The sequence below is a fragment of the Pusillimonas sp. T2 genome, assembly GCF_002236805.1.
Lineage (GTDB): Bacteria > Pseudomonadota > Gammaproteobacteria > Burkholderiales > Burkholderiaceae_B > Neopusillimonas.
Map to the genome: position 1 here is coordinate 115,092 of NZ_NIQA01000001.1, position 115,343 is coordinate 230,434.

Consider the following 115,343-nt stretch of genomic DNA (forward strand, 5'->3'; position numbering starts at 1 on the left):
AAAACGCTGCGCCCATTCTTATTTATCTTGAGTCCAGCCTGGTCATTCGGGCCATTCGCGACTATTTCTCGCCCGACATCGGTGAAATCCTCATCGACACTGAAGAAATCGCAGAGCAAGCTACCGCCTTCATGAGCGTGGTCATGCCCGACAACGTCGGTTGCGTCAAAATGTACCGCGACGACATCCCCCTGTTTTCGCGGTTTCAAATCGAACATCAAATCGAAACTGCGTATTCACGCACGGTTCAGTTGCCCTCGGGCGGCTCTGTCGTTATCGACCACACCGAAGCGCTCGTCGCCGTCGACGTCAACTCCGCGCGCTCAACTCGCGGCGCCGACATCGAGGAAACTGCGTTGCGTACCAACCTTGAAGCGGCCGACGAAGTAGCCCGCCAGTTGCGCTTGCGCGACCTGGGCGGCTTGATCGTCATCGACTTCATCGACATGGAAGACAACAAGAACCAGCGCGCCGTCGAACAGCGCCTGCGTGATGCGCTCCATTTCGATCGCGCCCGCGTCCAAATGGGCAAAATTTCGCGTTTCGGCTTAATGGAATTATCTCGCCAACGCCTGCGCCCTGCCCTGAACGAAGGCTCGCACGTCACTTGCCCGCGCTGCAACGGCACCGGTGTCATCCGCGACGCCGAATCCAGCGCACTGCACGTCTTGCGACTGCTGCAAGAAGAGGCCATGAAAGAAAACACGGCCGCCCTGCATGCGCAGGTACCAGTCGAGGTGGCCACGTTCCTGCTTAACGAAAAGCGCAACGACATCACCAAGATCGAGAGCCGGCTCAAGGTCAATCTGGTCCTGATCCCCAACAAAAACCTCGAGACGCCACATCACCACATCGAGCGCCTGCGTCACGACGACCCACGCCTCGAATCGTCAGCCAGCAGCCTCGATCTGGTCCAGACGCCCGAAACCGACGTCACCTGGCAGCCCAGCAAAGCCGCCGAAGCCAAGGCCCGCCCCGAAGCGATTGTCAAAAGCATTACGCACGCACAACCTGCGCCGATTATTGCCGCCCCTGAACCCGTTGCAGCACCCGCTGCAGCTCAAGGCGCAGCATCAGCTACCGGCTTGTTCAAACGCTTCATGAACTGGCTGACAGGCGCCAGCGCAACGACCGAAACCTCGACCACCCAAGCCGCAACCGAAGAAAAACCTTCGGCAAATCGTAATGGCGGTCAACGGGGCAATCGGGGCAACCAAGATCGAAACCGCAATCGCCGACGCGGCGGACGCAACCGCGACGCCGACGAAGTGGTCGCCGAAGGCCAACAGCGCAAGCCACGCCAACCGCAAGAGCCTCGTGAAAAGGCTGTGGCAGAAACAACCGACACTGCAGTTGCCGTCTCCGAGGCACCCTCTAGTGCAGTTGAAGGCCAAGAAGAGCGTACAGGCGCACGTCGTGGCCGACGTGGTCGTGGGCGTAACCGACGCGATCGTGCGACCGAAGGTAATGTTGCAACAGACGATATCGCGGCCCAAACGGCTACCGATGCCGAAACGCCCGAGATTACGCAACCTGTAACGTCACCCGCTCCGGCAGCTGCTGTAATCGCAGATGCCCACGAAGTGCACGACGCCGATGAAGACCAAGCCATTTCACCGGATACCGACGCCGACGCGACTGAAGGGGAACAAACCGAGCGCAAACGCCGTCGCCGTCGCAGCCGCCGTGGTCGCCGTGGCAACGAAGCAGGTCGCAACGAAGCTGGTACAGACGCCGACAATAGCGCCGATGACGATTCAGCCGACGACGAAGCACCGGCCGAAATTGCAGCCAACGCCCTGGTCGCATCACGACCCCAGGCCGGAGCAACTGCAACGGTAGCCGCTGCAACCTACATCGAACCCGTATTCGGCGCTGACCTTGAAACTATCCAAGCTAAAGAACTGGTCGACCTGAGCGCCCGCGAAGCCGAACAGGCAGAAGCTGCCAAAACGGCGGCCGAAGCCATCACAGCACAGACCGTTTCTTCGGCAACACCGGCTCAAACCACACAGGTTGCCGAAGCGCCAGCAACCACAGCGCCTGTCGCCACAGAAGCGGTTGCATCAGAAGCGGCCGTCGCCGTTGCTGCGCCATCGCTCTCCGATGCTATTGAAACAGCGCCGATGACAGCTGCCGAAGCCGCAGAAACGACCTCGGCAGCGTCTACAGCGACCCAGGCCGATGATGCCGTACCTGCGCCAGCCTCATCCACTGAGCCGACCCCAGTCGAACCAGCGCCTGTAGCTACCACCCAGCAGGCAGCGGCAGCACCCGCAACGCAAGTAGCTCAGCAAGCCCCTCAAGCTTCGTCCAGCGACAGCGTTCAAGCTGCCATTGCGTCATCCGGCTTGCAGCTGGTCGAAACCCGCGCCGATGTGCCAACGACTCAAGTGCCCGCCAGCGCGCCACGCCTAGGTCGTGCACGCAAGCCCGCGCCTAAAGTCGAACAAGCGCCCCTCGAGCAGGTGGAAACGCAAAACAGCTGATCTGCTCACCAGCGCTGATCGACAGCCGTAAAAAAACCCCGAAACGTTGTTTCGGGGTTTTTTTTGCATTGATGACAAAGCGCCGACAATAAACCTGTACTGCCTATTGCCGACCGCATCGCGAAGAACGCAAACGGGCGTGACAAGGCCAAAGTGCCGGGCCTTAAAAGAAGGCCACGACACCTTGGCGTTTATGTCTAGGCTGCGGCGCCCACCACGTCGATAGGCTGACGCGTAAGCAAGGCCAGCATGTGTGCCAGTTCACTACGCATTTCACGGCGGTCAATAACGCAATCGATGGCGCCTTTTTCAAGTAAAAACTCGGCGCGCTGAAAACCTTCGGGCAGTTTTTCGCGAACGGTCTGCTCAATAACCCGGGGCCCGGCAAAGCCAATAAGCGCCTTAGGCTCGGCGACGACGACGTCACCCATGAAAGCAAAACTAGCCGAAACACCACCCATGGTCGGGTCGGTAAGCACGCTGATAAACGGCAAACCTTCGGCAGCAAGACGCGTAAGCATGGCGTTGGTTTTAGCCATCTGCATCAGCGAAAACAAGCTTTCTTGCATACGTGCGCCGCCCGATGCTGCAACGCAAATAAACGGGCAACGATTTTTGATGGCTTCCTGAACGCCGCGCACAAAACGCTCGCCCACAACCGAACCCATCGAACCGCCCATGAACTCGAACTCGAAACACGCCAAAACCACCGGCATGTTCAGCATACGACCACTCATGATCACCATGGCCTCGGACTCGCCAGTTGATTTGGTGGCCTCGGAGACGCGCTCGGGGTATTTGCGGGAGTCTTTGAACTTTAAGGGATCGACCGGACGGGTATTTTCACCGATTTCGACACGACCTTCGGTGTCGAGCAATGCGTTGATACGGGCGCGAGCCCCGATCCGCATGTGATGGCTGCAGTTGGGACACACGTTAAGACTGGCGGCCAAATCGTCTTTATACAAAACTGACTCGCAGCCCGGACATTTGATCCAGAGTCCCTCGGGTACCCGCCGCGAGTTGGCGTCGGAGTTTTTGTTGATACGCGGCGGCAGAATTTTCTCAATCCAGCTCATGGTTGTATTTCCTGGTGATATTTGTTTTTAGTTAAGCGCCTGGCGAATACCGCCGAGCCACGCTTTTGCAGCTTGTACCGCAGCCATGTCGGCATCCTGACCACTGGCTGATGCGCCAGCAACAGCCTCTTCCATGGTTTCGATGAGTTTGCTGCCAATGATGACCGCATCGCTGACCTGCCCGAGCCGACGAGCGCTTTCGGCATCGCGAATGCCAAACCCAACGCCCAGCGGGATATCGAGATGCTGTCGAATAGCGGCCAGACGTTGCTCGACGTCGGTAATGTCCAGGTTGCCGGAACCGGTAACACCCTTTAGCGAGACATAGTACACATAGCCGCGTGCAATTTTGGCAACCTTCTTGACGCGATCTTCGGTTGACGTAGGCGCCAGCAGAAAAATCGGGGCAACAGCGGCGGCTTCGAGGTAGCGCGCAAAATCGATCATTTCTTCGGGGGGGTAGTCAACCACCAAAACACCGTCAACACCTGCTTCGGCGGCCTTCTGGGCGAACACTTCCTGGCCAAAACGCTCGATGGGGTTGGCGTAACCCATAAGTACTACGGGCGTAACCGCATTGGTGCGACGGAACTCTTGGACCATATGCAGAACATGCACTAGCCCAACCCCCTTTTCGATGGCACGCTGGGTCGCCCGTTGCACGACCGGGCCGTCGGCCATCGGGTCGGAAAACGGCACGCCCAGTTCGATGACGTCGGCCCCGGCCTCGACCAGCGCATGCATGAGCGGAACGGTTGCCTGCGGTGAGGGATCGCCAGCCGTAACGTAGGGAATCAGTGCGGCACGCTTGCCCTTATTGGCAAACACGGTCGCAAGCCGATCTTGTTGATTCATGTTGATAACCTATTAAAGGGTAATACCGCTGAACTCGGCAACGGTATGCATGTCTTTATCGCCCCGGCCCGACAGATTGACCAGAATGACTTTATCTTTAGGCAGCGTCGGCGCCAGACGAACGGCATGCGCAATGGCGTGCGATGACTCGAGCGCGGGCATGATGCCTTCGGTGCGGCAGCACTTGTGAAACGCCGCCAGTGCCTCGGCATCGGTAACGCCTACATACTGCGCACGACCCGAATCTTTAAGCCAGGCATGTTCGGGGCCTACGCCCGGATAGTCGAGACCCGCAGAAATAGAGTGGGTTTCTTGAATTTGGCCGTGCTGGTCTTGCAAAATATACGTACGATTGCCATGCAGAACGCCAACAACACCCGCATTCAATGAGGCCGAGTGGCGATCGGTATCGAGGCCTTCACCAGCGGCTTCGACACCTACCAGCGCTACTTCTGGGTAGTCGATATAAGGGTAAAAAATACCCATGGCGTTAGAACCGCCCCCTACCGACGCAACTACGTAGTCGGGTTGACGCCCGGTATTGACGGGCATTTGTTCAATGCACTCGGTGCCGATAACAGACTGAAAGTCGCGCACCATGGCAGGATACGGGTGCGGGCCGGCCACAGTGCCGATGCAGTAAAACGTGTTCTCGACGTTGGTGACCCAGTCGCGCATTGCCTCGTTCAGGGCATCTTTAAGCGTGCGCGAGCCAGATTCCACCGGGACGACAGTGGCCCCCAGCAGCTTCATGCGGTACACGTTCGACGCCTGCCGGCGCACGTCTTCGGCGCCCATATATACGACGCACTCGAGCCCGTAACGCGCGGCAACGGTTGCAGTGGCCACACCATGCTGTCCAGCGCCGGTTTCGGCGATGATACGCGGCTTACCCATGCGGCGCGCCAACATGATTTGGCCAATACAGTTATTGATTTTATGCGCACCGGTGTGATTGAGGTCTTCGCGTTTAAACCAGATTTGTGCCCCGCCCAGCTCTTCGGACCAGCGACGTGCGTGATACACAGGGCTGGGACGCCCGACAAAATGCTTAAGCTCGTACTCGAACTCTTGAAGAAATTCGGGATCGTTTTTGTATTTGTCGTAGGCCGCCTTGAGCTCATCAAGTGCATGCACCAGGGTTTCGGCGACGAAAGAACCGCCAAAACGACCAAAATGACCCTGTTCATCAGGCAAGTTATACGGTTTCAAGTAAATACTCTCTGGTTGCGCAGGCGACCGGATTTGCCGCCAGCATTAAAGAATCAGGTCATTTTAACAGTGCCGACCCAGCCCCGCAGCGCACACTGCCCCTACGAACGGGTCGCTGTTACGCCCGACAACTCATTCAGTGCGGTAAGCGCCCGAGTTATCTGGTCGCCATTGCGCACCTCGATCGTAAAGACCATGTGAGCCAACGAGCGACGGCTTTGTGTATTGACGCTGACCACATTCAGTCGCAGCTTGCCAAACACATCGGTAAGGTCACGAAGCAAGCCCATGCGGTCGGGCGCATGAATGCTGATAGAAACCGGATACAACGCATCACCGGTCTCGCCCCAGTCGACGTCAATCAGCCGCTCCGGTTGCTTCATGGCCAATTCGGCATACGCTTTGCAGTCGGCGCGATGTATGGAAACGCCCCGCCCCCGGGTAATAAAACCCGCAATAACGTCGGGTGGCGCAGGCCGGCAACAACGGGCCAGTTGGGTCAGAAGCGCATCGACGCCCACCACCAGCACCCCCGATTTACCCGTGCGCACGACGTTATCGTTGCCCGCCGCATACGAAACCATGCCCCGCTCGGGCAAGGATTCGGATGCCGAGCCCTGACCCGCCACGGGCTCACGAAAATGCTGATCGAGCGCACGCAGGCTGAACTCGTCTTTGGCGACAGACACATACATATCGTCGGCACGGGCGAACCCCAGCTGGTTGGCCAACTGCTCGAGATTGACTGCGGTTTTGCCCAACCGCTGCAGCTCTTTTTCGACCATGTTCTGGCCCTGGGCAATGCGCTCTTGCAACTCAATGGCATTGAACCAGGCCCTCACCTTCGACCGGGAGCGATTACTGGCCAAAAAACCCAACTGCGGGTTGAGCCAGTCGCGCGAGGGCCCGCCTGACTTAGCCGCAATAATTTCAACCGTTTGCCCTGTTTTCAGGCGCGTCAGCAAAGGCACCATCTGGCCATCAACCCGCGCCCCTCGGCAGCGATGCCCAAGGTCAGTGTGCAGATAGTAGGCAAAATCAACCGGCGTCGCGCCAGCAGGCAACTCTATGACGCGTGCTTGCGGGGTCATCACGTAAATGCGGTCGTCGAAAAGATTTTTTGCCGCTTGCGTCGCCTCGATGTCGCCCCACGCCAGCAGCTGACGCATCCAGGTAACTTTGCGATCGTAGTCGCCCGCAGCAACCTGCGTACCCCCCTTGCTGCCAGCCTCTTTGTACCGCCAATGCGCCGCCATACCGTACTCGGCGTACTCATGCATTTCGCGGGTACGAATCTGCACCTCGAACGTTTTTCCATCGGCATCCGTGACCACTGTATGCAACGACCGATAGCCGTTAGGCTTGGGCCGCGCGATGTAGTCATCGAACTCGTTGGACACAGGTGTCCACATGGCGTGCACTTGCGCCAGCACGGCGTAACACGCGCGCTCGTCTTGCACGATTACCCGCATGGCACGTAAATCGTAGAGCTGTGAGAACGCCAGGTTTTTATTACGCATCTTGTTCCAGATGCTGTAAATATGTTTTGGTCGTCCAGAAACTTCAGCGGGTATCCCGGCCTGGTCCAGCGCTGCCTGAAGTTCGGCAACGACACGCTCTATCATGGCCTCACGCTCGACGCGCTTATCTTCAAGTTGGCGCGCGATATCTTTATAAGTCTCGGGCTCCATAAACCGGAACGCGAGGTCTTCCATTTCCCATTTGACCTGCCAGATGCCCAGCCGATTGGCCAATGGCGTGTACAACGTCATGGTTTCGCGGGCAAATTCGGGCGGGCAAGGTGTTTTACTGGCGGCGTACCACCGCAGCGACTGCAACCGGGACGCCAGACGCAGCATGACGATGCGCAAGTCGGCTGCCATGGCCAGCAACATTTTTCGTTGCTTTTCTTTTTGGTCGACAGCCGCCTTGCCGGGGTCGGCGGCCTGAGCCGCCACGTAACCGAGCCGCAGCAACGCGCGTACGCCCTGCACCATGGTGGCGATTTCGGCGCCGAACGTTTTGGCGATAGGGTCTTTTTTAGGCGTCGGGTCGAATAAGGACTCATCGCGCACCACCGCCAGTACGGCACTGATACGAGTAGCGGCGTCGGCGCCCAACCCAGCCAGAATCAGCGCGACAGCCGCAGCGTGTGCATCTAATGGCTCACCGGTAAGGGCGAGCTGGCCTTGCAAAGGCGCTCGAACCCGGTCAACAGCCTTGGCAAGCTGCGCACGTTCGGCCTCGTCGAAGCCCTGGCTTGCGGCCTCGAACCAGACGGCATCAAAGGGTTGGGCCCAATCGGCGAACGGCGCGGTGTCTGACATAACCGTAGCGAGTTACTGCGGAATGGCAGCCTTGACGACAATTTCTACTTTGAGGTCGGGGTTGGCCAAACGGGCCTCGACCGTAGCCCGGGGCGGCGCATTGCCAGCAGGCACCCACGCATCCCAGGCCTGATTCATACCGTCGAACTCTTGCATATTGGCCATAAAAATCTGAGCCATCAAGATCTGTGTTTTGTCGGTACCGGCAGTGGCCAGCAGATCGTCGATGGCAGCAAGCACTTCTTGAGTTTGGCCGACAATGTCTTTGCTTGCATCGGTAGGCACTTGCCCTGCCAGATAGGCCACACCATTATGAACGGCTACTTCTGAAAGACGCTGACCGACTTTAAAACGCTTGATGGCGCTCATAGTTTCCTCTTGAAACAAGTAAGTGAAATAAACAGAAAAAGTATCAGGCCGGCGGCAACTGGAAAACCTGCCGCAAATAAGCCAGATAGGCGGGATCGTCGCACATGGTTTTTTGCGGCGAATCGGACACCTTGGCCACGGGCTGACCATTGCAGCGAACCATTTTCATGACGATCTGCAAAGGCTCGTGGCCCAGGTCATTGGTTAAGTTGGTACCAATACCGAACGATACCTTGCACCGCCCCGCAAAACGCTGAGCCAGCTCGATGGCACGCGGTATCGTGAGCGCATCGGAAAACACCAGCGTTTTTGTTCTCGGGTCGGCCCGGTTGGCCGTGTAATGCTCAAGCATGCGCTCGCCCCAAGAGAACGGGTCGCCAGAGTCGTGGCGAGCGCCATCGAAGAGCTTGCAAAAATACATGTCGAAGTCGCGCAGGAAAGCGTCCATCCCGTAGACGTCGGACAACGCAATCCCAAGGTCACCCCGATATTCTTTGGCCCAAACTTCAAGCGCAAAAACTTGAGAGTCGCGCAGCCTGGGGCCCAGCGCCTGGCAGGCCTGCAGATATTCGTGACCCATGGTGCCCAGCGGCGTCACATTGTGCTTCATGGCCATCATGACATTACTGGTGCCGGCAAAATGCACGCCCATTTCGGCTTTCATGGTCCGCACGACCTCTTCGTGCCACTGCTTTGAAAAGCGACGACGCGTGCCGTACTCGGCCACACGAAAATCGGCCAACGCCGGGTCGTCGGTAACCAGCTGCATCTTTTTTTGGAGCCGTTGACGCCCTTCTTCCCAGCCAGGTTCGGTGCAGGTATTACGGAAATACACCTCGTTGACAATGGCCAACACCGGAATCTCGAAGAGGATGGTGTGCAACCACGGGCCTTTGACAGAAATAGCGATTTCGCCGTCTACGTCTCCGGGGCCGATATGAATGCATTTTTCGGGCAGGTGGAACAAGCCCAGGAAGTCGACAAAGTCGCTTTTAATAAAGCGCAGACTACGCAAATAATCCAGCTCGGCGTCAGTGAACTTCAACTGACACAGTGCGTGTATTTCGGCCCTGATTTCGTCAAGGTAAGGCGCGAGGTTGATATTGGGCGTACGACACTTGTAGCGATACTCGACCTGGGCCGCCGGAAACTGGTGCAACACGACCTGCATCATGGAAAACTTGTACAGATCGGTATCGAGCAAAGAGGTAATGATCATTCGGACAGCCGGCCGCCTTGGCAATTAAAGTGTGTACCCAATTATTGGGTAAAATGAACTCGGGAAACTTTTCCCCAATGTATCAAAAGTGAGCATTGTAATGTTTAACGGCCCGCAGGTTTAGCCTTGCGCCCTTAAACATTGCCATGCTTGTGTGCTGGAGTATCCATGACCCACGTTGTCACCGAAAACTGTATCAAGTGCAAATACACCGACTGCGTCGATGTCTGTCCGGTCGATTGCTTTCGCGAAGGCCCCAATTTTCTGGTCATCGACCCCGACGAATGCATTGACTGCGCCGTCTGTGTGCCCGAGTGTCCTGCCAACGCTATTTTTGCCGAAGAAGACGTCCCTCAGGATCAGATGCGCTTTATCGCCATCAACGCCGAACTATCGCCGTCGTTCGGGCAAATTAGCCGCTCGAAAGGCGGGCTGCCAGACGCCGACCAATGGAATGGCGTGCCCGACAAAGAAAAGTACCTCGAACGCTAACGCATGACCGACAGCAAATACGCCAAGGTAACCGTACTGGGTCTGCGCGAATGGGTGCCAGGCAAGCTGCTGTCGTTTACCGTCAGCCGCCCAGAAGGCTTTAACTTCAAGGCCGGGCAATTTGCTCGCCTTGGTTTACCCCCCATCGACCAACCCGATGCTGAGCCCTCGGTCTGGCGTGCTTACTCATTGGTCAATGGCCCCGATCAATCACCGCTCGAGTTCTACTCCATTGTGGTGCCGGGCGGCGAGTTCAGCCCCAGGCTTGCCGAACTGGCGGCCGGAGACACCCTCTACATTGATCGCACACTGTTCGGATTTCTGACCATCGACCGCTTCGAGCCAGGCGGCACCCTATGGCTGATCGCGACCGGCACAGGGTTATCGGCTTATTTATCTATGCTGAACGACCCGGCTACCTGGGCGGCCTTCGAACACATTATATTGGTACATGGTGTACGCACCTGCCCCGAACTCGCTTACCGCGACGACATCGCACGGTGGCAGGCCCAGGCAGGTACGGCTCCGTTCACGGCGCGCTTTACCTATTTGCCCATCCCTACCCAAGACACGTTGCCGGGCATGCCACAGGCGCGTGTTACCACGCTCATCGACAACGGTCAGCTCGAAACACTGGCTGGGGTGAATCTCGACCCAGCCACAAATAAAATCATGCTGTGCGGCAACCCTGCAATGGTTACAGATGCACGCGCCCTGCTTAAAGAAAAGGGCTTCGCGGTCGGGCGTCGGGGCGTGCCGGGTAATCTGGCTGTCGAAAACTACTGGTAACCCCATAAAGGCTATAACTCCATGCTCTACGACTTGCACGAATTTCAGCGCGCTTTTTTAAACCCGCTGGCTGCGTTTACCGAGCACGGGTCCCAACTGTTTTCACACCCGTATAGCCCTTTAGCCTACACCCCTGTATCGCGCCAAATCGCGGCCAGCTATTCTTTGGTACACCGGCTGGGCAAAGAATACGAAAAGCCGGCCTGGGGCTTGCACACAACCAAAATCAATGGCCGTGATGTCGCTGTTCAAGATCGCGTTGTGTTGCACAAACCCTTTTGCAATCTAGTGCACTTCGAACGCGATACGCTTCGACCCAACGACCCGGTCGTATTGCTGGTCGCACCGCTATCGGGCCACCATGCCACCCTGCTGCGCGATACGGTCAAAGCCTTGCTGCCCAACCACAACATTTACATCACCGACTGGGTTGACGCTCGCATGGTGCCGCTGCACGAAGGCCCGTTCCACTTAAACGACTATATCGCCTACATTCGCGAGTTCATGACGTTTTTGGGTGCAGGCTTGCATGTGGTTTCCGTCTGCCAGCCCACTGTGCCCGTATTGGCGGCCGTCTCCCTGATGGCCACCGACAACGACCCCTGTCTGCCCAAAACCATGACGCTCATGGGCGGGCCAATCGACACCCGGCAGTCGCCTACCCAGGTAAACGAACTGGCCACTAACAAGTCGCATGGCTGGTTTGCCAACAATTTAGTTCATCGCGTACCGGCCAAATACCCCGGCTTCGGGCGCCAGGTTTACCCCGGGTTCTTGCAACACGCGGGTTTCATCGCCATGAACCCAGACCGTCACGCGCAATCGCATTACGATTACTACCTTGATCTGATCAAGGGTGATAACAGCGACGCCGAAGCCCACCGGCGCTTTTACGACGAGTACAACGCTGTACTCGACCTGCCCGCCGAGTTTTACCTGGATACCATCGACGTCGTCTTCCAGCGCCACCTGTTGCCCCGTGGCGAGTGGTATGTTGACGGCCGACTTGTCGACCCTGCCGCCATCAAAAACGTCGCGCTCTTTACTATCGAAGGCGAGCTTGACGACATCTCGGGCCAGGGCCAAACACGAGCGGCGCAAAACCTGTGCCGCAGTATCCCCAAAGGGCACAAGCAACATTACACCGCGCCCGGTTGCGGGCATTACGGTATTTTTTCGGGGCGGCGCTGGCGCGAAACTATCGCCCCCCAACTCGCAGACTTCATACGCATCCATGGCTGACGCTGTTTTACAGGGCCCCCAGAGCGCTGCTCTGGCGGACCAAATTGACGCCATACTGCCGCAAACGCAATGTACTCAATGCGGCTACGAAGGCTGCCGACCCTACGCTGAGGCATTAGCCTCTGGAAATGAGGCCATCAATCGCTGCCCACCCGGTGGCGAGACCGGCATTGCAGCGCTGGCCCACCTGCTGAACCAGCCGGCGGTGCCGCTCGACCCCGATTGCGGTACACACACCGCCCTGATGCTGGCTGTCATTGACGAAGACCATTGCATCGGCTGTACGCTATGTCTGCAGGCCTGCCCCGTCGATGCGATTGTCGGCGCCAATAAAAAAATGCATACCGTCGTCCCCGACCTGTGCACAGGCTGCAAGCTCTGCATACCACCCTGCCCGGTCGACTGCATCCAGATGACGCCTGCCGGATACGACTGGACACCGCGACATGCGGCCACGGCACGCGAACGGCATAATCAACGTCAAACCCGCCTGAAGCGCAAGCACCCAGAAAGCCAGTCCCTGGCAGCGCGCACTCTTAGCAACAAAGCCGCGCTAACGTCGGCCGCCGAGAGCGACGCTCAAGCCCGCCAGGCCGCCATTGCGCAAGCGCTGGCGCGCGCTCGTGAACGACGCCGTCAAAGCTCATGAACAAAGCCAAACGACACGAAATATTCAGCCGTTGGCAAGCGGCCAACCCCGCCCCCACCACCGAGCTGAATTTCGACGACCCGTTTCAACTGCTTATTGCAGTCATGCTGTCGGCGCAGGCGACCGATAAGTCGGTCAATATTGCCACTGCCCGGTTCTTTCCTACCCATGGCACACCTCAGGGCATTCTGGCATTAGGGCTCGACGGCCTGACCGAACGCATAAAAACAATAGGCCTGTTCAAAACCAAGGCACGCAACGTTATCGAAACATGCCGCATCCTGATCGAACAACACCACGGTCAGGTGCCTGAAACGCGCGAGGCACTCGAGGCCCTGCCAGGCGTGGGTCGAAAAACAGCCAATGTTGTCCTTAATACCGCTTTCGGGCACCCGACCATCGCCGTTGACACACATATTTTCCGTGTCGCCAACCGCACGGGCATTGCGCCAGGAAAAACAGTACTAGAGGTCGAAAAGCGCTTGGAGCGCGTCATCCCAAAAGAATTTCTGGTGGATTCGCACCACTGGATTCTATTGCACGGTCGCTACATATGCGTGGCCCGAAAGCCCAAATGCCCGCAATGCGGCATTGCCGACTTGTGCGAATACAAGCAAAAAACAAATCCGTACTGACCCTGTCGGGGATTTCCATGTCATGAGAAACCCCCATAGCCAACTGTGCCGGTAAAACACATACTTTAACTAGGCGCTGTAGGGCCTGACACTCAAAACCACGCACAATAAAAAGGGGGGAAACCTTGGCTCACCCCGCTCTCGAAATCAGCCAGCTTAATGCTTGGTACGATCAAATCCACGTACTGCGCGGGGTCAACCTGACCGTCAACGCAGGGCAAGTAGTGTGCCTTCTGGGTAACCCAGGTTCCGGCCGCACCACCGTCTTGCGCGCCATTCTGGGGCTAACAGGGCCCCGCAGTGGTTCCATACGCATCAATGGCACCGAATCCATCCATATGCCAGCCAGCCAAATCCGTCACTTGGGTCTGAGCTACTGCCCCGAAGAACACGCCCTCGTTGACGAACTGAGCTGTGAAGAAAACCTTTTACTCCCTGTCGAAGGCGAATCAACACTGGGTGGCGGGATGTCGCTGGCCGACATCTACGATATTTTCCCTGCCTTCAAGCCATTTCAGCACCAGCCCATCGCGCACCTTTCTACACCCGAACGCCAGTTGCTGGCCGTTGCCCGGGCCCTGCGGCTAGGCACCAATGTATTGCTGCTCGACGAAATCCACGACTACCTTAACCCGATCATTGCGTCGGCGATGCACCGCGCCTTATCGATGCTTAAAGCGCAGCACTACACTATTGTCATGGCTGGCGAAACCCCGGGGGCTGCAGCCAATATTGCCGACCATTATTACGTCATAAAAAACGGCATTCTTGCCGATGACTATGTGTCGAGTGCAGGCTGGGCCGACAGTACCCCGCAAGTGGTGCAAACCGGCTGGCGCGCAGGCTAAAAAAAACCTGCTTGTCGCACTGAGCAACAAGCAGGTTTGATCGGGTTACATACAGCCTTTGTGCCCAACACCTAGGGTGCTGGGCGACAGGGCTGGATATTTCGCACTCAGGCTTCTTCGGCCTCTTTCTTGTTACCCAAGCCCAGGTAACTTTCGATAACGCGTGGGTTATCAGCCAGATCTTTGGCCGGGCCCTCAAGGACGATATCGCCAGTTTCGAGCACATACCCATAGTCGGCGACTTGCAGTGCCGCACGGGCATTTTGCTCGACCAACAAAATAGAGACCCCAGTACGACGCAGTCGGGCGATGATGTGAAAAATTTCACGTACGATGCGTGGCGCCAGGCCCAGGCTGGGCTCGTCGAGCATCAGCAGCTGAGGCTGTGCCATTAAGGCTCGTCCAACGGCCAGCATCTGACGCTCGCCCCCTGACAACGTTCCCGCTTCTTGGGTGCGGCGCTCACGTAAGCGCGGAAACAACTCGAAAACTTCTTCGATCTTGTCTCGCCAGCCTGCAACACCTGCACGATACAAACGAAAACCACCCAACAACAGGTTGTCTTCGACCGACATGCTGCCGAACAATTCGCGCGACTCGGGGACCAGGCACAGCCCACCCGCCACGCGCTGTTCGACCTGCCAGCTTGAAATGTCTTGGCCAAGGTAGCTGACCTGGCCCGAGCTATGCCCGTTGGCGGGCAAAGAGCCCATGATGGAGTTAAGCAAGGTCGACTTGCCGGCACCGTTACCACCAATAACCGTCACAATACTGCCTGGCGCCACCTGAATATTGGCACCGCTTAGTGCTGTGACCTTGCCATATTGCGTTACTAGGCCATTAACCTGCAAAACTGCTTTCTCTGTTGTCGTCATGCTGTTCCCCCGGCGGCTGCAGGCGACGGGGCGGCTGCGTCTTCGCCGTCAATATCAAGATCATCGTCAATACCACCCAGGTACGCTTCGAGTACGGCCGGGTTGGTTTGCACTTCGGATGGCAGACCTTCTGCAATCTTGGTACCGAAGTCCATAACCACCAGGTGGTCGGTAAGGTTCATGACGAAATCCATATCGTGCTCTACCAGCAAGATGCTCATACCTTCTTGACGGAGTTGATCAAGCACTTTGGCCAGTTCCTGCTTTTCTTTGTAGCGCAAACCTGCGGCAGGCTCGTCGAGCAGCAGCAAAACGGGGTCGGCGGCCAAGGCGCGGGCAATTTCAAGAATACGCTGTTGCCCCAGTGCCAGATTACCGGCCTGCTCGTAGAGATAGTCGCCCAGACCAACGCGATGCAACTGCTTGGCAGCTTCGTGCAGGAGCTCGGCCTCGCTACGACGGTCGGTGTGCAGCGTCGCGGAAACCACGCCAACATCGCGGCGCAAATGCGCACCAATGGCTACGTTTTCGAGCACTGTCATGGTGGGCAGCAACTGCACGTGCTGAAAGGTACGACCGACACCCAACTTGGCGATTTCACGCGAAGGAAGTTTGTCGAGGCGATTACCCAGGAACTCGACACGGCCACTGGTGGCAGGCAACACCCCGGTAATCAGGTTGAACGTTGTACTTTTACCCGCACCGTTGGGGCCAATAAGACCCATGATTTCGCCGGCCTTGAGCTTGAAGCTGATGTTGTTGACAGCCACCAGACCACCGAACTCTTTACGGGCGTTTTCGACCTCGAGCACCAGCGTGCCGACCTCGGGGCGCGCGCGACGCGGCAGTTCGGCCGCTTCGGGTGGCGGGGGCAGCTTGCGCTGAGTCGTTTGGCCTGTCACCGTGCGCCATACCGACGCCAGCATGGGCCAGACACCATCGCGGGCGTACTGCAATACCAGCACCATAAGAATACCGAACACCACCAGTTCGAAGTTGGCGGTTGTGTGGATAATCGCCGGCAACACGTTCTGGATTTGGTCTTTAAGCGTCAGGATAAGGCTGGAACCGACAACTGCGCCCCAAACACTGCTGCTACCCCCGACAACCGCCATAAACAGGTATTCGATGCCGTAGTTAAGACCGAACGGGCTGGGGCTGACGGCGCGCTGCATGTGGGCATACAACCAGCCCGACACGCATGACAGCAAGGCCGCATATACAAAAATAATAATTTTGTAATTGGCCATGTTGATGCCAAAGGACTCGGCCATGACCGACCCGCTTTTAAGCGCACGAATGGCACGACCGGGGCGCGAATGAAGCAGATTGTGCGTAGCCCACAGCGACAACAGGACCGCCACCCAGATCAGGTAGAAGATCTCGCGGCCACTGGACAGGCTCATGCCAAAGAAATTAATGGCCTGAATACCTGCAATACCGTCGTACTGCCCAAGCATTTCGAGGTTACCGAACAGGTAAAACAAAGAAAGGCTCCAGGCAATAGTGCCAAGTGGCAAATAGTGGCCCGACAGGCGCAGCGTGATAGCCCCCAAGAAATAGGCGACCAACAGGGTAAGCACCAGACCAAACAGCAAAGCCAGCCAGGGCGACCAGGCCATAGCCGTGGTCAGATACGCCGTGGAGTATGCCCCCAAACCAACGAATGCCGCCTGACCAAACGATGTCAGACCCCCAACGCCGGTGAGCAGCACAAGCCCCAGAACCACCAGCGAAGCCAGGCCAATGTAGTTGAGTTGGGTAATCCAGAATTCTGGCGTAGACCCCATAAGCGGCAATACCGCCAGAACAACAATAAAAACAGCAAGAATAAGTCGATTCATGGCGTCACTCCTCGTCATCGTGATGGCTGGCGGAGCCAAACGAACGCCACAACAACACTGGAATAATCAGCGTAAACACAATTACCTCTTTGTAGGCACTGGCCCAGAAGGACGAAAATGCCTCGAGAATCCCGACAAACAATGCACCGAGGGCAGCCAACGGATAGCTGACCAACCCGCCTACGATGGCGGCAACGAAGCCCTTGAGGCCGATAAGGAAGCCGGTGTCGTAGTAAATGGTGGTGACCGGTGAAATCAGCATACCCGACAGCGCGCCAATAGCTGCAGCCAGCGTAAAGGTGAGGCTGCCCGACATATTGGTGCTGATACCCACCAGGCGCGCGCCACGGCGGTTAACGGCGGTAGCACGCAAAGCGCGACCGTACAACGTTTTGCCAAAGAAGAGCCAGAGGGCGATGATCAGTATTGCGCAGGTTGCCAATACAAAGAATGTCTGTGCAGACCAGATGACTGCGCCAAACTGGATTTCGCCTTCCATGAACGGCGGCGTGCGCCAACCCTCGGCACCGAAGAACACCAGCCCCAGACCCAGCAGGGCAAAGTGGACCGCCACCGAAATGATGAGCAAAACCAACACGCTGGCCTCGGCCACGGGCTGATAGGCCAAACGGTAGATCATGGGCCCCAAAGGGATGACCAGGGCGAGCGCGAAAACCACGCTAAGCCACAGCGGCGTGTTTTCACTAACCACATAGGGAGCCAGCAAGTACAACGCAACGGGCAGCACCAGCGTACCCAGTGCCGCCTTGGGCAAACGCTTCCAGTCGTTGCGACGGACAGCAGAAAACAGTTCGAGGGCGAATGTAGCAACACCGACAATAAGCAGCAAAGCTACCGTACCGGGAATTTGGCCGTTGACCATGAACGCCAGCGTAAGCGCGCCATAGGCGACGAATTCGCCCTGAGGAATGAAAACGACCCGCGTGACCAGGAAGACCAACACCAGGGCAAGCCCTAACAGCGCATAGACTGCACCGTTAAGCACGCCGTCCTGGAGCAAAATGAAAAAGATTGTTGAGTCCATCTATCGAAACACCAATAAATATAAAGATGGGGAACGCCGGACGCGCATCCCGAAGGCCAGAAATGGCGAAAATGGATCAGCGCATCGGGAAAACATCTAAGTGCATTTTGACTCCTCGTATTAGTAGATTTATAGCGAGCGCGATTGTTAACCGGCCGACTTTTTGGACTTAAACAAACAGCCGCAAAGTTAACATAGATTGGGGGGTGTGGAATCTAGGGGATTCCCTGCATAAATCGACTTATTGTTCGACTTTAAACCACCAAAATACCGAGCCGTAAAACGCCGGAATCTTTGCTCTGAAGGAACCAAAATCAATCAGGAAAGTCGATTAACATTGCGGGTTGAGAAATTACAGACATTCGCGCATTCGAAGGAAAGCAGCATGGATAAAGTCATCAAAACAGAGGCCGAGTGGCAGGCGCAACTCAGCCCGGAAGCGTTCTATGTCACGCGCCAGAAAGGTACCGAGCGAGCATTTACAGGACAGTACTGGAACACCACCCAAGTCGGCACGTATCGATGCGTGTGTTGCGACACAGCCTTATTCAGGTCCGATACAAAATTTGACGCAGGTTGCGGCTGGCCCAGTTACTTCGAACCCATCGACAACGACCTTATCCGCGAAGAGCAAGACACCAGCCATGGCATGATTCGTACCGAGGTCATGTGCGCAGTATGCGATGCCCATCTGGGCCACGTGTTTCCCGACGGCCCACCCCCTACCGGTCTGCGCTACTGCATCAACTCGCTGTCACTTTCTTTTGAGCCCGACGCATGAAGAAATTTCTGTTCGACCTTTTCCCCCTGATCCTGTTTTTTGTCGCCTTCAGGCTGGCCGACAGCATGTATGTCGCCACTGCAGTGGCCATCGCAGCCAGTGTTGCCCAGTTTGTATGGCTCAAGGCCACTAAAAAAACCATCGAAGCCACCCACTGGATCAACCTGACCGTCATCGTGTTGTTTGGCGGTGCCACCCTGGTCTTGCAAAACGACGCCTTCATCAAATGGAAGCCCACGGTGCTGTACTGGATTTTCGCGGTTATCTTGCTGGCCGGAAAATGGTTGTTTGGTCGTAACCTGCTACAAAAAGTAATGGGTACCCAAATTGAACTTCCTGCCAACATATGGGACAAAATGAACTACAGCTGGTCTGCATTCTTTATTGCATCCGGCGCACTGAACCTGTATGTTGCGTTCTCAGGCCAATTTACCGAATCGCAATGGGTCAATTTCAAGGTGTTCGGTCTCATGGCGCTTTTGCTTGTGTTTGTCGTGGCTCAATCCATCTGGCTCAGCCGTCACATCAAAGATAGCTCCGAGCCCTCCTGAACCCTTTTTATTTCGCTCAAATGAACAAAGAACGTATCGATCTGGTTCACGCCCGCCTTCAGGCCCTCGAACCCAGCCAACTCGAAATCATCGACGAGTCGCACTTGCATGCCGGCCATGCCGGCAGCCAATCGGGGGCCAGCCATTTACGCGTCATTATCGCTTCGCCACAGTTCCAGGGGTTACGCGCCTTGCAACGTCATCGCCTCGTGTATGATCAAGTCAGCGACCTCATCCCTTTTCCAATTCACGCTTTGGCCATCGTGGCCAACACAAACTAAACGCTCAAGGAAGTTTATGAAGAAGCTCGTCATGTTCGCAGCCGCCTGCGCAATTTCTGTTCCCGTTTACGCACAGAATGTCGCAACGGTTAACGGCAAGCCCCTCACACAGGCACAAATTGACCAATTCGTTACCTTGTTGGTCGGCCAGGGCGCCCAAGATACCCCGCAGTTGCGCGAACAGGTCAAACAAGAAATGATCGGACGTATGGTTGCCGTTCAGGCCGCCGAACGCGCACGCGTCGATCGCAAAGAAGACGTCAAGCAAGAGCTTGAAATGGCGCGCCAAAGCATTCTGGTTCGCGCCCTCATGGAAGACTACCTGAAGAAAAATCCGGTCACCGACCAAGAAGTTCAGGCAGAGTACAACGAAATCAAGAAGGCCCAGGCCGACGCCAAAGAATTCAAAGTCAGTCATATTCTGGTCGCTGACGAAAGCAAAGCCAAAGAACTGACCCAAAAAATCAAAGCCAACGAAATCAGCTTCGAAGATGCTGCCAAGGCCGATTCAATCGACCCAGGCAGCGCCAAAGAAGGCGGCTCGCTGGGTTGGGCACAGGCCAGCAACTACGTGCCTGAGTTTGCCGAAGCCGTCGAACGCCTGAAAAACGGCGAAATGACGGCCGAACCCGTCAAGTCGCAATTTGGCTGGCACATTGTGCGTGTCGACGACTCTCGCGCCGTTAGCTTCCCCGAGCTGGCCGAAGTCAAGCCACAACTCGAAGAGATGATGCGCCAGGAAAAACTGGCCCAGTACCAAAAAGACCTGATGGACCAGGCCAAAATCCAGTAACGTCCGGGTCAAGGTCAAAAAAAGCCGCCCCCTTAACAGGGGCGGCTTTTTTACATGGGTAACTTCTTGGCAAGGGCTAGTTTTTTATCCGGCATTCAGCATATTTATCAGCTGAGTCTCGTCGATAATTGTCACGCCCAGCTCGGCCGCCTTGGCCAACTTGCTGCCCGCTTCGGCCCCAGCCACCACATAGGCCGTCTTTTTCGACACCGACCCGCTCACTTTGCCGCCCGCTGCCATAATCATGCGGGTCGCCTCATCGCGTGTCAGGGTAGGCAAAGTGCCTGTCAAAACCAGTGTTTTACCCGACAACAATTGCTGGACCGGCTCGGCGTCAGCCTGAGCATGCACGCCCGCCTGCTCCAGAGCATCGATAACCTCGCGGTTATGGGCTTCCGCGAAAAACTCAAGGATAGCCTGGGCCACAACCGGGCCCACGTCAGGCACAGAAAGCAAGGCAGCCTCGTCGGCCTGCATGACTGCCCGTAACGCGCCAAAATGACGCGCCAAGTCGCGCGCCGTAGTTTCGCCGACATGACGTATACCCAAGGCAAACAACAACCGCCCCAAAGATGGCGTGCGCGCTTTTTCTATTGCGGCAACCAGGTTTTCGGCAGACTTTCGGCCCATACGCTCAAACAACAACAAGTCTTCGACGCGCAACGAGAACAAGTCGGCCAGCGACTTGACCCTGCCTGAATCAACCAGTTGCTCAACCAGTTTTTCGCCCAAGCCTTCGATATCGAGCGCCTTGCGCCCGGCCGCATGCAACAAACTTTGCTTACGCTGAGCCGCACAAAACAAACCACCGGTGCAGCGCGAGATGGCTTCACCGTCGGACCGATGCACCGCGGAACCGCACACAGGACACTGCGTGGGCATCTGGAATATCGAAGTCGCGTCAGGCCGAAGATCGATAACCGGGCCGACAATTTCGGGGATGACATCACCGGCACGACGCACAATCACGGTATCGCCAATACGCACATCTTTGCGCCGGATTTCGTCTTCGTTGTGCAGCGTTGCGTTGGTGACCGTTACGCCGCCCACAAACACCGGCTTTAAACGCGCGACGGGCGTAATCGCACCAGTGCGGCCCACCTGAATATCGATGCCCAGCAATGTGGTGGTTTCTTCTTGGGCCGGAAACTTATGAGCCAAGGCGAAACGCGGAGCGCGCGCCACAAAGCCAAGGACACTATGGGCCTGGAGACTGTTAACTTTGTAGACCACACCGTCGATATCAAACGGCAGGCCAGGTCGCCGGGCCTCTACGTCTTTGTAGAACGCCAATAACCCGTCGGCACCCTTTACTACGGCACGATCGGGGCTGACCGGCAACCCCAGCGTCTGAAACCAATCGAGCATACCGGACTGCGTCTGCCTTCCCTCGGTAGAAAGCTCACCCCAACCATAGGCATAAAAACGCAGCGGGCGCCGCGCCGCGATACGCGGATCGAGCTGACGCAAACTACCTGCGGCCGCATTTCGGGGGTTTACGAAAATCTTGTCGCCGCGCGCTTGCTGCTCACGATTGAGGCGTTCAAAATCTTGAGTATTAATAAATACTTCGCCACGTACTTCAAGTATGTCGGGCGCATCGCCGTGCAGCTTGAGCGGCACCGAACGCAGCGTACGAATATTGTGGGTAACGTCCTCACCCTGAAGCCCGTCCCCTCGGGTAGCTGCCTGCACCAGGCGCCCTTTTTCGTAGCGCAATGACACGGCTAAACCGTCGAACTTGTACTCGGCTTGATATTCGACCTGTCCACCGATGGGCAACAGACCGCTGTCGCGCAACGCATCGGCAACTCGGCGATCGAAGGCCTGAATGGCCTCGTCATCGAAGCCGTTGTCGAGCGACAGCATGGGCACCGCATGACGTACCGTGGCAAATGCGGCCATTGGCGCCGAGCCGACCCGCTGGGAAGGTGATTCGGGGGTTACCAATTGCGGGTACTGGGCCTCGAGGGCTTGCAGTTGCGCCATCAGCCGATCATATTCGGCATCGGATACCACCGGCGCGTCTTGCGCGTAATACCGAATGTTGTGCTGATTGATTTCTTGTCGCAGGGCGTCGACCTGCTGCTGTACCTGGGCAGGCACCAAAGAAGTCGATGTCACGAGAACAACCTTGCTGTGCGCTCAGAGCCAGGAGCGAAACCTGCCTGTGTCAATTGGGCATACATGGCGGCTAATTGCTTGTCGATGGTGGCGTCTGAAGCCTCCGAAACCGGACGTCCCTGATCATCGACCAGCACCGCATCAAGACGCTGCGCCAGATCTCGACCAACACTGGCCATCCGGCTGAAAGCCTGTGCATCGGCCGGGCTATTTGGAAGATCGAGCAGCAGGTCGAGGCGACCGACACGATCGCCCAGGAAAGCCGACACGGGCGAGCCGTCGAACATAAGCGTGAACCGAGCCGCACCTGATTCGGCGACCCAGGCCATATGCGCGCCAACCCGGGCAAAGCCGGCCTCAATGACGGTGTCGCGCACGCTTGCTACCTGCACAGGCGACGGCAACTGCAGGGCCAGCCCCACCTGGGCATCAAGCCCCGCACACATTGCGTCTAAGGCAGCGGCCTGAGCCACAACATCGTCCTGCTCTGGCCCCTCGACTGCACCGTCGAATTTTTCGGCCAGCGCTTGGGCCGCCGTCCAGAGCTGCGACCATTCGATATCGGTCATGGGACCACTACGGTTTGCCAGCAGTACGGCAATCTGCAACGAAGCGCACGCTTCGCCCGCAGGCAACCCGGCACAATGCGTACCATCGGGCAATTCTGAGAAATAACGCAACGGACGTACGTCAGCCGGAATAAGTGCCTTGGCAGCCTCGGCCAGGTCACCTGACTGAACCGGCTGCGTGAAAACAATATCAATCACCGCCTCGCATACAGCGTCGACCTCGTCGGGCTCGGTCGCAACATCGCGGCGCGTGTGAGAGACTTCGTGACTCACCCCCGCAACACCATCTGTCAGACCGGGCTCTTTGCGACCGACCACAGGTGGTAACCCGCCCAGCAACGGATCTTCTTCTGTTTGAGGAAACTGGGCTTGCATGCGTTTACGCACGCTACGATCTTGCCACCAATTGTAGGCCAGCACGCCCAAAACGATCACAACACCCAGGGCAATTAACCCAATCTGAAAATCACTCATGCCATTTCCGCTTAGCGGCCCCTGATTCCTGTCATAGTCATACCTGAGCCAACTGCATGGCCGACTCGATATCGACTGCCACGATGCGTGATACACCCTGCTCTTGCATGGTAACCCCAATCAACTGCTTGGCCATCTGCATCGCGATTTTGTTGTGAGAAATAAATAAAAACTGTGTCTGGTCGCTCATGCTGCTGACCAACTTTGCATAACGCTCGGTATTGGCATCGTCGAGTGGCGCATCGACTTCGTCCAGCAAACAAAACGGCGCCGGATTTAACTTGAACAACGCAAACACCAACGCTGTCGCCGTAAGCGCCTTCTCGCCCCCAGAGAGCAGATGAATTGTGCTGTTGCGCTTGCCGGGCGGCTGTGCCATGACCTGCACACCCGCATCAAGAATTTCATCACCCGTAATAATAAGCCGGGCTTCACCGCCGCCAAAAAGTCGGGGAAACAACTCGCCAAAATGGTGATTGACCGTATCGAACGTACCCTGAAGCAACTCGCGGGTTTCTTTGTCGATTCTACGAATGGCGTCTTCAAGTGTCTCGATGGCACGGCATAAATCGGCGTGCTGGGCATCGAGATAATCTTTTCGCTGACGCGCCTGATTCAGTTCGTCGAGCGCGGCCAGATTCACCGCGCCCAGCGCGTCGACTTCGCGAGAAATGCGCTGAACCTCGGACTGCAGCCACCCGACGCGCTGCCAGGTTTCGGGCTGCGTGGCCAGAAAGCGCCGCAACTCGTCGCGATCGACCTGCTGTGCATCGAGCTGCTCGGAATACTGTTCAACGGTCAGCCGGGCGGCCTGCTCTTGCAACTGCAACTCGGTAATCCGCGACCGCAAGGGTTCGAGCAAACGTTCGTTCGCCAGACGCTGCTCATCGGCTTCGCGCAAAGCCGCCGCCAGGTTATCCATTTCGATACGCGCCTGTGCCAGGTCATCTTCGCAGGCGGCCCGGGTCTCGAGGGCGTCTTGCAGGCCGGCCTCGGCAGCCGACGCATCAAGCTCAAACAACTCGCCCTGCAGTGACTCAAGCTCGTCGATAGCGCGTCGCGACTGCGCTTGTGCCAACTCGAGGTTGCGTTGAAGGTCGGCCAAGCGCGACTGTAATGCCCGCGCCGAAAATTGGGATTCTTGTACACGCCGTTCCAGGTCACGTACCGCAGTGCGCGCTGTCTCAGCCTCTTGAGCAAGGCGCTCGCCCGACATCTCGGCGTCAGCAAACTGTGTTTGCAAATCGGCCAGCTCAAGATCAAGCGTTTCGAAACGGGCCTCGGCCTCTTCGCGCGACGCCGCCAGCGTCTCAAGCTCGGCGTCGATTTCGGCTTGCTCTTCGTGAATACGGCCAGCCCGTTGACTGGACTGCTCGGCCTGCTGATGCAGCCGCGAATAGGTCAACTGCACATCATGTGTTCGACGCGTCAATTCGGCCACGCGCGTACGCGCCGGCGCCATGGCTTGCGACACGCTTTGCCAGGCGGCTTCTGCACGCGCGACCGCCGACAACGCCTGATCAGCAATCAATTGCTGGGCCTTGATCTCGCGTTGCAGATTTTCGATTTCTTGCTGGCGCGCCAGCATGCCAGCCTGTTCTGAGTCGGGGGCATAAAAGCGGACACTATGCGCATCGATAAGATGCCCTTCTTTGACCACAAAAACCCCGCCGGGCGGCAAGGCATTTCGGTGCGCAAGCGCCTGGCTCAGATCATCGGCACGAAAAACACCCGTCAACCAACCGTCCAGCAAGGTCCGCAGGTCGGGATCAACCGTCTTCAACAAGGCAGTGAGCGGTTGCAGCCCTTGCGGCACAACCGGCGACGGCGCGGCCACCGGACGTTGATAAAACGCCAGACGCGCCGGGGGGGGATCCTGAGCAAAAGCCCTGGCATGTTCGATATGCCGAATTTCAAGGCCTGCCAGGCACTCTTGCAGCACCGCCTCAAGGGCAGCCTCCCAACCAGGCTCGATATGCAGCTTTTGCCATAACCTGCCCAAACCGGTCAGCTCGTGCTTTTCGAGCCAAGGCTGCAATGTGCCGCGCTTCTGGACATCTTCTTGCAACTTGACCAAGGCTGCGAACCGGGCTTCGAGACGCGAAACATTCGAAGACTCGGCGCGAGCCGCTTCCTGGGCCTGCTGACGACGATCGTCGAGATCGGGTAATTGTCCTTCAAGTTCAAGCACCTGAACCTGCGCCTCTTCTAGCTGGGCTTGGAGCATATCCAGCTCACCGCGCAACCGGTCGAGCTCGCCGGCATCGGGCACATTCATGGCGCGCAGCTCGTTGGTCAAGCGCTCTCGTCGTATGCGCAATGCCTCGATCTGGCGCGCAGCATCGGCCTGAGTTTGCGCCACCAGCGCCAGATTCTGCTCGACCCTGGACAGCACCTGGCGCATCTCGTCGCGCGACGCCCCCGCTGCACGCACCCGCGCATCAATGTCGGGCAGACGTTCTGTAGCAGTTTCGGCCTGCGCTTGCAAAACCTCGGTTTGCGCGTTCAAGGTCTCAACCTCTTCCTGCGTCTCTTCGATTTGCCCCGCGCAGTGCGCAGCTTGATCTTGCCATTCTTGCTGCTGCGCCTGAAGCTGGGCGCGACGGGCCTGAACCCTAGAGCGGGAATCCACGACATGCCGGATTTCGGCTTCGAGGCGACTGACCAGGGCACCGGCCTCGTAGAGTTTGCCCTGCGCGGTGTGCACGCGGTCACTGGCCTGATAGTGCGCCTGACGACGCGACTCGAGATCAGCTTCAGTTCGACGCAGCCCGGCAATCGCGCCCTCAAGTTCGGTTTGCGCTTGTTCTATGGCGACAAAACGCGCCTTCTGGTCGCCTCTTGCCGCTTCTTCACGCAGCAACCAGAGCACTCGTTGCTTTTGCTCGCCGTCGGACTGCAACCCTCGATATCGCGCGGCCACCTGTGCCTGTCCTTCGAGCTTCTCGAGTTGAGTGTCGAGTTCACGAAGAATGTCTTCAAGGCGTGTCAGATTTTCGCGCGTATCGGACAGCCGGTTCTCGGTCTCGCGACGACGCTCTTTGTAGCGTGAAACACCGGCTGCCTCTTCGAGATAAACCCGCAATTCGTCGGGCTTGGCCTCGATGAGGCGATTGATCATGCCCTGACCAATAATGGCGTAGCCCCTTGACCCAAGCCCGGTACCAAGAAAGATGTCGTGAATGTCACGACGACGGACCTGCTGATTATTAATGTAGTAGCTGCTCGTGCCGTCGCGCGTCAGGACGCGGCGTACAGCAATTTCGGCGTAAGTGCTCCATTGCCCCACCGCCCGGCCGTCGGCGTTGTCAAACACCAGTTCTACCGAAGCGCGCGCCGCCTGCTTACGCTGGCCAGACCCATTAAAAATAACGTCTTGCATCGACTCGCCGCGCAGCTCGGAGGCACGGGTTTCACCCAACACCCAACGCACGGCATCGATAATATTTGACTTGCCACAGCCGTTCGGACCCACCACACCGACCAATTGACTGGGTGTGGGTATGACGGTAGGTTCGACAAACGACTTAAAGCCGGCAAGTTTGATTTGTGAAAGACGCACGATGGACGAATCGGGGGCTGCGGCGACAGCAAAATTTTAACGCCTAATAATACCCCAGCCCTGCATTGTTCAAGCTGAAGCTATACTTCAAATCTTGTTGCCTTTGGCAAACCTTAAAAATTCCTTAAAATTAGTCCGCCACTTTTTTTTCAACCCCCCTTTCACCGAGAACCAACTTGAAAAAAGGCTTTTATCTGGTCATGACAGCCCAGGCGTTATCGTCTCTGGCCGACAACGCCCTGCTCATTGCAGCCATCGCGCTTATTGCCGACCTGCAAGGTCCTGATTGGATGGCGCCCATGATGAAATGGTGGTTTGCACTGGCTTATGTCGTGCTGGCGGCGTTTGTCGGCGCATTTGCCGACGCTTTCCCAAAAGGGAAGGTCATGTTCGCCACCAACGCCGTCAAGCTGGCGGGGTGTCTACTCATGTTCAGCTACCAAAGCCTGGGGTTCGACACCACTGGGCAACTGGGGTTGATTTTCGCTGCCTACACGCTGGTAGGCATAGGCGCAGCGGCCTACTCTCCGGCTAAGTACGGCATCGTGACTGAAATGTTGCCACCCGACCAGCTCGTCAAAGGCAACAGCTGGATCGAGGGCCTGACTGTCCTATCCATTATCTTTGGTACGGTACTGGGCGGCGTGCTGATCAACCCGCATGTATCCGAAATGCTGCTCAGCCATGCCTGGATCAGCGCGGTGGTCAACACACGTGCCGAAGCCGCCATTTTCATCATCGGCTTCATCTATCTGCTTGCAGCAAGCTGCAACTTGCTTATTCCAAGCACTAATGTCAGCTACCCCAAACAACAAACCAACCCCGTCAAGCTGGTGCGAGAATTCAGCTATTACGTCAAAACCCTCTGGGGCGACAAACTCGGGCAAATTTCGCTGGCGGTTACCACACTGTTCTGGGGCGCCGGGGCAACGCTGCAGCTAATTCTCATCGAATGGGGCGCGCAGCACCTGGGCTACCGGCTAGACCAGGCTTCTATCTTGATGGGGGTTGCCGCAGTGGGCACCATTGTCGGGGCCGTACTTGCCGGGCGTGTGCCACTTAAAAAGGCCCTGTGCGTATTGCCTTTGGGCGTCGTCATGGGCTTTACCGTATTGCTTATGCCCCTGGTATACGAGCCCTGGGCTGTCTATACCCTGCTCATGCTAATTGGCGGGTTAAGCGGTTTCTTTGTGGTGCCCATGAACGCCATGCTGCAACATCGTGGCCACGTATTGCTGTCGGCGGGCCATTCTATTGCAGTACAAAACTTCAACGAGCAATTAAATATCTTGTTGATGCTGGCTACGTACAGCCTGATGCTCTGGCTGAAGCTGCCCATCAACATCATTATCATCATCTTCGGCTTGCTGGTTGCCAGCCTGATGGCCGTGTTTATCCGCTGGAACCGCTTAAACCACCAGCGTGACGCGTCATTACAAGATCAAATCGGCCAACACGGCCACGGGCAGGCGCTGCACTAGGCTGCCAGGGCCGCCCGCGCAAGGTGCAAGTCTTGCCAGGCGGCCGCCTTATATTGGCCCCGCAACAACAGCGACGCTGGGTGGTGCGTTACCACCATAGGGATATCTACCCCACGGTCGGTATAACGATGCACTTGCCCCCGCAACTGATCGAGACTGGCCCGCTGCCCGACCAACGCTTGGGCCGCCTGCCACCCCAGCACCAGCAAACCACTGGGTCGAACCAATGCAATTTGTTGCTGCAAATAGGGCAAACAAGCCTGAATTTCGTCGGCGCGGGGCGTACGACCACCTTTTGGACGGCATTTAAGCAAATTGGTATAAAACACCGACGCCTGCGGAAGAATACCTGCAGCCGCAAGCATGGTACTTAAAAGCTCGCCCGCCTTACCCTGAAACGGCAGCCCAAGGTGATCATCGTGATCGCCAGGCGCCTCGCCGATAATCATCCAGTGGGGCGCACTGGTCTGACCGTCACCAAACACCGTTTGATGACGGCTTGCATGCAAGCCACAGGCCTGACAGCCCGCCACAGTTTGAGCCAACAGCGCAAGGTCGGCGGGCAGATCAACCCGCCGCACCGGCTGCACGGGGGTAGCGTCAACAGGCTGAGTAGCCGCCAGCTTTTGCGCCACCGATTGCACCGGCGCCCGATGCATCGGTGGGGACCCGACAGCCGCGTCTGGGCGCTTCGAAGCCGGGGTTTCTTGACCCGAAGACGGGACGTTAACCGGCGCAACGCCGGCCCCTGGCGCAATACGCGCCGACGCAAACAGGGCCGAAGTATCGGCCAATGTGGCCAGCAATTTTCGATCGATGCCGAGTTCGGCGAGCCAGGCGGCCTGGGTCGCCGTCAAGGCAATGGCAGATTGCGACGACGAAGTCATGATTGCCCCGCCGCCAGGGGGTCGAGCCCCTTTTGTAGCACGAGCGCATCTTCGCGCGGGTGGCTTCCGTTGGGATAATAGCCCTTGCGCAAACCCACTTGAACAAAGCCCCTGTTGGTGTAAAACGCGACCGCCGACTGATTGGACGGACGCACTTCGAGCAACAGCGCCGGCAAGCCGGCTTGCCGCGTTTCGAGCTCAGCCTGGCGCAGCAACCGATACCCCAAACCCTGACGCTGCATGGCCGGGGACACTGCGATCAGCAAAAGATGGGCAACATCGGGGGCATGCTGAACCACACTGAAGCCAACGACTTGGTCACCAAGCATCGCCACTTTAGCGCTATACCCAGCCTTGAGCGCGTCGGCAAAATTACCGCGCGTCCACGGATGAGACTGGACCCGGGCCTCAAGTGCGGTGACCGCATCGAGGTGCTCGTCGGTCATAGGCACAAGCTGAACCGCGGACTGCGTTTTTGGATTGCCGCCCATCCCCTGCTCGCGTTCTGCTGTGGTGTAAGCGACCTTGTCGCGTACATAAAGCGGCGCGGCCTGCGCCGGTTGTACGACCCGCCCCGCTTGCAGAAACCGACGAGCCTGCTGCGCAACAGCCGCGCCCGTAGCGCGAACGGGCAAACCCAGTCGCACGGGAGCTTCGGCATCGGCCAACAACAGCCCCCCCGGCAACACCAGCCCCGGGTAGGCATCAAGGGCATCACCAATGACAGCGATCGAACCAGGCTGACTGGCCCGCCATTGACGCGCCTGACGGCCCAGCCAAAAAGCAAAATCGTCGACACCAACTAGGGTAGCGGCCTGAAGCTCGACCAGGTCCCCATTGGGCTGGGGCGCATAAACCGCTGCATATATCTCGTTCATGCGAGCATCTTGTGCCACAACGCGAATGGCGTCGTTGTGGGTGTCGGACGCGGCAGCCGCCAGCAACGAAGGCACAGGCACTGCTGGAACGCCCAAGGCATACGACAAGCCCTGGGCCACGCCGCACGCCACGCGCAAACCCGTAAAACCGCCCGGCCCCTGTCCGAAAGCAATGGCCGACACATCGGTCCGGGCAATTCCGGCTTGGTCAAGCGCTTCTTGCACCATGGGGAGCAAACGTTCGGCGTGCTCACCTGTACCTTCGTGGCTGACCACATACGTTCTTTCATGACCGTCAATTACCGACAGCAAAGCCACGTCGCAGACACGTGACGAAGTTTCCAGGGCAAGAATATGCAGATTCATAGTGCTATTTTAAAGCCTGATTCCCGGGCATTCGGCTATCGTCCAAAAATTTGCTACCCGAACCGGCACCAGAGTGCTAATCTTGGCTTGCCCTGTAAAAAGGGGTGATCCGTGTGTCGCCAACGTAAAAATGGTAAGCCCCGTTTCTACGAAATCCTTAATGTGTAATATCTTGCTACTAGCCTCTTCACGGGCCCAGCCGACCCTGTTACATTTTCGACCATGAATACTCATACACCGCCTCCTACCCGAAAAATCCTCGTTGTCGACGACGATCCGCGGCTACGCGACTTATTGCGCCGCTATCTGACCGAACAGGGGTTCAACGTCTTCGTGGCCGAAGACGGCAAAGAAATGAGCAAACTCTGGCAGCGCGAGCACTTCGACCTGCTGGTACTCGACCTGATGCTTCCGGGCGAAGATGGTCTGTCGATATGCCGTCGCCTCCGCGGCAGCCACGACAACACCCCCATCATCATGCTCACGGCCAAAGCCGAAGAAATCGACCGCATTGTCGGGCTAGAAATGGGCGCAGACGACTATTTGTCCAAGCCCTTCAACCCACGCGAGCTTCTGGCGCGCGTCAATGCCATTTTGCGTCGACGCGGCACGGAAGAACATCCCGGCGCCCCCAGCCAGGAAAACGAGTCCATCGAGTTTGGGCCGTACGTACTTAATCTGTCTACGCGTACGCTCACCCGCGAAAACGAACCGGTCCCAATCACTACCGGTGAGTTCTCTGTGCTCAAGGTCTTTGCGCGCCATCCCAAAATCCCCCTGTCGCGCGACAAACTCATGGAGCTTGCCCGCGGCCGCGAATACGAAGCCTTCGATCGCAGCCTCGACGTTCAGATTTCCCGTTTGCGCAAGCTTATCGAGCCCAACCCGTCCAAGCCCGTTTTCATTCAAACCGTCTGGGGCTTGGGTTATGTCTTCATCCCCGATGGCGGTAGCTAACCGGCCGGGCGTACCGGTTTGCTGATTCGTTACATGCCAATTTTTCAGCAACACTACGAGCGCCTCAGGTCAAAAGTCCGGCTGGGTCTTTTCAGCCGGTCTTTTTTATTGCTGGGCCTGCTCATGCTGGTCAGCCTGGGAGCATGGCTCGAAGTCTTCTTCAGCATGGAAGAAGGCCCTCGCGCCATCCAGATGGCACAACGCGTCAGCACGTCGCTCAGCATTACACGATCCGCGCTTGTCTACGCGCCCATCGACATGCGGCCTTCGCTGCTGCTCGACCTGGCCACCAAAGAAAGCCTCCGGATTCAGCCTCGCGACCCGTCTGACGAGCTTGAACCGCTGCCCAACTCCAACTACTGGAATCATGTCGTTGCCGAAATTAAAAACCGGCTGGGTCCCGACGCCCAGGTCATGTGGTCAGTCAATAATGTTCCCGGCATCTGGGTCAGCTTTGAAATCAACGACGACCGGTTCTGGCTGGTGTTCGATCGTGAGCAACTCGGACTTGCCGGCGGCATAGAATGGTTCTGGTGGGGCGTAACTGCGCTGCTGCTGGCCCTGGTCGGATCAGCAATCAGTGTACGTTTTGTCAACCGGCCATTATCGGCACTGGCCAAAGTAACGCAGCAATTGTCCCGGGGCGAGATCCCATCGCCACTGCCCGAAGACGGCCCCCTCGAAATCCAGGAAATCAACATCGCCTTCAACCGCATGACCCAAGACTTGCGGCAAACCGAAGCAGACCGCGAAATCATGCTGGCTGGTATTTCGCACGACTTGCGCACGCCCCTTGCCCGAATGCGGCTCGAAATCGAAATGAGCAACGTCAGTGACGAGACCCGGCAAGCCATTGACCAGGACCTGGCTCAAATAGATCACAGTATTGGGCAGCTCATGGAATATGCGCGCCCGGCGACCTCGCCACCGGAAATCGGGGTCAACGTTAGCGAAGTCCTCGAAGACTTGTTCGACCGTGAAAAATCCCACACCGAAACACTGCGAGGGCACCTCAACGGCGAAATCGCCCCGGGCCTTATCGTGCGCATCGCCCCCATCGACCTGAAGCGTATTGTCAGCAACCTTATCGAAAATGCCCGTCGTTATGGTCGTTCGCCCATCGACGATACCTGTTACATCGACCTGAATGCCTGGGCTGAAGGCAATAAAGTCATCGTGCAGGTTGCCGATCGAGGTTCGGGCATTGCGCCGTCCGAAGTGCAGCGACTGCTACGTCCTTTCTCGCGCGGCGAGACCGCCCGCACCGGCGTCAGCGGCGCCGGGCTGGGGCTGGCCATTGTCGAGCGCCTGCTAGGCCACGTTGGCGGGCGCCTAAAGCTCAGCAACCGGTCCCCCAACGGTCTGGTCGCCCGCATCGAACTACCCCGCGGGTAATATCAGCGCCTTGGGCATAACCCTGATACAGCCTTTTTACACGCTTGCTTGCCTTACAATGGGCTAAAACCCCCACGTATCGGGCCCTCCCGATCACTGCAGGAGCACGCATGAAAACAGTTGGCGACAAACTCGAACCTTTCAAAGTCATTGGGGTAAAACCCGGGTTCACACACCACGAAGAAAATGGCGTTTCTGCCTTCGAAGACATCACCGAAAGCTCTTTCCCGGGCAAATGGAAAGTCATTTACTTCTACCCAAAAGACTTTACTTTTGTTTGCCCAACCGAAATCATTGGTTTTAACGACTTATCGGCCGAGTTCGACAATCGCGACGCCATCTTGATGGGTGGGTCGTCTGACAATGAATACGTCAAACTGGCCTGGCGCCGCGAAAGCGCCGACCTCGAAAAACTGACCCATTTCCAGTTTTCAGACACAGCAGGCGCACTGATCGACCAGTTGGGTATTCGTGAAAAACTCGAAGGCGTGGCGTTGCGCGCCACGTTTATTGTCGACCCCGACAACGTTATACAGCACGTGTCAGTAAACAATCTGGCCGTAGGCCGCAACCCGAAAGAAATTTTGCGCACACTCGATGCTCTGCAAACCGACGAGTTGTGCGCCTGCGGGCGTGAGGTGGGCGGCGAAACCCTTTAGGGCCGTTAGCCGTCAAGCGGCAACAACAAAGCCACAGCATTGGCGGCAATGCCTTCTTTACGGCCTAAATGCCCCAGACCCTCGTTGGTTTTAGCCTTAAGGTTTACTTGCGATATCTCGAGGCCCAGGTCTTGGGTAATACACTGCACCATTGCACCAATGTGCGGCGCCATTTTAGGCGCCTGGGCATGAATTGTGGCGTCGATATTACCCACCTGCCAACCCGCCGCCATCACCCTGGCGTAAGCTTCACGCAGTAAAACGCGGCTATCGGCACCTTTATAGGCCGGATCGGTGTCGGGAAAATGCCGGCCAATGTCGCCTAAGCCTGCGGCACCGAGCAACGCGTCTGTCAGGGCATGCAGCAATACATCGGCATCAGAATGCCCCGCCAGGCCCCTATCGTGGGGGATACTGACCCCGCCTATGATCAAGGGGCGCCCCTGCACCAATGCATGCACGTCAAACCCTTGTCCTATCCGAAACGGCAGTTTCATAACCATTTTTCCATCAGTTCAAAATCTTCAGGCCAGGTGACCTTGAAATTGCGCACCGAGCCGGCGACAAGCCGTGGCGCCACACCTAGCAGTTCTACTGCCGACGCTTCGTCGGTAATTTCTTTATTACTTTGTAATGCCGCCCGAAGCGCGCGCAGCAACAAATCGGCCTGAAACATTTGCGGTGTTTGCGCCAGCCACAAACCATCGCGCGACACCGTTTGCGCCACAACAGCCACGGCCGGCTGAACAGCTGGCGCCGCCCCCGTCAAAACACAGGTGTCCGGCGCGGGTTGCTCGCCAGCGCGCTTAACCGTATCGGGCACCGGCTGGGCCAGCAGCGCGCCTTGGCCCTCGGCAAGACAAACGTCAATCAGCCGCGACAGGGCCGCTTTGGGCAAACCCGGCCTTGCCGCATCATGGACCAGCACCCAGTCGCCGTGCGACAGGTCGGCGTCTTCGAGGGCGGCCAACACCGTATGCGCGCGACTGGGACCGCCGCAAGGCCGGCACACAGTACGATCAAGGCCGTGCAACGCGACATGAGCGTGGGGATCGGCGGCCGATACCGCCACCCTGACCTGATCAACGCGCGAATCGGCCAGCAAGGCCTCGACGGCCCAGCGCAACATGGGTTTACCTTGCAGCAGACGGTACTGCTTGGGCTGGTCGGCCGGGTCGCGTTGTGCACGTTGACCCACACCTGCGGCAGGCACGATGGCAATAATTTTCTTGGACATAGAAAGAGATTTTATAATGGCTGCCACGATGTCGACACAAACCATTTCCCCCGCCCACTCAGACCACCCTACCCAGCTTCCCGGCACCCCGGCCCTGCTCACCGCGCTGAAGCCTGGCCAGCGCTATGCCATAGGTGCGCCACCTGGCTCGGGAGACGCTTGGCTGCTGGCCGACCTGGCGCAAACGGCGGGCAAAACACTCTTGGTGCTTTGCGCTGACCCGCTCACTGCGCAGCGTATCGCCGAAGAGGCCGTGCGTTTCAGCCCTGGTCTGCGCGTGCGTCAGCTACCCGATTGGGAAACCCTTCCCTACGATAGCTTTTCGCCCCACCAAGACCTGATATCAGAGCGCCTTGAAACGCTGCATGCCCTCATGAACAATGAGGTCGATATCATTACCGTCCCTGTCAGCACGGCGCTCTACCGGCTCGCACCGCCCTCCTTTCTTGCCGCCTACACCTTTTCATTCAAACAAGGCGACAAACTTAACGAAGAAAGCCTTCGACAGCAGCTCACTCTGGCCAATTATGCACATGTCACACAAGTGACCGCGCCAGGCGAGTTTTGTATCCGTGGCGGCCTGATCGACCTGTTTCCGATGGGCTCGGCCGTCCCCTACCGAATCGACCTGTTCGACGACGAAATCGAGTCCATCCGCAGCTTCGATGTCGATACACAACGCAGCATTTACCCAGTGCGCGAAGTCCGTCTATTGCCTGGGCGCGAGTTCCCGATGGACGAAGCCGCACGGACTCAGTTCAGGGCGCGCTTTCGCGAAGTTTTCGAGGGCGACCCTTCGCGCGCACTACCCTACAAAGATATTGGCAACGGCATTGCATTTGCCGGGGTGGAGTACTACCTCCCCCTATTCTTCGAACAAACGGCCACACTATTCGATTACCTGAAAGGCGACACGCTCACCGTCACCATTGGCGACATCGAAGGGGCGATTCAGCACTTTAGCCAAGACACGCATGGTCGTTATCAGTTCTTGAAGAGCGATCGCGAACGCCCGGTATTGCCCCCGGGCGAGCTATTTTTAGGCACCGAAGCATTGTTTGGCGCACTAAAGAATTTTGCCCGACTAGCCATTACGGCCGACGCAACGCACCCCGATTTTTCCCCCGCACCAGCAGTCGCGGTCGCACGCCGCGCCGAAGACCCGGTTGCCAAGCTGCGCGCGTTGGTCAGCGCCGGCGATACACGCGTTGTTTTATGTGCCGACTCGGCTGGCCGGCGCGAGACGCTGCTGCAAATGCTCGAAGAGTTCAACCTGCAGCCCAACGCAGGCGCCGACAACTTGCACGATGCTTTCGCGTTGAATGCAGCGTTTTGCATCACCGTTGCTCCGCTAACCACCGGGTTTGCCATACCGGCTCGCGCGCTGACGCTACTAACCGAAAACGATCTGTATCCCGCGGTGGCGCATGCCCCGCGTCGCAGTAGCAGGCGTGGTGGAGAAAGCAGTAATGCCGAGGCCATGGTGCGCGACCTCTCCGAGCTGCGCGAAGGTGATCCGGTCGTTCATGTGCAACACGGTATCGGGCGCTATCATGGCCTGATCGACATGGATCTTGGCGAAGGAAAAATGGAGTTCCTTCATCTTGAGTACGCAACCGGTAGCACCCTTTATGTACCCGTATCCCAACTGCACCTGATCGCCCGCTATAGTGGCGCCGACCCCGACCAAGCCCCCTTGCACCAACTGGGCAGCGGGCAGTGGGACAAAGCACGGCGCAAGGCCGCTAAACAAGTCCGTGATGCCGCCGCCGAACTGTTGGCCCTTTACGCCATACGTGCCGCCCGCGAAGGCTACGCCTTCAAGTTGCCTCTCAACGACTATCAAGCATTTGCAGAAGGCTTTGGCTTCGAAGAAACGCCAGACCAAGCCGCCGCCATCGAAGCCGTTCTGAACGACATGACCTCGGGTCGCCCGATGGACCGCTTGGTATGCGGCGATGTAGGCTTTGGTAAAACCGAAGTCGCTTTAAGAGCTGCTTTTCTGGCAGTGGCCAACGGCAAACAAGTGGCCCTGCTCTGCCCCACCACATTGCTGGCCGAGCAGCATGCCCAGACGTTTGCAGACCGTTTCGCCGACTGGCCGGTCAAGGTCGTCGAGTTGTCGCGGTTCCGATCTACCAAAGAAATCAACGCAGCCTTGGCTGGCCTGGGCGACGGCACCGTCGATATTGTCATTGGCACGCACAAAATATTGTCCAAAGACGTTACCTTCAAGCGCCTTGGCCTGGTGATTATCGATGAAGAACACCGCTTTGGCGTACGCCAGAAAGAGGCGCTTAAGGCGTTACGGGCCGAGGTCGACGTGCTGACCCTGACCGCCACACCCATTCCCCGCACGCTGGGTATGTCGCTTGAAGGCATTCGCGACTTTTCGGTCATTGCCACGGCTCCGCAAAAACGCTTGGCCATTAAAACGTTTGTACGCCGCGAAGACGGCAGCACCATCCGAGAGGCACTACTACGCGAACTAAAACGGGGCGGTCAGGTTTACTTCTTGCACAACGAGGTCGAGACCATTCATAACCGACGGGCCCGCCTGGAAGAGCTGGTGCCCGAGGCGCGCATCGCCGTGGCCCATGGCCAGATGCCCGAGCGCGAGCTAGAGCAAGTCATGAAGGGCTTCTACCAGCAAAAGCACAACGTTTTACTGTGTACAACCATTATCGAAACCGGCATCGACGTACCCACGGCCAACACCATCGTCATCCACCGCGCCGATCGCCTGGGGTTGGCCCAACTGCATCAGTTGCGCGGGCGTGTGGGCCGTTCGCATCACCAGGCCTACGCCTATTTGTTAACGCCAGGCGAAGATGCCATCACCACCAACGCCAAAAAGCGGCTGGAAGCCATTCAATCGATGGAAGACCTGGGCGCTGGCTTTTACCTGGCCATGCACGACCTTGAAATTCGGGGTACGGGCGAGGTCCTGGGTGAATCGCAGTCTGGCAATATCCACGAAGTAGGCTTTGCCATGTATTCGGAAATGCTCAACACTGCAGTCAGGGCACTCAAGGCCGGCGAAGAACCCGACCTGGAGTCACCATTTGCCGCCAAATGCGAAGTGAACCTGCATACGCCCGCCCTCCTGCCTTCCGACTACTGCCCCGATGTACACGCACGTCTGGGCCTATACAAAAAGTTGTCGAATGCTAATCACGAAGATGACCTGATCACCTTGCAAGAAGAGCTGATTGACCGTTACGGCAAATTGCCCGAGCCTGCGCAAATGCTGCTGGCGACGCACCGTTTACGCTTGGAGGCCGAAGCACTGGGTATTGTGAAGATCGACGCCAGCGAAAACGCGGCGCTTGTCCAATTCTCGGCCAAACCTAATGTCGACCCTTTGCGCATCATTCAACTTGTACAAACGCAACGCAACGTAAAGCTTGCCGGGCAAGACAAACTCAAGGTCGAATTCAAGGCCACGGGCAGCACATCAAAAGAGCTCACCAACCCGGTCAACACCCGTATCAATGCGTTGCGTGGCATCATGCGGTCATTGCATTAACCCGCACGCGCACCTAGCACCCAATTACTATTATTTGCCGTTAACCATCATGACTCACCTCGTCCTTCAAGCGCCAATACTCGACAACCTTCGCGTCGAGAAAATTGCAGCGCTGGCTCAAGCGGCCTCGCTCAAGCCCATTAACAATACTGCGGTCAAACTGCAAAACATAGACATCAGCGCCCGCTCCGACATTGCAGCGCAATGTCATGACCTGGGTATCGATGCCGCGTTTCTAGAGACGGTTCGCCCGCTGGCCGACTGCAAGATTTTGGCCATGGATATGGATTCAACCCTGATCAACATTGAGTGCATTGACGAAATCGCTGATATGGTGGGGCGCAAGGCCGAAGTATCAGCCATCACCGAAGCCGCCATGCGCGGCGAAATTAAAGACTTTTCAGAAAGCCTGCGACGGCGTGTAGCGCTACTTGAAGGTGTCACGGTTGAAGCGCTTGAGCGCGTCTACTCAGAGCGACTGCAATTAAACGCCGGTGCCGAGAAGCTGATCAAAACGGTTCAGGCCGCAGGGTTGAAAACCATGCTGGTTTCGGGCGGCTTTACCTTATTTACCGAAAGACTGAAAGCACGCCTGGGGCTAGACGAAGCCCATGCCAATACGCTTGAAATTATTGACGGCAAGCTGACTGGCCGCGTGTTAGGCCCGATTGTCGACGCCCAAGGCAAGGCCGACTACCTGACAGCACTGGCGCAACGTACCGGTGCGGCTTCGACGCAAATTATTGCCATGGGTGACGGTGCCAACGACCTGAAAATGCTGTCGCTAGCCGAATATTCGGTGGCTTACCGCGCCAAACCGGTGGTGCGCGAACAGGCCAACTTTGCGCTGAGCTTTAGCGGCCTTGACGCCGTACTTAACTGGTTTTGCCCGGACGGTGCCGCATAAGGTAGCGGTAGACGTACCCCGGATACGCCATCACCAGAAACAAGCTTAGCGTGATGGCGTAGAACTCCCAGCCCTGAACAAATACATTGCCCATGCTGGCTTCGAAGGCAAAAGCCAATACGCCGACCAGCGCATAAAACACCAGCACTTCGACCAAGCGGTCGAAAAACGACTTGCCGGCAGGCGCAGATGCTGCTGCACTAGCGTTACGCCTGGCCGCCACACTGGGGTAAGCCATGAGAACCGCTACCAATACCAGCAATAGGGCCACGCGTAACAGCATGCCCATGGGTGACATCAAACCCTGACCAACCCACCACAAAGTACCTACGCCCAAGCCGGCCAATACTGCGAAAAACAGCAGCGACTCGAGCCAGCGCATGGGCCCCTGCACAAAGCGCCCGCCCGGCGCCGCCCAAGGCAGCACCAGCAAGGGCTTGTGCGTGGCAAACGGCAAATTAGCCGTTACCAGCGAGAGCAAAATCAGTAAGACAATCGCCAGAGTTTGATCCATGGCGCTGACTTAAAAGCCCAAAGAGCTGTCGATAACCGACACGCATAAGGCCATGAGACCACCTGGCAAAATACCCAATACCAGAATGGCCAGGCCATTTAATGACATCAGGCCGCTGGAGACCGTACCCGTAGGCACCGGATGCACCTCGCCTTCGGGTTCGTCGAAGTACGCCATTTTGACGACACGCAAGTAGTAGAACGCACCGATGAGCGAGAAAACAACGGCAACAACAGCCAGCCAGACCAGACCTGCACCTACGAGTGCCTGCAGCACGCTAAGCTTGGCGTAAAAACCAACCAGCGGCGGAATACCGGCCAACGAGAACATGGTTAACATCAAGACGCCAGCCAAAATGGGGCTGCGTTGATTCAAGCCTTTAAGATCGGAGATCTCTTCGCACTCGAAGCCGCTACGGCTCAGCAACAAAATAACGCCAAATGACGCCAAGGTGGTCAATACATACACCACCATATAAAACAACGACGCGCCATAGGCTTCGGTAGCGATGGGCTGATTCTCGACCATGCCCGAAAGCAGGCCCAGGAATACAAAACCCATGTGCGAAATCGTGGAGTACGCGAGCATACGCTTGAAGTTCGTTTGCACGATGGCCGTCAGATTACCCACGGCCAGCGACAACACCGCGAGAATAAGCAGCATGGGCTGCCAATCGAAAGCCAGCCCGTGCAAGCCATCGACCAGCAAACGCATGACAATAGCGAATGCAGCCAGCTTGGGCGCGCCACCCACAATAAGCGTTACCGCCGTCGGTGCCCCTTGGTAAACGTCGGGTACCCACATATGGAAGGGGACAGCGCCCAGCTTGAACGCCAGACCGGCCACAACGAACACCAGACCAAAAACCAGCGGTAAACGTTCGGCTTGGTCGGCCTCGATGACCTGAGCAATACCCGCCAGATCGAGGAAACCCGTGGCGCCGTAAATCATCGACAGACCGTACAACAAAATACCCGACGCCAGCGAACCCAGCACGAAGTACTTCATGGCCGATTCGGTTGCGTTGATGTTTTCGCGGCGAAGCGCAATGAGGGCATACAACGCGAACGACATGAGTTCGATACCCAGATAAACCGTCAGCAAGTTACCAGCCGAGATCATGACCATCTGCCCCAACAAGGCAAACAGCGTCAGGGTATAGAACTCGCCGCCTCGCGTCATCATGTCGCGCTTGAAAGCGTACTCGCGGCCATACACCAGCGTAATGGCAACCGCAATATACGAAGCAATTTTCAAGAAGTGCGAGAGCTCGTCGACAACGTAAAGGCCGCTAAAGGTTGCGCCCTCGACGCCGTCACGCCATTGCACTACCGAGACGGCAGTGACAGCCGCGAGCGATGCCAGCGTCAGCCAGAACGTTAACGAACGGTCGGATGACTTGCTGAAGGCATCGACCAGCAGCACCAGCACAGCCAGAATCAGCAGCAGAATTTCGGGTAATGCCAAAGCGAATAGAAATTGGTATTGCATAATGATCCGGGCCTACAGTTTCGAGACAGAGACGTGGTCGAGAAGCGCCTGCACCGAAACGTGCATCACGTCAGTGAAGGGCTTGGGATGAATACCCATGTAAAGCACCATGATGGCCATGATGCCCAACAGGAAGAACTCGCGTCGATTCAGGTCAGACAAACCACGGACTTCGTCGTTGGTAATGTCGCCGTAGGCCACACGTTTGACCATCCATAACGAATACGATGCACCCAGGATAAGCGCCGTGGCGGTGAGTACACCGATCCAGAAGTTGTACTCGACGGCACCCATGATGACCGTGAACTCGCCAATAAAGCCGCTGGTAGCGGGCAAACCGGCGTTAGCCATGGAAAACAGCACAAAGAACGTGACGAACCGGGGCATAACACTGACCACGCCGCCGTAAGCGTCGATACGCCGCGTGTGCATGCGGTCGTAGAGCACGCCGATACACAGGAACATGGCACCGGATACAAACCCGTGCGACACCATTTGAACAATAGCGCCTTCGATACCAGCCGTGTTGAAAATAAAGAAGCCCAGGGTCACAAAGCCCATGTGTGCGACTGATGAATACGCCACCAGTTTTTTCATGTCGTCTTGAACAATGGCCACCAGACCAATGTAAATAACGGCGATGAGTGACAGAGCGATCATCAGGCCGGCCAAACTATGCGAAGCATCGGGTGCAATGGGCAACGAGAAACGCAGGAAGCCGTAAGCGCCAAGTTTGAGCATGATGGCCGCCAGCACAACCGAGCCCCCGGTTGGGGCTTCGACGTGAGCGTCGGGCAACCAAGTGTGTACCGGCCACATTGGCACCTTGACCGCAAACGCGGCAAGCAAGGCAATAAAAATAAGCACTTGCGGTGTATAAGCCAGCTTAAGGTCGTGCCAGGTCTGGATATCGAACGAACCGCCCGACGCATGCCACAAATACAAGAAGGCAACCAGCGTCAACAAGGAGCCCATCAGGGTATACAAGAAGAACTTAAACGCCGCATATACACGATTCGGGCCGCCCCACACACCAATGATGATATACATCGGAATCAGCGTGGCCTCGAAGAACACATAGAACAGCATGCCGTCGAGGGCTGCGAACACACCGACCATCAGGCCTGACAAAATCAGGAAAGACGCCATGTACTGAGCGACCTTCTTGGTAATGACTTCCCAGCCGGCGATAACCACAATAATGGTAATAAATGCGGTAAGCAGGACAAACCACAACGAAATACCGTCGATACCCAGGTGGTAATTAATCGCGAACGATTCGATCCAGGGTGTCTTTTCGACAAACTGCATGTCGGCGGTGTTGTTGTTGAAACCCAGATACAGGGGGATCGTAACCAGAAACCCCACCACCGCACCAATGAGCGACAGCCAGCGCGTCAGGCCAGGCCGATCGTCACGACCCAGCAGCAGCACGACCAAGCCTGCGATGATCGGGACGAAAATCGACAGTGTGAGCCAAGGGAGAGAAGAAGACGCCATATCGCTAGCCATCAGTGAACCGTCAGGACAAAAAAGGTTAAGAACGCCAAAATGCCGATAATCATGGCAAAGGCATAGTGGTAGATGTAGCCAGACTGCAGGTGGCGGCTGACGGCTGCCACAACACCGACCACACGCGCACTACCATTGACCAGCAGCCCATCGATCAGGCCGCGGTCGCCCGCTTGCCACAGGCCACGGCCCAGGCAACGAGCACCGCGCGCAATAATCTGTTCATAGATCCAGTCAACGTAGTACTTGTTTTCGAGCATGGTGTTAACGCCCGACAAACTGCGCTTAACGGCCGCCGGCAGGGCCGGGTTCACCATATAGCAGTACCACGCCACGACCAGCCCAGCCACCATCAGCCAGAACGGCACGGTCACGAAACCATGCAGCGCATAGGCCAACCAGCCATGCCAGTGCGAAGCCAGTTCGGCCATAGCCGGATGCTCAGGCAGAACCTTGATGACGCCATCGAAATAGCTGCCGAACAACAGCGGATCGATAAACCAGATACCGGCAAATACAGACGGAATAGCCAGCAGCACCAGAGGCAGCGTCACCACCCATGGGGATTCGTGCGGCGTACCCCCATGATGGCCGTGATCGTCGTGGCCGTGCGCATCGTGCCCATGATGAGCGTGACCCGAAGTGTCGAAACGCGGCTTGCCATGGAAGACCAGGAAATACACACGGAACGAATAAAGGGACGTAACAAACACACCGATAAGCGTCGCGTAGTAGGCAAAACTTGCGCCCCAGACGTTGGCTGCACCTGCTGCTTCGATGATGTTTTCTTTGGAGTAGAAACCAGAGAAGAACGGCGTACCCACAAGGGCCAGCGTACCGATCAAGAAAGTGAGCCAGGTAATGGGCATGTACTTACGCAAGCCACCCATGTTTCGGATATCTTGATCGTGGTGCATACCGATAATGACCGAACCGGCCCCAAGGAACAGCAGCGCCTTGAAGAACGCGTGTGTCATGAGGTGGAAAATGGCGACCGAATAAGCCGAAGCCCCCAAGGCGACAGTCATGTAGCCCAACTGAGACAACGTTGAGTACGCCACCACACGTTTGATGTCGGTTTGGATGATGCCCAAAATGCCCAGGAACAGCGCACCGATGGCACCAATAACGATGACAAACGACAGCGCCGTCGACGACAGTTCGAACAGCGGCGAGAAACGCGCCACCATGAAAATGCCAGCCGTCACCATAGTTGCCGCGTGAATCAGTGCCGAAATCGGGGTTGGGCCTTCCATTGAGTCGGGCAGCCAAGCGTGCAGCGGCACCTGGGCCGATTTACCCATGGCCCCGATGAACAGGCAGATACATGCGACGGTTAACAGATGCCAGTCAGTGCCCGGGAATGTAGTAGCCGATAACGTATCGGCTTTGGCAAAGATGTCGCCATAGTGCATTGTGCCCGTGTAGGCGAACAGCAAACCAATACCCAGAATAAAGCCGAAGTCGCCCACGCGGTTGACCAGGAAGGCTTTCATGTTGGCGAAAATAGCCGTAGGACGCGTATACCAGAAACCGATCAGCAAATACGACACCAGGCCTACCGCTTCCCAGCCAAAGAACAATAGCAACATGTTGTTCGACATGACCAGCATGAGCATGGAAAAGGTGAACAGCGAAATATACGAGAAGAATCGCTGGTAGCCCGGGTCGTCGGCCATGTAGCCAATGGTGTAGATATGCACCATGAGCGACACCGAAGTGACCACTACCATCATTAGCGCTGAAAGCTGGTCGATCAGGAAGCCGATCTCGATGGGGATATTACCGATCATGTTCCAGGTGTAGACGGTACCGTCGAAGGTTTGACCGTCAAGCACCTGAAACAGGACTATGACCGAACCGATGAACGAAACCAGCACGCCCAGAATAGTGATGGAATGCGCGGCGGAGCGGCCCACTTGGCGACCGAGAAAACCGGTACCGAACAAACCGGCAATGAGCGAACCGGCCAACGGTGCCAGTGCGATGAGAAGGTAAAGATTGGTTGAACTCATAATTGGCAATCCCATCAACCGTTAAGGTGATCCAGTTCTTCGACGTTGATGGTGTTGAGATTACGGAACAGCAACACCAGAATGGCCAAACCGATAGCCGCTTCGGCGGCAGCAACGGTGAGGATGAAGAACACGAACACCTGGCCCGAGGCTTCGCCAAACCAGGTAGAAAACGCAACAAAATTGATATTGGCCGACAACAGAATGAGCTCGATCGACATGAGCAGGATCAGTAAGTTGCGACGATTTACAAAAAAGCCGAATACGCCAATACAAAACAGAATGGCCGACAAAATAAGATAGTGTGCGAGCGTAATGGTCATTTCGAAACGTCCTTTTCTGTCTGCGAAGCCAGATTAACCAAACGCACACGGTCTTTGGCACGCACTTTGACCTGTTCAGACGGGTTGTTGTATTTAACGTCGCGGCGCTTACGCAGGGTAAGTGCAATAGCGGCGACCATACCCACCAGCAAAATCACAGCGCCGATTTCGACTGCGAATACGTAATCGGTATACATGAGCTCGCCCAGGGCGCGAGTATTGTTGTAGTCAGCCGGCAGATCGGCCGGGGGGCCGGCGTCGAGCCAAGTACTACCCAGCACAAATGCCATTTCGAGCACCATGATGACGCCGATAAACAGGCCGGCAGGCAAATACGCCTTGAAGCCCTTGCGCAAGCTTTCGGAACGGACATCGATCATCATGACGACGAACAGGAACAGCACCATTACAGCGCCAACATACACCAGCACAAGCAAGAGGCCGAGGAACTCGGCGCCGATGAGGATCCAGAGCATGGCGGCCGTAAAGAACGCCAGAATGAGGTTGAGGACAGCGGTGATGGGGTTGGGTGCCGTGATTACACGGAACGCCGCCACCACCAGCACAATCGCCAGCAAGTAGAACAGGACGGTCGTAAATGTCATGGTTATCGGGCCCTGGAATTAACGGTAAGGCGCATCGGCTGCGCGTCGTGCGGCGATTTCGGGTTCGTAGCGATCACCGATGGCCAGCAGCATGTCTTTGGTGTAGTACAAGTCGCCGCGCTTTTCGCCGTGATACTCGTGAATATGCGTTTCGACAATAGAATCGACTGGGCAGCTTTCTTCGCAGAAACCGCAAAAAATGCACTTGGCCAGGTCAATATCGTATCGAGTCGTACGGCGTGAGCCATCGTCGCGCTCTTCGGACTCGATGGTAATGGCCATTGCCGGGCATACTGCTTCGCACAATTTACAGGCAATGCAACGCTCTTCGCCGTTGGGGTAACGACGAAGGGCATGCAAGCCGCGGAAACGCGGTGACGCGGGAGTTTTTTCTTGCGGGTAGCGCAATGTGACTTTGCGCTTGAAGAAATACTTGCCGGTCAGACGCATGCCCTTGAGCATCTCGGAGAGCAGCAAACTGCCGAAAAAATCTTTAATTGCTTCCATGTTCAGCTCCTGTCATCCCTTATTGCCAGATGTTCCATGGCGTTTGCATCCAGATGGCGACCAGCAGCAGCCAGACCCCGGTAAACGGAATGAATACTTTCCAGCCTAAACGCATGATCTGGTCGTAGCGATAACGCGGGAACGTAGCACGGAACCAGATGAACAGCGATACGACAAAGAAGGTTTTAAGGCCCAGCCATAGCCAGCCCGGCACCCAGGTAAATGGTGCGATATCGACCGGTGGCAACCAGCCGCCCAAGAACATGATGGACGCCATCGCAGACAGAAGAATCATGTTGGCGTATTCACCCAGGAAGAACAGCGCAAACGCCGTACCTGAATATTCGACCATGTGGCCCGCCACGATTTCGGATTCGCCCTCTACCACGTCGAAGGGGTGACGGTTGGTCTCGGCCACGCACGAAATCACGTAGATGACGAACAGCGGCAGCAACGGCAGCCAGTTCCAGGACAGGAAATTAAGACCGCTATCGGCGAACGTGCCACGGTCTTGGCCCAGAACGATTTCGCTGACGTTAAGCGAACCCGACACCAGCAATACGGTGATCATGACAAAGCCGATGGCCAGCTCGTAGGACACCATTTGTGCTGCAGCACGCATGGCACCCAAAAATGCATACTTCGAATTGGAGGCCCAACCAGCAACAATTACGCCATATACCCCGACCGATGTAATGGCCATGATGTAGAGCAAACCCGCGTTAATGTTGGACAACACCATTTCGGGGCCAAAAGGAATAATGGCCCACGCCGCCAGGGCCGGCATCAGTGTGACCACTGGCGCCAGGATAAACAGCACTTTATTGGCCTGACCGGGGATGACCAGTTCTTTCGTCAACAGTTTGAAGACGTCGGCAAACGGCTGCAACAGACCACGGAACCCAACCCGAGTGGGGCCCAGACGAACGTGCATGGCGCCGATCATCTTGCGTTCCCAGTAGGTCAGGTAAGCCACACAAAGAATGACAGGGACTGCGACCACCAGAATCATGATCAGCGTCCAGACCACGTACCAGGCGGTAGGGCCGATAAGATCGGTGCCGAACGCCTCAAGCATATTCAGCCATTCCATTTAAATTCGCTCCACGGAAAGTTGGCCAAAAGCACTGCCCAGACCCAACGTTTGCGGGAAAGTCGCAGCCACGCGCACTGCCCCCTTCACCACACCGTCATCAGCTTGGACAACCAGTTCAGCCGCGCCGGTCGATGACTTGACACGGACGCTCTGGCCGGATGACACGCCAAGCTGTGCGAGGGTCTCGGAGTGAGCACGCAAGACTGGCGCTTGCGATGCGGGCGCCGCCTGGAGCGGCTCGGCGCGACGTACGATGGCGTCGGTACGATAAATGGGCAGATCGGTCACGCGCTCGAAAGACTGAGCGGCTGTGGGCACCAGCCCTGCTTGGGCAACGACGCGATTTGAGAGACGGTCTTGCACGTTCCCGGCAAACACCGAATCACGCACGGACTCTGACGTTTCGTCGTCGAAACCTTGCAATTCGAATAGATTGCCCATGACGCGAAGCACCTTCCATCCGGGACGGGATTCGCCTAGCGGCGCAACCGTGCCTCGAAAGCTTTGTGCCCGCCCTTCGGCATTGACAAAGGTGCCGGAAGTTTCTGTATAGGGCGCAATGGGCAGCATGACGCTGGCCCAGGACTGAGCAGCAGACGCATACGACGTGAGAGCCACCGAGAACTCGGCAGCCTGCAAGGTATTGATGGCCTGTTGGCCGTTGTCGGCGTCGAACTCGGGCTCGGCGTGCAACACGATGAACGCCTTAAGGCCTTGGGCAAGCATTTGCTCGGCAGTAAGGCCTTGCCCTTTGGGTACCGCGCCTGCCAGGTAGCCCCCAACCGTGTTGCCACCAGGCGTAAGGAAGCCAAGCTTGCCTGCGGCCAATTGAGCAACCAGTTGAGCATTGGCCGCCAACAAGGAAGCCTGTGGCGAAGTAACCGCCATATTGCCTACAAGCACAGCAACATTGCCGCCGGCAGCCAGGCTGTCGGCAATGCGTTGGGCTTCGGGCGAGACGTCGACACCCGCGAACGCCGCGGGAATGGCTTGACCCTTGATTTGTGCCAGCGCAACAGCGACCTGTGCAACCGCGTTAGGCAACTGCGAGGGTGCGGCCGCCAGGCGGCCTGCAACCGGGAACAAGGGATCGTCGTGCGCGGCATCGATGAACGACACCTGCGTGCCGCGCTTGACGGCTTGACGCAGACGCTGAGCGAACAGTGGGTGATCTTTACGCAGGAACGAACCGACCACCAGGACTGCGTCGAGGTTATCGAGCTCGGCGACAGGCATGCCCAACCAGGGAGTGCCGGCAATAGCCGCACCAAAGGCTGGGTCGGTGTAACGCAACCGGAAATCGACGTTTTCGGAGCCCAGGCCACGTGCAAGTTGTGCCAGTAACGCGAGCTCTTCGGTGGTGGCCATAGGGCTACCAATGGCGCCAATGGCACCTGCCCCGTGCGCTTCGCGGACTTTGTTCAGCCCCTTGACTACGGCCTGCAGGGCATCGCCCCAGGACACTTCGTGCCATTGGCCATTAGCGTCTTTAACCATGGGATGAGCCAAACGATCTTCTGTGTTTAGCCCTGCGTAGGCAAAGCGGTCGCGGTCGCTGATCCAGCATTCGTTGACGGCTTCGTTTTCGAAGGGAACCACGCGCATGACCTGGTCGCCTTTGACCTGAACGACGATGTTTGCACCCAAGCTGTCGTGGGGGCTGACGGAGCGGCGCCGAGCCAGCTCCCAGGTGCGGGCGGTATAGCGGAATGGTTTGGACGTCAGCGCGCCGACCGGGCAAATATCGATCATGTTGCCCGACAGCTCGGATTCGACAGCGCGGCCTACGAATGTGGTGATTTCGGAGTGTTCGCCCCGATTCAACATGCCTAATTCCATGACGCCGGCAATTTCCTGACCAAAGCGAACGCAACGCGTGCAATGAATGCAACGCGGCATTTCTTCGGCAGAAATAAGGGGACCCATGTCTTTATGGAACACCACGCGCTTTTCTTCCTGGTAGCGCGATTCGGAGCCGCCGTAACCCACGGCAAGATCTTGCAGTTGGCATTCCCCGCCCTGGTCGCAAATGGGGCAATCGAGCGGGTGGTTGATCAGGAGAAATTCCATCACGCTTTTCTGAGCGGCAACGGCCTTTTCAGAGCAGGTGTGGACCACCATGCCGTTGGTGACAGGCGTGGCGCAGGCCGGCATAGCCTTGGGCGCTTTTTCGACCTCGACCAGGCACATGCGGCAGTTTGCCGCGATGGAGAGTTTCTTGTGATAGCAAAAATGCGGCACATAAAGACCCAGCTTATTAGCCGCATGCATAACCATGCTGCCCTCGGGGACTTCGACCTGTTTGCCGTCGATGGTGAGTTCTACCATTAGCGTATCCTGAGCCTACAAATATTTGGGCACCACACAGCTTTTATGCTCGATGTGGTGTGCGAACTCGTCGCGGAAGTGCTTGATGAAACTGCGTACGGGCATAGCTGCCGCATCGCCCAGGGCGCAAATAGTGCGGCCCATGATATTGAATGCCACGGAGTCGAGTACATCGAGGTCTTCGGGACGACCCTGACCGTTTTCGATGCGCTCGAGGATGCGATACAACCAGCCGGTGCCTTCGCGACATGGTGTGCACTGACCGCAGCTTTCTTCGTAGTAAAAGTAAGACAAGCGCAGCAGCGACTTGACCATACAGCGGGTTTCGTCCATGACGATGACAGCACCCGAACCCAGCATGGAGCCGGCTTTGGCGATGCTGTCGTAGTCCATCGTGGCCTGCATCATGATATCGCCCGGCACGACCGGCGCACTGGACCCACCCGGAATAACGGCCTTTAACTTGCGACCGCCCTTCACACCACCTGCCAGCTCCAGCAGCTTGGAAAACGGCGTTCCCATGGGAACTTCGTAGTTGCCCGGCAATTCGACGTCGCCCGACACAGAGAACAACTTCGTGCCGCCATTGTTGGGGATACCGGTTTCGAGGTAGGCCTGGCCGCTGTTACGGAAGATCCAGGGCACGGCTGCGAATGTTTCGGTGTTATTGATGGTGGTCGGTTTGCCGTACAGACCAAAGCTGGCTGGAAACGGCGGCTTGAACCGCGGCTGACCTTTTTTGCCTTCGAGCGACTCGAGCAAAGCTGTTTCTTCGCCGCAAATGTAGGCGCCGAAACCATGAAATGCATGCAGCTGGAAGTTGAAACCAGACCCCAGGATGTTGTCACCCAAAAAGCCAGCCTTGCGCGCCTCTTCGAGGGCTTCTTCGAAACGATCATAGATTTCGAAGATTTCGCCGTGAATATAGTTATAGCCTACGCTGATACCCATGGCGTAAGCCGCAATGGCCATCCCTTCGATAACAATGTGCGGGTTGAAACGCAAGATATCGCGGTCTTTAAATGTGCCGGGCTCGCCTTCATCGGAATTGCAGACCAGATACTTCTGACCCGGCAAATTACGCGGCATGAAACTCCATTTCAGACCTGTAGGAAAGCCTGCACCACCCCGGCCACGCAAACCTGAGGCCTTGACCTCGGCAATGACATCTTCAGGCTTCATGCCTGTTGTGAGGATTTTGCGCAGGGCCTCGTAGCCGCCGCGTTTGATGTAATCGTCGAGGCGCCAGTTAGTGCCATCGAGGTTCGCCACAATTTGTGGATCGATGTGGCGACCATGAAAAATCATGCTGCGCGACAAATCGTTGTTGGGCGCAATGGTCAGGCCTTCGGAGAAGGACTGGAGAATATCGGCGGTACTCATTGTGCACCCCCGTGTTTCTTGAGTTCGTTGATCATGGCATCGATTTTTTCTGGGGCCATGCGGACACACATGTGCTTATTGTTGACCAGCATGACGGGCGAATCACCGCACGCCCCCATGCATTCGCCTTCGAGCAAAGTAAACAGGCCGTCAGACGTCGTTTCGCGAAACCCGATGCCCAATGTCTTCTTGATGTGCTCGGCCGCACCCACGCCATCACGAAGCGCACAGGGCAAGTTAGTGCACACGGTGAGCTTGAAGCGCCCGACCGGCTGAGTGTTGTACATGTTGTAGAAGGTGGCGACCTCTTGTACTGCAATAGGCGCAACACCAATGTAGCGAGCAACGTCCTCAAGGACCTCGGCTGACAACCAGCCGGTTTCATCTTGGGCGATGGTTAGGGCAGCCATAATGGCCGATTGCTTCTGGTCGTCGGGGAACTTGGCGAGTTCCCGGTCGATCTTCTGGTAGGCTTGTTCTGAAAGCAGCATAATTTAAACCCGGTGTTTACCTTGTTGGCGCCGGTTAGCGGTCGATTTCACCAAACACGATGTCGAGCGTACCAATAATGGTCACGGCATCGGCAATCATGTGTCCGCGCGACATTTCGTCGAGGGCCTGCAAATGGGCAAAGCCTGGCGCGCGGATTTTAAGGCGGTAGGGTTTATTGGCCCCGTCGGCAACCATATAAATACCGAACTCGCCTTTGGGGTGCTCGACACCCGAATAGACTTCGCCGCGCGGCACGTGCATACCTTCGGTGAAAAGCTTGAAATGGTGAATCAGGTCTTCCATGCCCGTCTTCATGTCTTCACGCGACGGCGGAGACACCTTATGGTTATCGGAGATGACCGGGCCAGGATTATTACGCAACCACTCGACGCACTGGCGAATAATGCGGTTACTTTCGCGCATTTCGGCCACACGCACCAAGTAGCGGTCGTAGCTATCGCCATTGGTACCGACAGGAATATCGAATTCGAGACGATCGTAGACTTCGTAAGGCTGAGTGCGGCGCAAATCCCAGGCAATACCTGAACCACGCAGCATGGGACCAGTAAAGCCAAGTGCCTTGGCGCGGTCGGGGTCGACCACACCAACGCCCACCAGACGCTGCTTCCAGATACGGTTATCGGTCAGCAGGGTTTCGTATTCGTCGACACATGTCGGGAAACGGTTGGTGAAGTCTTCGATGAAATCGAGCATTGAACCTGAACGCGCATCGTTCATGGCTTTGAGCTCTTTGGCGCTGCGATACTTACTGGTTTCGCCATACTGAGGCATGGTGTCGGGCAGATCGCGATAAACACCACCGGGCCGATAGTAAGCCGCGTGCATACGCGCACCGGAAACCGCCTCGTAGCAGTCCATCAGGTCTTCGCGTTCGCGGAAGGCATACAAAAACACCGCCATCGCACCCACGTCGAGACCATGCGAGCCAATCGACATGAGGTGGTTGAGAATGCGAGTAATTTCATCGAACATGACGCGAATGTACTGCGCCCGCAGCGGCACCTGAATACCGGCCAGTTTTTCGATGGCCATGACGTAGGCATGCTCGTTGCACATCATGGACACGTAGTCGAGGCGGTCCATGTAGGGCAATGCCTGAATGAACGTTTTATGCTCGGCTAGTTTTTCGGTGGCGCGGTGCAACAGACCAATATGCGGATCGGCGCGCTGAATGACCTCGCCGTCAAGTTCGAGCACCAGACGCAACACGCCGTGCGCTGCAGGGTGTTGTGGGCCAAAGTTCAGGGTGTAGTTTTTAATTTCAGCCATGTTAACGCTCTACTCCGTAACCTGCCTCGCGAACGATACGCGGCGTAATCTCGCGCGGCTCGATGGTAACCGGCTGATAAACCACCCGCTTCTGTTCGGTGTCGTAACGCATTTCGACGTTACCCGAAAGCGGGAAGTCTTTGCGAAAAGGATGGCCGATAAAGCCATAATCGGTAAGAATGCGACGAAGGTCAGGGTGCCCTTCGAAGACAACGCCGTATAAGTCAAAGGCCTCGCGCTCGAACCAGTTGACGCTGGGCCAAACGTTGACCAGGGATGCAATGACAGGAAAATCGTCATTGGGCACCCAAACGCGCACACGCAAGCGCCAGTTATGCGTGACCGACAACAAATGCAGCACGACGGCAAAACGCTGAGGAAACTTGGGGGCCGGCGCCATGAAGGCGGGTTCGCCGTAGGTAGCGTAGTCGACGCCGCATAGGTCAATGCACGATTCGAACGCGAGCGCAGGTTTGTCGCGCAGCACCGTACAGGCATCCACCCAGTGGTCGGCAGACACTTCGAGGGTGAGCTCGCCAAATGCTTCGGTTAGCGCACAGGCCGCACCGAACTGCGCCTGGAGGTTATTTTTTAGCGTTTCAAGCCGGGTCATGATGTGATCTTTTTACGGTAATGAAAACAGCCGACCGATTAACGGGCGATAGTGTTGGTTAAACGGATTTTGTTCTGCATTTGCAGTAGGCCGTAAACCAGCGCCTCGGCCGTAGGCGGACAGCCAGGCACGTAGACATCGACCGGAACGATGCGATCGCAACCCCGCACAACCGAATAGGAGTAGTGATAGTAGCCGCCGCCGTTGGCACAGGAGCCCATGGAAACCACCCAACGCGGCTCGGGCATTTGATCGTAAACCTTGCGCAAGGCAGGCGCCATTTTGTTGCACAGCGTACCAGCAACAATCATTAGGTCGGACTGACGGGGGCTGGGGCGAAAAATAATACCGAACTGGTCAAGGTCGTAGCGCGCAGCGCCAGCGTGCATCATTTCGACCGCGCAACAGGCCAGACCGAAGGTCATGGGCCATAAAGAGCCAGTTTTGGCCCAGTTCAGAAACTTGTCTGCACTGGTGGTGATAAAGCCTTCTTTCAGAATGCCGTCAATAGCCATGATTTTGCCTAAATGCCAAGAGAGGGGAAATGCGGGAAAGACAACGCAGAACGCGGCGCATCTGTTAGACCGCGCCGCATAAAAGGCTTACTCCCAGTCGAGCGCGCCTTTTTTCCACTCGTAGAGAAAACCGACGGTGAGCACCGCCAGAAATACCATTACCGTCCAGAAACCCACAAGACCGACGGTGCCGTTTGCAATTGCCCAGGGGAACAAGAAGGCAATTTCGAGGTCGAACAAAATAAACAGAATGGCGACCAGGTAATAACGCACATCGAATTTCATGCGCGAATCGTCGAAGGCCTCGAAGCCGCACTCGTAGGGTGAGAGCTTTTCGGCGTCGGGCCGATGAGGACCCAATACCCGCCCCACCGTAAGCAGCGCAAACCCGATAGCCGTTGCTACGATGATGAAAAGCAGAACGGGAAAATATTCTTGCAGGTTCATGCCGTGCATCCAATCGTGATAAGTAAACTTCCAGATTGTATCATTTTGCGCGCGCCATTTTTCGGGTTAACCCTGTTCTGATACAAATCTGCTGCAGCGCAACCACCAAAGCAAAAGCCACCCCGGAGGGTGGCTTTTTGCTGCCTTAAACCGTGTCAGACACGATTAGAAGCGGTGACGGATACCGGCAACAACTTGCGTTGCTTTCAGGTCGTCTTGGAAGTTTACGCCATTGGCATACGAACCCAAAGCGTAGAAGTTGGTGCGCTTAGACAAGCTGTAGGTGTAGCCAATGCTGTATACGTTTTGCTTGTCGTTACCCCAGTTACGGGCGCCTTCGTTGCTAGGATCAGCCATCATCCAGCTAGCCATGATCATGCTGTTCGCACCGATGGGCGCGCTGACGCCCAATGTGTACGAATTAACTTTCAGATCTTGGTTGAAGTTACGCGAACCAAAAGGAGTCAAGCTTGCGTCGTATGTGTCAACGTAATCAGCGCCAATCAGCGAGCTGTTGCCAGCGAACCAACCGTTGCGTGTCTGACCACCACCAGCATAAACTTTCGCAACCTCGAAGTCGTAGCTAACAGCCAGGGCCCAAGCTTTAGCTGTTACGCCGCTCTGGTTAGCCAGACCGTTCTCAGAGTTTTTCAGCTGATCGTATGTCAGAGCAGCAGCCAAGGGGCCATTTTCATAACGAAGACCGGTTGTCCAAGCACGCTGGTCTTGACGCTGACCTTGTGCGTTGTCAGGCGTGCCCGAGCCGTTAGCGTTAAAGGAGTAGCCCAAACCAAATTGGAAACCCGAAAACTTGGGAGTTTGGTACATGACCATGTTGTCATAGCGCATGCTGCCTGCAGCACTAAATGCCGAACCAATGTTGGCTTGGCCGAAATCAGTACCGAATGGACTGGCTACGCCGGCGAAGTATTTGGAAGCGATGTTGGTTTGACGACCGAGTTCGATCAAGCCCCATACGTCAGACTGAAGACCGACAGTAGCTTGACGACCGAACAGACGAGTTTCATTGCCCGTTACGTTCTGGCCCGACTCACCTGTACCCAGATCGAAACCGCTTTCGAGTTGGAAAACAGCCTTCAGGCCATCACCCAGATCTTCGGAACCTTTCAGACCCCAACGGCTACCCGAGTTGACGCCACTTGCGAAACCCGTGTAGTTCGATTTGAAGCTGTTACCCGCAGAAGTTGTACCTTTGAATTGTTGGTAGTTGATACCACCATCAACGATACCGTACAGGGTTACCGAGGTTTCAGCTTGAGCAGCTGTTGCAGCAAAGCCAGCGACCAGCGCGGCTGTGAGCAGACTCTTTTTCATTTGTGATTCTCCGTAGATTTGAGTAAATCGGCGGCAAAGTCTATGTGCTCTGCCGCCTTGTTTAACTCCGCGGTGGGAAGTTGTAGCTATTGCATCAAAAATCGGCCAACCTTGCTATCGAGAATGACAAAAACACGTTTTATTTCGGGTCACGCGTGGTCATAAAACAACAAAGCGATGCAAAAACCACCCAAAACCAAGGGTTAACCCTTGGTTTATTTGCCGCAACATTTTTGCAACATTTGCTGACCGAAAAACTAAATTTTTTTATAGATTTTTAGTGCAGACAAACGATTAACTAACTGTTTCATTTATATTTTTTGATATAAACAAACCGAACCGATCAGTCTGTTTATGACCTGAAATATCTTTGTCACATTGCAGCAAAATCATCGACAGAACAACGATCTACGGGATATTGCCTATAGGTTTTGGACAGCGAATGCCTAGACAAACGTTACATCGTGTTAACCATGTCGCAAATAGGCACAGGTAGCTCGACGAGCGATGCAGTACAAACCCATCGGTCAGATAATGCACCCGCCACCAATAATTTGGCCAACGCTGAAAGACGACACTACGCTTGAACCCGCCTCATGTGGTTATCCCAAGACACCTCGGCGCTACTAGAAATAAGCTGGATATCAATAGCAGGCGACGACTCACCGTCTTGCAGGACACCGGCCAGCGACACATGACATAACTGCCCTGCCCCGCTGCTAATCAGGAACCCACCGCCAGGTGCGCACGCAACACCGCAACCATCGAATAGCGGCGCCACCCCAACCCGCGCGGCCTTGGCCGCGTCCCAGAACATGGCAACGCCTCCCACGGGGCTGGTAGTCGCAATAAAGCGCCCGCTTTCATCGCACGCTAATGAGCCTACATAGTTTTTCAGGGGCTGCCAGGCGCCTGAAGAACTATCGCCGGGGTGGGCAAAGGCAAGCACCTGACCACGCCGGTGGTAACCTACCAACGGTGGCGAGTGCGTTGCGGGACCTGCATACTGCCCGCCAAACCAGACCACGCCGTCGGCGTCCAGCGTCAGGTGCCGGATTGAAAGCTGTTGCCAGGGCGACGGAACAAATACCTGCTCTTGCAACTCACCGGTAAGTAAATCGATATACACCAGCGAAGGCTGCATACTGTCGCGATTAAGCACAAGCTTGCCATAGTCGGGATGCGTCAGCAGCCCCCCATTGGCAACGCAAACGGTGCGACCATCGGGCATCAAGATCATTTCATGAGGACCGATACCATGCGTTGACCATTCGCCAACGCGTTGCCACTGCCCTTGCGCATTGGGCTGATACAGCCCAATCACACCTCGGCCCTCATCGTAGTCATTCTCGGTAGCAGCCAATAGACCACCATCGGGCGAAAACACCCCATGACCAAAAAAATGACGACCAAGCGCAGCGGTAATCTTGGATGGCGGGCCGTCGCTATCATCCAACTTGAAAGACATAGCGAAAAAGCCGGGCTGCCGTCCAAAAGCAACCACACGCTCATGGTTTGCATCGATGGCAAAGCTGTGGCCACGGTCGGGAATGGGCACAGTCTTAACAACTCGACCATTCGCGTCGAATACCGCAATTTCGTGCTGAGCCCCACGCTGTCGCGCAGCTAGATACAGGTCTTCTCCTAACGTGCCCTTCGGTTTAATTACCCCGGACGCTGTTAGCTGAGCACCCGAGCCAATTGCGGAGCCTGGCCCTTGCCCGCTTGTTGCCAAAGATGCCGCCCGGGAAAACGCCGGAGCCCACACTAGGCTGCCGCCCCATACCCCGGCACTCAGCATGCGTTTCAGAAAGAGGCGGCGCTCGATAGTATTCATATTCTTTCCCTGCGATTGCCGGCGCACCCCGCGCTCAAAACTGGCCGGCTTGCGGCCACCCCAAGGGCTCGTGCGCAGCATGCACCAAACTCAATCACCGTCCAGCGCGTTAAAGCCCAAAGCAACACCTGCCGCCGGCGCGATATCCTGCACGAGCAAAGCACGCGCATTGTCGAGTATTAACGCAACCGCCTCAAAATCTTCTGGCCCTTGCAAAAGAGCGTCGGCACGTGTCAGTTCGGCTAAGAACTGCTGTTGTGCCCAAGCCTGCTCACCCAGGCTCAGTTGACCCGCCGCCATGAACTCGCGCATCCCTACGATGCCAGCCCGCAAGGCTGAGAGGGTTTGATCACTACGCCAATACGGCAGCAATTTCGAGTTGCCCGACGTTAACGCAGGCTTGATCTGAATGTCGCTGGTGAATTGCAGGCCCGTAGCCAATGCTTTGATGCCTTCAGACAACACCTCATCGAGACTACGATATGCCGCCGCTGGCCCTGGCTGCTTAAATGCTTTCCCGTAAGTGCCTTGCTCCGACCAGGCGCTTTCCAGCTCATTAGCCGTCGCGACCAAATTGCCTGCAATTGCTGCTGCGTAGTCGCACTGCGCCTTCATCACTTTGCTGAAAGGCTTATCCAAAGCGACGGCCTGAATCAGCCCACCCTCGCGATACAGCACATATTCCAGCGCCGGCAACCCCTGCACCGCCACGCTTTGTTTCGACAGTTCGGGCGCCTGGCCCGCCTCGTATTGCCCGATGATTTTGGGAATTTGTCGCGCGCCCACATTGCGCACGTCTGGCCAGAAACTAATGCGCTCGTAACGGTTGGCTTCAACCAGGGGCCCAAAGCGCAAAAACAGGACACGCGACCAGGCGTCGACAACATTTTTGAAAGCCTCACCCAGAAGCGCTGCGTCTCTTCGTCCAGAGTTCGCGCATATCCCCTGGATCTCTTTGACCAAATTGCCGGCGGCATGGGTCAACGTGGCAAAGCTCGGTTGAATGTAGGCCTCCGCCCAGCGTTGACCCGCCCCGGCGTTGTCAACGACATTAACACGCTGTGTTGCCGAAACTTCATTCACCTCGTCGGCCTGTGACGCATTGGGCAAAAGCCCCAGCGTGGTGCCTAAAACACACGCTGCCATCATTGAGCGCAAGGGCACTAAACACAAGAATTTCATTACAAAGACTCCAGGAACTGGATCAAATTGGCACGATCTTCGGGAGACATGGCGACCACCCTGTCGCGCGCAGCCTGCGCCTCGCCGCCGTGCCATAGAATCGCTTCGAGTAGTGTGCGTGCACGACCATCGTGCAGCCACGTTGCATTGGGGTTCACGGTCTTGGTCAAGCCAATGCCCCACAGCGGCGGCGTGCGCCACTCTCGTTGCAGCGTCTCTTTGCCATCCTCATCTGCCAATCCTTCGCCCATGTCGTGCAACAACATGTCGGTGTAAGGCCAGATCAGCTGAAACTGATGTTCGGAGCGCGCCGCGTCGCGGCGGGTTACGTATTTGGGCACATGGCAAGCAATACAATTAGCTTCATAAAACAGCTTCTTGCCAGCCAGCACTTTTGGGCTGGACACCTCACGCCGCTGAGGCAGCGCCAGGTTCGACGAATACACCGTCACGAAATCGATAAGATTTCCCGGCACCTCGTGATCACCCTGCTCTTTTTGGACACCATGCGGCAAGGTTCGGCAAGGCGCTTGTTGTGCTGTGCAATCGCCATAAGGGTCTTCGCGCAGCGGCGTTGACAAACCCATGTCCATAAAAAACGCCTCAGCCGACTGGCGCTTGACGGAAGGCTGATCTGCCTTCCAGCCGAAGCGACCAAGAACCTTCTGGCCCGACTCAGGGTCAGTCACCCAGTTGGGGCGACCCGATACCGCGTCGCGGCGCGTTTGCGGCGTATCGATATTCTTAAGGATGTCTTGGGGGTGAATCGCCTCAAGCAAACCTAAGCCCAGCATCGGCGGGGCCAAGCGCGCAGACAATCTGACGTTAGGGTCGAGGGGGCCGTAGCCCAGCGCATCGATGGTGTAATCTGGGCGTTGCAACACGACGGTCTCCCCCCCGGCCAATTCAATATTGACTGGCGAATAAGCAATACGCAGCCGCCCCTCGCCCGCGAGCCCCGTCACTGCAAAGGGCTGCAGCTGCCGCCCGTAAACCGGGTCTGGCGCGCCGGAAGGCAGTGCAAAACGAATTAGCAAAGCCATCGCCTCGCTTTTATCTTCTGGGTCGAGGCCGGGCACAGTACCCCGGCCATCCTTAACATGGCAAGCCTGGCACGACCGCGCGTTAAACAAAGGCCCCAACCCATCAGAAGCCAGGGTTGACGCGGGCGATGAAACCCAGTCTTTTCGGAACACGCCATTTCCGACCATGAACTCCTGGCGCCCCTCGAAACTTAAATTAGCCGCCGGATGAGAGAAAATGTCGGCGTTGACACGCTTGACGACTGTACCCGCACCTCCCTGCATTTGCTCGAACGCCTCGGCTTTAGAAAAGTCGACAGTAGGTGCCGTAACCGTAAGCACGCGTTGCCGATCAGTTTCAGATAAATCGGGGCGCGGCATCAATGCAGCCTCTGAGGCGAACACACCTTGGTTAAATGTTCCTGTCACCAGGGTTGAGATAAGAATCAGGGCAGCGCACCTACCCAATGTCTTTCGAGCAAACACAATAACGACCTACTTTATTTAAGTTTTACGTCAGCTCTGCCGAACGAAATCGCGGCCCCGAAGGGCCGCTATATACGCAGAACTATTGAAATACTGCGCTGGGCGCATCGAGACTGTCAGAGCCTTCAATTTGAACGCCACCCAGATCAAGCGCAGTGATCACCCGCTCGATGGTTCGGGTTTGAGCAACCAACTGATCAACAATAGCTTGAATAACGGCATTGCCCTCTGCGTTGCCTTGCGCAATCATCTGATCGTAGGTCTCAATGTTGCGCGCACGGTCGCGCATGACATCCATTGCGGCCAGTGTCGATTGCAACCGAGCACGCATTTCTTCGTCGAGCGCCGGGTTAACGGCTTGCACCAGGTCGCTAACCGAAGGCCCCTGGACGGCGCCACCCTCGGTACGCTCGTAGCGCCCCAGATATACATTCATCATGCCGACTTGGTTGTAATAATGGGCATTGTGCGTATTGTCGGAAAAACAATCGTGCTCTTCTTCGGAATCGTGCAAGATCAAGCCTAGCTTGATCCGCTCGCCAGCAAGCTCGCCATAAGACAGGCTACCCAGCCCGGTCAGCATGGCCACCAAACCCGCTTTTCCATCGGCTTGCACAGCTTCCCTTGCCTTGCCGCCCGGCTGCCAATACGACACCATTTCTTTCAGGTCGTCGACCAACATATGGGTAACGACCTCTAAATACCGGGCACGCCGATCGCAGTTACCACCCGTGCAATTGGCCAGATCAAAATCGGTGTGGGGACGATTACCGGCGTGGCGCGCTTGCGGTGAACCTGTTGCGCCTGCAGGCGCCGGGCCCGTGCCGTTAAGGTCTTGCCCCCAAAGCAAAAACTCTACAGCATGGTAACCCGTTGCCACGTTGGCTTCATTACCATCGGCTTCGTGCAAAACGTCGCGCAACAGCTCTGCCGTAATCTGACTTGCATCGACTGTTTTCCCGCCAATTTTAAGCTGAGGGTTGGCAATAACGTTAACGACGTAATAAGCATTTATGTCAGAGTCGGTGCCATAGGAAGCGTCGACGTAATCAATCATGCCTTCGTCCAGCGGCCAAGCATTGACGCCACCTTCCCAGGCGTCAACAATTGGGTTGCCAAAACGAAAGGCTTCGGTTTGCTGGTAAGGCACCCGCGCGTCAATCCAGGCCTGGCGGGCTGACTGCAGGGTACCGGGGCTGGGCGCCTTTAAAAGCTGCGCTACGGCCAATTGCAGCTTCTGTGCTCCCGCAAGCGCATCTTCGTAGTTGGCCTGCGCAATATCGGCATAGTTTTTAACCACAGCCGCCGGCTGCGCCGCGCCAACCGCAGGCGCAGCCACCAGCGCGCACACAGCCAGCAAAGAACCCAATACTTTTTTCATGCTTTCCCTTTGCAAACACACCACCCAACGGCGGCAACATCATAAAACAATAATGATATTGTAAACGATTTGCATTTGCAAAAATCCAACAGACAACAAAAAACCCGCACGGTTTGCACACATGCGGGTTAACTGTTTTTGGTGCCGACGGCGAGACTCGAACTCGCACAGCTCTCGCCACTACCCCCTCAAGATAGCGTGTCTACCAATTCCACCACGTCGGCTGTTTTGCTACTGGTACTACTGTAAAGCACGCAATTATAGCACGCTTAAATTTTATTTGCTTGCGCAGTTTAATTGCCGCTGGCAGGTGCGGCGGGCACCGCAGAGCCACCCGTGGAAGGCGCTTGCTGGGCACCATCGACCGGCGCAGCAGGTACTGCAGAAGACGTCGAGCCCGGCGCTGAAGGCACCGCTGCAGGCGCTGCACCCGGGACCTGGGGCACGGCAGAACCCGCGGCAGGGGCAGTTTCGGGCTGATAGCCTTGCATAATACCGGTGTCGAGGATGGAGTCACCCGTGCGGTGCGACACATAGGCCAAACCGATGGTAGACGCAAAGAACACCACCGCAGCCCACTTGGTAGTACGCGACAGGAAGTTAGCAGCACCTGTGGCACCAAACAGGCTGCCGGCCGAGCCACCCCCGAACGAAGAGCCCATGTCGGCGCCCTTACCTTGTTGCAACAAGACCAGAATAATGATGCTCAGCGATGAAATAACCTGAATCGCGAGAAGAAGGGACGACAACCATTGCATGTGATGACTCCGGGCCTTTAAGCGGCCGCAATACTAAGAAATTCTTCGGCAACAAGCGCTGCGCCGCCAACCAGCGCACCATCGATGTCGGGCATGGCAAACAAACTGGCCGCATTCGCGCCTTTAACGCTCCCGCCGTACAGTACCTGCACCTGCGCAACGCCTAGTTCAGACAACAACTTACGAATAAGCGCATGCACATCTTGAGCCTGTTGAGGCGTGGCGGTAAGCCCCGTACCAATTGCCCAAACGGGCTCGTAGGCAATGATCATTTTTGCCACGGCTTGCGCGCCAAGGGCAAGCACGGGCGCCAATTGGCTGGTAATGACCTGGGCCGTTTCGCCGGCTGCTTGTTGCTGCAGGGTTTCGCCCACGCACACGACGGGCGTCAAGCCCGCATCGAGGGCTACTTTGGCTTTTTGCGCAACCAGCTCGTTGGTTTCGGCGTGATACGTACGTCGCTCAGAATGCCCCACCAGCACCCAACGACAAGCAAAGTCGTTGAGCATGGCAGCGGAGACTTCGCCGGTATAGGCGCCGGAACCATGAACGCTGACGTCTTGGGCACCCCAAGACACTGCACTACCCGACAAAGCGGCCTGCGCCTGCGCCAAATACGGAAACGGCACACAAACAGCAACCGAGCACGCACCGACACCGGCAACGCCCTCTAGCACACTACCCAGCAAACGGGCGTTATCGGCAAGGTTGCCGTTCATTTTCCAGTTACCAATTACCAGGCGCTGGCGTTCTTGATTCGTATTCATGGGCCTACAGGCTTAGTCGAGAAAACCCGCTATTGTAGCCTGATTTAACCGCAACCGCATAGATCAAACACTCAATTGACGGTCAGAACAATCTTGCCGATATGGTCACCCGACTCCATGAGGGCATGTGCATCAGCGGCTCGGGCCAGTGGAAACGTGGCGTGCACTACAGGCCTGATCTTTTTTGCGGCCAACAGTGGCCAAACCTTGCCACGAAGCGCCTGAGCAATTTGCCCCTTGAAACTGACTGGGCGCGGGCGAAGTGTCGAGCCGGTAATCGTAAGACGACGTCGAAGCACCTGATTGAAATCGACCGTACCTTTAGGCCCGCCCAACAGCGCGATAATAACGATCCGCCCGTCGTCAGCCAAACACTTCAGATCACGTTCGATATAGTCACCAGCCACCATATCCAGAATGACGTCCACCCCCTTACCGTCGGTCAGCGCCTTGATGCGCTCGACAAAGTCTTGCGTACGGTAGTTGATGCCGGCGGTTGCCCCCAGAGCTTCGACGGCCTTCACGCGCTCATCTGACCCCACCGTCGCATAGACACGATGCCCCAACGCAACGGCCAGCTGAATGGCCGTAGTGCCAATGCCACTGGCGCCGCCATGCACCAGCAAGGCTTCGTCGGATGACAGCCGTCCGCGGTCGAAAACGTTGCTCCATACCGTGAAATAAGTCTCTGGCAAGCCAGCAGCTTCAATGTCGGTCAGGCCATCGGGAACGGGCAAACACTGCACCGCAGGGGCGACACAGTATTCGGCATATCCACCACCCGCCACCAATGCGCACACACGATCACCGATTGCAAAGCCGCCTGCGGCAGCGTCACCACCCACAATTTCGCCTGCGACCTCAAGCCCAGGTAAATCGGATGCACCAGGCGGCGGCGGGTAGTTTCCAGCGCGCTGAAACACGTCGGGACGGTTAATACCCGCAGCGGCCACCTTGATTAAAACTTCGCCTGCGCCTGGCACTGGCGTAGGACGGCCGGTCAGCACCAGCACTTCTGGCCCGCCGGGGCGAACAATTTCTACAGCTTTCATGGTGCGCGTTTCCTTTTGGTGTGGCTTGACGTGGTGCAGTTTGACGCCGCAGGCCTATAGCCCGCCCGCCTTTGCAATATTACTTAACAGGCTAGCCCCTGCACCGACGTGAACGCCAAGATGACAATCGAAACAGCATAGGCTAAACTTGCGCCCTTGCGTTGGCAAGTATACGGAAGCGTGGCAGAGCGGTTGAATGCACCGGTCTTGAAAACCGGCAAGGGTTTGCGCCCTTCGTGAGTTCGAATCTCACCGCTTCCGCCAACCAGATTAAAAAAGCGCCTTTTAAGGGCGCTTTTTTATTTTGCAGAGCAGCATCGGTAATTTTCTCGGCGCCAAACCAAATTTATGGCGCTGCTCATTTGGCCTGCTGCAGCCCAGACAGTATCGCTCCCATGAGTAACTCGGGGCCATGGGCATGCTCTGCATGACTTTGTTCACCCTCATGATGCTCCCACGCCTTCAACATTCTGGACACCGTATCACCCATAGCGACCGACATACTTGAAGCCGTAGTTTGAGCATCACGCACAAAAATCACCTGCCCTTTCTTGATGGTTTGCAACACTTTGATGTCGGTCAACCTTTCAGGATCAATGGCCGTAGGATCTTCGGACAAAACAACAAAGTCGGCCTGTTTACCTGGCGCCAACGAGCCTTTTTTGTCTTCTTCAAAGTGCTGATAGGCCGGCCAGATCGTCATGGCCTTAAGCGCTGTCATCACGTCAACGCGCTGGTGAGGGCCCAAAATGTCGCCTGAACGTGAACGTCGAGTGACCGTCGCCGACAAGACGCGCATCGAATCGGGAAAGGCAACTGGCGCATCATGATGCGTCGAGAACATCATGCCCCGTTCACGAACCCAACCGGTAGGCGAAATATTATCGGCATGCTCTGGCCCAACGGTACGATCCCGATGCCAATCGCCCCAATAAAACGTATGCATGGGGAACAACGACGGAAAAACGTCGAGCTGGTCAAGCAATGCAACTTGGTCTTTGCGCATAAATTGGCCATGAATCAATACCGCACGTCGGTCAGCCACGCCATACTTGTCACGGGCCGTTTTTATAGCCGCAAGCAGCATATCGGAAGCGGCCTCGCCATTGGCATGGGTGATGATCTGAATATTATTCTTGAAAGCCCAATCGATTGCGTCAAAGACCTGATCGGGCGTAGCCGCCGAATAGCCGCGATAATCGGCACGATAACCCTGCGGGGGCTTGTAATAGGGACGGTCGCGATAAGCTGTAAAACCTTGCGGCGACCCATCGATAGTTAGCTTCGCCCCACCTACCCGAAAGCCATCCACGTAATCCTTGCTAGCGCTTTTCCCGATAAAGTCGCGATCTTGCAGCACATCGACGTAGGTCACCACGTCGATAGGTATCTTCCCGGCAGCAGCGGAAGCCTGCATGAGCGGGACAATGGTAGACGTTGCACGACCCTCTTGCCCGGTGGTGTAGCCATACTGCGCCAGCAAATGCGTCCCCGCGACAAACAAGCCTTGCGCTTGTTCCGCCGTCATTTTGCCAAACTGTTTGGCTAATGCACCGAAAAATGCGGCTTCTTCGAGCACACCATTAGGTTGTTGAGACCCTTTCTCGCGGCGGATCACGCCCCCTTCCGGGTTCTTGGTGTTGCTAGAAATACCGGCAAGCTCAAGGGCTTTGCTATTCAATACCCCAAGATGTCCCGACTGATGAATCACCAGAATGGGGATATCTTTAGATACGGCATCGAGGTCTTCACGCGTGGGGTGACGCTGCTCGGCAAGCTGGGCGTCATCATAACCAAAGCCCAAAATCATGCCGGCGCTTTTCACCGTACTTTGATTCTTTTGCGCCCATCTTTCAAGCGCCGCTTGCAGCTTTCTAATATCCGTCACTTCGCCGTCGGGCGGTGCCAGCAAATTGGCGGAAACAGCCTGTAAACCGATCATAAACGCATGGCCATGCGCATCGACAAAACCCGGAAGCATGGTTTTGCCTTTGAGGTCGATCATTTTGGTGGCATCGTCTTTTAACGCGTTGACGTCATCCAATGACCCCAGGGCCAGGATTTTGCCATCTTTGACCGCAACGGCCTGCACCTTGGGCTGTGCATCGTTGATGGTCAGAATGGCGCCGCCAAACCAGATTTGATCGGCCATTTGGGCGGCTACGGCCTGACCGCACAGCAAGGTGCTGCATGCCAGCGTTATAGCGCGTAGAGGTCGGATTAGAGACATTAATTTTCTCCTTAACAGGCCATAAAATGATCCCATGCATTCAGAGAGTACAAGAATTTACAAGATATGGTCCAACCCTATTCCTGAAAAGCAGCCTTCGCTGTCACCGATCCCTCGTAGACAACGTCAATCAAAACTCCGCATAATCCGAAACGTTCAATCACGCTCTGATCAAGAGGTCTTGCCATGCGTTTTTTTATCCACACAACGCCAAATGCTGGGCGTTGCGTACGGGCAGCTTTACTGGCGACCACGCTGACGCTAGCGGCCATGCTGTCAACCTCGCAGGCCTGGGCGAGCACAACAGCCCAGGAAACAGACCAGGCGCTGAACGCGCTGAACACCAATTTTCGCGAGCTTTACCAAGCCCGAACTGCGCAAGTACTGGAACGGCTGCCGCTGATTCTGGTCGTACAAAATTCGGCCGTAACCGTGGTGCGCGGCACGCAGCGACACATTTATGCGGTGCCCATTCAACGCTATAACGATGCACGGTCGATCATGCATGCGGTGCTGGGGTTCCATGGCTTGATGACCCGACTGGCACAGGCCGGCAACGACGCCCAATGGGGTGAATTACAAACATTTATAGCCAATCTGCAGCAACTGAAAACGCTGGTTGGCCGCACCGAACTGAATCGCCTTGAGCAGGCGCGCGTCGATAAGGTTTTACACCGGCTGAATGACTACGCAGCTACGGCGCTAGCCAAGAGGCGCATAGACCTCCCCGCCCTGCGGGCAACACTGCAAGCTGCAGAACCTGATATTTCGGCCATTACCCTGTCGATAGGTCGTGCGCACGCTGCTGCCATGAGCGACGTTTTACGCACGATACGAGCACAGGCCACGCCCGAAGAATGGGCTCAGGTCGTCGCTGTGATCACCGGCCCGTCTACCCCAAGAAGGAACAATCTGGAAACAGCTATCGTGGCATCGGTCTTGGGTAAACAACTAATGGGCACCCGCATTTTTTATTCGGAAAACATCTTTTCTGTTGATGGCGCCCTGGCCTACCTGCAAACTCTGGCCGGCGACCAGGAGCTTTCCGAAAACGTATTTAACCAGCCCTACCAAATGTGGCAAGATCTATTCACGCCGGTATCCCGCGAACTGATCGAGGTCGATTTTTATACAGACCTGGCCCAACCATAAACAACACCGGCCGGGCCCCATGCCAGGCCTAGCCGTATTTCAGTTCGCCCTGGCGGTCGTCACCCAATGGCGCAGCAACCGGGCAAATCGGCTCGAGCACATCGTCACCCGCCGCATGGCGGATGCGCGTGACCAACCCCATACGATTCATCTGGGCGATCAGTGGCGCAGGGTCTAGTTCTTCAACATTGACCATACCGCCGACATCCCAAACACCTTCGGCAATCAGCAGTGCAGCAGCTACCGGCGGCACACCGGCAGTATAAGAAATCGCCTGACTACCTACTTCTTGGTAGCTGGCCCCGTGATCGCATACGTTATAGATCAAGACTTCGGCCGGCTGACCGTCCTTCGTGCCTTTGACCAGATCACCGATGCAAGTTTTCCCGGTGTAATCCGGTGCCAGCGACGCAGGGTCGGGTAATACGGCTTTCACGACTTCAAGCGGCACGATCTCTTGCCCCCGCGCGGTACGAACAGGTTGCTCGGACAGCAACCCCAAATTCTTGAGCACATTAAATACATTGATGTAGTGCTCGCCAAAACCCATCCAGAACCGGATGTTGGGCACGCCCAGATGCTGCGACATGGAATGCAACTCGTCATGCCCGGTCAAGTAAGTCGTGCCCACGCCGGTGACGGGCATGTCCCAGTCTTTACGATGCTCGAACATCTGGTTTGCTTTCCAGGCGTTGTTTTCCCAAGACCAAACCGTTGACGTAAATTCGCGAAAATTAGTTTCCGGGTCGAAGTTAGTCGCAAAATATCGACCATGGCTACCGGCGTTAATGTCAATAATATCGATCGAATCAACCTGATCGAAATGATGGTCGATTGCGTAACGCGCATAAGCATTGACTACGCCCGGGTCAAACCCAATACCTAAAATGGCGGTCACGCCCGCAGCTTTGCATGCCTCGCGGCGCTTCCATTCGTAGTTCGCGTACCAAGGCGGCGCTTCACACACTTTAAGCGGATCTTCATGGATGGCAGTATCCATGTAGGCAGCGCCAGTTTCAATACACGCCTGCAACACCGACATATTCACGAATGGCGAACCGACGTTAATCACAATTTGACTGTGAGTGGCACGAATCAGAAACTTGGTCGCCTCGACATCGAGAGCGTCAAGCGCATGGGCTTGCAAAACGCCTTTTGTTTGCATGCTGCCTTTGGCATGAACAGAATCGATGATGGCGTGACACTTGGCCAATGTACGCGACGCGATATGAATATCGCCCAGCACGGCGTTGCTCTGGGCGCACTTGTGCGCCACGACTTGCGCGACCCCGCCGGCACCAATAATCAGGACATTGCGCTTCATAGCATGTTCTCTCTTACCAAAGTGAAAAGATTGCCGTCAGGATAGGCTGGCGACATAATCATCAAAGGAAAAGTCGCGAACGACGTGGACCGTGCCATCGAGTTCTTTGACTGCAATAGATGGCATATGAATGCCGTTAAACCAGTTCTTCTTGACCATGGTGTAGCCGCCCGCATCACCAATAGAGATACGATCACCCACCTGCAGCGGACGGTCAAAACGCCCTTCGCCAAAGATATCGCCCGCCAGACAGGTTTTGCCGCATACTTGGTAGACATGGTCACCCTGCCCCTGACCCAACGGAGCGGTTTCGCGATATATGAGCAAGTCGAGCATGTGAGCTTCGGTGGAGCTATCAACCACAGCCAGGTGCTTGCCATTAAAGGCGGTATCCAGCACACTGACCTCGAGTGTGGTCGTATGCCTCACCGTAGCCTCACCCGGCTCAAGATAAACCTGTACACCATAGGTATCTGCAAATTGCCTTAGCCGCGCGCAAAATGCGTCGACCGGATAACCTTCGGCAGTAAAGCTGATACCGCCCCCTAAGCTAACCCAATCCAACCGGTGCAACAGTTCGCCGTAGCGTGCCTCAACATCGGCCAACAGCGTATCGAAACGATCGAAATCTTTGTTTTCGCAGTTGTTGTGAATCATCACGCCGCTGATCTGATCAACAACGTCAATAATGCGCTGAGGATCTGACTCGCCCAACCGGCTGAACGGACGCGCCGGGTCAGCCAGATCGAAACCGGCGCAGCTTACCCCTGGGTTGAGCCGCAACCCTATGGGCTTGCCGTCGGCGTGCGACACAAAGCGATTTAATTGACTGATGGAATTAAAGATAATTTTGTCGCAGCTGGCGACAACCTCTTTTATTTCGTGATCGGCAAATGCAACGCTGTAAGCATGGGTTTCGCCACCAAACTTTTCATAACCCAGCTTGACCTCATACAACGAAGATGACGTCGTGCCATCCATGTACTCGCGCATCAAGTCAAAGACTGTCCAGGTAGCAAAACACTTGAGAGCCAATAAAACGCGGGCACCCGACTGTTCGCGCACCCGTTGAATAATTTTCAGGTTACGCAGCAGCGCCGATTTGTCGATAAGGTAGTAAGGGGTTGGAATCATATAAATATCAATCTTTTTTGCCGTCGCGATGCGCAATTTGAACAGGGGGCTGACCAGGCAGTGTCACGACCAGTGAAAGTTGTCCACCTATGCTTTCAACATAGTGACGTAGAGTAGACAGCAACATGTCATCGCGCTTTTCAAGGCGCGATACCGTGTCTTGCCCAACGCCCAACGCCAACGCCATTTCGTCCTGGGTGTGCCCGGCCCGCTTTCTTAGCTCTTTAAGCGTTAATGTCGGCACATCCGCAAGGAGCGTTGATTGACGCGTATCAAGATTTTTTTTGGACATAGCGTTATGGTAGAGCCAGGCGTATGATTGTTACGCTTGCGCAGAGTAGCGCAAAGGCCTTTATTACAAACAGCTTACAGTTAACATAAAGGGCGAAATTATGGCCTATAAGTCATATGCAGTCAAATGCATATTTAACGTAGGCCGCTCGCCTGGTGTTTAACCTTTCCGTTTTCCTCAACATCACAAAGGATCAGCCATGTCTTTAAGAATCAACGACGTTGCCCCCAACTTCACCGCCGACTCGACCGCCGGTCAAATCACGTTTCACGACTGGGTTGGCGACAGTTATGCCATCCTTTTCTCGCACCCCAAAGACTTTACCCCCGTATGCACCACCGAGTTCGGCGCAGTCGCCCAATTGGTGCCCGAATTTGTCAAACGCAATACCAAAGTGCTGGGGGTTTCGGTAGACAATGTTGAAGACCACAAAAAATGGAAGCGCGATATCGAGGCCGTTGCCGGCGCCCCGGCCGACTTCCCGATCATTGACGACACCTCGTTGAACGTGTCGAAGCTCTACAACATGCTGCCGGCCGATGCCTACCTGCCCGACGGCCGCACGCCCGCACACAGCGCCACAGTACGTACCGTCTTCATTGTTGGCCCCGATAAAAAAATCCGCCTGACCATGTCGTACCCTATGTCAGTTGGGCGCAACTTTGCTGAAATCATGCGCGCACTAGATGCCGTGCAAGCAACCGACGGCGTACCCATTGCCACACCGGCCAACTGGGTGCCTGGTCAAGACGTTATTGTGGCGTTAAGCCTGAACGACGAGCAGGCCAAAGAGAAATTCGGCGACCTCAACATCAAGTTGCCCTATTTGCGTTTTGCAAAAGCTCCGCAAAAATAAGCGGAAAAGCAGTAGGCCAGGTAACCTGGCCCGCAGTTAAAAGGCCGGCCGAGCGCCGGCCCTTTTATTGCCTGGGTGTCAAGCAAGAACAAGGGCGGTCGCCCTTATTGCCGCATGCAAGTAATACGTTCAAGAGGACACGGTTTCACTATCAACAGCAATTCCGTAAAAACCATAGTGTTCTGTGAACCGGTTGCGCTCATCAAAATTTAGCCATAGCCTTAGCAGCCAGCGTCGCCGGGCCGGATCATCCCAATCGACATAGCTGGTGCGGGAATGCAGAGCCGTATGGTTGTTAAGCCATTGAATATCGCCAGGCCGAAAATCCATCGACAAGCACAACTCATCGGACGCCGCCAACTCATCGATCAGGTCAAACAAATCTCGGTGTTTATCGGTTAGGGGCGGCGCGCCTTCGTAACGCTGACCAGACTCGATAAAGTTCCGCAAGTACATCATCGATAACTTGCCATTGATATAGCCGCATATAGAGGTCACCCAATACGGTTCGCCCGTCACCGCATTGCGCTCGCCACGATGGTCAAACCAAAGCGGTTCGTACATCAGCGGAATAAGATCTGGGCGCTGACGCAAAATAGCGTTGTAGATACTGCAGGAACTCACCACCAGACTGGCTCCGCCCGACTTCGACGGGCGAACACAAGCTAAACCGACGACGTCTGCGCCATCAACGTGAAACGGTGCCGCATGATTGGTGTGATAGAAACGCGAGTCGGCGTTAGTGCTGGGGTCAGTGCCAGTCGTGTTGGTCACGCTGCCCAGAAGCTCGCCCTTCGAGTTCTGCACGATGGGCGACCCCAGGTGCAGACCCAACCCCCAAAAGGCGACGCTCAACTCATGCTCCGACCAGTCCCCCACAGGTAAACCACGCCACAGTTCAAAACCTCTACCCTCTTCAAGCTCATCACGAAGTTTATCGATACGCGGTGTAAGAACAGGCAACGGAAAATCTTCAGCATGCAATTGGGAGACGGACTTGCCGGTTGCGATCGCATGCTGCACTGCCGCCTTGAGCTCCTCCACCTCGTCATGTGTCAAGTGATACTTCCAGGCCTCCGACCCTTGCATCTGCGCACGCGTCCATGCGGCAGGATGTTCGAAAGTTTTCATTAACATCGTACTCATCGCAGTCTCCTATTAACTGTCATAACCCGGCAATTGCCGGTTCAAACGCCGCTTCAATGCCGGCCATGCCAATAAAGCAGGATGAGCGGTAGCCATTTTTTCCATGGCGACCTCAACACCCGATAAAACCTCGGAACCAACCAATAACAACTCGCCACCGGCCTGCGCGGAAATCTGGATCTGGCAAGCCGTCTCGAAGATGTACATTGACCAAAAGGCATGCGCAACGGTAGGTCCAACCGTCAACAGGCCATGGTTGCGCAACATGAAATAAGTCGCATCGCCCAGATCTGCCCTTAATCGGGCGCGCTCCTCGTCGTGTACTGCCAACCCTTCGTAGTCGTGATAGGCCAATGCGCCCAACACCAAAGTGGCCTGCTGCGAAACAGGCAGTAAGCCGCGCGGCTGCGCACTGACGGCGCCCCCCGCCCGCGTATGCGTATGCAAGACACAACCCACGTCAGGTCTTGCCGCATGAATAGTGCTGTGAATCACAAAGCCAGCCCTGTTTACCGGCTCGGTTGTCGGGGACAGCGTATTGCCGTCACTATCGACCTTAATCAGTGACGACGCCGTAATTTCCTCAAACAAATAGCCGTAAGGATTAATCAGAAATACCTCACGACCGTTCTCGTCAGGTAAACGGGCGCTGATATGTGTGGCAATCAAGTCGCTCATGCCATACAAGGCAACAAGCCTGTAACAGGCGGCCAGATCAACGCGTGTTTGCCACTCGACAAGGGCCATGCCCTCAGGACGGCTATCAATGGGCTGTGACATTTTTTTCCTCTATAGCCAAAGCACGGATGCGCTTCTTGTCGACTTTTCCGACGCTGGTCTTGGGCAACTCGGACATCCAGACCACGCGCGCAGGCCACTTGTACTTCACGAGATGTTCCGCCACATACGCCATCAAACACTCAACGGTTGGTGGCTCACCCTGTGCCACCACATACGCAACCAGCAGTTCACCACGGTAGTCGTCCGGAACGCCCACGACGGCAGCTTCACGAATTTGCGGATGACGGAAAAGCACCTCTTCAATTTCTCGGGGATACACGTTGAAACCACTGACAATGACCATCTCTTTCTTACGATCACAAATAGTCAAATAGCCCTCGTCATCAAGAAAGCCTATGTCACCTGTATAAAGCCAACCCTCCCTGAGCGCTTCTGCTGTCTCGGCGGGTCGCCCAAAATACTCAGACATAATTTGCGGCCCAAAGGCCCTGACCTCGCCTATCTCGCCGGCCGCTAAAACCCGTTGTCCCTCGTGAACATCAACAATCTGGATAGTCGTATCGGGCACGGGAATACCCACCGTGCCTATCTTGCGATCCCCATGGTAGGGGTTGTAGGTAAGTACCGGGCCCGCTTCGGTTTGCCCATACCCTTCGCAAACCGCGCATCCTGTAGCCGCCTCCCAGCGCCGCAAGGTTTCGGCAGCGAGCGCTGAAGAGCCTGAGAAACAAAGACGTAAAGAAGTGAGATTGGCTTGTGCAAAACCCTCGAAGCCCATCAGCCCCATAAAAATGGTTGGACTCCCTGACATCAACGTAATCTGATGCTTCGCAATTTGCTCAAGCACAATGTCGGGACGATAACGAGCCACAATTACCAACGTACTTCGACAATAAGCCGCCAAATACAGCCCCATAGACACGGCGTAAACATGAAACAGGGGAGTGATGGCCAAAATACGCTCGACCTCGGGCAGCGTCGGCAACAAAGCTTCCCGTTGACTGATATTCGTAGCCACCGCCCGATGCGTGAGGCTGACACCTTTGGGAACGCCGGTCGTACCCCCGGTGTATTGCAAAGTCGAGGGCGCATCCGGCTCGGGCAAAGGCAACCGGTCGGCAAGATGACCCTGGGCTTTCCAGGCGGTCAGGCGTTCGGACTTCGGACCCGTACCAACTGCGTACAAGACATCGAAACGACTGGCCACCTGATCAACAACCGAGGCGACCGACTCATCGTAAAAGACACCTCGCGCCGCTGCGTTGTCCAGCACCTGCGACAACTCGCTTACCGTGTATGCAGGATTCAGAGGAACAACCTGAGCGCCGGCCGCCTGTACGGCAAACGTTGCAATGGCAATATCAATGGCGTTGTTCATCAAAAGCACAACGCGCTCCCCCTTGCCAAGCCCTGCAGTTTGCAGTCGTGCCGCAAGCCCGGCAACGCAAGCCGCGTATTCCCGGTAACTCAATTGTTCATCACCACAAACCAGCGCAGTGTGCTCTGGTGAGCGCCTGGCTGCGTCATCAAGCATGTGCACGACCGTCGGCCAAACAACTGGCATCGAATATTGCATCATGACTGGTCCTGTACCTTGATGATTACCGCCATGGCCGAATCGCCCGCGGCGCAACCGACAAACAAACCATAGCCGCCGCCTTTGATGACCAGCGTTTCAATCAACTCGATGACAGCACGAAGCCCCATTGGCGCCTGCGGGTGCCCCCAGACAAGCGAACAGCCGTAATCATTAAAAGACTCAGGGGCGATACCAAGCTCTTTTCCCATCACCAGGTCGTTGACGATGAACGGGTTATGCGTTTTTATCGCAGCCAGGTCACTTACGCTAAGGCCGGCCGCCTGCAAGGCACGCCGGGCAGCCGGCGCGGGCGCTGCAGGCATATAAGCGGGTCGCTCACGCGACTGCCCGAACGACACAATACGTATGCCGATGTTCCGATCACGCGAAAACTCAGCGGCACGAGAAGGGGTTGTCAAAATTAATCCGGCGTTTCCATCGGCGGGATGTGTTTGCCCCCCAAAAGTGACCGTCCCGCCTTCCATCACAGGCCTGAGTTTTTCAAGCCCTTCTTGTGTTGTAGGGAATATGCCTTCATCGCCCGCAAGCGTGACTTGTGTTTTCTTGAATCGGGCATCCGGCACTTCGAACGGCAAGTCCATAAAGCGTCGCAAAAATGCACTGTCGTCTTTCAGTGCATCGGCATACTGTGCGTAGCGGAGCACGGTCAACTCGTTTTGTGCCTGCGTCGTCAACCCGTATTCACGCGCGACATTTTCAGCCGTAGTCAGCATATTCACGCCGGTATATGGGTCACAATTGAAGTTGTCCAGAACCCAGTTCTCGTGTTCGCCAGTACCACCGGGCGCATGCGGGGCCGGATAATAAATATGCGGGCCGTTCGACACCCGGTCGCAGGCAATCGCCAACGCAACCTCGGCATCACCTTCGCGAATTGTCGAAGCAACCGACTGCAACAGGCGTGCCCCTGTTGCGCACGCCTGACTAATTGTCGGCCCAGCCACGTGGCCGGCACCAAGGTCGGCCATCAGCCACGGCAAACCATAAAAAGCGCCTCGCTGTGGTACCGACAAACCCAAGGCGGCGTGCTCAATAGCCGACGTGTCTATTTTGCGTCGCGCCAACGCACCTTTTGCAACATGCGCGGCAAACTTAAGACTATGCAAGTGCGCCAGACTGCCCTGCCAGCGCGCAAACGGTGTTGACCAATAGGCGCCATAAGGAATTGCAATTTCCGTCATTATTTATCTCCCTGATTTACTTTTGAGGCGCCCAGATACGTAGCGACCACCCGCGGATCTTCTGCCAGTTCGCCTGCGGGTCCTTGAAGCGCAAATCGCCCACCTTCCATCACATAGCAATAGTCAGAGCTTTGCAAAGCAATGCGGGCGTTTTGCTCGACAACCAGCACAGACATACCGTGCTCACGCAACGAAACGATCACCTTGAATATTTCACGCACGATCAACGGCGCCAGACCCAACGAAGGCTCATCAAGCAACAAGACTTTAGGCCTTGCCATCAGAGCCCGGCTTAAAGCCAGCATTTGTTGTTCGCCGCCGGAGAGGGTTCCAGCCTTTTGCGCCAGACGCTCTTTCAGGCGGGGAAACAGGGTTAATAGCCAGTCACGCGTGCGGGAAGTTTCGGCGTCTTTGGATTGACGATAACGGAAAGCCCCAAGATCCAGGTTGTCAGCAACCGAAAGGTTTGAGAACAACTCCCGGCGCTCAGGAACCAGACAAAGCCCATGCTCCACACGATCTTCAATTGGCCAATCCTCAATACGATTGCCAAGCAACGACACGGCACCCTTCGAAGGGACACTCCCCATCACAGCGTTCAACAAACTTGATTTACCTGCCCCATTCGGCCCGACAATAGAAACCACACTACCGGGCTGAACCACCAGCGCCACGCCGGTCACCGCCTCGATCTTGCCGTAACTGACACTCAGGTCAGTAACACTCAACAACTCACTCATATCCTCAGTCCTCGATCCCGCCCAAGTAAGCTTCTATGACCCGAGGATCGCGCTGCACCTCTTGCGCCGTACCCATCGCGATACGGCGTCCATATTGCAGCACCACAATCCGGTCGACCAGACTCATCACAAAATCCATATCGTGCTCCACCAGCAGCATCGTGACGCCCTCTGCCCTCAGTTGGCGTAACAGATCGGCTAACGCCTGTTTTTCCTGAAGTCGCAACCCGGCAGCAGGCTCATCAAGCAGCAGCAAGACGGGATCACTGGCCAGCGCGCGCGCGATTTCCACCAGCCTTTGTTGCCCAAGGGCGAGCGAGCCGGCCGGCAAGGCTGCAAACGCACCAAGGCCCACACGATCGAGCTGACGCTGCGCCTCGAACAAAATACGATGCTCTTCGTCACGGTCAAGACGAAGCATGGCACTCAAAAATCCAGGGCCACCTCGGCCATAAGCCCCTAGCGCAACGTTCTCAAGTACGGTCAGGTCGGCGCGAATGCGCACATGCTGAAAACTACGCGCAATACCCAGCGCAGCAATCTTGCGAGGATTGAACCCGGCAATGGCACGCCCCATAAACGTAACGTTGCCTTCGGACGGCGAAATGACACCCGTCAGCACGTTAAACAATGAGCTTTTACCCGCGCCGTTAGGCCCAATGACGCCTAGCAATTCACCCGCAACAACATCAAAGTCCACCTGGTCTACCGCAGTCAGACCACCATAGCGCTTGGTCAGCCCCTTTACGTTTAGCAACGCACTGCCCAAATCTGGCTTGGTGCGTGGTTCGTAGGCCTTCGCACGATCGGGGGCCACAGGAGCACGACCCGCTGACTTGCCACGAAACAAAAGCGCTGCCAGCCCGTTGCCCGAACCACGCAGCAACAGAATGACGACAATGCCGAACACCATGATTTCGAAGCTGCCACCTACCCCCGTCAACCCTGGAATCGTGTCACGTACAACCGTCCTTAGCAGCTCCACGACAACCGGCCCCACCAGCGCACCAGCAAGACTGGAAGTGCCGCCAACTACGGCCATGAACAGATAATCAATAGATGCCCCGACGCCAAAAGGCCCCGGATTCACCACAGTGACGTAGTGCGCATGCAACCAGCCTGCCAGGCCGGCAAGAACAGCGGCAATGACAAAAATAGACACATTCAGGCGAGTCGTCCAAACCCCGAAAGACTGCGCCATCAGCGGATCTTTGAGACTACGGATGGCACGCCCTATTCGGCTGTCGAGCAAATTTCTGGCAAAAAGAAAAGCAAATCCATTGAAAACCCAAATCAACAGGAAGAAGGTCTGGGCATTCTGAAGATCGAGCCCGGGAATGCTGATAGCGGGAATGCCGCCGATACCGTTGTACCCGCCCAGGCCCTTTAGATTGCCAAACAGGTTGTAAAGGCTAATGCCCCAAGCCATTGTGCCCAGCACAAGATAATGACTTGACAGACTGATGGTCAGCCACCCAAGCACATAGGCGCTCCCCCCAGAGACAAGCAATGCGGCCGGAAGCGATAGCCAGGGCGACCAACCCAGCGATGTGACCAATACTGCCGAGGTATAGGCACCCAAGCCAACGAACGCTGCCTGCCCGAATGAGGTCAGACCCGCCATGCCAGTCATCAACACCAACCCCAAACAGACCAACGCATGCAGACCAATATAGTTAAGTGGCGTCAACACCGAGACCGGCAAAAAAACACCAACAACCATTACGACCACCGCAAGCAATGCAACAGCCCAAGCACGATTAAACCCGCTATTCATGACTCTTCTTCCTCGTGGTGAACATACAGCGAACGCCACATGAGTACGGGCACCAAAGCTGCAAAAACAATGACATCGCGTAAGGACGAGGCATAGAAAGACGCGAACGCATCCAGCAAGCCCACACCAAGGGCACCAAGCACTGCCAGCGGGAAACTGACCATACCGGCGCACACCACCCCAATAAAGCCTTTTAGCCCCAACAAAAACCCAGAGTCGTAGTAAACCGTTGTAATTGGCGAAATAAGCACGCCGGCGAGCGCGCCGATGCCCCCCGCAATCCCGAAAGCAATCAAACCTGCAGCCTCAGTCCGGACAGCCACCAGCCTGGCCCCCAGCCGGTTCATCGCCGTTGCCCGCAGCGCCTTACCCCACAGCGTTCGCTCGAAATATGCCCATAGGGCGATCATCAGCACGAGCGACACGACGGCGACCAGAATGAGCTGATATGACAGGCGGGTGAATCCAACATCAATACGGCCGGCAACGATCGGCGCCGAGCGCAAGCCTTCAGGACCAAAGAACAACAAGCCGGCGCCCACAAGCACCACATGCAAGGCCACGGCAACAATCAGTTTGGTCAGAATCGTGGTGTGAAGAATGGGACGAAAGACGGCGGTGTAAAGCAGGGGCCCCATCGGTGCGACGAGCATCAGCGTCAGCACCCCGCGTACAACCGGAGACAACAGTGACGCGGCGAGCACATACACGAGCGCGCTCGCCGCTACCGGATAAAGCACAGAATATGCCACCTGCCGACCCAACCCTCGCCAAGACTGGGTACGCCATGCTGTCCAACCCCAGGACAATAAGGCAGCAAGCCCGATACAAGGCAGCAACCAGACCGTGCCTGGTACCTTCCCCGCATTCAATACGCCCATTGTCAGCGCTCCGAAAGCCACCAGCTCACCCGCGGGTAACCACAGAACCTTAGTGACAAGAAACACTTGCAGAATGGACAAAGCAATCAGGGCGTAGAGCAAACCATTGGTGAGCCCATCCTGAACCAGCAGTGCAGCAATAGTGGCATTCATAATGGACACTTAGTTCGATTCGAGCAGGCGGAACTTGCCGTCCTTGACGGTGATCATGACGCGGGCACGCTCGTCCAGCCCATAGTGATCTTCTGCAGTGAAGCGATATACGCCATTGGTACCCACAACCTCATCTCCAGACTGCAGGGCATCACGCAGCGCAACGCGGAAGTCCTCGGTACCTGGCTTAGCCCCCGTTGCCAAAGCCTTCTTTGCCGCCGCATCAAGAATCAACATGGCATCCCACGCATAACCAGCAAATGGCGACACGGGGCCATCACCCCACTTGGCCTGATACTTCTTGACGAAGTCAAGAGACACCTGCTTGATCGGATTGCTGTCGGGCAACTCATTGGCGGCAACCATTGGGCCGGTCGGCATGCGGGCGCCTTCGACAGCTTTACCACCGGCATCCAAAAACGCCTGCGCGACCGTGCCGTGGGTCTGGTAAACCAAGCCGTCGTAACCCTGATCACGCAACGTCGCGTGCGGTAATACTGCAGGCGTCGTAGATGCGCCAATAAACACGGCATCAGGATCTTGAGCAATTACTTTGAGCACTTGCGCAATGACCGATGGATCGGTGCGGTTGTATCGTTCTTCAGCCAGTATCTCGATACCAGCCTTGGGCGCCATCTCTTTGAAAATATTCCAGTTCAGATCACCCCAGCCATCCGCGTAGCCAATGAACGCCGCCGTCTTTACGCCCTGCTTGACCATATCGTCGACAATGGCCGCAGACATCAAAGAAACCGGTTGCGGCACGTTGAATACGAAAGCACGCTTCTCGGGGGATATAGCCACTGGCGACATCGCTAGCTGCGCAGTTTTGCTGCCATTGGCAATATCAAACAACGTCATCGCTGTGGGCGACGATGTAGAGCCAACGATGGCGTCAACTTTATCAACGTCAACGAAACGGCGTGCATTCTTCATCGCTGTCGTGGCATCGCCGCCATCATCCAGCAAAATCCACTCGACCGGGTGCCCACCCAATGTTGGCGGGAAGACATCTGCCGCATGACGGTAAGGCAGGCCATTTGACGCATTCGGCCCAGTGAATGTACCTGTCAGGCCAATTTTCACAGGGGTTTGAGCAAACGAGACTGATGAAACCGACATCATCAGACCGGTCAACAATACAAGCAATTTACGAGACATGAGATCTCCTCTTTATTGTGCATAAGTGAGCGGGAAGCCGTACCCCGCCCGGACGCGACAGTCACGCCAAACCTCAGACGCTTGAGCGGATCTTATAAGTAACGTAATCTTTATGAAATACCTTAAACATGAATAAATAGATCTCTGTAATGCCATAATGGAATACCAAAATGTCACAAGAAATTGATTTCCGTCGCCTGATGGGCCGGCTGCGTTTACGTCATCTGGCGCTGCTAGACTGGCTTGGCAGAGATCCGAACGTCGGACGGGCTGCAAAAAAACTGCATATGGCCCAGCCCACCGCAAGCAAGCTACTTAGGGAAATCGAGGATATATTCGAGACCCCTTTATTTACCCGGAATCGTCGGGGACTTACCCCCACTGCAGCCGGCCAGGTACTAACACGCCGGGCAGGTATCTTGCTGGCAGAAATGCAGGCGACACATACAGAACTGCTCTATGCGCTGGGTGGCGGCACCGGACACATGCGGCTAGGCGTGTTTCCGGTGGTGGTGCCAGAGTTTCTGCCCAAGCTGTATTCCGCCCTTCAAAGCCAATGGCCAGGGCTCACGATCGAACTACGGGAAGCCGTAGAGCTCCAGTTGCTGGATCAATTGTCGAAAGGGGAAATCGACGGCATCATCGGCCGCATTGTTATGGAAAATTTAACGCCAGATTTACGTCATGAGGCGGTTTACACCGAGCCTACCGTCATTGTGTGCGGCACTCATCATCCTCTTCGTAATGCATCGGCTGAAGCACGCGTGCAAATACTTGAACAAACCGCCTGGATGCTTCCCGCACGACAAGGTGCGGTGTACAACCTCGTCGCATCAAGGCTTGCGCAATTCGGCATTAAGGCACCACGCGTAGACATCGAAACAACGTCAGTGTTTGCAACAATTGAAATGCTTAACCACACGAACTTACTTTCGATTTTGCCGGAAAAAATTGCGCTAGATTATCAAGCTAACCAGAAAGTGGCCGTCGCCCCGATTGATGACCTGGGGGCCAACTACCCGATTGGCGTCATTTACCGTGCAGATGCTGCAGACAACCCTTTAGTGGCCATGTTGCTCAAGACCACCCGAACGCTTTCAAGCTGGCCCGCCAAGCACTAATTTTTGTTCGAAAATCGCTCAAACCAGGCATCGGCAGGCTCAGGTCTGCCAAATAGATATCCTTGGTAAATGACGTCGCCACGCGCTTTCAAAAACTCGGCTTGCTCTGACGTTTCCACACCCTCGGCCACGACATTGAGATGCATGTGACGCGCCACCGCCAAGATCGACTCGACCAATGCCGCACTGTCGTGATCGACGGGGGCATCGTGAACAAACGTCTTGTCGATTTTCAGTTCATGAATTGGCAAGTGCTTGACATAGGTAAGTGACGCATAGCCAGTACCAAAATCGTCCAGCGAGAAATGTAGACCCAACGCACTAAGCTGCCGCATTTTCGAAATTACGTCGTCAACGTCTCGAATCAGCAAACTTTCAGTCACCTCGAACGTCAATTTGTGCGGGTCGGCGCCGGTTTCCGCCAAGATGGCCGTGATTGACGCCACAAAACTGCGTTGATGAAAATGGCGCGGGCTAATATTGACTGACACCCTGAAATCTGGGGAATCGGGGAAGCGGCCCGCAGCAATGTGCGCACAAACCTGCCTGAGCACACAAATGCCAAGATCAGCGATAAGGTCGGACTCTTCTGCTAACGGAATGAACGAAACGGGAGACACCAGCCCCAGCTCGGGGTGCTGCCAGCGCACCAGCGCTTCGGCCCCAACAAGCGTGCCATGGGTATCAACTTGCGGCTGCAAATACACCATCAACTGGCCTTCTGGGATCGCCTGACGCAACTCACGTTCAAGATGAAACCGACGCTCGGCGACCGTGGACATAGACGCTTCATACACCGTTACCTGATTCCCGCCTGCCGCTTTGGCCCGATGCATGGCCGTGTCGGCCCGACGCAAGACCTCACCCGCCGTATCGGAATCAGATAACGGAAAATGAGCCATACCAATACTGGCGACCACCGAAACCTTGATAGCGTCAATGTTGAAGTCAGGTGTGAGCGCTCCCTGAATTTGCTCGACCAGCGCGTTTCCACCATTGTCGGCCAACGAGCGTGTGTCATAGACCTCGTGGGGTAGCACGAGAAATTCGCTGCCAGACATACGCGCTAACGTGCCCCGACCATCAAGGACAGCTGCCAAGCGTTCGGCCACTTGAACCAGAAGCTTGTCGCCAAAAGCATGCCCGCGCGCGTCGTTAAAACGCGAAAAGCGATCGACATGAATCAGCACAAGCACCCCTACCTGCGACGTGCCGATGCACTGCGCAAGCTTGTCTTGTATACGTTCGTAAAGAAACAAACGGTTAGGCAAAGCAGTTAGACCGTCGAAATACGCCAGCCGATGCAAATTAAGCCGCGACTGCTCTTTCTCTTCGTAGTCTTGAAACAGCAAGCAGACCAATGCTGTCGCTAGTGGATAGGCCAAAAAAACTGTGAACCAGACTTCACTGACAATGATAAAGCCAACACCCGCGGGCAAAAGCAAGAACAGCATTAACATGCATCCGTGCACAACGACACCGCCAAACCAGGCCCTGGCAAAGCTAAGTACACCGCCCGAACGCAACCGAACGTAGTAATAGAAACAGCCAATACTGGCCGCCGTCAGGATAGTAAGCAACCCAACCCACATGCCCGCGCCGCCTAACCACGCGCGGTAAGCCGCCATAAACAGCGCACTGATTATCGCCACCAACGGCCCGCCAAACACGCCACCAACGAAAAGCAATATGGTCCGGCTGTCGAAAATAATACCGTTGCCATAATCGACCGGTGCCATCATCACACCGATACCCGTCAGGCCCAACAACACGCCGAACAACACCTTACCGGACGCCATGTCTCGCCGCTTGCGTGACATAACAACTTGATAGGCCACCACCAGGGCAACCAACAGCGCCGCATTCTTGACCAGGTCAATGATCAGCATGATGCCCCGCCTGCATAAGACGGCGTGCCAACGCTTCGAGATCGCTTGCGGGCGTACATTATCTGGTCGGCATAAGCGATAAGGGATTCAGCGTCAGCACCGTGGTCGGGAAACAAGGCCACACCCACACTGGCACTGACTTGGAGCGTTGCAGCGCCGGTCTCTACAGGTAAGCTGGCTATATGCGTAATTTTTGCAGTCACGGTTTGAATGATGTCTTGGGAAACTGCATCGTCAAGCAGCACAATAAATTCGTCGCCTCCGAAGCGATACGCGGCATCTTCGAGACGCAAGCCATGCTTAAGGCGATGGGCAAACGCACGAAGTAGCATGTCGCCGCTGTCGTGGCCATAGACATCGTTGATTTGCTTGAAATCGTCGAGGTCGATAAACAACAAGGCCATACGCCCGCCATGCCGTTGACACCGAGACACTACAGCCGCAAGACGCTCGTTGAGTGCGCGACGATTAGGCAGACCAGTAAGCTCATCGTGATTGGCCTGACGCACAAGACGCGCCTGCCATTGCAAGCGTTCGACGGCCAGACTAAGCTGGCCAAAAAAATACGGCCAAAAGGCCATACCCGCATCAAAGCTTAACTCTGTGAAGTCGGCCTGTAAGGCAACAGCCCCTAAAAGACGGTTGTGCACCATTAGCGGTGCGACACACCAGCCGTCTTGTACAAATGCCTGGACCGCACTCCCGTTAAGCGCAGTGTCGTATACGGCCTGACACTTATGACGGGCCTGTGCCGCCTGAGTGGCAGGCAACCAAGGGCCAGCCCCAAAACAATTAAATACCAGATGCCCCGCCCTACCGGGGTGACTCTCGGACACGGTGATCACTGCGAAGGTTTCAACGGGTACAACGCTATTTAATGCGCTGTGAACCTGCTGAAACAATGAAGCGATGTCATTGACCTTGCTGGTCGCTTCGAAGAGCGCAAAAGTAACTGCCTGAAAGGCTTCGAGCTGTCGACGCTGCGTAACGTCTCGGGCCACGCCGACACGCATCTGGTCCGCTTCCGACCACCTCGCGGTCCACATCAGGCGTACACGACGCCCAGTTTTGTGCAAATAGGTATTTTCGAAACCAGCCCGCGACTCTCCGGATAAAACCTTCTGGCCTTCGGTGCGCGTGCGTTCGTGGTCTTCAGGCACAACAAAATCGAGCATGCTGCGCCCCATGAGCTCGTGCTGGGAATACCCCAGCACGGACTCGCAGACGGCATTGACGTACGCTACTCGGCCCTCGGTGTCGACCAAAAAAACGACATCGAGCAACAGGTCGAGATAATGTGACGACGGTTGCGGATGGGGCTGGGTCATTGAAGATACCTGATGGGGCCAGGCTGCGCCAAACAACTCGAAACGCTGCCTTGCAAAACAATGCAAAACTTAACAAGCAGACGACTAAAGCTTACACCCATTTTTTGACAACAACATGTTCGGCAAAGCAAAGCCGACAAAAACATCGAAAAACACAGGGCAAGCCATCGGCCTTGCGCCAAAAAAAAGCCGGGTAGAAAGCTGCCCGGCTAAATCTTATAAAGCTGACATCCAATAAACCCTGGCCAGTTGCCTAGGCTTCGGCCAGCCGGACGCTGTCAAACCATGCGTCGTCTATTTCGGGTAACGGGATGGCATCGATAAGTGTGCGTGTAATACTGCTTTGCGGGTTGTTGAAAACCTGATCGCAGGGCCCCGCGTCAACGATCTCGCCATGATTAAGCACAATAACCTGCGAGCACACGGTACGAATGACCGAGAGATCATGGCTGATGAAGGCAATCGTAAGGTTCATGTCGGCGGCAAGATCTTGCAGCAATGTCAGTACTTGCGCCTGCGACGACACATCAAGCCCCGAGACGATTTCATCGGCCAGAATAAACGACGGGTTGAGCGCTATTGCCCTTGCGATGCCCACCCGTTGACGCTGCCCACCCGATAGTTCGTGCGGATACCGGGCGGCAAACACCGCGGGCAGCCCTACCCGTTCAAGCGCTTCGATGGCTCGTCGGCGCGGATTGTCGAAACCATAACGCTTAAGCGGCGACGCCACAATTCGGCCAACCGTGTGACGCGGATTGAGCGACGACATCGGGTCCTGGAAAATCATTTGGAGATCACGACGTAAAGGCTTGATCTGCTCTTCGGTAAGACGCGAAATGTCTTTGCCCCGAAACAGAACCTGACCAGACGACACGCCCAACAAACGAACCAGCACACGTCCCAAGGTAGACTTCCCGGAGCCGCTTTCGCCCACGATACCGATAATTTCCCCGGCAGGCAGATCGAACGTCAGCCCTTTGAGAATTTCGATGCGGGGGGCAGGACCAAACAGCTTCTTGCGCGACATATCAGGAAGCGACAGGCGCAAATCTTTGACGCGGAACAAGGGTTCAGACATGGGCAGCTCCGTTGGCATCGGTAAGCGCAATTTCTTTCTTCAGGTTGGCGATCAGCTCGGGCGGCACCGGCTTGAGCGGCTCGTTGGGATGGGTGTAACGCGGCGTAGCCCCGATAAGCGCCCGAGTATACGGATGCTGCGGGTTGGCAAATACCTCGCGCGTAGGCGCACTTTCCATGACTTTACCGGCAAAAAGAACGGTCACCGTTTGACTGATCTTCGCGACAACCCCCATGTCGTGCGTGACGAACAAAACCGCCGTACCGGACTCGGCCTGCAGCTCGCGAATCAGACGCAAAATCTGCTTTTGCACGGTTACATCGAGCGCGGTTGTGGGTTCGTCTGCCACGATGAGCCTGGGTTTAGGCGCAAACGCAGCAGCAATCAAAATACGCTGGCGCATCCCCCCGGACAACTCGTGCGGATAAGACGCCATAACCCGCTTAGGATCACGGATATGCACGCGGTCCAGCAGTTCGAGGGCTCGTGACTGTGCATCGGCGCTGCTCCAGCCCAGGCGCTTGACAAGACGTTCGGTGATTTGCACGCCAATCCGACGCGACGGATTCAAAGCCGTTAGAGGATCTTGCGGGATAAGTGACGCAGCAGCCGCCACCGTTTGGCGTCGCTGCGCAGCACCGAGCGCGTCGAGGCTTTCGCCTTGCAGCAAAATCTGGCCAGAGGTGACCTCGATGTTGCGTGGCAAGACGCCCAGCACCGCCTTGCCAATCATACTTTTACCTGCGCCACTTTCGCCGACCAACGCGCGGACTTCGCCGGGTTGAACCGAAAGCGAAACATCGCGCAACAACCGGCCACCGCCCCGTAATACGACGTTCAAGCCGGTGACTTCGAGTGTGGGTTGCGCCATACCGGCGCCAACATTGTTTGTACTTAGTGTCATGTTGCTTACCTTGCCAGCGGGTCGAACTGGTCTTTCAAGCCCTCACCCAACTGGCTGAACGACAGCACTGTCAGGAAAAGCACTACAAGCGGTGCCACGAGCACCCACCAGGCAAAATGAATAGAGGCACGCCCCTCGGCGATCATGCCACCCCAGGTTGGGGAGTCGGACGAAATAGACAGATTCACGAAACTGAGAATGGCTTCGACGATAACCGCCACGCCCATTTCAAGTGCCAACAAAGCCACCACTGTGGGCAGCACGTTAGGCACTACCTCGGCAACTAATGTGCCCAGGCGGGTAGCCCCTCCGATGCGGGCTGACTGGACGTAGTCCATGCGCGTTTGAACCATAGTCTCGGCACGAATCACACGGGCAAAACGCGTCCAGTCGATGATCGCGATGGCCAAAATGACAGACGTCAGGCCTGTCCCCAGCACGGCAACCAACAAAATGGAAAACAGCACCGGCGGGAACGCCATCCAGATATCGATAAGCCGCGACACGACCCGGTCTACCCAGCCGCCGAAGTAACCCGCCAGCAAGCCCAGTGCCGAACCGAAAGCGCAGGCTGCCGTAGCGGCAACCAACGCAACCGTTAATGCAATTTGCGCACCGTATATAAGACGGGACAAGACATCGCGCCCAAGACTATCAGTACCCAGATAGAACCCCGCTTCGTAACCGCTGAAACCTATGGGGGGCAAACGCTCGAGCAGCAAATCTTGTTCGAGCGGATTGTGCGGCGCAATAAACGGCGCCAATAACGCGGCCAGGACAACAATGGCGATCCAGGAGGCCGACAACCAGAGCCTTAAATTTGTTTTACGTACTCGTGCCCGCGGCTCGGCGGGAACGGCGTTTAATGTGGCTTCAGCCATGACGCAGCCTCGGATTAAGGAAGGTGTAGGCAATATCAACTACCAAATTCACCAAAATAAACAAACAAGCAAACATCAGGACAATGCCCTGAATCAGCGGAAGATCGCGATTAATAACCGCATCGATGGCCATATTGCCCAGCCCTTCGTAGGCGAAGAGGCGTTCGACAATAACGGTACCGCCGATAAGAAAGGTGAACTGCACGCCGATGAGCGTTAACGTGGGTAACGCCGCGTTACGCAGGGCTTCGCGCAAAATTACCTGGGTTTCGGTAAAACCACGCACGCGAGCCAGCACGGTGTAATCAAGCTGCAGCACATCTTTAAGACTTTGCTTGAGCAACTGCGAAATAATCGCAGCTAATGGCAACGCCAGCGAAAGGGCCGGCATCAGCATATGCGCCATCAGGTCTTGCAGGACGTCGAACCGGAACCGTACCAAGGCCTCGAAAAGATAAAAATTAGTGGTGAAGTCGAGATTAAGCTGAGGTGAAACACGGCCTGAAATATGAAACACAGGCCAAAGTACGCCGAACAGCAAAATCAACAACAGCCCCCACAAAAAATCGGGGATCGACAACGTGGCGCCGTTGAAGAGGTCGACAGCGGCCTCGCCCGGGCGCCCACGTTCTTTGGCGCCCCAAATGGCAGTAGCACCGCCAATGGCGAGAGCAATGAGCAGCGCAAGAATGGAGAGTTCGAGCGTCGCCGGCAATCGCTCGAGGACCAAACCGGCAACCGGCTGCTTAAGCGTGATCGACGTACCGAAATCACCCTGCAATACCCCGCCGGCCCAAATAAAGAACTGCTGGAGTAGCGGCTTATCGAGCCCGTATAAGGCCGTGAGTTGGGCGATATCGGCCTCGGTGGCCCCAGGGGATACCATCATGGCAATCGGGTTGCCAGGCGCGACACGTATCAGGATAAAAACAACAATAGCAACACCGACCAGCGTCACGAACATCGTGGCTAGCCGGATAAGAATAGATTTCAACATGGGTGCAGCAGAACTGTCGCGGAATGTGGCGGGCGGCCAGAGCGGCCGCCCGGATCAAGAGAGCAAATTAGGCGGGTTTCATGGAAGCCGCGGTGACGTCACCGGTAGCTGCCGGCGGGACCACGACTTTATCGGAATGGATGACAGGCAGAACATACTGGAGCAACGGAATAACATAGCCGTTTTCCATGATGTAGGCGCTGACGTCTTTCCAACCCTGGATACGCTTGGCTTCGTCGGGCTCGGCCCACAGCGGTGCGATCTTTTCAATGAGATCGGGGGAGTCCCAGACCGAGTGGGGCGAAGGACCGAACATGGAGTGACCAGTCGACGTGGTTGGATCGCCAATAGCGTTACCCCAGTTATAGAATGCAGCCGGTGCAAGCTGGTCGGCGCCACGCAGCTCGAAGTGCTTGGCGATTTCATAGATTTCGATGTTGGCCTCGATGCCTACCCGACGCCACATACCCACGATCGCCTGGATCATTTCGTAATCTTTAGGCTTGAAACCGCGCGTTGTCTGAATCGTGAACTTGACCGGTTTTTCGGGCGAGAAGCCTGACGCCGCCAACAACTGCTTGGCCTTTTCGGGGTTGTACTCGAACTTGAGGTTGGGATCGAAGGCATCGTATTCGGGTGCTTCGAGCGTTGACAGCGGCACGCCGTAGCCACGCAACAGACGGTCGATGATCAGTTGCTTGTCGATCGCGTGATGCGCAGCCAGACGAACGTTTTTGTCGAGCATGGGGCCGACATCGTTCAGGAAGATCATGGCGATATCGGAAATGGGGAAGGCCTCGCCCTTGAGCCCGGGCTTCTGCTTGAGGCGGTCGAATTCCTCGTAGGGGATTTCCATGGTGACCTGAGCATTGCCGGATTCGATCTCGGCAACACGGCTGGCGGCATCCGGGACAAACTTGATGGTGACCACGTCGTATGCCGGCTTACCACCCCAATAATCTTTGTTGGCCACCAGACGCACATAAGCACCACGCTCGTAAGCGTCGATTTTGTAGGGGCCAGTGCCAATAGGCGCTTTTTCGAAGCCCTCGGGGCCGACTTTTTCGAAATAGGCCTTAGGCAAAACGTAACCGGTCAGGAACGCCATCCATTTGAAAATGGTGGGCTCGAACTGAACAACATCTGCCGTAACGACATTGCCGTCGACTTTGAAATTAGTCAGGTTCTTCCAGACGAATTGACCGGGGTTGCCAGTTTTAGGATCGGCGGCACGTTGCAGCGACCAGGCAATGTCTTCGGCCGTAAAAGGCGAACCATCGTGCCACTTGACGCCCTCGCGAACCACCATGCGCACTTTTTTGTTGTCGTCGGTAAAACCCCATTCGGTGAGCAGCCCAGGCTTGAAGCTCAGATCGGCCTCTTGCTGGATGAAGCGATCGAAAACCGACAGGTACAGCGCCTGAAGTTTGGGGTTAACTGCGGAAGGGCCCGTCGTTGGGTCCCAACTGGGTACGCCTGTGTTGTAGGCGATAACGAGGTCTTGCCCGGCATTTTGTGCAAATGCTGGCATGCCAATGGCCGAAATACCGGCTGCAGCAACGCTAAGCTGCAGGAAGTCACGTCTTGTATGCGTCATGGTGTGTTTCCTTACGTGGATGACAATGAGCCGGCCCTGAAAAAATTGGTGATAAAAGGCCAAATCATGTTTCGCTTTACATATTAAAGGTTGAAGGTTGAACTACCCACTGGTGTTAACCCGAAACTAACGCACATTTTGGGCCACCATGTAGCCCGATCCGGCACCGGTACCACCACCCGGCCAAACTGCAGCACCCACCATATGCAAGCCCTTGACCGGCGTGTGACCGTCGGCAAAACCTCGCACCGGGCGGAACAGGAAATTTTGGGACATATGATGCGACCCGCAAACCTGATCGCCGCCAACCAAATTGGGGTTCTCGGCTTCGAGATCAAGCGGCGACACCACATGACGCCCCAACACCAGACCTGACAACCCGGGTGCGTATTGTTCGATTTGCGCCATGACACGATCGGCATAGACCTGTTTGATATCGGCCCACGACCTGCCCTGGATTTGTCCGGCAGCATCACCGCGAATATCGGCAGGCAGGCAACGCACCTGCACCCACAAAACATGCTTGCCTTCTGGTGCGCGCGAAGCGTCGAATACCGTCGGCTGACCAACCACAAGCACTGGAGCATCGGGCAACAGCCCGGCCATGGCCTGCTGATAGGTACGCGCCAGGTCGTCAAGTGTAGGGCCAATATGAACGTAAGCAAATTTCTTTAATGCCTGAGCCTGCCACGGGGGCAGATCGGACAGTGCCAGATGGATCATCATGGTGCCCGGCGCATGCCGAAAGGCTTTCATACCGGCGTCAAAGCCAGCATCGCCGCTCTGCCCTGACAGCAGACGCATAAGCGCACGCGGAGCCACATTAGCCAGAACATTGGACGCCTTGAGCGTTTCACCCGAAACCAGAGTAACCCCCTGAACCTGGCCGCCAACGACATTGATGCGATCGACTTCTGCACTGCAGCGCACGCTGCCGCCGCGAGATTCGATCAGCTGCACCAACGACCGAGTCACGGTATCTGCCCCACCCTTGCCAATGACCATGCCCATGGATTGACTAGCAAAGCTTTCGAGATAAGGGAAAATAGCCCCACCCGAGATATCGGGTGCAAAATCAAGATGCAGGCCCCAGGTTGCCAAGGCCGCGTGCAGACGGGGATCGGTAAACGTTTGCTCGACCCAGTTGCGCGGAGAAGACACCAGCAGCCGCATCAGGTCGAGCGCGCCATTAAAGCCCTGACTACGCAAAATTTGCCAGCCCGCCTTGGATAGCCCGCCTTTTGTCATACGAGCAGACAACAGCGTGCCCAGCGCACCGGCCTTGCCAGGAAATGCTGCCAAACCGGCCTTCCAGGCCGCCTGATCTTCAGGATGGCGAATTGTAGAGAGCGTTTCCTCGAGATTGGTAGAAACACCGAAGTAATCACCGCCAGGGAAGACGGATGCAAAAGGCCGATCGACCGGCACAAACTCGAGACCATGCGTAGCCAGCACTGAGGCATGCGCCTTGTGAAAACCCGACCCGGCAAACATTGACAGATTCATGGCGGCAACGTCGTGACGAAAACCCGGCAACGTCAGCGCTTCGGTTCGCACCGCTCCGCCAGGCCGATCAAGACGCTCGAGCACTGTAACCGCTTGCCCTTTAAGGGCCAGTTCAGCCGCCGCAACCAACCCGTTAATACCCGACCCAATAACAATCACACTCATACAACATCCTGTTTCAACGATAGTGTTTTGGCCGCTTTAGCAGCGATACCAGGGTTAAATGCAACGACAGAGCCTTGCGCGTCAGTACGGCCACTGGCGCTGCGTTGCAAACACATGCGACACACCTTTCAGAGGTATGCGGCATCAGAACTACAAAAATTTCGCCAGCGCCTCTAGAAACAGCTGCTGGCCCAAATGCTTATCGCGCTTCCAGGTATCGACGGCGGCATCGTCGGCGCGATCGGAAACGTACTTGAACGACATCCAGGGCACATTGTGCTCGTGGGCTGCAGCCGCAATGGCATAAAGCTCCATGTCAACGACATCAATGGCGGCATGATCGAACCAGGGGTCGTGAGCCGTCACGAAGCTGTCGCCGGTGCCACACGTATGACCCGAAGACTGAATTGAAAAATATTGCTGCGGCCTTGAGCAATAGGGCATTTGCCCCCGTGGCGCCAACAACGTTATGACGTCGCGCTGCACGACACGCCCTATAGGCAACAGGCCGGTCAAGCCGTCTTTCAGGCCACCCGCAGTACCCAGGTTAAGAATGAGTGACGGCCGGGCTTCGTAGATGGCTTTTTGAGTAGCCATGGCCGCGTTGATTTTGCCCATGCCGGTATATATGACCCTCACCGAGGCTGGCAAGCTGTCCGGGGCAAGTTCATCGGGCAAGGCGCACACAAGAAGAAGTTTTTCGCTCATGCTGCGCATTATGTAACCTGAGGCGACAACATACAAGACCGGGCTGACGGCTGTCGATGCCATATGCACCATCTAATGCAGCCATTTATGTCATAATTACGCGCTTGGCGTCCATGGCGGAATTGGTAGACGCAAGAGACTTAAAATCTCTCGATCTTTGATCGTGCCGGTTCGATTCCGGCTGGACGCACCAAATAACATATTCAACGCTTAACGGCGAAAAAAACCGCGTAATTTGTGTTTACGCGGTTTTTTTATGCCCGGGCTCTTTGCCCATTAGCGTGGGACACCCACTCGTCAGCGCCGGCCAACCAAGCCGGGCTTTAAGCGCCTTTGACGCCAGACGCCCTGCCCCGCCGATTACTGCTCCAGGCATGGTTCGAAATGGCCCGAGGCAGGGTTGCGCAAGTACAGCAACCCGGTCGCTACGCCAAAATATGCCCCGTGCAACTCAATCTCGCCGGCCTCGACACGACGACGAATGAACGGAAACGTCATCAGGTTATTCAAGCTGGCTTCGACAACAGCCAGTTCAAGGCGTTTCAGGTCTGCCTTGTAGTCGCCTGTCGAGGCCCCAAGGCGCTCGGCAACCGGTTCAATCTGCGACATCCATTTGCGAATGAAATCGCCTTGACTTAACGGCTTGGCGTTGTCATGAAAGGCTTTGACACCACCGCACGATGCATGGCCAAGCACCACAATATGCTTGACGTTTAAGCCATTGACGCCAAATTCGATAGCGGCACTAGTACCGTGATAGGAAGATTCGGTGTCTGCCTCAAAGGGCGGCACCAAGTTAGCCACGTTACGTACGACAAACATTTCGCCTGGACCCGCGTCAAAAATCACTTCGGGCGAGACGCGCGAGTCGCAACAGCCGATCAACATGATTTCAGGGTTTTGTCCTTTTTCGGCCAGCTTCTGGTAGCGGCTGCTTTCGGTCTGGAAGCGGCCATCGAGAAAGTGTTGATAGCCTTCGGTGAGTCGTTCTGGAAACATTAAATGACCTCTTGATGTTGTTGTTGGTGAGTCACGCGCCACAAAAAAAAGCACAAAAAATGCAACCCGACCGGGTGCACTTTTTGTGCTTTATCGCAGCTATCGGGCCTGAAAAATACACGTCAGACCCGATCACTACGAGAATCAGGCCTCGGGCGCAGACGCAGCGGGCGCGGCAGGCCCGCCCTGTGCTTCGATGCCACCAATGGCCTTGATGGACAAACGCAGGCGGCCTTTGTCGTCGGCCTCGATGACCTTGACTTTAACAACCTGGCCCACTTTCAACACGTCGTTGATGTTGTTGATGCGATAGTTGGCGATTTCGGAGATGTGCAACAAACCATCGCGACCGGGCAATACCTGAACGATCGCACCAAAGTCGAGCAGGCGCAATACCGGACCTTCGTAGTCTTGACCCACTTCGACATCGGCAGTCAGCTCTTTGATGCGACGCTCGGCTTCGTGAGCACGATCGAGGTCAGCACTGGAGATCGTGATGGTGCCATCGTCGGAGATATCGATTTGCGTACCGGTTTCTTCGGTCAGTGCGCGAATGGTGGCCCCACCCTTACCGATGACGTCACGGATTTTCTCGGGGTTGATCTTGACCGAAATCATACGCGGCGCAAACGCCGACAACTCGGTGCGCGAGCCGTCGATGGCTTCTTGCATTTTGCCCAGAATATGCAAACGGCCTTCGCGCGCTTGTGCCAAAGCAACCTGCATGATTTCTTTCGTAATACCCTGGATTTTGATGTCCATTTGCAGCGCAGTAATACCATTCACGGTACCCGCTACTTTAAAGTCCATATCGCCCAGGTGGTCTTCGTCGCCCAAAATATCGGTGAGCACGGCGAACTTGCCGCCCTCTTTGATAAGCCCCATGGCTACACCGGCAACGTGCTCTTTAACAGGAACACCGGCATCCATCATGGCCAACGAACCACCGCAAACCGATGCCATGGACGACGAACCGTTGGATTCAGTGATCTCGGACACAATACGAATGGTGTACTGGAACTCGTCAGCGGCGGGCAGCGTAGAAATAAGCGAACGCTTGGCCAAACGACCGTGACCGATTTCGCGACGCTTGGGCACACCAAAACGGCCTGTTTCGCCTGTAGCGAACGGAGGCATGTTGTAGTGCAACATAAAGCGGTCGCGCGACTCGCCCATGATGGAGTCGATGATTTGTTCGTCTTGCTTGGTACCCAGCGTAGCAACAACCAGTGCCTGAGTTTCGCCACGAGTGAACAATGCGCTACCGTGGGCACGAGGAAGCACGCCCAAACGGATGCTGATCGGACGAACGGTACGCGTGTCACGGCCGTCGATACGGGGCTCGCCCGAAAGAATCTGACTACGAACAATGGCAGACTCAAGTTCGAACAGAATGTTCTCAACCTCGACAGCATCAGGAGCCGCTTCTTCTTTGGCTGTGGCATGCTCTTGAAGCTTGGCTTTGACGTTGGCGTACACATTGCGCACAGCTTCGGTACGCGCCTGTTTTTCGCGGATTTGATACGCGGCAGACAAGTCGTCGCCTGCTACAGCTTTCACGGCCGTAATAAGTGGCTCGTTCTTAGCTGCAGGCTGCCAATCCCATTCTGGCTTGCCGGCTTCGGCGACCAGATCGTGAATGGCATTGATGACGGTTTGCATTTGCTCATGACCGTAGACCACACCGCCCAACATGACATCTTCGGGCAGTTGCTTGGCTTCGGATTCGACCATCAGCACCGCCGCTTCGGTACCCGCAACAATCAGGTCCATGCTGGAGGACTTGAGCTGGGTGGTCGTGGGGTTGATAAGGTATTGGCCGTCGATGTAGCCGACGCGCGCAGCACCAATGGGGCCATTAAACGGAATGCCCGAAATAGCCAGTGCGGCGGACGCGCCGATCATGGCGGGGATATCGGGATCGACTTCGGGGTTGACCGACAACGTGTGGATGATGACCTGCACGTCGTTGTAGAAACCCTCGGGGAACAGGGGGCGCAACGGGCGGTCGATAAGACGCGATGTCAGTGTTTCTTTTTCGGAGGGCTTACCTTCGCGCTTGAAGAAACCGCCGGGAATGCGACCAGCAGCGTAGGTTTTTTCGACGTAATCGACAGTGAGTGGGAAAAAATCTTGACCGGGTTTGGCCTTTTTGGCCGCGACTACCGTTGCCAATACAACAGTGTCGTCAATCGAGACAACGACGGCGCCGCCGGCCTGACGGGCGATTTCGCCCGTTTCGAGAACCACGGTGTGCTGGCCGTATTGAAACGACTTGGTCACTTTATTGAACATTATTGACTATCCTTACAATTAAAAAACCGTGCGCACCACGATAGATTTCGTGGTGCGCACGGTTATACATTTGGGGAACCCGCCCCAGATATCACTTACGCAGACCGAGTTTTTCGATGAGCGAGCGATAAGCGTCGGGGTTGCGACCCTTCAGGTAATCGAGCAATTTACGGCGACGGCTGACCATGCGCAGCAGACCGCGGCGCGAGTGATGGTCTTTTTTGTGCTCTTTGAAGTGGCCGGTAAGTTCGTTGATGCGTGCGGTAAGCAGCGCGACCTGAACTTCTGGTGAACCAGTGTCGCCTTGAGCGCGTTGGAACTGAGAAACGATTTCTGATTTTTTGATTTCTGCTACAGACATACTAGACCTCGAAGACTGGCGACAGGGCCGAGGTGCCCTGACGTGAGATTAAAAGCAACAATGCAGTAGCCCGCCACAACGGCGAGCAAACGGCATTATACCGGATTCGGTAGAATTTGCAGATCAGCCAACATGCAGGAAAAGATATGCCCTACTACCGCGCGCAACCCGAAGCAGACACTTCCCCGACCAAGCACCCCTCGCGCACGAAGATAAGCGTGGGCCTTGCAAGCCAGGCAGCGGCAAAAACCAGCAACCGCCTCAGGCGGCCGATAGCCGATTGGCCACGTATATTCAAGACCGCCGGCGCTGCGCTCTTGCTTTCGGCGCTGACCGCCTGTGCAAACATTGCCAAAGTGCCACCCGGCACACCGGCAAACCAGGTTATCAGCCAGTTTGGCCAACCCACCTACACCTGCCCGCTTGATAACGGCGGCCAGCGCCTGATCTGGAGCATGCAGCCCTTTGGTCAGCAGGCATGGGGCACCAATACCGACGCCGAAGGGCGTGTGGGGCCTGTTGAGCAATTACTGACTGACGCCCACTTTCAGGTATTGAAATCGGGCGAATGGACACCTGAAAAACTGCTGTGCGAATTTGGGCCACCCGCCGAGAAAACCGGTGTTGGACTACCCTCTTCAATACAAATTGTCTGGAGCTGGCGTTATATGCAGGACGGTGTCTGGTACGCGATGATGCATGTGTACCTGGGCCGCGACGGCGAGCGCGTCACCCGATTCCACCCTGGCCCCGACCCTCGGTACGAGGGCGACCGGTTCTGGTGGTTTTAACGCCAACGTAATTTAGCTGTCTTGGGGGGTGTCGGTGCCGTCGGTGCGTCGGAAGCTGAGCTGGCGCGCCTTGCGTAGGCGCCATAAAAAGACGCCCCACCCAGATAGGCCGTAAATAACAAACAAGCCAAAAAGCACAAGCGGCGGATCGCTGGAGACAAACACAAACGCCGCCACCACGACCAAAATGACCCAAAACGGCACACTGCGCCCAAGCGCAAAAGACTTGCCGCTATAAAAAGGCAGGTTGGTCACCATGGCCACACCGGCATACACGGTTATGGCAAAGGCAACCCAGGCAATGGTAGCGTCTTCAAATTGAAATTTGTTGTCGACCGCTAACCACATAAAACCGGCCAGAAGGGCCGCCGCTGCCGGGCTGGGCAAACCCTGAAAGAAACGCTTGTCGACGACCGCAATATTGGTGTTAAAACGCGCCAGACGCAGTGCCGCCCCAACGACATAAATAAACGCTGCCAGCCAACCCCAACGCCCCAGGCCATTTAACGACCACTCGTAAAGAATAAGCGCGGGCGCAATGCCAAAAGACGTCATATCGGACAGCGAGTCGTATTGCTCGCCAAACGCCGATTGAGTGTTGGTCAGCCTGGCCACCCGACCATCCATGCCGTCGAACACCATTGCCAAAAAAATGGCAATTGCCGCCAGCTCGTACCGACCATTCATGGCCTGCACGATGGCATAAAAGCCGGCAAACAAATTAGCGGTGGTAAAGGCGTTGGGCAGCAAGTAAATACTGCGCCGGCGACGGGTTTCGTCGTTGAAAGAATTAGGCATATTCAGGTGTACGGTTAAATAGGCTGATCAGGCTGACCTGCCGCCTGCGCCCCCGGACAAAAACCGGGCACGCGAGGCGCAAACATAGCGCAATTACTGCTCGGGCAGTTCGGCCAATACGGTACTGGTCGCACTGACCTTGTCGCCAATAGAAACGCGCGGGCGCGAACCCAGCGGCAGGTAGACGTCGACACGCGAACCAAAGCGGATAAACCCGTAACGTTGGCCACTGTATAGTTGGTCGCCGGGCTTAGCGTAACAAAGAATGCGCTTGGCGACCAGACCTGCCACCTGCACCGCCGTTACCGTGTGTCCCGACGCCGTATGAATGACCATGGCATTGCGTTCGTTTTCGAGGGAAGCCTTTTCGAGCGCTGCGTTAACGAATTTGCCAGGAAAGTAATCGACCGACACCACCGCCCCATTAACGGGTGCGCGGTTGGAGTGCACATTGAACACATTCATGAACACACTGATTTTCAGGGCGCGACGCTGTGCATAGGTGTCGTCAACCTCTTCCACCGCCACAATTCGGCCATCAGCCGGGCTAAGTACATTATTGGCGCCATCAGGTGCCATACGCGCTGGATCGCGAAAAAACTGCAATACGAACAACGACAGCAGCCAGAATACAACGGATGCCCCCGGCGACCAGAACGTGACCAAAATGGAAATAACAACAATACCAGCCAGGAATGGCCAGCCTTCGCGCGCGATGATCGGATGTGGGTACGATGGTTTATGCATAAATTTATTTGAGACAAAAAAACGGCGGGGCCCGGTCCTGCAGCCTATTGTGCGACCTGACCCCGCCGGTTTTGTTAGAACTGCTTAGTTCTTGGACTGATCAACCAGCTTGTTAGCTGCAATCCAGGGCATCATGGCGCGCAATTTGCCGCCCACTTGCTCGATTTGCGATTCGGCGTTGATACGGCGACGCGAAATGAGCGTAGGTGCACCGGCCTGGTTTTCCAGGATGAAGCTCTTGGCGTATTCGCCGGTCTGGATGTCTTTCAGGCACTGACGCATGGCTTCTTTGGTGGCATCGGTCACGATACGGGGGCCGGTGACGTACTCACCGTACTCGGCGTTGTTCGAGATCGAGTAGTTCATGTTGGCAATGCCGCCTTCGTAGATCAGGTCGACGATGAGCTTGAGTTCGTGCAAGCACTCGAAGTAAGCCATTTCGGGGGCATAACCGGCCTCAACCAGCGTTTCGAAACCGGCCTTGATCAGCTCAACGGCGCCGCCGCACAAAACTGCCTGCTCACCGAACAAGTCGGTTTCAGTTTCTTCGCGGAAGTTGGTTTCGATGATACCGGCACGGCCGCTACCAATGGCGCTGGCATACGACAAAGCGATGTCGCGGGCAGAGCCGGATTTGTCTTGGTAAACGGCAACCAGTGCAGGTACGCCGCCGCCTTGGCGGTATGTGCCACGAACGGTGTGACCAGGCGCTTTAGGTGCAACCATGATGACGTCGACGTCGGCGCGAGGCTGAACCTGACCGTAGTGAACGTTGAAACCATGCGCGAAAGCCAGTGCTGCGCCGGGCTTGAGGTTGGCTTCGATCTGGGTACGATAGACTTCGGCGATGTTTTCATCGGGCAGAAGAATCATGACCAGGTCAGCGGTTTTAACCGCGTCGGCAACTTCAGCTACTTTCAGGCCAGCGTTTTCGGCTTTCGACCACGAAGCGCCACCTTTGCGCAGACCGACAACGACGTTGACCCCGGACTCGTGCAGGTTGAGTGCGTGGGCGTGGCCTTGCGAACCATAACCAATAATGGCGACCTGTTTGCCCTTAACCAGCGAGAGGTCACAATCTTTGTCGTAAAAAACTTTCATTTATAAGTGCTCCAAGCGTATGTTCTTGTAAACCGCGAAGTGCGCAGTTTATAGGATTTGAATAAATGGGTTAAACAACGGCCCCGACCAACACTGGCAAGGCCGCCGGAACAACATGACTACAATTTTAGAACACGTTCGCCGCGGCCAATGCCAGACACGCCGGTGCGAACGGTTTCAAGAATGGCGCTGCGATCGAGCGCGCCGATGAAGGCTTCGATTTTGCCTTGGTCGCCGGTGAGCTCGATAGTGTAGGCCTTGTCGGTAACATCGATGATGCGGCCGCGGAAAATATCGGCCATACGCTTGAGCTCATCGCGCTCTTTGCCCACAGCACGCACTTTGATAAGCATCAGCTCGCGCTCGATGTGCGGCCCTTCGGACAAATCGACGACCTTGACCACGTCAATCAGACGGTTAAGGTGCTTGGTGATCTGTTCGATGACCTCATCGGAACCTTGCGTAACAACTGTCATGCGAGACAGCGTTTCGTCTTCGGTTGGCGCAACGGTAAGCGTTTCGATGTTGTAACCACGGGCAGAGAACAGGCCCACTACACGAGACAACGCACCGGGTTCGTTTTCGAGAAGAATGGAAATTACATGTTTCATTGTTATGTCCTTACAGCTCTTCTGAACCCAGCAGCATTTCGGTCAGGCCGCGCCCGGCTTTTACCATGGGCCAAACGTTTTCAGTTTGGTCGGTAATGAAGTCGAGGAATACCAACCGGTCTTTGTACTTGGTAAAGGCCTCACGCAACGCCGGTTCGACGTCGGCAGGTTTGTCGGTACGAATACCCACGTGCCCATAGCTTTCGACCAGTTTGACGAAGTCGGGCAAGGCGTCGACATAAGACTCGGAGTAGCGCGAACCATAGTCGATTTGTTGCCACTGCCGCACCATACCCAGGTAACGGTTGTTTAGGCACAAAACCTTGGGCGTCAGGTGGTACTGTTTGCAGGTCGAGAGCTCCTGGATGTTCATCTGGATGGAGCCTTCGCCTGTAATGACAGCAACATCGCGCCCAGGGTTGGCCATTTGCGCACCCATGGCATAGGGCAAACCTACACCCATGGTGCCCAAACCACCCGAATTGATCCAGCGACGGGGTTCATTGAACCCGTAGTACTGGGCGGCCCACATTTGGTGCTGTCCGACATCGGAGGTAACGATGGCTTCGCCACCGGTCACTTCCCAGAGTTTTTGAACAACAAACTGAGGCTTGATGACGCTGGTAGAGTTCTTGAACTTGAGACACTCTTTGCCGCGCCAGGTTTGCACCTGTTTCCACCAGTCGGCCAAACGTGCCGGGTCGGTGCGCTCTTCGGCCACGGCCATTTGGGCATACATGGCGTTGAACTCTTGCAGTACGTCTTTGACGCTGCCGACAATAGGCACGTCAACCTTGACGCGCTTGGAAATGGACGACGGGTCGATATCAATATGAATGATTTTGCGCTGGTTTTGCGCAAAGTGCTTCGGGTTGCCAATAACACGATCATCGAAGCGCGCCCCAACCGCGACCAGAACGTCGCAGTTTTGCATGGCCATGTTAGCTTCGTAAGTACCGTGCATGCCCGGCATGCCCACGAATTTGTCGTCGGAGGCAGGGAATGCGCCCAACCCCATGAGGGTATTGGTACACGGCGCGCCCACCAGGTCAACCAGTTGACGCAGCTCGGGGGCAGCATCAGCCAGCACCACGCCACCGCCGGCGTAAATCATGGGGCGCTCGGCCGCCAGCAACATTTGCACGGCCTTTTTGATTTGCCCCTGATGCCCTTTGACAACAGGTGTATACGACCGCAAGGCGACTTCTTCGCGCTGCGCGGTGTACTTGCAGGTAGCCACGGTGACATCTTTGGGGATATCGACCAAGACAGGGCCAGGACGACCGGTTTTGGCAATGTAAAAGGCCTTGCGCATGGTGTCGGCCAGGTCTTTGACATCGCGCACCAAGAAATTATGTTTGACGCAGGGGCGGGTAATGCCGATGGCATCGCACTCCTGGAATGCGTCTTCGCCAATGACCGCGGTAGGCACTTGGCCACTGAGGATCACCATGGGAATGGAGTCCATGTAAGCGGTAGCAATACCCGTGACGGCGTTGGTCAGGCCCGGGCCGCTGGTAACCAGTGCGACGCCGATTTTGTTCGACGAACGCGAATAGGCGTCGGCTGCGTGCACGGCAGCCTGTTCGTGACGAACAAGGATGTGTTTGAAACTGTCTTGTTTATAAATTGCGTCGTAAATGTAAAGGACCGCGCCACCTGGATAACCGAAAATGTGATCAACACCTTGTTCGGCAAGGCAGCGTACGACGATGTCGGCGCCATTGAGTTCCATAGTAAATTAATTCCTTTCGTAACCGGCACTGACACCCCGACCGGCCATGACAGCCCGGGCTATACCGACTGCGGCAACATAATCTGGCGCTTTGTGATTCACGGAACCACGCCACCCAGACACCCTGCCGATTCGGCACACACCCATCGAGATGCAGTACGCGCATTCGGGTGAATGCAAGAGGTAGAAACGGAATGCGTTGACACACACGTTTGTGACGCGGCCAACAGCAAGTTGATTTAGGGCGCAAAAAACCGGGCGGGTACGCCGGCAAAGCAAAACCTTACACAATCGGCTAACGGTATTTAGCAGATTAATCGGCTAATTTACCGCGTTGCAGCATCAGAATCAAATCGAAGGCCCCAAAAGCGATCAAAATGCAACGCTTAATCTCTATACTAGACACTTTCGTTGTGCAATTGACACCAGAATGACCGCCACCTTGCCGCTGCTCCAACGTTTTTTTTACAGCCACTACTTTTTTGGCGGGCTGCGGCAAGCCACCGGCGTCATTATCCCGGCTTTATTCGCCGGGCTAGTGCTGGGCCAGTACGGCCTTGGCATGGTGGCCTCTATAGGCGCAGCCTGCGTTGCCGTCATCGACCAACCCGGCAGCCCCCGACGCTACAGCGTCAACACCATGCTGGGGGCCGTACTGCTGGGCACTGCCACTACCGTTGTTACCGGGCTTAGCGCATCGCACAGCACCCTCATCTGGTTTGTCATCCCGGCGTTGTGTTTTTTGTTTTCGATGTTTACGGTATATGGTCGCCAAGGCGGCCTGATGGGCTACGCCTGCCTGTTCATCATGACCCTGACCATGCGTGAAGCGCTTGAGCCGCACGAAGTGCTGATCCACTCGTTAAGCTCATTTGCGGGGGGGCTGTTTTACTTCTTGTTCAGTAGCGCCGTTCACCGCGTGTTCTGGCACCGAGAAGAACAACAAGCGCTCTCGGTCGCCCTATTCGCTACCGCCGACTACATTGACTCACGATCAAGGCTATATGACGTTACCCTTGACCTGGAGGACTCATACCGTCAATTAATGCGCACGCAGTCCGCCATGACAGAGAGCCAGCAGGCTGCACGCAACACGGTATTGCGCGAGTTGCCAACAGGCAAGTCAAGATCGGACCGACGGCGTTACGCTGCCCTGAATATCTTTATAGATATGGTAGCGTTACTCGACACGCTTGTGGCTACGCAGACCGACTACGCGACGCTCCACCGTTCCCTGCACGACAGCGACCTGCTGGTGTTTGCACGCGACGCGCTGCGAAAGCTGGCAAACAACACACGCCAAATCGCGCTGGATGTCGCCCGAGATCGGCCGGTAACCGAACGCAGTAGCGTCAAGGCAGAAATTCGCGCCATCGAATACGAACTTGAGCAGTATCGACAACAGGGGCTGGCCGACAACCAGCCCGAAGTCTATGCCTTGCTGGTACAAGTGCTTCGGCGCCTGCGTAATGCGACGCGCATCGTCGAGCGCATGACCGAACACACCCAGCCCAAACAATCGTTCGAACTGGTCGATATGCGGCTGGACAAAACGCTAGGCCGGTTTTTATCGCATAACGAATTACGGCTGGGCATGATCACCAGCAACCTGCGACTCGATTCACCCAGTTTCCGTTACTCGATTCGGGTGGCGATCGCAGCCACCCTGGCACTGGTTGTCGACGCTGTTCTTACGGCCATACTGGCATCGCGCCCCGACAGCGCGTCGATCGAAATTCATGGGTACTGGATTATTTTGACAACGGTCGTCGTCATGAAACCCGGCTATGCACTGACACGGCAGCGTAACCTTTTCCGTTTGGCGGGTACCTTCCTGGGCTGTGTGCTGGCCCTGGCCATGTTCAACCTAGAACCCAGCATCAACATTTACTTTACCGTGCTGGTCGCTGCGTGCATCTTGGGCTACAGCATGGTGCAGGTCAATTTCATGATGTCGGCCGCGTTGAACACGCTGTGCCTGATGTTGGCGTTCCATTTCCTGTCACCCGCCACCAACTTCCTGATCGGTGAGCGCCTGCTGGACACCGTGCTGGGCAGCGCGCTGGCACTGGGGTGCAGCTATATTTTGCCCTGGTGGGAACACAACTTTATGGGCTCGCTGGCGGCTGCGGCGAAAAACGCCAATGCCAAATTCTTCAGAGCCGGCATGCACTACGCCGATCTGAGCCGCAAGCTGATGCAAGCGACTGATCTTGACGAACCTGCGCGTCAAGCCCTTACCCGCGACGTTGAGGAAGCCGATGTCGCGTGGCGACTAACCCGTAAAAATGCCTACATTGCGCTGGGTAACTTTACAGCCGCGTTTTATCGCATGATGGCAGAGCCCGTGCGCCGCCAGCGCAATGTACCCGAGCTCAACCACCTGCTCATCCAGAACCATTTACTGGCCTCACAGATCAGCGCGGCAATCCCGTTACTGGCCCAACTGCACGATGTCCCCGAAGGGATACGGTTGTCGCTTGATGCAATCGAAGAATACCTGAACGACAAAGACGCCAACCCACCCCAATCAATTGAAACTGAAGGCGAGCTGGCGGCCTTGGCCTACCCGATGAAGCAAATGCTTAAAGCGACTCAGTTGATTCGACAAGAAATGCGGGCACTGACGCCAGGAACGGCATAGCCCGCTTTGCCTTACAAGTGTTCGAGCTTTTTAGGTTGCTTGCTGGCAAAGTACCAAATACCCGCCCCGATTTGCAGGGCAAGCAAAATGGTCCATGCGGCAATATGGGCTTGGGCTGGATACACGCCCACACTGATAGGCTCCCACAACTCCACAACCCAGCCTACGGCGTTCTGGAACAAGAAAATAAGGAAGAACACCAGCATATTAAAGCTGGTGCCCACCCGCCCCAGCGTATGGCGAGGAAAGGTTTCTACCAAGACAGCGTAAATAAGTGCACTGGTACCGCCCAGGAATCCATAAGTTACCCAGAAAAAGACACTTGGCAACGACACGTCGAGGAGAATCAGCGCCTCGATCAGCACGAACGAGGCCGACAGCGAACCGCAAAAATAGTAAAGACTGATGCCCCAGCGCTCAACCCGCCGGGCCACAAGCCCCGAAGCCGCGCTCCCGAACACGGCGGCAAACCCTATCAGCGACACAAGCCCATCGACAGTCGCACCGGGCAGCCCGTTGACATCAAGCAGATACGGCTTCACCCATAAAGACTGCACTGCATAGAAGGTGCCGGCAACAATAGACGGGAACAGCAGAATCTGCCAGAAGGCTCGCGTTCTGGCGATTTCCCAGGTACCACGAAGCTGGTCACCCATTGTGGGGCGCTTGCGATTATGCAACGGTGCTGTGTCGTGCGCACCAAACAGCAGGCACAGCGACACCATTACCGTCAGCGCAGCCAGCAAGAAACTGGCCGCACGCCATGTAATCACATCGAGCACTAGGGACAACGGCGTCCCCACCACTGCCCCGCCCAGCCCACCCAGCGCCACGACTGCCCCGTTGATCATGGGCAAACGGTGTGTGGGGAAGGTCAGTGCCATGGCCTGGAACGCCGCCCCCAGACAAACGGCCACGCCCACACCAATGACAAAGCGGCCCAACATCAGACCCCACATGGTGTCACTAAGCGCGAAAATCACCGAGCCAACAGCGGCCACCAGCACAAGCACCCCGTTAACCTTGCGCGGCCCCCAGGTATCAAGCGCAGCGCCCGCAGGTATCTGGGTTAACGCAAACCCCAAAAAATAAAAGCTGGTCAACAGACCAAGATCGGCAGCCGACAGCCCGATTTCTTCGATGAGAAAGCCCGAAAAGCCAATGTTGACGCCTCGATACAAGTACGAGACAAAATAGCCGAACGAGAAAAATAAAAAGATACGGGTTGAGTTGGTCATGACCTGCCTGCCGCTTAGCGTTCGGGGCGACGAAAAACCAGCTTCAAGTCGGAGGACGAATCGGCATGGAAAGCATAGCCCTCGGCGTCAAAACCTTTGAGCTTTGCAGAATCGGTGATCTGATTCTCGATGATGTAGCGGGCCATCAAGCCACGGGCGCGCTTGGCATGAAAACTGATGACTTTCCAGCTACCGTTTTTCTCGTCCTGGAAAACACATTGCACGATGCGGGCTTTAAGTGTTTTCTGATCGACCGATTTGAAATACTCTTCAGATGCAAGGTTGACGATCGTATCGGCACCCTGTTCAGCCAGGCGCGCGTTAAGATACTTGGCGATTTCGCTGCCCCAGTAGTCGTACAAGTTCCTGCCTTTTTCAGTCGCCAGGCGTGTGCCCATTTCCAGGCGGTAAGGTTGCATCAGGTCGAGTGGACGCAAGACACCATAAAGACCGCTCAAGATAGCCACATGCTGCTGCGCCCAATCGAGCTGGCCTTCATTCAGCGTAGGGGCTTCAAGGCCCTCGTATACATCGCCGTTGAACGCCAGCACAGCTTGGCGCGAATTGGTTTGCGTAAATTTTGGTGTCCAGGCTGCATAGCGCTCGACGTTAAGACTAGCCAAGTTATCGCTCAGGCTCATCAAACCGGCAATTTCAGAAGCCGACTTTTGTTTGAGTACATCGATGAGCCCCTGGGCCTGCTCTACAAATAAAGGCTGCGTATGCTTTGTTGTACGCACCGGCGAGTCGTAATCAAGTTTTTTGGCGGGTGACAGAAGAACTAACATGTTTAAAAACGTTCCTGATCGCAAAAATTGAATAGATAGTTTGGTAATGGCGACGCCGGCGCGAAGCGCCGACGCATTGGCACGCCAAAGTCAACAGTCGCGGAGGTTAACGGGCCGTCCAGCCGCCGTCCATGGAAAGGCTGGTCCCAGTCATTTGCTCGGCGGCATCGGACGCCAGAAACACTGCAGCGGCGCCAAGCTGTTTTGGGGTCACGAACTGCAACGAGGGTTGCTTCTCGCCCAGCAGGTCTTTGGCGGCAGTTTCTATGTCGGTACCGTTTTTCTCGGCCAACGCCTCGATTTGGCGTTCAACAAGTGGAGTACGCACCCAGCCCGGGCAAATGGCATTGGCGGTAATGCCATTGCCGGCGTTTTCAAGTGCCGTGACTTTTGTCAGGCCGACCACCCCATGCTTGGCAGCCACATAGGCAGACTTTTGCGGCGACGCAACCAGGCCATGCGCCGATGCGATATTAATGATGCGCCCCCACCCCTGGCGCTTCATGTACGGCAGCGCGGCCGCAGTGCCATGAAACACCGCCGAGAGATTCAGGGCAATAATCGCATCCCATCGATCGACGGGGAAATTTTCAATAAGATCGGTATGCTGAATGCCGGCGTTATTGACGAGGATATCCAGTCCCCCGCCCAGTACGGTTGCCGCATCATCAATGAATTTTCGGGTCGCCGCGGCCTGCGAAAGGTCGGCAGCAATGTAGTAGGCCTTGACGGCAAACTCAAGCTCGATATTGACACGGGCCTGCTCGATCTCGTGCGCATCACCAAACCCATTGATGACAATATCGGCGCCGTTGGACGCCAATTCGCGTGCTATGGCCAAACCAATTCCGCTGGTAGACCCTGTTACAACGGCGCGTTTACCTGTCAGCATGCAACCCCCTTGATTTTGGATTTTGAACTTAAAGTCGTACTGTATTCTATAAAACTTAATCAGTGCACTGCGCAAATCAGATAAACCTTCGCACAACCTGCAAATTTCTCAGCGCAAAGCCCTGGCACCGTGCAAAAAATAAATACCTCTGTTAGAATTGCGGACTTGCTGGTAACGACCGCAACACGGACAGGTGGCAGAGTGGTCGAATGTACCTGACTCGAAATCAGGCGTACGTGCAAGCGTACCGTGGGTTCGAATCCCACCCTGTCCGCCAAGCAGTCTATATTTAAGCGCCCCCCGGGGCGCTTTTTTATTTGGTCTCTTCTCTTGGCAGCAAAAGTCGAGCCCCACCAGCCGACTTACGCCAAACTTTGCTTGACCTTTCCTGACCTTTTCCTGAAACTTGGCTTATGTAGGCTTGGTACGTTCTAACGACTTGCCTAAAGCGGCTTTAAATAGAATATTACTATCAAGTTTATTTAAATAATAAACTTTACTAATATTGAAGCCTGCTTAACAATGGTCCTTGTATCAACGCACGATAACTCGTAACGCAACACAGGAGCGCGACATGGAAAGTAACCAGACAAAAGCAGGCCAATGCCCGGTAATGCACGGCGGCAATACCGCCTCAAGCCAAGGGCCCATGGCCTGGTGGCCCGAAGCCCTGAACCTCGACATCTTGCACCAGCATGACAGCAAGACCAATCCGCTAGCCGGTTTCAATTACCGCGAGGCCGTGAAATCTCTCGATGTCGACGCGCTCAAAAAAGATCTGGCCGAACTGATGACCAGCAGCCAACCCTGGTGGCCTGCCGACTGGGGGCACTACGGTGGCCTGATGATTCGCATGGCATGGCACGCTGCCGGCACCTACCGTGTTGCCGATGGTCGAGGCGGTGCGGGCACAGGTAACCAACGCTTTGCCCCGCTCAATTCCTGGCCCGACAATGGCAACCTCGACAAGGCGCGTCGCTTGCTTTGGCCGATCAAGAAAAAATATGGCAACAAAATCAGCTGGGCCGATCTTATTGTTTTGGCCGGCAATGTCGCCTACGAATCAATGGGCTTCAAAACGTTTGGCTTTGCCTTCGGCCGGGAAGACATCTGGCACCCAGAAAAGGATATCTACTGGGGCTCCGAGAAAGAATGGCTGGCCAAGAGCGGCGGCGAAGGCAGCCGGTACAGCGGTGAACGCGACCTGGAAAACCCGCTGGCCGCAGTAATGATGGGGCTGATCTACGTCAACCCCGAAGGCGTTGACGGCAACCCCGACCCACTGAAAACAGCCCAAGACATGCGCGTGACGTTTGAACGCATGGCCATGAATGACGAAGAAACCGTTGCCCTGACTGCCGGCGGCCATACCGTGGGCAAGGCGCACGGCAATGGCAACGCCGCCAACCTTGGCCCCGCCCCGGAAGGCACCGACGTTGAAGAACAAGGGCTGGGCTGGATGAACCACAAAACACGCGGCATTGGTCGCGACACAGTGACCAGCGGGGTTGAAGGCGCCTGGACTACCCACCCGACAAAATGGGACGCCGGTTACTTCCAAATGCTACTCAAGCATGATTGGGAACAGACAAAAAGCCCGGCCGGCGCCTGGCAGTGGAAACCCGTAAGCATCAAAGAGGAAGACATGCCCGTCGATGTCGAAGATCCATCGATCCGCTGCATGCCCATGATGACTGACGCCGACATGGCCCTGAAAATGGATCCTGAATACCGCAAAATTTCCGAACGTTTTGCAGCTGACCAGGCCTATTTCGAAGATGTTTTCGCTCGCGCCTGGTTCAAGCTGACCCACCGCGACATGGGCCCTAAAGCACGCTACATTGGCCCCGAAGTGCCTGCCGAAGACTTGATCTGGCAAGATCCGGTACCTGCCGGCAATGCAAAGTATGACGTCGCTGCCGTCAAGGCAAAAATTATCGCCGCCGGCTTAAGCGTCAGCGATATGGTATCTACCGCCTGGGACAGCGCACGTACTTTCCGTGGTTCAGACTATCGTGGCGGCGCTAACGGCGCACGCATCCGACTGGCCCCGCAAAAGGACTGGGAAGGTAACGAACCTGCACGCCTGGCTAAGGTCTTGAAAGTTTATGAGCAGATCGCAAACGAGACGGGCGCCAGCGTGGCCGACGTCATTGTGCTGGCGGGCAACGTGGGTATCGAGCAAGCGGCTAAAGCGGCGGGTGTTTCGGTTAGCGTGCCATTTGCGCCGGGTCGTGGCGACGCAACACAAGAACAAACCGACGTCGATTCCTTCGAAGTGCTGGAGCCCCTGGCCGACGGCTTCCGTAATTGGCAAAAAGCCCATTATGTCGTCAAACCCGAAGAGCTGCTTCTGGACCGCGCCCAACTGATGGGCCTGACCGCATCAGAAATGACGGTGTTGGTTGGCGGTATGCGTGTCTTGGGCACCAATTACGGCGGTGCGGGCCATGGCGTGTTTACCGATCGTGTCGGTGCGTTAACCAACGACTTTTTCGTGAACCTGACCGACATGAACTATAGCTGGAAGCCGACCGGCAGGAACAGCTACGATATTGTCGATCGCGCCAGCGGCGCCACCAAGTGGACCGCCACACGTGTCGATCTGGTATTCGGTTCGAACTCTATTTTGCGCGCTTACGCCGAAGTGTACGCCCAAGACGATAACCGCGAAAAATTCGTCAACGACTTCGTTGCCGCTTGGACAAAGGTAATGAACGCCGACCGTTTCGACCTGCAGTAAGCAGCCCATGCAGCCGGTAGCTGACAACAGTCGGCTACCGGCTGTTCAAATTGATAAGCTGAATATTCCTGTTTCGGGAATTAATGTTTGCAGTACCGTTGCTATTGGCTGTCACAAAAAGCGAGTACAGTCGTCACCTACATAAACAATTAAACAGGGTGATTTAAAAGCATGGCCTTTGTAGTAACCGAAAGTTGTATTGCCTGCAAGTACACCGACTGCGTCAGTGTCTGCCCCATGGAATGTTTTTTCGAGGGGCCTAATTTCATGGTTATCAACCCCGACGAATGTATTGATTGCTCGATTTGTGTCGGCCAATGTCCCGTAGGTGCCATTGTCGAGGCCAGCGAAATCGCGCCCGACCAGGCGCATTTTGTGCAACTGAACCGTGACCTATCTCACGACCCGCGCTGGAAGCGCATTACACAAGCCAAGCCACCATTGCCGGAGCATGAGGTCTGGGCCGCTGCAAAAAACAAGCTTCATCTGCTAAAGCAGCAAATCGAAACCTAGCAAAAACACCCATCGCCAGCCGTACCTTTGCCCGATAGAATGGGCCGGTCAACCCGACAAAATATCGGCCAGGCAATATTTATGGGTTCATCTCCAAATTTCATGACGTTACTGCGGCACCCGCAACATATTGTGGGTGAAGTCGACGTTGGGCCGGCCCTGCCCAGCAGCGTGTCTTTGGCCAGGCACCGTGCCAAAGCGCATACGTTCAAACGCGGCATTACCTCCGATGTCCTGATTATTGCTCAGCAAAACATCAATGCAACGTCGGTAATGTTTGACCTGGGGTTTGGTCCAAACGAGCACTTCTGCCCGTCGACATCGCCGGTATATATCGTGCCCGCCGAAGCAAATGCACAATGGACGCTCAATGGCGAGTCGCAGTGTGTTTACCTCGCGCTACCCGCGCAAGACGTAACTCAACTATTCGAAGCCTTTGGCGTCACGGCACCTGCCGAGCACTTGTGGCGGCTAGCAGGTCGCGGCTTTGACGAACGCCTGGTGCACGAGCTTGTACTTCGGTTATGGCAAGAGGTCTCTAATGTGGGGCCGACGCCTTTGCTGGAAAGCAGCTGCCGCGTCGCCTTACTACATACCCTGGCACGCCGGTTTCAGCGTGAACCGACTCCGGCCGCAAAAACAACACCCAAACTCGAACGCCGTTTACTGAACCGGGTACTAGAGGCTATTCATGCCCTGCCTCCAGAGGGGGTATCCGTCGAGCGGCTGGCGCAAATCGCCGGGCTCAGCCCGTTTCATTTCAGCAGGCTATTTCAGAACAGCACGGGTCGCACGCCCTACCGGTATTACGATGAACTACGTTTTCAGCGCGCTTGCGACCTTTTAACCGGGACATCGGCATCCATAGGCGATATCGGGGGGCAGTTAGGCTTTGCCAACCCAAGTCAGTTCACTCGTGCCTTCAGCCGGCACGCCGGCTGCTCTCCCCGCCGGTATCGAACACAGCAAGGTTTTCGATGTCATTGACCGGGGCTGTCAGGCCCCGTCCTTCTTTATATCGGCGCCCTCCCCCACAAGCCACTTAAATAACCAGCAAGGGGGAGGGTTGACACTTTAACGCGGGTCTATCGGGGTCAAGATACCAGCCCTGGCTTCAATCACCTCGCCGGCATCCAGAACAACGTCCTCGCGGAACCGTTGCCCCAGCAATTGAACCCCAACCGGCAGACCTCCAGCCACACCCGTTGGCACCGACATCGCGGGAAAGCCCAACATCGGGATCGCCATCATCAACCAATTGGCTGCCATAACGCGTCGCATACTCTCCACACTCTGGATATCGGCATCTTGCTCGAAGGCCTGCTCGGCGGCCACCGGCATCAACATTAGCGGATATTTTTGCATGAACTGCTGCAACTTGACGATCAGGGTTCCGCGACGGGCGTATCCGTTCATGTAGGTCGTCAAGTCAGGTTGCTCGCCCCACCAGTCTTTGGCCACAGCATAGTAGTGTTCGGCCGTTTTCTTCATACCGTAATCGCCAACCTCTTCAACCAACGGCATCAACTGACGAAACTCCTCCATCGCCAGCAGGTACCAAAGCTTGTAGGCCTCCTCGAAAACGGGGTCGGCGACCTCTTCGACGACATAGCCGGCGTCGCGCAACCAGTCGGCGGCCTGATCCAATGCCGCCAACACTGCTGCTGTAGGCTTAGACGGCCCCGCATCGCGTAAAAAGGCGACTTTAATAGGCCGGGCCAGACCCGGCCCCGGAAGCGCCGGCGAGGCATGCACCAGATCCCGGGGGTCGAATGGGCTCATCGCCGCCAGCGAAAGGCGCAGATCTGACACACAACGCGCCAGCGGCCCTTGAGTCAACATGGTTTGAACAGATAACGCCTGATCTGCATCGGCAGGACCAAACCATGAAGGGATGCGACCTACGGTGGGACGCAAACCCGTCACGCCGCAACAATACGCCGGCTGCCGAATCGAACCCCCGATATCATTACCGTGCGCCATCGCCACCATGCCAGTCGCCGCCGCAGCAGCAGCCCCGCCACTCGAGCCGCCCGGTGTGCGGGTTGCATCCCAAGGGTTAAGCGTACGGCCATGCAGGTCGTTATTGGTAAACCAACGATATGAGAACGCAGGTGTATTACTGCGCCCGACAAATACGGCCCCTGACCGGCGCAGGTTTGCGACGTGCGGCGCGTCTTCGTGCGCCACCATGTCTTTAAATGCGACGACGCCATTGGTGGTCGCATGCCCTTTCTGGTCGCTGTTGACCTTGATCGATACAGGCACACCATGCAACGGCCCAAGGTTTTCACCTGACGCCACCGCGCGATCCGCCGCATCAGCCATTTCCAGCGCTTCTTCGGACGAGACCTCAACCAGTGCATTGACGTGAGGGTTGACTTGCTCGATACGTTGCAAGCTCGCCAAAGTGGCTTCACGCGAAGAAATCGCACCAGTTCGAATGCCACGCGCCAGCGCCGTTGCGCTCCAACGCCATAGTTCCGAAGGTTGCTGAGCAGGGGCAGAAATGTTCGTCATGTTTGTGTCTCCGTTATTGGTTTATGTGGGCCGGCGGTGGCCAAACCCAACTAAAACCAGCTTATCAACACGACAGACACCACAACAGCCCCTGCGGCCGCCCGCAAAGCAGCATTACGCAAAAACCGCAGGAAATGACAACAGCAGAATCTCGCATATTGGATCCGCGTGCACAACCTGCCCCAATTAGCGCTTTCCGACCCGTGGCGGTGACATATTTGCCTGTTGCCTTCTTACAGCCAAGATATACAATTAAAATGTATATCCAAAACAGGAGACTCATCATGCAAGTTGCAAAATGGGGCAATAGCCTTGCGGTACGCCTCCCTGCCAGTCTGGTCGAGGCACTTGAGCTGCGGGAAGGCGACGACATTGAAATTATTATTGATGACTCAAGAACCTTTGCAGTACGTAAAAAGCCAGGCGCCGACCAATTACTGAAACGCTTGCATGCGTTCCGGGGGAAGCTGCCCGCCGACTTCCACTTCGACCGCGAACAAGCCAATGCGCGCGACTAAATTTGGGCATTTTCTTGACAGTAATGTCATTCTGTATCTGCTCTCGACCGACCCTCAGAAGGCCGATCAGGCCGAACATCTGCTGGCGGCCGGCCCGGTGATCAGCGTACAAGTGCTTAACGAAGTGGCTCACGTATGCAGGCGCAAGCTGCAAATGACGTGGGACGACATTACCCAGTTTCTGACACTGGTACGGGGCTTTTGCAAGGTTGTGCCCCTTACCGAAACCATCCACGACCAAGGCAGGACAATTTCGGCGCGGTATCAATTGCCGTTTTACGATGCCTGCATTGTGGCGGCTGCAGCCGATGCGGGCTGCCACACTTTGTACACCGAAGACATGCATAACGGGCTGCGGTTGCCAGATCAACAAATTAGCGTCAAGAATCCTTTCAAATAGCGCCCGCAGCTACCGACAAAGCCGCATTACGCAAAAACCGCAGGAAATGACATAAACCGGTACCAGAACGGGACAGCGTTGTACCGCAGCAAGGCTGACATCTGTTTACAAAGCCGATCGATTCTTGCGAGCATTTAGCTTATAGTTCGAAACAGGCCAGACGGCCCAGGCTATCGCCAAACCCAAAAAAGGACGACGCACCATGTCTTCACCGTCAGCGCACGAAACCGTAGCCAAGACAACGCAAGACACCGACAGCCGCCTGAAATGGCTGCAAGATCACGTACAGTTTGTGCAGGCTTTTGCCAAAAACCCGTTGGGCATCGGTGCCATCCTGCCCTCGAGCCGAGCGCTGGCGGCCGCCATCACGGCTCATCTACAGCCGGGTTCCGGTAAAGTTCTCGAACTGGGCAGCGGCACAGGAGCTTTCACCCAATATATGCTGACCAGAGGGTTTGACCCTGCCGACCTTATCCTGGTCGAACAAGACGCGGCGCTGGCTGCCAGGTTGCGCCGCAGGTTTCCCCAATCTACCTTGCTGCAAATACCGGCCCAAACCTTGCATTTGCACTACGACACGACCCAGCGCGATATTGTCGCCACGGTGTGCGGTCTGCCCTTGCGCAATATGAACCGCAGCGTTCATGCGCAAATGCTTAAAGCCACTTTCGACGCGATGCGTCCAGAAGGCGCACTGTACTTGTTTACCTATGGCGCGACTTGTCCAGTGTCGACGCGCACACTAAACGCACT

The 115,343-nt window shown here is 56.0% G+C and carries 100 protein-coding genes, 4 tRNA genes and 1 pseudogene (2 of these 105 cut by a window edge); 31 read left to right on the forward strand and 74 right to left on the reverse strand.

Annotated features, from left to right (window positions below; all coding sequences use genetic code 11):
- Positions 1-2,489, forward strand: the 3' portion of a protein-coding gene (locus tag PuT2_RS00510; protein WP_093969079.1) for an Rne/Rng family ribonuclease. It extends 595 nt beyond the left edge of the window; only the last 2,489 of its 3,084 coding nucleotides appear in the window; its start codon lies off the left edge, out of view; its stop codon occupies positions 2,487-2,489.
- A 197-nt stretch (positions 2,490-2,686) separates the two neighbouring features.
- Here the strand turns inward: PuT2_RS00510 and accD are convergent, their stop codons facing one another.
- The 6 genes from accD to pncB all read right to left on the reverse strand — a co-directional run bounded on the left by accD (position 2,687) and on the right by pncB (position 9,550).
- A complete protein-coding gene (gene accD, locus PuT2_RS00515; RefSeq protein WP_093969080.1) occupies positions 2,687-3,568 on the reverse strand; it encodes an acetyl-CoA carboxylase, carboxyltransferase subunit beta in 882 nt (293 codons plus the stop codon).
- A 27-nt stretch (positions 3,569-3,595) separates the two neighbouring features.
- On the reverse strand, positions 3,596-4,423 hold the full coding sequence (gene trpA / locus PuT2_RS00520; RefSeq protein ID WP_093969081.1) for a tryptophan synthase subunit alpha: 828 nt from the start codon (positions 4,421-4,423) through the stop codon (positions 3,596-3,598).
- A gap of 12 nt (positions 4,424-4,435) precedes the next feature.
- On the reverse strand, positions 4,436-5,635 hold the full coding sequence (trpB, locus tag PuT2_RS00525; RefSeq protein WP_093969082.1) for a tryptophan synthase subunit beta: 1,200 nt from the start codon (positions 5,633-5,635) through the stop codon (positions 4,436-4,438).
- Positions 5,636-5,736: 101 nt separating this feature from the next.
- On the reverse strand, positions 5,737-7,962 hold the full coding sequence (locus tag PuT2_RS00530) for a bifunctional (p)ppGpp synthetase/guanosine-3',5'-bis(diphosphate) 3'-pyrophosphohydrolase (protein WP_093969083.1): 2,226 nt from the start codon (positions 7,960-7,962) through the stop codon (positions 5,737-5,739).
- Positions 7,963-7,974: 12 nt separating this feature from the next.
- The gene (locus PuT2_RS00535) at positions 7,975-8,331 is read right to left on the reverse strand and encodes a RidA family protein (RefSeq protein ID WP_093969084.1); all 357 of its coding nucleotides are present in this window, start codon (positions 8,329-8,331) and stop codon (positions 7,975-7,977) included.
- A gap of 43 nt (positions 8,332-8,374) precedes the next feature.
- Positions 8,375-9,550 (reverse strand): nicotinate phosphoribosyltransferase, encoded by a 1,176-nt coding sequence (gene pncB / locus PuT2_RS00540; protein WP_093969085.1) that lies wholly within the window; start codon positions 9,548-9,550, stop codon positions 8,375-8,377.
- A gap of 168 nt (positions 9,551-9,718) precedes the next feature.
- Here pncB and fdxA (PuT2_RS00545) point away from each other — a divergent pair, with 168 nt between their 5' ends.
- The 6 genes from fdxA (PuT2_RS00545) (at position 9,719) to PuT2_RS00570 (ending at position 14,205) form a co-directional block, all read left to right on the forward strand.
- Positions 9,719-10,042: a ferredoxin FdxA gene (gene fdxA, locus PuT2_RS00545; RefSeq protein ID WP_093969086.1), complete on the forward strand. Its 324-nt coding sequence runs from the start codon at positions 9,719-9,721 to the stop codon at positions 10,040-10,042.
- Between the two features lie 3 nt (positions 10,043-10,045).
- Entirely contained in the window at positions 10,046-10,831 is a 786-nt protein-coding gene (locus tag PuT2_RS00550; RefSeq protein WP_093969087.1) for a ferredoxin--NADP reductase, read from the forward strand.
- 21 nt (positions 10,832-10,852) lie between these two features.
- Positions 10,853-12,073 (forward strand): polyhydroxyalkanoate depolymerase, encoded by a 1,221-nt coding sequence (locus PuT2_RS00555; RefSeq protein ID WP_093969088.1) that lies wholly within the window; start codon positions 10,853-10,855, stop codon positions 12,071-12,073.
- On the forward strand, positions 12,066-12,722 hold the full coding sequence (rsxB, locus tag PuT2_RS00560) for an electron transport complex subunit RsxB (RefSeq protein WP_093969089.1): 657 nt from the start codon (positions 12,066-12,068) through the stop codon (positions 12,720-12,722). Before PuT2_RS00555 ends, rsxB begins: the two co-directional genes overlap by 8 nt.
- Positions 12,719-13,357, forward strand: coding sequence for an endonuclease III (gene nth, locus PuT2_RS00565; protein ID WP_093969090.1), 639 nt, complete (start codon positions 12,719-12,721; stop codon positions 13,355-13,357). The genes rsxB and nth overlap by 4 nt, the downstream gene beginning before the upstream one ends.
- Positions 13,358-13,482: 125 nt before the next feature.
- Entirely contained in the window at positions 13,483-14,205 is a 723-nt protein-coding gene (locus tag PuT2_RS00570; protein ID WP_093969091.1) for an ATP-binding cassette domain-containing protein, read from the forward strand.
- Between the two features lie 107 nt (positions 14,206-14,312).
- Here the strand turns inward: PuT2_RS00570 and PuT2_RS00575 are convergent, their stop codons facing one another.
- From PuT2_RS00575 to PuT2_RS00585, 3 genes are read right to left on the reverse strand one after another with little or no spacing between them, the layout of a single operon-like run.
- Positions 14,313-15,080 (reverse strand): ABC transporter ATP-binding protein, encoded by a 768-nt coding sequence (locus PuT2_RS00575; RefSeq protein ID WP_093969092.1) that lies wholly within the window; start codon positions 15,078-15,080, stop codon positions 14,313-14,315.
- Positions 15,077-16,924 (reverse strand): ATP-binding cassette domain-containing protein, encoded by a 1,848-nt coding sequence (locus PuT2_RS00580; protein ID WP_093969093.1) that lies wholly within the window; start codon positions 16,922-16,924, stop codon positions 15,077-15,079. Before PuT2_RS00580 ends, PuT2_RS00575 begins: the two co-directional genes overlap by 4 nt.
- A 4-nt stretch (positions 16,925-16,928) precedes the next feature.
- Entirely contained in the window at positions 16,929-17,969 is a 1,041-nt protein-coding gene (locus tag PuT2_RS00585; protein ID WP_093969094.1) for a branched-chain amino acid ABC transporter permease, read from the reverse strand.
- A 385-nt stretch (positions 17,970-18,354) separates the two neighbouring features.
- On the opposite strand from PuT2_RS00585, the gene msrB reads away from it, so the two are divergent.
- From msrB to PuT2_RS00605, 4 genes are read left to right on the forward strand one after another with little or no spacing between them, the layout of a single operon-like run.
- Entirely contained in the window at positions 18,355-18,750 is a 396-nt protein-coding gene (msrB, locus tag PuT2_RS00590) for a peptide-methionine (R)-S-oxide reductase MsrB (RefSeq protein ID WP_093969095.1), read from the forward strand.
- Positions 18,747-19,301 carry a septation protein A gene (locus tag PuT2_RS00595; protein ID WP_093969096.1) on the forward strand — a complete coding sequence of 185 codons (555 nt, stop codon included), beginning with the start codon at positions 18,747-18,749 and terminating at the stop codon, positions 19,299-19,301. Before msrB ends, PuT2_RS00595 begins: the two co-directional genes overlap by 4 nt.
- Positions 19,302-19,321: 20 nt before the next feature.
- The gene (locus tag PuT2_RS00600; protein ID WP_093969097.1) at positions 19,322-19,582 is read left to right on the forward strand and encodes a BolA family transcriptional regulator; all 261 of its coding nucleotides are present in this window, start codon (positions 19,322-19,324) and stop codon (positions 19,580-19,582) included.
- A 16-nt stretch (positions 19,583-19,598) separates the two neighbouring features.
- Positions 19,599-20,375: a peptidylprolyl isomerase gene (locus PuT2_RS00605; RefSeq protein WP_093969098.1), complete on the forward strand. Its 777-nt coding sequence runs from the start codon at positions 19,599-19,601 to the stop codon at positions 20,373-20,375.
- Between the two features lie 84 nt (positions 20,376-20,459).
- On the opposite strand, the gene ligA is transcribed toward PuT2_RS00605, so the two are convergent.
- Genes ligA through smc form a run of 3 tightly spaced genes read right to left on the reverse strand, consistent with a single transcriptional unit; the run spans position 20,460 to position 27,104 of the window.
- The gene (ligA, locus tag PuT2_RS00610; RefSeq protein WP_254046907.1) at positions 20,460-22,499 is read right to left on the reverse strand and encodes an NAD-dependent DNA ligase LigA; all 2,040 of its coding nucleotides are present in this window, start codon (positions 22,497-22,499) and stop codon (positions 20,460-20,462) included.
- On the reverse strand, positions 22,496-23,542 hold the full coding sequence (locus PuT2_RS00615; protein WP_093969099.1) for a cell division protein ZipA C-terminal FtsZ-binding domain-containing protein: 1,047 nt from the start codon (positions 23,540-23,542) through the stop codon (positions 22,496-22,498). Before PuT2_RS00615 ends, ligA begins: the two co-directional genes overlap by 4 nt.
- A gap of 37 nt (positions 23,543-23,579) precedes the next feature.
- Complete coding sequence (gene smc / locus PuT2_RS00620; RefSeq protein WP_093969100.1) at positions 23,580-27,104, reverse strand: chromosome segregation protein SMC; 3,525 nt, start codon at positions 27,102-27,104, stop codon at positions 23,580-23,582.
- Positions 27,105-27,280: 176 nt separating this feature from the next.
- Between smc and lplT the strand changes: the two genes are divergently transcribed.
- On the forward strand, positions 27,281-28,585 hold the full coding sequence (lplT, locus tag PuT2_RS00625; protein ID WP_093969101.1) for a lysophospholipid transporter LplT: 1,305 nt from the start codon (positions 27,281-27,283) through the stop codon (positions 28,583-28,585).
- On the opposite strand, the gene PuT2_RS00630 is transcribed toward lplT, so the two are convergent.
- Positions 28,582-29,472 carry a uracil-DNA glycosylase gene (locus tag PuT2_RS00630; protein ID WP_093969102.1) on the reverse strand — a complete coding sequence of 297 codons (891 nt, stop codon included), beginning with the start codon at positions 29,470-29,472 and terminating at the stop codon, positions 28,582-28,584. The genes lplT and PuT2_RS00630 overlap by 4 nt on opposite strands.
- Positions 29,469-30,716 carry a tRNA (adenosine(37)-N6)-threonylcarbamoyltransferase complex dimerization subunit type 1 TsaB gene (gene tsaB, locus PuT2_RS00635; RefSeq protein WP_093969103.1) on the reverse strand — a complete coding sequence of 416 codons (1,248 nt, stop codon included), beginning with the start codon at positions 30,714-30,716 and terminating at the stop codon, positions 29,469-29,471. The genes PuT2_RS00630 and tsaB overlap by 4 nt, the downstream gene beginning before the upstream one ends.
- 222 nt (positions 30,717-30,938) lie before the next feature.
- On the opposite strand from tsaB, the gene ompR reads away from it, so the two are divergent.
- The 3 genes from ompR (at position 30,939) to PuT2_RS00650 (ending at position 33,727) form a co-directional block, all read left to right on the forward strand.
- Positions 30,939-31,673, forward strand: coding sequence for a two-component system response regulator OmpR (gene ompR, locus PuT2_RS00640; protein WP_093969104.1), 735 nt, complete (start codon positions 30,939-30,941; stop codon positions 31,671-31,673).
- Between the two features lie 33 nt (positions 31,674-31,706).
- Positions 31,707-33,068: a sensor histidine kinase gene (locus PuT2_RS00645; RefSeq protein WP_093969555.1), complete on the forward strand. Its 1,362-nt coding sequence runs from the start codon at positions 31,707-31,709 to the stop codon at positions 33,066-33,068.
- 110 nt (positions 33,069-33,178) lie between these two features.
- Positions 33,179-33,727: a peroxiredoxin gene (locus PuT2_RS00650; RefSeq protein ID WP_093969105.1), complete on the forward strand. Its 549-nt coding sequence runs from the start codon at positions 33,179-33,181 to the stop codon at positions 33,725-33,727.
- Between the two features lie 5 nt (positions 33,728-33,732).
- Here the strand turns inward: PuT2_RS00650 and ispF are convergent, their stop codons facing one another.
- On the reverse strand, positions 33,733-34,224 hold the full coding sequence (gene ispF, locus PuT2_RS00655; protein WP_093969106.1) for a 2-C-methyl-D-erythritol 2,4-cyclodiphosphate synthase: 492 nt from the start codon (positions 34,222-34,224) through the stop codon (positions 33,733-33,735).
- Positions 34,221-34,964, reverse strand: a complete 744-nt coding sequence (ispD, locus tag PuT2_RS00660; protein ID WP_093969107.1) for a 2-C-methyl-D-erythritol 4-phosphate cytidylyltransferase — start codon at positions 34,962-34,964, stop codon at positions 34,221-34,223. Before ispD ends, ispF begins: the two co-directional genes overlap by 4 nt.
- 16 nt (positions 34,965-34,980) lie before the next feature.
- Between ispD and mfd the strand changes: the two genes are divergently transcribed.
- Together mfd and serB are read left to right on the forward strand one after the other, a co-directional pair.
- The gene (mfd, locus tag PuT2_RS00665) at positions 34,981-38,493 is read left to right on the forward strand and encodes a transcription-repair coupling factor (RefSeq protein WP_093969108.1); all 3,513 of its coding nucleotides are present in this window, start codon (positions 34,981-34,983) and stop codon (positions 38,491-38,493) included.
- A gap of 49 nt (positions 38,494-38,542) precedes the next feature.
- A complete protein-coding gene (gene serB, locus PuT2_RS00670) occupies positions 38,543-39,400 on the forward strand; it encodes a phosphoserine phosphatase SerB (RefSeq protein ID WP_093969556.1) in 858 nt (285 codons plus the stop codon).
- Here the strand turns inward: serB and PuT2_RS16030 are convergent.
- The 25 genes and pseudogenes from PuT2_RS16030 to PuT2_RS00795 form a co-directional block, all read right to left on the reverse strand.
- Positions 39,369-39,638, reverse strand: coding sequence for a DUF2818 family protein (locus PuT2_RS16030; RefSeq protein WP_254046920.1), 270 nt, complete (start codon positions 39,636-39,638; stop codon positions 39,369-39,371). The genes serB and PuT2_RS16030 overlap by 32 nt on opposite strands.
- Before the next feature lie 102 nt (positions 39,639-39,740).
- A pseudogene (locus PuT2_RS16035) lies at positions 39,741-39,914 on the reverse strand (DUF2818 family protein); the annotation flags it as partial.
- Positions 39,915-39,923: 9 nt separating this feature from the next.
- A complete protein-coding gene (gene nuoN / locus PuT2_RS00680; protein WP_370318060.1) occupies positions 39,924-41,408 on the reverse strand; it encodes an NADH-quinone oxidoreductase subunit NuoN in 1,485 nt (494 codons plus the stop codon).
- 9 nt (positions 41,409-41,417) lie between these two features.
- Positions 41,418-42,920, reverse strand: coding sequence for an NADH-quinone oxidoreductase subunit M (locus PuT2_RS00685; protein WP_173862500.1), 1,503 nt, complete (start codon positions 42,918-42,920; stop codon positions 41,418-41,420).
- Positions 42,917-44,935: an NADH-quinone oxidoreductase subunit L gene (nuoL, locus tag PuT2_RS00690; RefSeq protein ID WP_093969557.1), complete on the reverse strand. Its 2,019-nt coding sequence runs from the start codon at positions 44,933-44,935 to the stop codon at positions 42,917-42,919. Before nuoL ends, PuT2_RS00685 begins: the two co-directional genes overlap by 4 nt.
- Positions 44,936-44,946: 11 nt before the next feature.
- Positions 44,947-45,255, reverse strand: a complete 309-nt coding sequence (nuoK, locus tag PuT2_RS00695; protein WP_093969112.1) for an NADH-quinone oxidoreductase subunit NuoK — start codon at positions 45,253-45,255, stop codon at positions 44,947-44,949.
- Positions 45,252-45,860 carry an NADH-quinone oxidoreductase subunit J gene (locus tag PuT2_RS00700; protein WP_093969113.1) on the reverse strand — a complete coding sequence of 203 codons (609 nt, stop codon included), beginning with the start codon at positions 45,858-45,860 and terminating at the stop codon, positions 45,252-45,254. The genes nuoK and PuT2_RS00700 overlap by 4 nt, the downstream gene beginning before the upstream one ends.
- A gap of 18 nt (positions 45,861-45,878) precedes the next feature.
- Positions 45,879-46,367, reverse strand: a complete 489-nt coding sequence (nuoI, locus tag PuT2_RS00705; protein WP_093969114.1) for an NADH-quinone oxidoreductase subunit NuoI — start codon at positions 46,365-46,367, stop codon at positions 45,879-45,881.
- 19 nt (positions 46,368-46,386) lie between these two features.
- Positions 46,387-47,460: an NADH-quinone oxidoreductase subunit NuoH gene (gene nuoH / locus PuT2_RS00710; protein ID WP_093969115.1), complete on the reverse strand. Its 1,074-nt coding sequence runs from the start codon at positions 47,458-47,460 to the stop codon at positions 46,387-46,389.
- Complete coding sequence (nuoG, locus tag PuT2_RS00715; protein WP_093969116.1) at positions 47,461-49,791, reverse strand: NADH-quinone oxidoreductase subunit NuoG; 2,331 nt, start codon at positions 49,789-49,791, stop codon at positions 47,461-47,463.
- Positions 49,792-49,806: 15 nt separating this feature from the next.
- Positions 49,807-51,174: an NADH-quinone oxidoreductase subunit NuoF gene (gene nuoF, locus PuT2_RS00720; protein ID WP_093969117.1), complete on the reverse strand. Its 1,368-nt coding sequence runs from the start codon at positions 51,172-51,174 to the stop codon at positions 49,807-49,809.
- Positions 51,171-51,665: an NADH-quinone oxidoreductase subunit NuoE gene (gene nuoE / locus PuT2_RS00725; RefSeq protein WP_093969118.1), complete on the reverse strand. Its 495-nt coding sequence runs from the start codon at positions 51,663-51,665 to the stop codon at positions 51,171-51,173. Before nuoE ends, nuoF begins: the two co-directional genes overlap by 4 nt.
- A 34-nt stretch (positions 51,666-51,699) precedes the next feature.
- Positions 51,700-52,956, reverse strand: coding sequence for an NADH-quinone oxidoreductase subunit D (locus tag PuT2_RS00730; protein ID WP_093969119.1), 1,257 nt, complete (start codon positions 52,954-52,956; stop codon positions 51,700-51,702).
- 1 nt (position 52,957) lies between these two features.
- The gene (locus PuT2_RS00735) at positions 52,958-53,569 is read right to left on the reverse strand and encodes an NADH-quinone oxidoreductase subunit C (RefSeq protein ID WP_093969120.1); all 612 of its coding nucleotides are present in this window, start codon (positions 53,567-53,569) and stop codon (positions 52,958-52,960) included.
- Between the two features lie 38 nt (positions 53,570-53,607).
- The gene (locus tag PuT2_RS00740; protein ID WP_017524972.1) at positions 53,608-54,084 is read right to left on the reverse strand and encodes an NADH-quinone oxidoreductase subunit B family protein; all 477 of its coding nucleotides are present in this window, start codon (positions 54,082-54,084) and stop codon (positions 53,608-53,610) included.
- An 87-nt stretch (positions 54,085-54,171) separates the two neighbouring features.
- A complete protein-coding gene (locus PuT2_RS00745; protein WP_093969558.1) occupies positions 54,172-54,531 on the reverse strand; it encodes an NADH-quinone oxidoreductase subunit A in 360 nt (119 codons plus the stop codon).
- A gap of 165 nt (positions 54,532-54,696) precedes the next feature.
- Complete coding sequence (locus PuT2_RS00750) at positions 54,697-55,866, reverse strand: porin (RefSeq protein ID WP_093969121.1); 1,170 nt, start codon at positions 55,864-55,866, stop codon at positions 54,697-54,699.
- A 577-nt stretch (positions 55,867-56,443) separates the two neighbouring features.
- Complete coding sequence (locus tag PuT2_RS00760; RefSeq protein ID WP_254046908.1) at positions 56,444-57,703, reverse strand: DUF1513 domain-containing protein; 1,260 nt, start codon at positions 57,701-57,703, stop codon at positions 56,444-56,446.
- Positions 57,704-57,793: 90 nt separating this feature from the next.
- Entirely contained in the window at positions 57,794-58,885 is a 1,092-nt protein-coding gene (locus PuT2_RS00765) for an imelysin family protein (protein ID WP_158213990.1), read from the reverse strand.
- A complete protein-coding gene (locus PuT2_RS00770) occupies positions 58,885-60,288 on the reverse strand; it encodes a di-heme oxidoredictase family protein (RefSeq protein ID WP_093969124.1) in 1,404 nt (467 codons plus the stop codon). Before PuT2_RS00770 ends, PuT2_RS00765 begins: the two co-directional genes overlap by 1 nt.
- A gap of 187 nt (positions 60,289-60,475) precedes the next feature.
- A complete protein-coding gene (locus PuT2_RS00775; RefSeq protein ID WP_093969125.1) occupies positions 60,476-61,774 on the reverse strand; it encodes an imelysin family protein in 1,299 nt (432 codons plus the stop codon).
- A 139-nt stretch (positions 61,775-61,913) separates the two neighbouring features.
- Positions 61,914-61,998: transfer RNA gene (locus PuT2_RS00780), tRNA-Leu, on the reverse strand.
- 69 nt (positions 61,999-62,067) lie between these two features.
- Positions 62,068-62,532: a preprotein translocase subunit SecG gene (gene secG / locus PuT2_RS00785; protein WP_093969126.1), complete on the reverse strand. Its 465-nt coding sequence runs from the start codon at positions 62,530-62,532 to the stop codon at positions 62,068-62,070.
- A gap of 17 nt (positions 62,533-62,549) precedes the next feature.
- The gene (gene tpiA, locus PuT2_RS00790; RefSeq protein ID WP_093969127.1) at positions 62,550-63,299 is read right to left on the reverse strand and encodes a triose-phosphate isomerase; all 750 of its coding nucleotides are present in this window, start codon (positions 63,297-63,299) and stop codon (positions 62,550-62,552) included.
- A 71-nt stretch (positions 63,300-63,370) separates the two neighbouring features.
- Positions 63,371-64,351 carry an NAD(P)H-quinone oxidoreductase gene (locus PuT2_RS00795; RefSeq protein ID WP_093969128.1) on the reverse strand — a complete coding sequence of 327 codons (981 nt, stop codon included), beginning with the start codon at positions 64,349-64,351 and terminating at the stop codon, positions 63,371-63,373.
- Positions 64,352-64,525: 174 nt separating this feature from the next.
- Here PuT2_RS00795 and PuT2_RS00800 point away from each other — a divergent pair.
- Positions 64,526-64,615 (forward strand) — tRNA-Ser (locus PuT2_RS00800).
- Between the two features lie 94 nt (positions 64,616-64,709).
- On the opposite strand, the gene PuT2_RS00805 is transcribed toward PuT2_RS00800, so the two are convergent.
- Entirely contained in the window at positions 64,710-66,581 is a 1,872-nt protein-coding gene (locus PuT2_RS00805) for an amidohydrolase (protein WP_093969129.1), read from the reverse strand.
- Between the two features lie 186 nt (positions 66,582-66,767).
- On the opposite strand from PuT2_RS00805, the gene PuT2_RS00810 reads away from it, so the two are divergent.
- A complete protein-coding gene (locus tag PuT2_RS00810) occupies positions 66,768-67,733 on the forward strand; it encodes a hypothetical protein (RefSeq protein ID WP_093969130.1) in 966 nt (321 codons plus the stop codon).
- Between the two features lie 28 nt (positions 67,734-67,761).
- Here PuT2_RS00810 and PuT2_RS00815 read toward each other — a convergent pair whose 3' ends face one another.
- From PuT2_RS00815 to PuT2_RS00825, 3 genes are read right to left on the reverse strand one after another with little or no spacing between them, the layout of a single operon-like run.
- Positions 67,762-69,057 carry a saccharopine dehydrogenase family protein gene (locus PuT2_RS00815; RefSeq protein WP_093969131.1) on the reverse strand — a complete coding sequence of 432 codons (1,296 nt, stop codon included), beginning with the start codon at positions 69,055-69,057 and terminating at the stop codon, positions 67,762-67,764.
- A gap of 36 nt (positions 69,058-69,093) precedes the next feature.
- Positions 69,094-70,191: a carboxynorspermidine decarboxylase gene (locus PuT2_RS00820; RefSeq protein WP_093969132.1), complete on the reverse strand. Its 1,098-nt coding sequence runs from the start codon at positions 70,189-70,191 to the stop codon at positions 69,094-69,096.
- Positions 70,192-70,198: 7 nt separating this feature from the next.
- A complete protein-coding gene (locus PuT2_RS00825; protein ID WP_093969133.1) occupies positions 70,199-70,483 on the reverse strand; it encodes a helix-turn-helix transcriptional regulator in 285 nt (94 codons plus the stop codon).
- Positions 70,484-70,682: 199 nt separating this feature from the next.
- Between PuT2_RS00825 and PuT2_RS00830 the strand changes: the two genes are divergently transcribed.
- A complete protein-coding gene (locus tag PuT2_RS00830) occupies positions 70,683-71,339 on the forward strand; it encodes a peroxiredoxin (protein WP_093969134.1) in 657 nt (218 codons plus the stop codon).
- Positions 71,340-71,468: 129 nt separating this feature from the next.
- Here PuT2_RS00830 and PuT2_RS00835 read toward each other — a convergent pair whose 3' ends face one another.
- Genes PuT2_RS00835 through PuT2_RS00870 form a run of 8 tightly spaced genes read right to left on the reverse strand, consistent with a single transcriptional unit; the run spans position 71,469 to position 80,719 of the window.
- Entirely contained in the window at positions 71,469-72,485 is a 1,017-nt protein-coding gene (locus PuT2_RS00835) for a TauD/TfdA family dioxygenase (protein ID WP_093969135.1), read from the reverse strand.
- Between the two features lie 12 nt (positions 72,486-72,497).
- On the reverse strand, positions 72,498-73,265 hold the full coding sequence (locus PuT2_RS00840; protein ID WP_093969136.1) for a class II aldolase/adducin family protein: 768 nt from the start codon (positions 73,263-73,265) through the stop codon (positions 72,498-72,500).
- Complete coding sequence (locus PuT2_RS00845; protein ID WP_093969137.1) at positions 73,249-74,805, reverse strand: AMP-binding protein; 1,557 nt, start codon at positions 74,803-74,805, stop codon at positions 73,249-73,251. The genes PuT2_RS00840 and PuT2_RS00845 overlap by 17 nt, the downstream gene beginning before the upstream one ends.
- On the reverse strand, positions 74,802-76,007 hold the full coding sequence (locus PuT2_RS00850) for a thiolase family protein (RefSeq protein ID WP_173862493.1): 1,206 nt from the start codon (positions 76,005-76,007) through the stop codon (positions 74,802-74,804). Before PuT2_RS00850 ends, PuT2_RS00845 begins: the two co-directional genes overlap by 4 nt.
- Positions 76,007-76,747 (reverse strand): ABC transporter ATP-binding protein, encoded by a 741-nt coding sequence (locus PuT2_RS00855; RefSeq protein ID WP_093969139.1) that lies wholly within the window; start codon positions 76,745-76,747, stop codon positions 76,007-76,009. Before PuT2_RS00855 ends, PuT2_RS00850 begins: the two co-directional genes overlap by 1 nt.
- A gap of 4 nt (positions 76,748-76,751) precedes the next feature.
- Positions 76,752-78,524, reverse strand: a complete 1,773-nt coding sequence (locus PuT2_RS00860) for an ATP-binding cassette domain-containing protein (RefSeq protein ID WP_093969140.1) — start codon at positions 78,522-78,524, stop codon at positions 76,752-76,754.
- Positions 78,521-79,558 carry a branched-chain amino acid ABC transporter permease gene (locus PuT2_RS00865; protein WP_093969141.1) on the reverse strand — a complete coding sequence of 346 codons (1,038 nt, stop codon included), beginning with the start codon at positions 79,556-79,558 and terminating at the stop codon, positions 78,521-78,523. Before PuT2_RS00865 ends, PuT2_RS00860 begins: the two co-directional genes overlap by 4 nt.
- Positions 79,559-79,567: 9 nt before the next feature.
- Entirely contained in the window at positions 79,568-80,719 is a 1,152-nt protein-coding gene (locus tag PuT2_RS00870; protein WP_093969142.1) for an ABC transporter substrate-binding protein, read from the reverse strand.
- 170 nt (positions 80,720-80,889) lie between these two features.
- Between PuT2_RS00870 and PuT2_RS00875 the strand changes: the two genes are divergently transcribed.
- Positions 80,890-81,840, forward strand: a complete 951-nt coding sequence (locus PuT2_RS00875; protein WP_093969143.1) for a LysR family transcriptional regulator — start codon at positions 80,890-80,892, stop codon at positions 81,838-81,840.
- On the opposite strand, the gene PuT2_RS00880 is transcribed toward PuT2_RS00875, so the two are convergent.
- The 9 genes from PuT2_RS00880 to PuT2_RS00920 form a co-directional block, all read right to left on the reverse strand.
- Positions 81,837-83,729, reverse strand: a complete 1,893-nt coding sequence (locus tag PuT2_RS00880; RefSeq protein ID WP_093969144.1) for a bifunctional diguanylate cyclase/phosphodiesterase — start codon at positions 83,727-83,729, stop codon at positions 81,837-81,839. The two genes, PuT2_RS00875 and PuT2_RS00880, sit on opposite strands and share 4 nt — an antisense overlap.
- Positions 83,723-85,057 (reverse strand): GGDEF domain-containing protein, encoded by a 1,335-nt coding sequence (locus PuT2_RS00885; protein ID WP_093969145.1) that lies wholly within the window; start codon positions 85,055-85,057, stop codon positions 83,723-83,725. Before PuT2_RS00885 ends, PuT2_RS00880 begins: the two co-directional genes overlap by 7 nt.
- A gap of 253 nt (positions 85,058-85,310) precedes the next feature.
- A complete protein-coding gene (locus tag PuT2_RS00890) occupies positions 85,311-86,138 on the reverse strand; it encodes an ABC transporter ATP-binding protein (protein WP_093969146.1) in 828 nt (275 codons plus the stop codon).
- Complete coding sequence (locus PuT2_RS00895; protein ID WP_233574970.1) at positions 86,131-87,042, reverse strand: ABC transporter ATP-binding protein; 912 nt, start codon at positions 87,040-87,042, stop codon at positions 86,131-86,133. The genes PuT2_RS00890 and PuT2_RS00895 overlap by 8 nt, the downstream gene beginning before the upstream one ends.
- 5 nt (positions 87,043-87,047) lie before the next feature.
- Entirely contained in the window at positions 87,048-87,923 is an 876-nt protein-coding gene (locus PuT2_RS00900) for an ABC transporter permease (protein ID WP_093969147.1), read from the reverse strand.
- Positions 87,916-88,920 (reverse strand): ABC transporter permease, encoded by a 1,005-nt coding sequence (locus PuT2_RS00905; RefSeq protein WP_093969148.1) that lies wholly within the window; start codon positions 88,918-88,920, stop codon positions 87,916-87,918. Before PuT2_RS00905 ends, PuT2_RS00900 begins: the two co-directional genes overlap by 8 nt.
- Before the next feature lie 67 nt (positions 88,921-88,987).
- The gene (locus PuT2_RS00910) at positions 88,988-90,517 is read right to left on the reverse strand and encodes an ABC transporter substrate-binding protein (protein WP_093969149.1); all 1,530 of its coding nucleotides are present in this window, start codon (positions 90,515-90,517) and stop codon (positions 88,988-88,990) included.
- Positions 90,518-90,643: 126 nt separating this feature from the next.
- Positions 90,644-92,188 carry an NAD(P)/FAD-dependent oxidoreductase gene (locus PuT2_RS00915; RefSeq protein ID WP_093969150.1) on the reverse strand — a complete coding sequence of 515 codons (1,545 nt, stop codon included), beginning with the start codon at positions 92,186-92,188 and terminating at the stop codon, positions 90,644-90,646.
- A gap of 150 nt (positions 92,189-92,338) precedes the next feature.
- Positions 92,339-92,896, reverse strand: coding sequence for a 5'-methylthioadenosine nucleosidase (locus PuT2_RS00920; protein WP_093969561.1), 558 nt, complete (start codon positions 92,894-92,896; stop codon positions 92,339-92,341).
- Between the two features lie 107 nt (positions 92,897-93,003).
- On the opposite strand from PuT2_RS00920, the gene PuT2_RS00925 reads away from it, so the two are divergent.
- Positions 93,004-93,089 (forward strand) — tRNA-Leu (locus PuT2_RS00925).
- 167 nt (positions 93,090-93,256) lie between these two features.
- Here the strand turns inward: PuT2_RS00925 and PuT2_RS00930 are convergent.
- The 3 genes from PuT2_RS00930 to rpsO form a co-directional block, all read right to left on the reverse strand.
- The gene (locus PuT2_RS00930; protein ID WP_093969151.1) at positions 93,257-93,895 is read right to left on the reverse strand and encodes a carbonic anhydrase; all 639 of its coding nucleotides are present in this window, start codon (positions 93,893-93,895) and stop codon (positions 93,257-93,259) included.
- A gap of 144 nt (positions 93,896-94,039) precedes the next feature.
- Positions 94,040-96,190, reverse strand: coding sequence for a polyribonucleotide nucleotidyltransferase (gene pnp, locus PuT2_RS00935; protein ID WP_093969152.1), 2,151 nt, complete (start codon positions 96,188-96,190; stop codon positions 94,040-94,042).
- A gap of 91 nt (positions 96,191-96,281) precedes the next feature.
- Positions 96,282-96,551 carry a 30S ribosomal protein S15 gene (gene rpsO / locus PuT2_RS00940; RefSeq protein ID WP_093969153.1) on the reverse strand — a complete coding sequence of 90 codons (270 nt, stop codon included), beginning with the start codon at positions 96,549-96,551 and terminating at the stop codon, positions 96,282-96,284.
- A 146-nt stretch (positions 96,552-96,697) separates the two neighbouring features.
- Between rpsO and PuT2_RS00945 the strand changes: the two genes are divergently transcribed.
- Positions 96,698-97,342: a hypothetical protein gene (locus PuT2_RS00945; protein WP_371596179.1), complete on the forward strand. Its 645-nt coding sequence runs from the start codon at positions 96,698-96,700 to the stop codon at positions 97,340-97,342.
- 12 nt (positions 97,343-97,354) lie between these two features.
- Here the strand turns inward: PuT2_RS00945 and pssA are convergent, their stop codons facing one another.
- From pssA to PuT2_RS00970, 5 genes are all read right to left on the reverse strand, one after another.
- Positions 97,355-98,140, reverse strand: a complete 786-nt coding sequence (pssA, locus tag PuT2_RS00950; protein WP_093969154.1) for a CDP-diacylglycerol--serine O-phosphatidyltransferase — start codon at positions 98,138-98,140, stop codon at positions 97,355-97,357.
- A 93-nt stretch (positions 98,141-98,233) separates the two neighbouring features.
- Complete coding sequence (locus PuT2_RS00955) at positions 98,234-98,887, reverse strand: phosphatidylserine decarboxylase (RefSeq protein WP_093969155.1); 654 nt, start codon at positions 98,885-98,887, stop codon at positions 98,234-98,236.
- A gap of 84 nt (positions 98,888-98,971) precedes the next feature.
- Positions 98,972-99,988 carry a ketol-acid reductoisomerase gene (ilvC, locus tag PuT2_RS00960; protein ID WP_093969156.1) on the reverse strand — a complete coding sequence of 339 codons (1,017 nt, stop codon included), beginning with the start codon at positions 99,986-99,988 and terminating at the stop codon, positions 98,972-98,974.
- Between the two features lie 119 nt (positions 99,989-100,107).
- Complete coding sequence (gene ilvN, locus PuT2_RS00965; protein ID WP_093969157.1) at positions 100,108-100,599, reverse strand: acetolactate synthase small subunit; 492 nt, start codon at positions 100,597-100,599, stop codon at positions 100,108-100,110.
- A gap of 10 nt (positions 100,600-100,609) precedes the next feature.
- Positions 100,610-102,334 (reverse strand): acetolactate synthase 3 catalytic subunit, encoded by a 1,725-nt coding sequence (locus tag PuT2_RS00970; protein ID WP_093969158.1) that lies wholly within the window; start codon positions 102,332-102,334, stop codon positions 100,610-100,612.
- A gap of 430 nt (positions 102,335-102,764) precedes the next feature.
- Here PuT2_RS00970 and PuT2_RS00975 point away from each other — a divergent pair, with 430 nt between their 5' ends.
- A complete protein-coding gene (locus PuT2_RS00975; protein ID WP_093969159.1) occupies positions 102,765-104,978 on the forward strand; it encodes an FUSC family membrane protein in 2,214 nt (737 codons plus the stop codon).
- 11 nt (positions 104,979-104,989) lie between these two features.
- Here the strand turns inward: PuT2_RS00975 and PuT2_RS00980 are convergent, their stop codons facing one another.
- The 3 genes from PuT2_RS00980 to PuT2_RS00990 form a co-directional block, all read right to left on the reverse strand.
- Entirely contained in the window at positions 104,990-106,216 is a 1,227-nt protein-coding gene (locus PuT2_RS00980; RefSeq protein ID WP_093969160.1) for an MFS transporter, read from the reverse strand.
- 14 nt (positions 106,217-106,230) lie between these two features.
- Positions 106,231-107,004: a peroxide stress protein YaaA gene (yaaA, locus tag PuT2_RS00985; RefSeq protein WP_093969161.1), complete on the reverse strand. Its 774-nt coding sequence runs from the start codon at positions 107,002-107,004 to the stop codon at positions 106,231-106,233.
- A 106-nt stretch (positions 107,005-107,110) separates the two neighbouring features.
- Positions 107,111-107,896: a 3-hydroxybutyrate dehydrogenase gene (locus PuT2_RS00990; RefSeq protein WP_093969162.1), complete on the reverse strand. Its 786-nt coding sequence runs from the start codon at positions 107,894-107,896 to the stop codon at positions 107,111-107,113.
- Positions 107,897-108,083: 187 nt separating this feature from the next.
- Here PuT2_RS00990 and PuT2_RS00995 point away from each other — a divergent pair.
- The 4 genes from PuT2_RS00995 to PuT2_RS01010 all read left to right on the forward strand — a co-directional run bounded on the left by PuT2_RS00995 (position 108,084) and on the right by PuT2_RS01010 (position 112,139).
- Positions 108,084-108,173, forward strand: a tRNA-Ser gene (locus tag PuT2_RS00995).
- Positions 108,174-108,470: 297 nt separating this feature from the next.
- Positions 108,471-110,639, forward strand: a complete 2,169-nt coding sequence (gene katG, locus PuT2_RS01000) for a catalase/peroxidase HPI (protein ID WP_093969163.1) — start codon at positions 108,471-108,473, stop codon at positions 110,637-110,639.
- Positions 110,640-110,810: 171 nt separating this feature from the next.
- Positions 110,811-111,152 (forward strand): ferredoxin FdxA, encoded by a 342-nt coding sequence (gene fdxA, locus PuT2_RS01005; RefSeq protein ID WP_093969164.1) that lies wholly within the window; start codon positions 110,811-110,813, stop codon positions 111,150-111,152.
- Positions 111,153-111,233: 81 nt separating this feature from the next.
- Positions 111,234-112,139 carry an AraC family transcriptional regulator gene (locus tag PuT2_RS01010; RefSeq protein WP_158213991.1) on the forward strand — a complete coding sequence of 302 codons (906 nt, stop codon included), beginning with the start codon at positions 111,234-111,236 and terminating at the stop codon, positions 112,137-112,139.
- Between the two features lie 87 nt (positions 112,140-112,226).
- On the opposite strand, the gene PuT2_RS01015 is transcribed toward PuT2_RS01010, so the two are convergent.
- On the reverse strand, positions 112,227-113,672 hold the full coding sequence (locus PuT2_RS01015; RefSeq protein ID WP_093969166.1) for an amidase family protein: 1,446 nt from the start codon (positions 113,670-113,672) through the stop codon (positions 112,227-112,229).
- Positions 113,673-113,956: 284 nt separating this feature from the next.
- Here PuT2_RS01015 and PuT2_RS01020 point away from each other — a divergent pair, with 284 nt between their 5' ends.
- The 3 genes from PuT2_RS01020 to PuT2_RS01030 form a co-directional block, all read left to right on the forward strand.
- Positions 113,957-114,190: an AbrB/MazE/SpoVT family DNA-binding domain-containing protein gene (locus PuT2_RS01020; protein WP_093969167.1), complete on the forward strand. Its 234-nt coding sequence runs from the start codon at positions 113,957-113,959 to the stop codon at positions 114,188-114,190.
- The gene (locus PuT2_RS01025; RefSeq protein WP_093969168.1) at positions 114,177-114,590 is read left to right on the forward strand and encodes a PIN domain-containing protein; all 414 of its coding nucleotides are present in this window, start codon (positions 114,177-114,179) and stop codon (positions 114,588-114,590) included. The genes PuT2_RS01020 and PuT2_RS01025 overlap by 14 nt, the downstream gene beginning before the upstream one ends.
- 202 nt (positions 114,591-114,792) lie before the next feature.
- Positions 114,793-115,343 carry the 5' portion of a class I SAM-dependent methyltransferase gene (locus PuT2_RS01030; protein WP_093969169.1) on the forward strand. The gene runs 106 nt beyond the window's last position, so only the first 551 of its 657 coding nucleotides appear in the window; it begins with the start codon at positions 114,793-114,795; its stop codon lies off the right edge, out of view.

Excerpts from the sequence above, each read along its gene's own strand:
- accD (WP_093969080.1), bottom strand. The coding sequence starts at position 3,568 with ATGAGCTGGATTGAGAAAATTCTGCCGCCGCGTATCAACAAAAACTCC.
- trpA (WP_093969081.1), bottom strand. The coding sequence starts at position 4,423 with ATGAATCAACAAGATCGGCTTGCGACCGTGTTTGCCAATAAGGGCAAG.
- PuT2_RS00530 (WP_093969083.1), bottom strand. The coding sequence starts at position 7,962 with ATGTCAGACACCGCGCCGTTCGCCGATTGGGCCCAACCCTTTGATGCC.
- PuT2_RS00535 (WP_093969084.1), bottom strand. The coding sequence starts at position 8,331 with ATGAGCGCCATCAAGCGTTTTAAAGTCGGTCAGCGTCTTTCAGAAGTA.
- pncB (WP_093969085.1), bottom strand. The coding sequence starts at position 9,550 with ATGATCATTACCTCTTTGCTCGATACCGATCTGTACAAGTTTTCCATG.
- fdxA (WP_093969086.1), top strand. The coding sequence starts at position 9,719 with ATGACCCACGTTGTCACCGAAAACTGTATCAAGTGCAAATACACCGAC.
- PuT2_RS00550 (WP_093969087.1), top strand. The coding sequence starts at position 10,046 with ATGACCGACAGCAAATACGCCAAGGTAACCGTACTGGGTCTGCGCGAA.
- PuT2_RS00555 (WP_093969088.1), top strand. The coding sequence starts at position 10,853 with ATGCTCTACGACTTGCACGAATTTCAGCGCGCTTTTTTAAACCCGCTG.
- rsxB (WP_093969089.1), top strand. The coding sequence starts at position 12,066 with ATGGCTGACGCTGTTTTACAGGGCCCCCAGAGCGCTGCTCTGGCGGAC.
- nth (WP_093969090.1), top strand. The coding sequence starts at position 12,719 with ATGAACAAAGCCAAACGACACGAAATATTCAGCCGTTGGCAAGCGGCC.
- PuT2_RS00575 (WP_093969092.1), bottom strand. The coding sequence starts at position 15,080 with ATGACGACAACAGAGAAAGCAGTTTTGCAGGTTAATGGCCTAGTAACG.
- PuT2_RS00580 (WP_093969093.1), bottom strand. The coding sequence starts at position 16,924 with ATGAATCGACTTATTCTTGCTGTTTTTATTGTTGTTCTGGCGGTATTG.
- PuT2_RS00585 (WP_093969094.1), bottom strand. The coding sequence starts at position 17,969 with ATGGACTCAACAATCTTTTTCATTTTGCTCCAGGACGGCGTGCTTAAC.
- msrB (WP_093969095.1), top strand. The coding sequence starts at position 18,355 with ATGGATAAAGTCATCAAAACAGAGGCCGAGTGGCAGGCGCAACTCAGC.
- PuT2_RS00595 (WP_093969096.1), top strand. The coding sequence starts at position 18,747 with ATGAAGAAATTTCTGTTCGACCTTTTCCCCCTGATCCTGTTTTTTGTC.
- PuT2_RS00600 (WP_093969097.1), top strand. The coding sequence starts at position 19,322 with ATGAACAAAGAACGTATCGATCTGGTTCACGCCCGCCTTCAGGCCCTC.
- PuT2_RS00605 (WP_093969098.1), top strand. The coding sequence starts at position 19,599 with ATGAAGAAGCTCGTCATGTTCGCAGCCGCCTGCGCAATTTCTGTTCCC.
- PuT2_RS00615 (WP_093969099.1), bottom strand. The coding sequence starts at position 23,542 with ATGAGTGATTTTCAGATTGGGTTAATTGCCCTGGGTGTTGTGATCGTT.
- PuT2_RS00630 (WP_093969102.1), bottom strand. The coding sequence starts at position 29,472 with ATGACTTCGTCGTCGCAATCTGCCATTGCCTTGACGGCGACCCAGGCC.
- tsaB (WP_093969103.1), bottom strand. The coding sequence starts at position 30,716 with ATGAATCTGCATATTCTTGCCCTGGAAACTTCGTCACGTGTCTGCGAC.
- ompR (WP_093969104.1), top strand. The coding sequence starts at position 30,939 with ATGAATACTCATACACCGCCTCCTACCCGAAAAATCCTCGTTGTCGAC.
- PuT2_RS00645 (WP_093969555.1), top strand. The coding sequence starts at position 31,707 with ATGCCAATTTTTCAGCAACACTACGAGCGCCTCAGGTCAAAAGTCCGG.
- PuT2_RS00650 (WP_093969105.1), top strand. The coding sequence starts at position 33,179 with ATGAAAACAGTTGGCGACAAACTCGAACCTTTCAAAGTCATTGGGGTA.
- ispF (WP_093969106.1), bottom strand. The coding sequence starts at position 34,224 with ATGAAACTGCCGTTTCGGATAGGACAAGGGTTTGACGTGCATGCATTG.
- ispD (WP_093969107.1), bottom strand. The coding sequence starts at position 34,964 with ATGTCCAAGAAAATTATTGCCATCGTGCCTGCCGCAGGTGTGGGTCAA.
- mfd (WP_093969108.1), top strand. The coding sequence starts at position 34,981 with ATGGCTGCCACGATGTCGACACAAACCATTTCCCCCGCCCACTCAGAC.
- serB (WP_093969556.1), top strand. The coding sequence starts at position 38,543 with ATGACTCACCTCGTCCTTCAAGCGCCAATACTCGACAACCTTCGCGTC.
- PuT2_RS16030 (WP_254046920.1), bottom strand. The coding sequence starts at position 39,638 with ATGGCTTACCCCAGTGTGGCGGCCAGGCGTAACGCTAGTGCAGCAGCA.
- nuoK (WP_093969112.1), bottom strand. The coding sequence starts at position 45,255 with ATGACCATTACGCTCGCACACTATCTTATTTTGTCGGCCATTCTGTTT.
- PuT2_RS00700 (WP_093969113.1), bottom strand. The coding sequence starts at position 45,860 with ATGACATTTACGACCGTCCTGTTCTACTTGCTGGCGATTGTGCTGGTG.
- nuoI (WP_093969114.1), bottom strand. The coding sequence starts at position 46,367 with ATGGAAGCAATTAAAGATTTTTTCGGCAGTTTGCTGCTCTCCGAGATG.
- nuoH (WP_093969115.1), bottom strand. The coding sequence starts at position 47,460 with ATGGAATGGCTGAATATGCTTGAGGCGTTCGGCACCGATCTTATCGGC.
- nuoG (WP_093969116.1), bottom strand. The coding sequence starts at position 49,791 with ATGGTAGAACTCACCATCGACGGCAAACAGGTCGAAGTCCCCGAGGGC.
- nuoF (WP_093969117.1), bottom strand. The coding sequence starts at position 51,174 with ATGAGTACCGCCGATATTCTCCAGTCCTTCTCCGAAGGCCTGACCATT.
- nuoE (WP_093969118.1), bottom strand. The coding sequence starts at position 51,665 with ATGCTGCTTTCAGAACAAGCCTACCAGAAGATCGACCGGGAACTCGCC.
- PuT2_RS00730 (WP_093969119.1), bottom strand. The coding sequence starts at position 52,956 with ATGGCTGAAATTAAAAACTACACCCTGAACTTTGGCCCACAACACCCT.
- PuT2_RS00735 (WP_093969120.1), bottom strand. The coding sequence starts at position 53,569 with ATGACCCGGCTTGAAACGCTAAAAAATAACCTCCAGGCGCAGTTCGGT.
- PuT2_RS00740 (WP_017524972.1), bottom strand. The coding sequence starts at position 54,084 with ATGGCTATTGACGGCATTCTGAAAGAAGGCTTTATCACCACCAGTGCA.
- PuT2_RS00745 (WP_093969558.1), bottom strand. The coding sequence starts at position 54,531 with ATGAACCTGCAAGAATATTTTCCCGTTCTGCTTTTCATCATCGTAGCA.
- PuT2_RS00750 (WP_093969121.1), bottom strand. The coding sequence starts at position 55,866 with ATGAAAAAGAGTCTGCTCACAGCCGCGCTGGTCGCTGGCTTTGCTGCA.
- PuT2_RS00760 (WP_254046908.1), bottom strand. The coding sequence starts at position 57,703 with ATGAATACTATCGAGCGCCGCCTCTTTCTGAAACGCATGCTGAGTGCC.
- PuT2_RS00765 (WP_158213990.1), bottom strand. The coding sequence starts at position 58,885 with ATGAAATTCTTGTGTTTAGTGCCCTTGCGCTCAATGATGGCAGCGTGT.
- PuT2_RS00770 (WP_093969124.1), bottom strand. The coding sequence starts at position 60,288 with ATGCCGCGCCCCGATTTATCTGAAACTGATCGGCAACGCGTGCTTACG.
- PuT2_RS00775 (WP_093969125.1), bottom strand. The coding sequence starts at position 61,774 with ATGAAAAAAGTATTGGGTTCTTTGCTGGCTGTGTGCGCGCTGGTGGCT.
- secG (WP_093969126.1), bottom strand. The coding sequence starts at position 62,532 with ATGCAATGGTTGTCGTCCCTTCTTCTCGCGATTCAGGTTATTTCATCG.
- tpiA (WP_093969127.1), bottom strand. The coding sequence starts at position 63,299 with ATGAATACGAATCAAGAACGCCAGCGCCTGGTAATTGGTAACTGGAAA.
- PuT2_RS00795 (WP_093969128.1), bottom strand. The coding sequence starts at position 64,351 with ATGAAAGCTGTAGAAATTGTTCGCCCCGGCGGGCCAGAAGTGCTGGTG.
- PuT2_RS00805 (WP_093969129.1), bottom strand. The coding sequence starts at position 66,581 with ATGTCTCTAATCCGACCTCTACGCGCTATAACGCTGGCATGCAGCACC.
- PuT2_RS00810 (WP_093969130.1), top strand. The coding sequence starts at position 66,768 with ATGCGTTTTTTTATCCACACAACGCCAAATGCTGGGCGTTGCGTACGG.
- PuT2_RS00815 (WP_093969131.1), bottom strand. The coding sequence starts at position 69,057 with ATGAAGCGCAATGTCCTGATTATTGGTGCCGGCGGGGTCGCGCAAGTC.
- PuT2_RS00820 (WP_093969132.1), bottom strand. The coding sequence starts at position 70,191 with ATGATTCCAACCCCTTACTACCTTATCGACAAATCGGCGCTGCTGCGT.
- PuT2_RS00825 (WP_093969133.1), bottom strand. The coding sequence starts at position 70,483 with ATGTCCAAAAAAAATCTTGATACGCGTCAATCAACGCTCCTTGCGGAT.
- PuT2_RS00830 (WP_093969134.1), top strand. The coding sequence starts at position 70,683 with ATGTCTTTAAGAATCAACGACGTTGCCCCCAACTTCACCGCCGACTCG.
- PuT2_RS00835 (WP_093969135.1), bottom strand. The coding sequence starts at position 72,485 with ATGAGTACGATGTTAATGAAAACTTTCGAACATCCTGCCGCATGGACG.
- PuT2_RS00840 (WP_093969136.1), bottom strand. The coding sequence starts at position 73,265 with ATGTCACAGCCCATTGATAGCCGTCCTGAGGGCATGGCCCTTGTCGAG.
- PuT2_RS00845 (WP_093969137.1), bottom strand. The coding sequence starts at position 74,805 with ATGATGCAATATTCGATGCCAGTTGTTTGGCCGACGGTCGTGCACATG.
- PuT2_RS00850 (WP_173862493.1), bottom strand. The coding sequence starts at position 76,007 with ATGACGGAAATTGCAATTCCTTATGGCGCCTATTGGTCAACACCGTTT.
- PuT2_RS00855 (WP_093969139.1), bottom strand. The coding sequence starts at position 76,747 with ATGAGTGAGTTGTTGAGTGTTACTGACCTGAGTGTCAGTTACGGCAAG.
- PuT2_RS00860 (WP_093969140.1), bottom strand. The coding sequence starts at position 78,524 with ATGAATAGCGGGTTTAATCGTGCTTGGGCTGTTGCATTGCTTGCGGTG.
- PuT2_RS00865 (WP_093969141.1), bottom strand. The coding sequence starts at position 79,558 with ATGAATGCCACTATTGCTGCACTGCTGGTTCAGGATGGGCTCACCAAT.
- PuT2_RS00870 (WP_093969142.1), bottom strand. The coding sequence starts at position 80,719 with ATGTCTCGTAAATTGCTTGTATTGTTGACCGGTCTGATGATGTCGGTT.
- PuT2_RS00875 (WP_093969143.1), top strand. The coding sequence starts at position 80,890 with ATGTCACAAGAAATTGATTTCCGTCGCCTGATGGGCCGGCTGCGTTTA.
- PuT2_RS00880 (WP_093969144.1), bottom strand. The coding sequence starts at position 83,729 with ATGCTGATCATTGACCTGGTCAAGAATGCGGCGCTGTTGGTTGCCCTG.
- PuT2_RS00885 (WP_093969145.1), bottom strand. The coding sequence starts at position 85,057 with ATGACCCAGCCCCATCCGCAACCGTCGTCACATTATCTCGACCTGTTG.
- PuT2_RS00890 (WP_093969146.1), bottom strand. The coding sequence starts at position 86,138 with ATGTCTGAACCCTTGTTCCGCGTCAAAGATTTGCGCCTGTCGCTTCCT.
- PuT2_RS00895 (WP_233574970.1), bottom strand. The coding sequence starts at position 87,042 with ATGACACTAAGTACAAACAATGTTGGCGCCGGTATGGCGCAACCCACA.
- PuT2_RS00900 (WP_093969147.1), bottom strand. The coding sequence starts at position 87,923 with ATGGCTGAAGCCACATTAAACGCCGTTCCCGCCGAGCCGCGGGCACGA.
- PuT2_RS00905 (WP_093969148.1), bottom strand. The coding sequence starts at position 88,920 with ATGTTGAAATCTATTCTTATCCGGCTAGCCACGATGTTCGTGACGCTG.
- PuT2_RS00910 (WP_093969149.1), bottom strand. The coding sequence starts at position 90,517 with ATGACGCATACAAGACGTGACTTCCTGCAGCTTAGCGTTGCTGCAGCC.
- PuT2_RS00915 (WP_093969150.1), bottom strand. The coding sequence starts at position 92,188 with ATGAGTGTGATTGTTATTGGGTCGGGTATTAACGGGTTGGTTGCGGCG.
- PuT2_RS00920 (WP_093969561.1), bottom strand. The coding sequence starts at position 92,896 with ATGAGCGAAAAACTTCTTCTTGTGTGCGCCTTGCCCGATGAACTTGCC.
- PuT2_RS00930 (WP_093969151.1), bottom strand. The coding sequence starts at position 93,895 with ATGTTTCCAGAACGACTCACCGAAGGCTATCAACACTTTCTCGATGGC.
- pnp (WP_093969152.1), bottom strand. The coding sequence starts at position 96,190 with ATGTTCAATAAAGTGACCAAGTCGTTTCAATACGGCCAGCACACCGTG.
- rpsO (WP_093969153.1), bottom strand. The coding sequence starts at position 96,551 with ATGTCTGTAGCAGAAATCAAAAAATCAGAAATCGTTTCTCAGTTCCAA.
- PuT2_RS00945 (WP_371596179.1), top strand. The coding sequence starts at position 96,698 with ATGCCCTACTACCGCGCGCAACCCGAAGCAGACACTTCCCCGACCAAG.
- pssA (WP_093969154.1), bottom strand. The coding sequence starts at position 98,140 with ATGCCTAATTCTTTCAACGACGAAACCCGTCGCCGGCGCAGTATTTAC.
- PuT2_RS00955 (WP_093969155.1), bottom strand. The coding sequence starts at position 98,887 with ATGCATAAACCATCGTACCCACATCCGATCATCGCGCGCGAAGGCTGG.
- ilvC (WP_093969156.1), bottom strand. The coding sequence starts at position 99,988 with ATGAAAGTTTTTTACGACAAAGATTGTGACCTCTCGCTGGTTAAGGGC.
- ilvN (WP_093969157.1), bottom strand. The coding sequence starts at position 100,599 with ATGAAACATGTAATTTCCATTCTTCTCGAAAACGAACCCGGTGCGTTG.
- PuT2_RS00970 (WP_093969158.1), bottom strand. The coding sequence starts at position 102,334 with ATGGAACTCAATGGCGCCGACATCGTCGTACGCTGCCTTGCCGAACAA.
- PuT2_RS00975 (WP_093969159.1), top strand. The coding sequence starts at position 102,765 with ATGACCGCCACCTTGCCGCTGCTCCAACGTTTTTTTTACAGCCACTAC.
- PuT2_RS00980 (WP_093969160.1), bottom strand. The coding sequence starts at position 106,216 with ATGACCAACTCAACCCGTATCTTTTTATTTTTCTCGTTCGGCTATTTT.
- yaaA (WP_093969161.1), bottom strand. The coding sequence starts at position 107,004 with ATGTTAGTTCTTCTGTCACCCGCCAAAAAACTTGATTACGACTCGCCG.
- PuT2_RS00990 (WP_093969162.1), bottom strand. The coding sequence starts at position 107,896 with ATGCTGACAGGTAAACGCGCCGTTGTAACAGGGTCTACCAGCGGAATT.
- katG (WP_093969163.1), top strand. The coding sequence starts at position 108,471 with ATGGAAAGTAACCAGACAAAAGCAGGCCAATGCCCGGTAATGCACGGC.
- fdxA (WP_093969164.1), top strand. The coding sequence starts at position 110,811 with ATGGCCTTTGTAGTAACCGAAAGTTGTATTGCCTGCAAGTACACCGAC.
- PuT2_RS01010 (WP_158213991.1), top strand. The coding sequence starts at position 111,234 with ATGGGTTCATCTCCAAATTTCATGACGTTACTGCGGCACCCGCAACAT.
- PuT2_RS01015 (WP_093969166.1), bottom strand. The coding sequence starts at position 113,672 with ATGACGAACATTTCTGCCCCTGCTCAGCAACCTTCGGAACTATGGCGT.
- PuT2_RS01020 (WP_093969167.1), top strand. The coding sequence starts at position 113,957 with ATGCAAGTTGCAAAATGGGGCAATAGCCTTGCGGTACGCCTCCCTGCC.
- PuT2_RS01025 (WP_093969168.1), top strand. The coding sequence starts at position 114,177 with ATGCGCGCGACTAAATTTGGGCATTTTCTTGACAGTAATGTCATTCTG.